This window comes from Microvirga sp. TS319, assembly GCF_041276405.1.
Classification (GTDB): Bacteria; Pseudomonadota; Alphaproteobacteria; order Rhizobiales; family Beijerinckiaceae; genus Microvirga.
On sequence record NZ_JBGGGT010000001.1, the window covers coordinates 906573 to 1021047 of the forward strand.

105 protein-coding genes and 10 pseudogenes (1 of these 115 running past the window's edge) are annotated in these 114475 nt (G+C 59.2%); 54 read left to right on the forward strand and 61 right to left on the reverse strand.

Annotation, left to right across the window (positions count from 1 at the left end; genetic code table 11):
- Window positions 1-170 precede the first annotated feature (170 nt).
- Window positions 171-761 (forward strand): alpha/beta fold hydrolase, encoded by a 591-nt coding sequence (locus tag AB8841_RS04110; RefSeq protein ID WP_370434581.1) that lies wholly within the window; start codon window positions 171-173, stop codon window positions 759-761.
- A complete protein-coding gene (locus AB8841_RS04115; RefSeq protein WP_370434582.1) occupies window positions 758-2401 on the forward strand; it encodes an ATP-binding protein in 1644 nt (547 codons plus the stop codon). Before AB8841_RS04110 ends, AB8841_RS04115 begins: the two co-directional genes overlap by 4 nt.
- Before the next feature lie 57 nt (window positions 2402-2458).
- Here AB8841_RS04115 and AB8841_RS04120 read toward each other — a convergent pair whose 3' ends face one another.
- The 6 genes from AB8841_RS04120 to AB8841_RS04145 form a co-directional block, all read right to left on the reverse strand.
- Window positions 2459-3139, reverse strand: a complete 681-nt coding sequence (locus AB8841_RS04120) for a hypothetical protein (protein ID WP_370434583.1) — start codon at window positions 3137-3139, stop codon at window positions 2459-2461.
- Window positions 3140-3383: 244 nt separating this feature from the next.
- A complete protein-coding gene (locus AB8841_RS04125) occupies window positions 3384-3518 on the reverse strand; it encodes a hypothetical protein (protein WP_370434584.1) in 135 nt (44 codons plus the stop codon).
- Window positions 3519-3566: 48 nt separating this feature from the next.
- Window positions 3567-3728, reverse strand: a complete 162-nt coding sequence (locus AB8841_RS04130; protein WP_370434585.1) for a hypothetical protein — start codon at window positions 3726-3728, stop codon at window positions 3567-3569.
- 146 nt (window positions 3729-3874) lie between these two features.
- Window positions 3875-4084, reverse strand: a complete 210-nt coding sequence (locus AB8841_RS04135) for a cold-shock protein (protein WP_370434586.1) — start codon at window positions 4082-4084, stop codon at window positions 3875-3877.
- Window positions 4085-4479: 395 nt separating this feature from the next.
- Complete coding sequence (locus AB8841_RS04140) at window positions 4480-4707, reverse strand: hypothetical protein (protein ID WP_370434587.1); 228 nt, start codon at window positions 4705-4707, stop codon at window positions 4480-4482.
- A 113-nt stretch (window positions 4708-4820) separates the two neighbouring features.
- A complete protein-coding gene (locus AB8841_RS04145) occupies window positions 4821-5030 on the reverse strand; it encodes a cold-shock protein (protein WP_370434588.1) in 210 nt (69 codons plus the stop codon).
- An 857-nt stretch (window positions 5031-5887) separates the two neighbouring features.
- Here AB8841_RS04145 and AB8841_RS04150 point away from each other — a divergent pair.
- A pseudogene (locus AB8841_RS04150) lies at window positions 5888-6187 on the forward strand (transposase).
- 36 nt (window positions 6188-6223) lie between these two features.
- On the opposite strand, the gene otsA reads toward AB8841_RS04150, so the two are convergent.
- From otsA to AB8841_RS04215, 13 genes are all read right to left on the reverse strand, one after another.
- Entirely contained in the window at window positions 6224-7633 is a 1410-nt protein-coding gene (gene otsA / locus AB8841_RS04155; protein ID WP_370434589.1) for an alpha,alpha-trehalose-phosphate synthase (UDP-forming), read from the reverse strand.
- A gap of 249 nt (window positions 7634-7882) precedes the next feature.
- Complete coding sequence (locus AB8841_RS04160) at window positions 7883-8050, reverse strand: hypothetical protein (protein ID WP_370435530.1); 168 nt, start codon at window positions 8048-8050, stop codon at window positions 7883-7885.
- Window positions 8047-8331: a PAS domain-containing protein gene (locus tag AB8841_RS04165; RefSeq protein WP_370434590.1), complete on the reverse strand. Its 285-nt coding sequence runs from the start codon at window positions 8329-8331 to the stop codon at window positions 8047-8049. Before AB8841_RS04165 ends, AB8841_RS04160 begins: the two co-directional genes overlap by 4 nt.
- Window positions 8332-8460: 129 nt before the next feature.
- Window positions 8461-8607, reverse strand: coding sequence for a hypothetical protein (locus AB8841_RS04170; protein WP_370434591.1), 147 nt, complete (start codon window positions 8605-8607; stop codon window positions 8461-8463).
- Window positions 8608-8650: 43 nt separating this feature from the next.
- Window positions 8651-8956 carry a hypothetical protein gene (locus tag AB8841_RS04175; protein ID WP_370434592.1) on the reverse strand — a complete coding sequence of 102 codons (306 nt, stop codon included), beginning with the start codon at window positions 8954-8956 and terminating at the stop codon, window positions 8651-8653.
- 86 nt (window positions 8957-9042) lie between these two features.
- Window positions 9043-9336: a hypothetical protein gene (locus tag AB8841_RS04180; protein WP_370434593.1), complete on the reverse strand. Its 294-nt coding sequence runs from the start codon at window positions 9334-9336 to the stop codon at window positions 9043-9045.
- A 5-nt stretch (window positions 9337-9341) separates the two neighbouring features.
- Complete coding sequence (locus tag AB8841_RS04185) at window positions 9342-9542, reverse strand: hypothetical protein (RefSeq protein WP_370434594.1); 201 nt, start codon at window positions 9540-9542, stop codon at window positions 9342-9344.
- Between the two features lie 152 nt (window positions 9543-9694).
- Window positions 9695-9904: a cold-shock protein gene (locus tag AB8841_RS04190; protein ID WP_161725313.1), complete on the reverse strand. Its 210-nt coding sequence runs from the start codon at window positions 9902-9904 to the stop codon at window positions 9695-9697.
- 350 nt (window positions 9905-10254) lie between these two features.
- Window positions 10255-10482, reverse strand: coding sequence for a hypothetical protein (locus AB8841_RS04195; RefSeq protein WP_370434595.1), 228 nt, complete (start codon window positions 10480-10482; stop codon window positions 10255-10257).
- A gap of 159 nt (window positions 10483-10641) precedes the next feature.
- Window positions 10642-10881, reverse strand: coding sequence for a hypothetical protein (locus AB8841_RS04200; RefSeq protein WP_370434596.1), 240 nt, complete (start codon window positions 10879-10881; stop codon window positions 10642-10644).
- A 300-nt stretch (window positions 10882-11181) separates the two neighbouring features.
- Window positions 11182-11307, reverse strand: coding sequence for a hypothetical protein (locus AB8841_RS04205; protein WP_370434597.1), 126 nt, complete (start codon window positions 11305-11307; stop codon window positions 11182-11184).
- Complete coding sequence (locus AB8841_RS04210; protein ID WP_370434598.1) at window positions 11304-11741, reverse strand: hypothetical protein; 438 nt, start codon at window positions 11739-11741, stop codon at window positions 11304-11306. The genes AB8841_RS04205 and AB8841_RS04210 overlap by 4 nt, the downstream gene beginning before the upstream one ends.
- Window positions 11742-12338: 597 nt before the next feature.
- Complete coding sequence (locus AB8841_RS04215) at window positions 12339-12578, reverse strand: hypothetical protein (protein ID WP_370434599.1); 240 nt, start codon at window positions 12576-12578, stop codon at window positions 12339-12341.
- 297 nt (window positions 12579-12875) lie between these two features.
- Between AB8841_RS04215 and AB8841_RS04220 the strand changes: the two genes are divergently transcribed.
- A complete protein-coding gene (locus AB8841_RS04220) occupies window positions 12876-13163 on the forward strand; it encodes a hypothetical protein (protein WP_370434600.1) in 288 nt (95 codons plus the stop codon).
- A gap of 15 nt (window positions 13164-13178) precedes the next feature.
- The gene (locus tag AB8841_RS04225; protein ID WP_370434601.1) at window positions 13179-13358 is read left to right on the forward strand and encodes a hypothetical protein; all 180 of its coding nucleotides are present in this window, start codon (window positions 13179-13181) and stop codon (window positions 13356-13358) included.
- Window positions 13359-14758: 1400 nt separating this feature from the next.
- Here AB8841_RS04225 and AB8841_RS04230 read toward each other — a convergent pair.
- Window positions 14759-15307: pseudogene (locus tag AB8841_RS04230) on the reverse strand (IS6 family transposase); the annotation flags it as partial.
- 170 nt (window positions 15308-15477) lie between these two features.
- Window positions 15478-15555: pseudogene (locus tag AB8841_RS04235) on the reverse strand (IS6 family transposase); the annotation flags it as partial.
- A gap of 567 nt (window positions 15556-16122) precedes the next feature.
- Between AB8841_RS04235 and AB8841_RS04240 the strand changes: the two are divergent.
- From AB8841_RS04240 to AB8841_RS04260, 5 genes and pseudogenes are all read left to right on the forward strand, one after another.
- Window positions 16123-16722 carry a (2Fe-2S)-binding protein gene (locus AB8841_RS04240; RefSeq protein WP_370435531.1) on the forward strand — a complete coding sequence of 200 codons (600 nt, stop codon included), beginning with the start codon at window positions 16123-16125 and terminating at the stop codon, window positions 16720-16722.
- Window positions 16723-16724: 2 nt separating this feature from the next.
- On the forward strand, window positions 16725-17717 hold the full coding sequence (locus AB8841_RS04245) for a xanthine dehydrogenase family protein subunit M (RefSeq protein WP_370434602.1): 993 nt from the start codon (window positions 16725-16727) through the stop codon (window positions 17715-17717).
- Window positions 17718-17720: 3 nt separating this feature from the next.
- Window positions 17721-19919: a xanthine dehydrogenase family protein molybdopterin-binding subunit gene (locus tag AB8841_RS04250; RefSeq protein ID WP_370434603.1), complete on the forward strand. Its 2199-nt coding sequence runs from the start codon at window positions 17721-17723 to the stop codon at window positions 19917-19919.
- Between the two features lie 26 nt (window positions 19920-19945).
- Window positions 19946-20226, forward strand: a pseudogene (locus AB8841_RS04255) (IS6 family transposase); the annotation flags it as partial.
- A gap of 226 nt (window positions 20227-20452) precedes the next feature.
- On the forward strand, window positions 20453-20674 hold the full coding sequence (locus tag AB8841_RS04260; protein WP_370435532.1) for a cytochrome c oxidase assembly protein: 222 nt from the start codon (window positions 20453-20455) through the stop codon (window positions 20672-20674).
- On the opposite strand, the gene AB8841_RS04265 is transcribed toward AB8841_RS04260, so the two are convergent.
- From AB8841_RS04265 to nanR, 10 genes are all read right to left on the reverse strand, one after another.
- A complete protein-coding gene (locus AB8841_RS04265; RefSeq protein WP_370434604.1) occupies window positions 20659-21435 on the reverse strand; it encodes a DUF2243 domain-containing protein in 777 nt (258 codons plus the stop codon). The genes AB8841_RS04260 and AB8841_RS04265 overlap by 16 nt on opposite strands.
- Window positions 21436-21703: 268 nt before the next feature.
- On the reverse strand, window positions 21704-23662 hold the full coding sequence (locus AB8841_RS04270; RefSeq protein WP_370434605.1) for a hypothetical protein: 1959 nt from the start codon (window positions 23660-23662) through the stop codon (window positions 21704-21706).
- Between the two features lie 12 nt (window positions 23663-23674).
- Complete coding sequence (locus tag AB8841_RS04275) at window positions 23675-24769, reverse strand: ABC transporter ATP-binding protein (RefSeq protein ID WP_370434606.1); 1095 nt, start codon at window positions 24767-24769, stop codon at window positions 23675-23677.
- A gap of 26 nt (window positions 24770-24795) precedes the next feature.
- Window positions 24796-25632, reverse strand: a complete 837-nt coding sequence (locus AB8841_RS04280) for a carbohydrate ABC transporter permease (RefSeq protein ID WP_370434607.1) — start codon at window positions 25630-25632, stop codon at window positions 24796-24798.
- Window positions 25632-26570 (reverse strand): carbohydrate ABC transporter permease, encoded by a 939-nt coding sequence (locus AB8841_RS04285; protein WP_370434608.1) that lies wholly within the window; start codon window positions 26568-26570, stop codon window positions 25632-25634. Before AB8841_RS04285 ends, AB8841_RS04280 begins: the two co-directional genes overlap by 1 nt.
- 98 nt (window positions 26571-26668) lie before the next feature.
- On the reverse strand, window positions 26669-28330 hold the full coding sequence (locus AB8841_RS04290) for an extracellular solute-binding protein (RefSeq protein WP_370434609.1): 1662 nt from the start codon (window positions 28328-28330) through the stop codon (window positions 26669-26671).
- 85 nt (window positions 28331-28415) lie between these two features.
- Window positions 28416-29465: an NAD(P)-dependent oxidoreductase gene (locus tag AB8841_RS04295; RefSeq protein WP_370434610.1), complete on the reverse strand. Its 1050-nt coding sequence runs from the start codon at window positions 29463-29465 to the stop codon at window positions 28416-28418.
- Between the two features lie 8 nt (window positions 29466-29473).
- Entirely contained in the window at window positions 29474-30265 is a 792-nt protein-coding gene (locus tag AB8841_RS04300) for an HpcH/HpaI aldolase/citrate lyase family protein (RefSeq protein WP_370434611.1), read from the reverse strand.
- Between the two features lie 46 nt (window positions 30266-30311).
- Window positions 30312-30629, reverse strand: a complete 318-nt coding sequence (locus AB8841_RS04305; protein WP_370434612.1) for a putative quinol monooxygenase — start codon at window positions 30627-30629, stop codon at window positions 30312-30314.
- Complete coding sequence (gene nanR, locus AB8841_RS04310) at window positions 30626-31336, reverse strand: transcriptional regulator NanR (protein WP_370434613.1); 711 nt, start codon at window positions 31334-31336, stop codon at window positions 30626-30628. Before nanR ends, AB8841_RS04305 begins: the two co-directional genes overlap by 4 nt.
- A gap of 736 nt (window positions 31337-32072) precedes the next feature.
- Here nanR and AB8841_RS04315 point away from each other — a divergent pair.
- Together AB8841_RS04315 and AB8841_RS04320 are read left to right on the forward strand one after the other, a co-directional pair.
- Entirely contained in the window at window positions 32073-33710 is a 1638-nt protein-coding gene (locus AB8841_RS04315) for a diguanylate cyclase (RefSeq protein ID WP_370435533.1), read from the forward strand.
- Between the two features lie 1386 nt (window positions 33711-35096).
- Window positions 35097-35690 (forward strand): hypothetical protein, encoded by a 594-nt coding sequence (locus AB8841_RS04320; protein ID WP_370434614.1) that lies wholly within the window; start codon window positions 35097-35099, stop codon window positions 35688-35690.
- Window positions 35691-35754: 64 nt separating this feature from the next.
- On the opposite strand, the gene AB8841_RS04325 is transcribed toward AB8841_RS04320, so the two are convergent.
- A complete protein-coding gene (locus tag AB8841_RS04325) occupies window positions 35755-35889 on the reverse strand; it encodes a hypothetical protein (RefSeq protein ID WP_370434615.1) in 135 nt (44 codons plus the stop codon).
- Window positions 35890-36001: 112 nt separating this feature from the next.
- Window positions 36002-36397 carry a hypothetical protein gene (locus tag AB8841_RS04330; protein WP_370434616.1) on the reverse strand — a complete coding sequence of 132 codons (396 nt, stop codon included), beginning with the start codon at window positions 36395-36397 and terminating at the stop codon, window positions 36002-36004.
- Between the two features lie 118 nt (window positions 36398-36515).
- Between AB8841_RS04330 and AB8841_RS04335 the strand changes: the two genes are divergently transcribed.
- The 3 genes from AB8841_RS04335 (at window position 36516) to AB8841_RS04345 (ending at window position 38659) form a co-directional block, all read left to right on the forward strand.
- Window positions 36516-37010: a YsnF/AvaK domain-containing protein gene (locus tag AB8841_RS04335; protein ID WP_370434617.1), complete on the forward strand. Its 495-nt coding sequence runs from the start codon at window positions 36516-36518 to the stop codon at window positions 37008-37010.
- Complete coding sequence (locus tag AB8841_RS04340) at window positions 37007-38116, forward strand: YsnF/AvaK domain-containing protein (RefSeq protein ID WP_370434618.1); 1110 nt, start codon at window positions 37007-37009, stop codon at window positions 38114-38116. The genes AB8841_RS04335 and AB8841_RS04340 overlap by 4 nt, the downstream gene beginning before the upstream one ends.
- A 249-nt stretch (window positions 38117-38365) precedes the next feature.
- A complete protein-coding gene (locus AB8841_RS04345) occupies window positions 38366-38659 on the forward strand; it encodes a hypothetical protein (RefSeq protein WP_370434619.1) in 294 nt (97 codons plus the stop codon).
- Between the two features lie 32 nt (window positions 38660-38691).
- Here the strand turns inward: AB8841_RS04345 and AB8841_RS04350 are convergent, their stop codons facing one another.
- Window positions 38692-38829 (reverse strand): hypothetical protein, encoded by a 138-nt coding sequence (locus AB8841_RS04350; RefSeq protein WP_370434620.1) that lies wholly within the window; start codon window positions 38827-38829, stop codon window positions 38692-38694.
- 397 nt (window positions 38830-39226) lie between these two features.
- On the opposite strand from AB8841_RS04350, the gene AB8841_RS04355 reads away from it, so the two are divergent.
- The 3 genes from AB8841_RS04355 (at window position 39227) to AB8841_RS04365 (ending at window position 42485) form a co-directional block, all read left to right on the forward strand.
- Window positions 39227-40147 carry a DUF1259 domain-containing protein gene (locus AB8841_RS04355; RefSeq protein WP_370434621.1) on the forward strand — a complete coding sequence of 307 codons (921 nt, stop codon included), beginning with the start codon at window positions 39227-39229 and terminating at the stop codon, window positions 40145-40147.
- A 9-nt stretch (window positions 40148-40156) separates the two neighbouring features.
- The gene (locus AB8841_RS04360; protein ID WP_370434622.1) at window positions 40157-41167 is read left to right on the forward strand and encodes a YncE family protein; all 1011 of its coding nucleotides are present in this window, start codon (window positions 40157-40159) and stop codon (window positions 41165-41167) included.
- A 124-nt stretch (window positions 41168-41291) separates the two neighbouring features.
- A complete protein-coding gene (locus tag AB8841_RS04365; protein WP_370435534.1) occupies window positions 41292-42485 on the forward strand; it encodes an MFS transporter in 1194 nt (397 codons plus the stop codon).
- A gap of 22 nt (window positions 42486-42507) precedes the next feature.
- Here the strand turns inward: AB8841_RS04365 and AB8841_RS04370 are convergent.
- The 3 genes and pseudogenes from AB8841_RS04370 to AB8841_RS04380 form a co-directional block, all read right to left on the reverse strand.
- Window positions 42508-42902: pseudogene (locus tag AB8841_RS04370) on the reverse strand (YkvA family protein).
- Window positions 42903-42943: 41 nt separating this feature from the next.
- Complete coding sequence (locus tag AB8841_RS04375) at window positions 42944-44095, reverse strand: sulfite exporter TauE/SafE family protein (RefSeq protein ID WP_370434623.1); 1152 nt, start codon at window positions 44093-44095, stop codon at window positions 42944-42946.
- Window positions 44096-44158: 63 nt separating this feature from the next.
- Complete coding sequence (locus AB8841_RS04380) at window positions 44159-44437, reverse strand: metal/formaldehyde-sensitive transcriptional repressor (RefSeq protein ID WP_370434624.1); 279 nt, start codon at window positions 44435-44437, stop codon at window positions 44159-44161.
- A gap of 87 nt (window positions 44438-44524) precedes the next feature.
- Here AB8841_RS04380 and AB8841_RS04385 point away from each other — a divergent pair, with 87 nt between their 5' ends.
- A complete protein-coding gene (locus AB8841_RS04385) occupies window positions 44525-44635 on the forward strand; it encodes a DUF1289 domain-containing protein (RefSeq protein WP_370434625.1) in 111 nt (36 codons plus the stop codon).
- A 31-nt stretch (window positions 44636-44666) separates the two neighbouring features.
- Complete coding sequence (locus tag AB8841_RS04390) at window positions 44667-45413, forward strand: hypothetical protein (RefSeq protein ID WP_370434626.1); 747 nt, start codon at window positions 44667-44669, stop codon at window positions 45411-45413.
- A 1157-nt stretch (window positions 45414-46570) separates the two neighbouring features.
- Here the strand turns inward: AB8841_RS04390 and AB8841_RS04395 are convergent.
- From AB8841_RS04395 to AB8841_RS04415, 5 genes and pseudogenes are all read right to left on the reverse strand, one after another.
- Window positions 46571-46891, reverse strand: a pseudogene (locus AB8841_RS04395) (DDE-type integrase/transposase/recombinase); the annotation flags it as partial.
- 280 nt (window positions 46892-47171) lie between these two features.
- Window positions 47172-47897, reverse strand: coding sequence for an amino acid ABC transporter permease (locus tag AB8841_RS04400; RefSeq protein WP_370434627.1), 726 nt, complete (start codon window positions 47895-47897; stop codon window positions 47172-47174).
- Window positions 47898-47949: 52 nt separating this feature from the next.
- Complete coding sequence (locus AB8841_RS04405) at window positions 47950-48774, reverse strand: substrate-binding periplasmic protein (protein ID WP_370434628.1); 825 nt, start codon at window positions 48772-48774, stop codon at window positions 47950-47952.
- A 223-nt stretch (window positions 48775-48997) separates the two neighbouring features.
- Window positions 48998-50032, reverse strand: a complete 1035-nt coding sequence (locus AB8841_RS04410) for a mandelate racemase/muconate lactonizing enzyme family protein (RefSeq protein ID WP_370434629.1) — start codon at window positions 50030-50032, stop codon at window positions 48998-49000.
- A gap of 201 nt (window positions 50033-50233) precedes the next feature.
- A complete protein-coding gene (locus AB8841_RS04415; protein WP_370434630.1) occupies window positions 50234-50917 on the reverse strand; it encodes a GntR family transcriptional regulator in 684 nt (227 codons plus the stop codon).
- Window positions 50918-51183: 266 nt separating this feature from the next.
- On the opposite strand from AB8841_RS04415, the gene AB8841_RS04420 reads away from it, so the two are divergent.
- The 11 genes and pseudogenes from AB8841_RS04420 to AB8841_RS04470 form a co-directional block, all read left to right on the forward strand.
- Complete coding sequence (locus AB8841_RS04420) at window positions 51184-52224, forward strand: succinylglutamate desuccinylase/aspartoacylase family protein (RefSeq protein WP_370434631.1); 1041 nt, start codon at window positions 51184-51186, stop codon at window positions 52222-52224.
- Window positions 52225-52366: 142 nt separating this feature from the next.
- Window positions 52367-53911, forward strand: a complete 1545-nt coding sequence (locus AB8841_RS04425) for an ABC transporter substrate-binding protein (RefSeq protein ID WP_370434632.1) — start codon at window positions 52367-52369, stop codon at window positions 53909-53911.
- Between the two features lie 50 nt (window positions 53912-53961).
- Complete coding sequence (locus AB8841_RS04430) at window positions 53962-54906, forward strand: ABC transporter permease (RefSeq protein WP_370434633.1); 945 nt, start codon at window positions 53962-53964, stop codon at window positions 54904-54906.
- Window positions 54903-55775 carry an ABC transporter permease gene (locus AB8841_RS04435; RefSeq protein ID WP_370434634.1) on the forward strand — a complete coding sequence of 291 codons (873 nt, stop codon included), beginning with the start codon at window positions 54903-54905 and terminating at the stop codon, window positions 55773-55775. The genes AB8841_RS04430 and AB8841_RS04435 overlap by 4 nt, the downstream gene beginning before the upstream one ends.
- Before the next feature lie 8 nt (window positions 55776-55783).
- Window positions 55784-56773 (forward strand): ABC transporter ATP-binding protein, encoded by a 990-nt coding sequence (locus AB8841_RS04440; protein WP_370434635.1) that lies wholly within the window; start codon window positions 55784-55786, stop codon window positions 56771-56773.
- The gene (locus AB8841_RS04445; RefSeq protein ID WP_370434636.1) at window positions 56770-57774 is read left to right on the forward strand and encodes an ABC transporter ATP-binding protein; all 1005 of its coding nucleotides are present in this window, start codon (window positions 56770-56772) and stop codon (window positions 57772-57774) included. Before AB8841_RS04440 ends, AB8841_RS04445 begins: the two co-directional genes overlap by 4 nt.
- A gap of 9 nt (window positions 57775-57783) precedes the next feature.
- Complete coding sequence (locus AB8841_RS04450) at window positions 57784-59271, forward strand: M81 family metallopeptidase (protein WP_370434637.1); 1488 nt, start codon at window positions 57784-57786, stop codon at window positions 59269-59271.
- A 36-nt stretch (window positions 59272-59307) separates the two neighbouring features.
- A complete protein-coding gene (locus tag AB8841_RS04455) occupies window positions 59308-60486 on the forward strand; it encodes a mandelate racemase/muconate lactonizing enzyme family protein (RefSeq protein ID WP_370434638.1) in 1179 nt (392 codons plus the stop codon).
- A gap of 1113 nt (window positions 60487-61599) precedes the next feature.
- Window positions 61600-62349 (forward strand): SDR family NAD(P)-dependent oxidoreductase, encoded by a 750-nt coding sequence (locus tag AB8841_RS04460; RefSeq protein ID WP_370434639.1) that lies wholly within the window; start codon window positions 61600-61602, stop codon window positions 62347-62349.
- A gap of 205 nt (window positions 62350-62554) precedes the next feature.
- Window positions 62555-62779: pseudogene (locus AB8841_RS04465) on the forward strand (transposase family protein); the annotation flags it as partial.
- A 64-nt stretch (window positions 62780-62843) separates the two neighbouring features.
- Window positions 62844-63224: pseudogene (locus tag AB8841_RS04470) on the forward strand (transposase); the annotation flags it as partial.
- 305 nt (window positions 63225-63529) lie between these two features.
- On the opposite strand, the pseudogene AB8841_RS04475 reads toward AB8841_RS04470, so the two are convergent.
- The 4 genes and pseudogenes from AB8841_RS04475 to AB8841_RS04490 form a co-directional block, all read right to left on the reverse strand.
- Window positions 63530-63622: pseudogene (locus AB8841_RS04475) on the reverse strand (IS6 family transposase); the annotation flags it as partial.
- A 62-nt stretch (window positions 63623-63684) separates the two neighbouring features.
- Window positions 63685-64638, reverse strand: coding sequence for a GDP-L-fucose synthase family protein (locus AB8841_RS04480; RefSeq protein WP_370434640.1), 954 nt, complete (start codon window positions 64636-64638; stop codon window positions 63685-63687).
- Between the two features lie 50 nt (window positions 64639-64688).
- A complete protein-coding gene (gene gmd / locus AB8841_RS04485) occupies window positions 64689-65786 on the reverse strand; it encodes a GDP-mannose 4,6-dehydratase (RefSeq protein WP_370434641.1) in 1098 nt (365 codons plus the stop codon).
- A 104-nt stretch (window positions 65787-65890) separates the two neighbouring features.
- Entirely contained in the window at window positions 65891-67165 is a 1275-nt protein-coding gene (locus tag AB8841_RS04490; protein WP_370434642.1) for a WcaI family glycosyltransferase, read from the reverse strand.
- An 860-nt stretch (window positions 67166-68025) separates the two neighbouring features.
- Here AB8841_RS04490 and AB8841_RS04495 point away from each other — a divergent pair.
- Together AB8841_RS04495 and AB8841_RS04500 are read left to right on the forward strand one after the other, a co-directional pair.
- Window positions 68026-69369 (forward strand): polysaccharide biosynthesis/export family protein, encoded by a 1344-nt coding sequence (locus tag AB8841_RS04495; RefSeq protein ID WP_370434643.1) that lies wholly within the window; start codon window positions 68026-68028, stop codon window positions 69367-69369.
- 1016 nt (window positions 69370-70385) lie between these two features.
- Complete coding sequence (locus tag AB8841_RS04500) at window positions 70386-71138, forward strand: metallophosphoesterase family protein (RefSeq protein ID WP_370434644.1); 753 nt, start codon at window positions 70386-70388, stop codon at window positions 71136-71138.
- A gap of 566 nt (window positions 71139-71704) precedes the next feature.
- Here AB8841_RS04500 and AB8841_RS04505 read toward each other — a convergent pair.
- The gene (locus tag AB8841_RS04505; RefSeq protein ID WP_370434645.1) at window positions 71705-74008 is read right to left on the reverse strand and encodes a polysaccharide biosynthesis tyrosine autokinase; all 2304 of its coding nucleotides are present in this window, start codon (window positions 74006-74008) and stop codon (window positions 71705-71707) included.
- 2300 nt (window positions 74009-76308) lie between these two features.
- On the opposite strand from AB8841_RS04505, the gene AB8841_RS04510 reads away from it, so the two are divergent.
- The 6 genes from AB8841_RS04510 to AB8841_RS04535 all read left to right on the forward strand — a co-directional run bounded on the left by AB8841_RS04510 (window position 76309) and on the right by AB8841_RS04535 (window position 84143).
- Window positions 76309-77469, forward strand: coding sequence for a hypothetical protein (locus AB8841_RS04510; protein ID WP_370434646.1), 1161 nt, complete (start codon window positions 76309-76311; stop codon window positions 77467-77469).
- A gap of 543 nt (window positions 77470-78012) precedes the next feature.
- A complete protein-coding gene (locus AB8841_RS04515; RefSeq protein WP_370434647.1) occupies window positions 78013-78762 on the forward strand; it encodes an FkbM family methyltransferase in 750 nt (249 codons plus the stop codon).
- Window positions 78763-79363: 601 nt separating this feature from the next.
- Window positions 79364-80035 (forward strand): glycosyltransferase family 4 protein, encoded by a 672-nt coding sequence (locus tag AB8841_RS04520; protein ID WP_370434648.1) that lies wholly within the window; start codon window positions 79364-79366, stop codon window positions 80033-80035.
- Between the two features lie 363 nt (window positions 80036-80398).
- Window positions 80399-81079: a methyltransferase domain-containing protein gene (locus AB8841_RS04525; RefSeq protein ID WP_370435535.1), complete on the forward strand. Its 681-nt coding sequence runs from the start codon at window positions 80399-80401 to the stop codon at window positions 81077-81079.
- A 325-nt stretch (window positions 81080-81404) separates the two neighbouring features.
- The gene (locus AB8841_RS04530) at window positions 81405-82700 is read left to right on the forward strand and encodes a hypothetical protein (RefSeq protein ID WP_370434649.1); all 1296 of its coding nucleotides are present in this window, start codon (window positions 81405-81407) and stop codon (window positions 82698-82700) included.
- Between the two features lie 249 nt (window positions 82701-82949).
- Window positions 82950-84143 carry a hypothetical protein gene (locus AB8841_RS04535; RefSeq protein ID WP_370434650.1) on the forward strand — a complete coding sequence of 398 codons (1194 nt, stop codon included), beginning with the start codon at window positions 82950-82952 and terminating at the stop codon, window positions 84141-84143.
- Between the two features lie 378 nt (window positions 84144-84521).
- On the opposite strand, the pseudogene AB8841_RS04540 reads toward AB8841_RS04535, so the two are convergent.
- Window positions 84522-84715 (reverse strand): annotated as a pseudogene (locus AB8841_RS04540) (DUF6429 family protein).
- Between the two features lie 746 nt (window positions 84716-85461).
- Between AB8841_RS04540 and AB8841_RS04545 the strand changes: the two are divergent.
- From AB8841_RS04545 to AB8841_RS04560, 4 genes are all read left to right on the forward strand, one after another.
- The gene (locus AB8841_RS04545; protein ID WP_370435536.1) at window positions 85462-86496 is read left to right on the forward strand and encodes an NAD-dependent epimerase/dehydratase family protein; all 1035 of its coding nucleotides are present in this window, start codon (window positions 85462-85464) and stop codon (window positions 86494-86496) included.
- Between the two features lie 38 nt (window positions 86497-86534).
- Window positions 86535-87626: a glycosyltransferase family 2 protein gene (locus AB8841_RS04550; RefSeq protein ID WP_370434651.1), complete on the forward strand. Its 1092-nt coding sequence runs from the start codon at window positions 86535-86537 to the stop codon at window positions 87624-87626.
- Between the two features lie 283 nt (window positions 87627-87909).
- Window positions 87910-88863, forward strand: a complete 954-nt coding sequence (locus AB8841_RS04555) for a hypothetical protein (protein WP_370434652.1) — start codon at window positions 87910-87912, stop codon at window positions 88861-88863.
- A gap of 706 nt (window positions 88864-89569) precedes the next feature.
- On the forward strand, window positions 89570-90328 hold the full coding sequence (locus AB8841_RS04560; protein WP_370435537.1) for a Hint domain-containing protein: 759 nt from the start codon (window positions 89570-89572) through the stop codon (window positions 90326-90328).
- Between the two features lie 261 nt (window positions 90329-90589).
- On the opposite strand, the gene AB8841_RS04565 is transcribed toward AB8841_RS04560, so the two are convergent.
- Complete coding sequence (locus AB8841_RS04565) at window positions 90590-90952, reverse strand: hypothetical protein (protein WP_370434653.1); 363 nt, start codon at window positions 90950-90952, stop codon at window positions 90590-90592.
- Window positions 90953-91251: 299 nt separating this feature from the next.
- Between AB8841_RS04565 and AB8841_RS04570 the strand changes: the two genes are divergently transcribed.
- The 6 genes from AB8841_RS04570 to AB8841_RS04595 are packed head-to-tail and all read left to right on the forward strand — an operon-like array spanning window position 91252 to window position 97128.
- Window positions 91252-92106, forward strand: a complete 855-nt coding sequence (locus AB8841_RS04570) for an ABC transporter permease (protein WP_370434654.1) — start codon at window positions 91252-91254, stop codon at window positions 92104-92106.
- Entirely contained in the window at window positions 92106-93407 is a 1302-nt protein-coding gene (locus AB8841_RS04575) for an ABC transporter ATP-binding protein (RefSeq protein WP_370434655.1), read from the forward strand. Before AB8841_RS04570 ends, AB8841_RS04575 begins: the two co-directional genes overlap by 1 nt.
- Before the next feature lie 35 nt (window positions 93408-93442).
- Window positions 93443-94204, forward strand: a complete 762-nt coding sequence (locus AB8841_RS04580; protein ID WP_370434656.1) for a methyltransferase domain-containing protein — start codon at window positions 93443-93445, stop codon at window positions 94202-94204.
- On the forward strand, window positions 94201-95142 hold the full coding sequence (locus AB8841_RS04585; RefSeq protein ID WP_370434657.1) for a polysaccharide deacetylase family protein: 942 nt from the start codon (window positions 94201-94203) through the stop codon (window positions 95140-95142). The genes AB8841_RS04580 and AB8841_RS04585 overlap by 4 nt, the downstream gene beginning before the upstream one ends.
- A 19-nt stretch (window positions 95143-95161) precedes the next feature.
- Window positions 95162-96118: a glycosyltransferase gene (locus AB8841_RS04590; RefSeq protein WP_370434658.1), complete on the forward strand. Its 957-nt coding sequence runs from the start codon at window positions 95162-95164 to the stop codon at window positions 96116-96118.
- Window positions 96115-97128, forward strand: coding sequence for a glycosyltransferase family 2 protein (locus tag AB8841_RS04595; RefSeq protein WP_370434659.1), 1014 nt, complete (start codon window positions 96115-96117; stop codon window positions 97126-97128). Before AB8841_RS04590 ends, AB8841_RS04595 begins: the two co-directional genes overlap by 4 nt.
- On the opposite strand, the gene AB8841_RS04600 is transcribed toward AB8841_RS04595, so the two are convergent.
- From AB8841_RS04600 to AB8841_RS04610, 3 genes are all read right to left on the reverse strand, one after another.
- A complete protein-coding gene (locus AB8841_RS04600) occupies window positions 97125-97376 on the reverse strand; it encodes a helix-turn-helix domain-containing protein (protein WP_370434660.1) in 252 nt (83 codons plus the stop codon). The genes AB8841_RS04595 and AB8841_RS04600 overlap by 4 nt on opposite strands.
- 283 nt (window positions 97377-97659) lie before the next feature.
- Complete coding sequence (locus AB8841_RS04605; protein ID WP_370434661.1) at window positions 97660-98958, reverse strand: ISNCY family transposase; 1299 nt, start codon at window positions 98956-98958, stop codon at window positions 97660-97662.
- 294 nt (window positions 98959-99252) lie between these two features.
- Window positions 99253-100029, reverse strand: coding sequence for a hypothetical protein (locus AB8841_RS04610; RefSeq protein ID WP_370434662.1), 777 nt, complete (start codon window positions 100027-100029; stop codon window positions 99253-99255).
- A gap of 187 nt (window positions 100030-100216) precedes the next feature.
- On the opposite strand from AB8841_RS04610, the gene AB8841_RS04615 reads away from it, so the two are divergent.
- The 3 genes from AB8841_RS04615 (at window position 100217) to AB8841_RS04625 (ending at window position 102198) form a co-directional block, all read left to right on the forward strand.
- Window positions 100217-101167 (forward strand): tyrosine recombinase, encoded by a 951-nt coding sequence (locus AB8841_RS04615; protein WP_370434663.1) that lies wholly within the window; start codon window positions 100217-100219, stop codon window positions 101165-101167.
- Window positions 101168-101347: 180 nt separating this feature from the next.
- Window positions 101348-101608, forward strand: a complete 261-nt coding sequence (locus AB8841_RS04620) for a hypothetical protein (protein WP_370434664.1) — start codon at window positions 101348-101350, stop codon at window positions 101606-101608.
- A gap of 314 nt (window positions 101609-101922) precedes the next feature.
- The gene (locus tag AB8841_RS04625; RefSeq protein WP_370434665.1) at window positions 101923-102198 is read left to right on the forward strand and encodes an SWIB/MDM2 domain-containing protein; all 276 of its coding nucleotides are present in this window, start codon (window positions 101923-101925) and stop codon (window positions 102196-102198) included.
- 300 nt (window positions 102199-102498) lie between these two features.
- Here the strand turns inward: AB8841_RS04625 and AB8841_RS04630 are convergent, their stop codons facing one another.
- The 9 genes from AB8841_RS04630 to AB8841_RS04670 form a co-directional block, all read right to left on the reverse strand.
- Window positions 102499-103968 carry an amidohydrolase family protein gene (locus AB8841_RS04630; protein ID WP_370434666.1) on the reverse strand — a complete coding sequence of 490 codons (1470 nt, stop codon included), beginning with the start codon at window positions 103966-103968 and terminating at the stop codon, window positions 102499-102501.
- A gap of 45 nt (window positions 103969-104013) precedes the next feature.
- A complete protein-coding gene (locus AB8841_RS04635; protein ID WP_370434667.1) occupies window positions 104014-105699 on the reverse strand; it encodes an ABC transporter ATP-binding protein in 1686 nt (561 codons plus the stop codon).
- Window positions 105696-106622, reverse strand: coding sequence for an ABC transporter permease (locus AB8841_RS04640; RefSeq protein WP_370434668.1), 927 nt, complete (start codon window positions 106620-106622; stop codon window positions 105696-105698). The genes AB8841_RS04635 and AB8841_RS04640 overlap by 4 nt, the downstream gene beginning before the upstream one ends.
- An 8-nt stretch (window positions 106623-106630) precedes the next feature.
- A complete protein-coding gene (locus AB8841_RS04645) occupies window positions 106631-107572 on the reverse strand; it encodes an ABC transporter permease (protein WP_370434669.1) in 942 nt (313 codons plus the stop codon).
- Between the two features lie 172 nt (window positions 107573-107744).
- Window positions 107745-109343, reverse strand: a complete 1599-nt coding sequence (locus AB8841_RS04650) for an ABC transporter substrate-binding protein (RefSeq protein ID WP_370434670.1) — start codon at window positions 109341-109343, stop codon at window positions 107745-107747.
- A 46-nt stretch (window positions 109344-109389) separates the two neighbouring features.
- Window positions 109390-110700, reverse strand: a complete 1311-nt coding sequence (locus AB8841_RS04655; RefSeq protein ID WP_370434671.1) for a D-amino acid dehydrogenase — start codon at window positions 110698-110700, stop codon at window positions 109390-109392.
- Window positions 110697-112361, reverse strand: a complete 1665-nt coding sequence (locus AB8841_RS04660) for a thiamine pyrophosphate-dependent enzyme (RefSeq protein ID WP_370434672.1) — start codon at window positions 112359-112361, stop codon at window positions 110697-110699. Before AB8841_RS04660 ends, AB8841_RS04655 begins: the two co-directional genes overlap by 4 nt.
- A gap of 7 nt (window positions 112362-112368) precedes the next feature.
- A complete protein-coding gene (locus tag AB8841_RS04665; protein WP_370434673.1) occupies window positions 112369-113025 on the reverse strand; it encodes a TetR/AcrR family transcriptional regulator in 657 nt (218 codons plus the stop codon).
- A gap of 8 nt (window positions 113026-113033) precedes the next feature.
- A complete protein-coding gene (locus AB8841_RS04670) occupies window positions 113034-113738 on the reverse strand; it encodes a hypothetical protein (protein WP_370434674.1) in 705 nt (234 codons plus the stop codon).
- 81 nt (window positions 113739-113819) lie between these two features.
- On the opposite strand from AB8841_RS04670, the gene AB8841_RS04675 reads away from it, so the two are divergent.
- Both AB8841_RS04675 and AB8841_RS04680 read left to right on the forward strand, forming a co-directional pair.
- Window positions 113820-114065, forward strand: a complete 246-nt coding sequence (locus AB8841_RS04675; protein WP_370434675.1) for a hypothetical protein — start codon at window positions 113820-113822, stop codon at window positions 114063-114065.
- A gap of 263 nt (window positions 114066-114328) precedes the next feature.
- Window positions 114329-114475 carry the start of a cysteine hydrolase gene (locus AB8841_RS04680; protein ID WP_370434676.1) on the forward strand. 636 nt of this gene lie beyond the right edge of the window, so 147 of the gene's 783 nt are visible here — the first part of the coding sequence; it begins with the start codon at window positions 114329-114331; its stop codon lies beyond the right edge, outside the window.

The window sequence follows — 114475 nt, forward strand, 5'->3', positions numbered from 1 at the left end:
ATCCCATATGCTGACGATGAAGCTGGGCTGGTTGGCTGATGTGCAATCCTTGTGCGTTGAAATATGAGCCAGCACACCTACTTGGTGGACTTCAATGGCATGGCTCGTAACCCGCTCCCCCATCAGTGAGCGTTCCTGCCTGTTGGTCTCTCAAAATTGTATAAAGCGCCATGTCTGCCGTTCTCACACGCCATAACGTCAAGGTCGTCGGTCATGGCGAGCAGCCGATGATCTTCGCCCATGGTTTCGGTTGCGATCAGAACATGTGGCGGTTCATCACCCCTGCTTTCCAGGACCGCTACAAGGTCATTCTCTTCGACTATGTTGGACACGGGCAGTCCGATGCTGCCGCTTTCGATCAAGCCCGATACGGTTCCCTCCAGGGCTATGCTGATGACGTCCTGGCGATCTGCCGCGAGTTGAACCTCAAGGACGTCATCTTCGTCGGCCACTCGGTCAGTGCCATGATCGGGGTTCTCGCTGCCATCCAGGAGGCCGAGCGGCTCGATCGTCTTGTGCTCATCGGCCCCTCGCCACGCTACATGGACGATGACGATTATGTGGGTGGGTTCAAGCAGGAGGACATCGCGGGTCTGCTGGATTCCCTCGACAGCAACCACCTCGAGAACCTGCCGGGCAGTGAGTTCGTCCTGATGACGGCAACAGGCCATTGTCCGAACCTGAGTGCACCCGAGGAGACGATTGCCGCCATGGAAGCCTTTCTGCGCGGTTCGGTTCCTAACAAGGCGGCGGCCGAGTGAACATAGACCCAAACGCGATCAACGAAACTCCGGAGGAGCTCTACGAGAACGCCCCGTGCGGTTACCTCTCGACCCTGCCGGATGGCACTATCATCAGAGCCAACCAAACCTGCCTCACCTGGATCGGTATGGAGCGGCAGGGCCTTGTCGGCAACAAGTGCTTCCAGGACCTTCTGAGCATCGGCGGCAGGATCTTCTACGACACCCATTTCGCGCCGCTCCTGCGGATGCAGGGCTTTGTGAACGAGGTCGCCTTTGATCTGATTGGAGCCGACGGACGCGCCTTGCCGGTTCTCGCCAATGCCGTCCAAAAGCGGGACGCGGGCGGGAAGCCTGTCGTCAACCGCATCACCCTCTTTAATGCCGCCGACCGGCGACAATACGAGCGAGAGTTGCTTCTCTCGCGCCAAAAGGCCGAGCAGGCCGTCGAGAACCTCAAGCGTCTGAACGAGACACTGGAGGAGAGGGTGCATCAGGAGGTCGCCGAGCGCCTCAAAGCCGAGGCGGCGATGCGCCAATCCCAGAAGATGGAGGCGGTGGGCCAGCTTACCGGGGGCGTGGCGCACGACTTCAACAACCTGCTCACGGTCATCAAGTCGTCGACGGATCTCCTCAAGCGACCGAACCTGTCAGAGGAGCGGCGGGCCCGCTATGTCGCCGCGATCTCCGATACCGTAGACCGGGCCGCCAAGCTCACGAGCCAGCTTCTGGCCTTCGCCCGGCGCCAGGCCCTCAAGCCGGAGACGTTCGATGCAGGGCAGTCCGTTCGGATGCTCAGCGACATGGTCGGCACGCTGACCGGGGCGCGGATCCAGATCATCACCTACCTGCCCGATGAGCCGTGTTTCATCAGCGCCGATCCGAGTCAGTTCGACACGGCGCTGATCAACATCGTGGTCAACGCGCGTGACGCGATGGACGGTGAGGGCCAGATCACGATCACCGTGTGGCCGGCCGAGACAATGCCCGCCATCCGCAGACATGCGGCGGTCAAGGCTCCTTACGTGGCGATTTCAATCGCCGACACGGGCTCGGGCATCCCGGCAGATCGGATTGATCAGATCTTCGAGCCGTTTTTCACGACAAAGGGTGTTGGCCAAGGCACCGGCCTCGGATTGTCCCAGGTGTTCGGGTTCGTCAAGCAGTCCGGCGGGCAGGTGATCGTCGAGAGCGAAGTCGGCCAAGGCACTACATTCACGCTGTACCTGCCCCGCGTCACAGCCGCTCTCGGAGTGCCCGCTCCAGAGGAGGAGAACACCGAAGACGGGTCCGGCACCTGCGTGCTGGTGGTCGAGGATAATCGGGATGTCGGCACCTTCGTGACGCAGACCCTGGCCGAGCTGGGCTATCACACGACGTGGGTCGAGAATGCCCAAGCGGCGCTCGATGAGCTGGCGAAGTCTCCAAGCGCCCATGATATTGTGTTCTCGGACGTGGTGATGCCGGGCATGAATGGTGTGGAGTTGGCCCGCCACGTGCAACGGCTCTACCCCGATCTGCCACTGGTGCTGACGAGCGGGTACAGCCACGTGCTTGCCGAGGGAGGGCACGGCTTCGAGCTGTTGCAGAAGCCCTATTCCGTTGAGGCATTGTCACGCGTGCTTCGCAAGGCGTCTAGCAAGCTGCGCAAGCGGACATAGGCAAAATCGTGAAGAACAGGTGGCATCGTTGCTCTCGCTTTGCGCCTGCCACGCAGGTTAGCCACCCTGTTTGGTTGCAATCCAGATCGTGTGTCTTGCGCCCTTACGCGTTCCGTGAGCGCGAGCGTTGACCTCATCCACACCAAATCCCGCCTTGCGCAGGCGCTGGGTAAAGGTTCTATTCGGTGCGGATGACCATACGGCAAGGACGCCCCCAGGAGTCAGGGCTGCCCGAGCGGAATGAAGCCCCGACACGTCGTAGAGGCTGTCATTGGCCCGGCGTGTCAGCCCTTCGGGCCCGTTGTCGACATCCAACAGGATCCCATCGTAAGCGGACCGGCTCGATCTTATCAGGCCACCGACATCCCCTTCGACGATGCTGACGCGCGGATCCGCAAGGCTATCGCCGAATACTTCGGCCATGGGACCGCGGGCCCATGTCACGACGGCGGGTACCAGTTCAGCCACAGTAACCTGAGCATCGGGGCCGAGTTCGGCGAGCGCAGCGCGGAGCGTAAAGCCCATCCCCAACCCACCGATCAGGATCCGTGGGTGCTCGCGGCCCTGAAGTCTCAGACAAGACAGTCTGGCCAGCGCCTCCTCGGATCCACTGAGGCGGCTGTTCATCAACTCGTTGCTGCCCAGCATGATGGAAAACTCGGCCCCACGCCGCTTGAGGCGCAAATCGTCCCGGTCGCCCGGAATTTTTGCCGTGTCGAGTAAGACCCAGGGAATCATGAAACGCTCTTCGGATAGCACTGCCTATTTCGCGGGACCATGCACAAGTCGGGAACGCGGATCAATGGACACAGGCTCATCCATGCCTTTGGCCAGCGCGTCACATTCTCTTGCTGATGATCGTGGCCAAATAGATATCGCTCATGCGATACCGTTGGATGTGAGCGCCACTTCCGTGCTTTACGGGCCTCGTCGGCTGCGCGATGTGCTTCCCATTCAGGCAATTCGATACCCCGCGCGGCGCTCACGGCTGCTCGAGCAGCCCGCTGTTCGGCAACCGCTGGATCATCTGGCCCTGGCCGCTGACGGAACTTGGCGGCATGGCCTGCTTTGCGTCTCTGACGGCGCTCAGCCGCTCGCTTAATTCGTTCGGCTTCATTCCACTCATTGAACTCAATACGGATGCCTCATCTGATCCGCGCCGAGACTATCGGACACGCCGGATGCTGGTGATCGTGCCTTCCGGCAGGGAGCCTTGCTCTTGCTGGGCTTGGGCAATCACGCCGACAGCCCAGGTGTCGCTCGCCTTTGCTGGATCATCAATCCACAGATAGGCAGTGCGACCATCGTCATAGTTCACCATGAACATGACCGACTTCGCAGGAGGGGCTTTTCGAAACGTGTACATCGCGTCCTCACGTGTATGGCCATCGAATGATGGAGCGTCGCAAAGAAAATGCCGCTCCACCCGGGAGCGGCTTCGAAGAGGCGCTTATAATATGCGCCCAAGCATCCTTAGGCTTTCTGGATGTTGTTGACGGCGATCTTCCCGGAGCGGCGGTCCTCGGCCGTGTCGAAGGAGACCTTTTGGCCTTCGACGAGGTTGCGCATGCCGGCGCGCTCCAGAGCTGTGGCATGGACGAACACGTCCTTGTCGCCGTTGTCAGGCTGAATGAAGCCGAAGCCCTTCATGTCGTTGTAGAATTTCACAGTACCTATGATCATAGGGGTAACCTTTCGCGGTTGTTGCAGATGCACGTGAGCCAAGGCACGCGAAAGTGCGGCCTCAACTCGGTTCGTCGATGTTTGGAAAGAGTGTCTGAACGTGCGCCTGGCAGTGCCAACAGCGAAACGGCCCGATTGTCCGGCCAAAGTCGATAATAGAAATATAGTGATTAGTAGGGTTTTTACAAGAGGGTGGGCCGGGATTGCTCGAAGAACAGGCGGCGGAAGGATTTGCTTCCCTATTTTGCTTTCCCATTACGCCAAACGATTTTCGACGACGAGCCCGGAATCTTCCGATCTCACCGGGAATGACTATGAAGGCGGGAGGGATCGCTCTGCGCCGGGAATCAGCCGGGCAAACTCAGCCATGCCCCCGAGCGCCGGGGCGGTTCAGGCTAGACGGGTGATCGCGTAATCTTCTTGATCGGAATGCGGGGCCGGCCGGCTTTCTCCGCGATGGCATTGTCCTGCTCCTCGATGGCTTTCCGGGCCGGCTCATCCCCGTCGAGCCCACCCAGAAGGGACCGCGTTACACGTCGGTTCGAGCTGCGGGAGCCATCCTCGTAGAGAACGTCGAAGAGAGCATAGCCACTCTCAAGGGGCTTTGACTTCTTGCGGGCCATTGTTCGGGTTCCTTTACATAGCTGTACGCACGAGATGCCTCATAGGCCAAAATGCAGAGGCCGCCCCAAGTCGGAGCGGCCTCTCTTGCGAAATCAGGGACCAGAGGGTTTGATCAGGCCGTCTTCAGGTTCCCTGCCGATTCCTTGCCCGTGCGGCGGTCGGATTCGACATCATAGGAAACCTTCTGCCCCTCAACCAGACCACGCAGACCGGCGCGCTCCAGTGCGGATGCATGGACGAAAACGTCCTTGCCGCCATTGTCAGGCTGAATGAAGCCATAGCCCTTTGTTTCATTATACCACTTCACCGTACCTGTCGCCATGGGGAGCTCCCTTCTCTGTTGATGAGCAATCTAAGCCAAGATGCGTCAGCGCCTTGGCTGGATGAGTATCGATACTTGGGGAGATCGCCCGTGCAGATGCACGGTAAGGCACAGCAGCTCAGTCGTCGGCCAGTCTCGATATCGGGACAATAGGACGACTTCGGAGGCGTTACAAGACGGTGATCCGATCTAACTACATCTAACGCCAAGCTGTACAATGCCGGAAGGTCGGCTGATGATGCTGTGGACGGCTCCCACCCAGGGTGAGGGAGCATGGCTGTTGTCAGTAGCCACGAGCCCACGAGCAGCCCATGAGCACGGTCACCACCATTGGTCCGGACATCGCCAAGTCCGTTTTCCAGGTACACGGCATCAGCGCCACCGGCGAGGTGTTGATCCGGCGCCAGGTCAGGCGGGGCAGGTGCTCAAGTTCTCGCCAGCCTGCCGCCTTGTCTGATCGGCATCGAGGCCTGTGCGAGCGCCCATCACTGGTCGCGCGAGCTCCAGAGCCTGGGCCATAAGGTGAGGCTTATGATGCACCTGGCGTGGCTCATGCAGGTGCGGCACAAGACCATGCTGACCAATGCCATTCGGGCCCACTTGGCCGAGTTCGGCTTGGTGGCGAAGGTCGGCCGGGAGGGCATTGATGAACTGCTGTTGATGGTCCGTGATGGCGATGAGCGCGTGCCGGAACTGGCTCGGGCCTGCATCCTGGTGTTGGCAGAGCAGTTGGTGCTGATCACAAGCGTCAGATCCTGGAGGCGGACCGGTGCATCACTGCCTGCCACCGAGCCAGTGAGGTTAGCCGCCGGCTGGCTGAGATCCCCGGCATTGGCCCGCTGCTGGCGTCTGCTCTGGTGGCGCATGTCCCCAACCCGGAGACTTTCTCCCCAGGGGGTAATCTGGCGGCTTGGATCGGGCTACAGCGTCGGACGTGAAACCGAACCCACAGCCGATGCTGTCAGTTTCTGTTTCTGAGCATCTTTCCACGCACAACCGGTGCCCACTTTTGGGTCGATGCTCTTGTGCCGAAGCAGAACTCGAGTGGTGGCAAGGAGCGGCTCGGCGGGGTGACCAAGCAGGGTAACCGTTACCTGCGTTCCATGCTGACGGCCGGAGCGCTGGCGGTGTTGTCCGCTTGGCGTCTGCAAGGGTAGTATTGGCCGGCACGTCGATGATCTTGGACATTGGTCCTAGACTTGCGCCAGGCTCCGCGCCTTGCTGGTTCTCCTTTGGCCCGCGAGTTCCTTCAGAAAGGCATCGGTCCACCAGGAGATGTCATAGCGCCGGAGCACATCCATCATCCGCCGCCAGCGATCGATCCGCTCCGCCTGGTCCATGTGGAGGGCCGTGTTGATGGCCTCAGCGACCTCAAACTTGTCGTTGGGGTTGACGATCAGAGCACTGCCGAGCTGCTCCGCAGCCCCGGCGAACTTGGACAGCACCAACACGCCGGGATCCTCCGGATCCTGCGCGGCCACATATTCCTTGGCCACAAGATTCATGCCGTCGCGCATCGGCGTGACGAGGCCCACCCGTGCGATCCGGTAGAGCCCTGCCAAGACACTGCGTGGGTATGCGCTCGTCACGTAGTGGATCGGCACCCAGCCAGGTTCGCCATGTGCACCGTTGATCCGCCCGAGGGTCTCGCTGACGGTCCGGCTGAGCGAGGCGTATTCAGGGACCTCGCTGCGGCTCGTGGGCGCGATCTGGAGATAGGTCACGCGACCGCGCTGATCGGGGTTGCTGATGAGAAAACGCTCAAAGGCTTCCATCCGCTCGGGGATGCCCTTCGAGTAGTCGAGGCGATCGACCCCGATGATGAGGCTGCGCGAGCCGAGGTTGGCGACGGTCTGCTTGATCAGGCGATGGGTGGCGGGGCGGCGGGCAGCCTGCTCGAAGCCGCTCATGTCGATGGCAATGGGAAACCCCTTCACCCGTGTCTGGCGGCCATCGAGGACGATCACATCAGCTGTGCGCTGGGTGGCATCGGTCTCCTGGAGGATGCCACGCCGGAGGTTGTCCGCGTCCCGCTCGGTCTGCACGCCGACGAGATCGTAGGCCGTGATCGCACGCAGCAAGTCCGGGCTTCCGGGCAAGGTGCCGATGACCTCCGGAGCGGGCCAGGGGATGTGATGGAAATAGCCGATCCGGTTGGCCACGCCCAGCGCCCGCAGTTCAGACGCCAGCGGGATCAGATGGTAATCGTGCACCCAGATGAGATCCTCCGGCCGGATCAGCCGCGCCAGCGCTCCCGCGAAAGTTCGATTGACCCGCAGGTATCCGGCATAGTCGGCGCGGGAGAAGTCCGACAGGCCAATCCGGTAATGCATGACGGGCCAGAGTGCCCGATTGGCAAACCCGCTATAATATTCCTGGCGGTCCGTGGCGGTCAGATCCATCAGGGCATAGCGCACATGGCCCTTGTCGATCATCTTCGGCTCGGCGGATGGGTGGGCCGAAACTTTTCCGCTCCAGCCGAACCATAACCCGTCCTGGCCCTGAAAGGCTTCGCGCAGAGCAACCGCCAAACCGCCAGCGGAGCCCTTACCGGTTGGATCGGGGATCGAGACCCGATTGGACACGACGACGAGGCGGGACACAAAGCTCTCCGAACTGTTCCGTGACAGGTACCGTGAAGGTACTCGATCCCAAATAGGGCAATCCTGCGCGATGACAGTCTCCGCGACCAGATCATGTTCCGCGGCTGCAGAGCATCAGGGTCCGTATGGGGCAAGGAGGTGTCCGTCGTCTCGCCGGATCGTGCGGTAGCATTCGCACACCGCCGGTTCCAGATCCATTCGGCTGAGCACAATGACACTTCCACGAGCTTGGCAGATCCGCACGGCCGTTTAACACTCGGCCCTGACGCGGCGGGTGATGTCCCAAAATGACGCGAAGTGCTGGATCACGCGACTCTGGCCGTCGTGAACAGGGCTGACGAACTGTGCCGCCCAGACTTCCCGGCCGCTTGTAGCCCGAAGTTGGACCCCAAGGTTGAGAGGCTCGTCCGCAATCATGGCGGCCCGGATGTGCCGCTCCACCTCAGGATCAGTGTCGGGGCCGGTCGGAAAGAAGTAGTTCTGGCCCAGGGCCCCTCGCGGGAGTAGCCGAAGAGGTCGATGAAGGATCGGTTCACGTAAACGATGGGATTGCCACTCACCGTGGGGTCGGTCACCGCCATGGGCATGCGGGTGGCCTCGACCGCGGCGACGAACGGGCGGCCGCCGCGCCGGAAGGCACTCACCCGCTCTTCGGCTCGTCCCTGACGGATGCCAGCGGGTGTTGGGTCAGGCCTCACATGATTTCGCTCCAGCTCGAGCATCGGACGCGGGAAGTGCATTTGCACTTTGGGATCGAATCCGATGCTCACTCCTAGCAGTGCGCATCGTTCTTGCGAAAAACCGGGTCCACTTTTTCGCACGATGCGCTAGGATGCCCGCTTGCCACCGGCCGGTTTTGGTGGGGTGCTGCCCTTGCCTTGGCTCACGAAGGAAGAAGTCGGGATTTCGGTTTTAGGCTTGTTCTGTTTCGGCTTCTTTGCTTCGCGGTTACCGCGCTTTTCGCCTCTGGCCATCGGTTATCTCCATTGTCAGTCAGGTCTTGGGAAAGATCTCGTGTCAGTTATGGGACGGCTTGTTGAGCAGATGATCGAAATCGGTCAGCACCCGATCGATCAGCGTGCGGCGACGCAGATCGGCTGCGTCCAAACTCTGCGCGAGCAGACCCAGCAGATAGCGCGCCTTCTCGACAGCTTCCGGCCAATCGGTGGCGGGTGCGGCAGCAAGCAGATCTTCCAATTCCGCTTGTCGTGCGTGGAGTGCTGCTTGATCGGCCTCAACTTCGGACCGTAGGCGTCGAAGGTCAGTGGCTTTCTGGGCTGCCATGCCGCGATGCGCATCAAGATTGGTTGGTTGATCAACCATGGTGAGCCTCCTCCTGTGGGTTTAGAAGCGAACCTGTTGCCAGTGATGTGATCTCATCCATCCGTCGGCCTCCGTAGCGACCGTTGTCAGGTTCGGTCCGTAAGCAGTCGCGCCAGCGTCTTGGCCTGCTGAGTACTCTCGCCGATTGGCTCGGGCGCCACGAGGTGCCACCCGTGGGCTCGAAGGGCCCAGGCCACGTCGGAGAGGCTGCCGAGCGGCTCATGCGGCCACGCAAGCTCGCCCGTTGGCGTGAGGATCATGAACTGTCGTGACGCCTTCCTGCCGACGCGAGCGACGTAGAGGGTCTCATCGCCCTGACGAAGCAGTGCAACAGGATCGTAGATTTGCGATCCGCGAAAGAAGGCGTCTGCGCCGGTCAATCGATTCACACCTGTGCCGTGATCTCGCTCTCGCGCACCGCCCGCTCGCCGAAGCCGGACGATTTGATGCGATATGAGACCTCGCCGGTCTGATCGGCCGGCATAAGGCGCGTTACCTCATAGATCCCGCTTGCAGTTGCACGCTTATCCGAGAAGTTCGGGTGAGTGATGCGAACTAGCTGGCGAACTTTATATTTGTGAGACATTCATTTCTCCTGAAGTCCAAGGGCTATCGGGCAAGGCAAGGCGGATAAACCGCTGCCGGATGATTGCGGGTAAAAACAAAAAAGCCGCCCCACAGGGGAGCGGCTTCAAGACCGAGCGGCACAGGCCTATGTCCTGAGCCGGTCATCACCGATTACGCCGTTTCGATGTTGTTGACGGCGATCTTGCCGGAGCGGCGGTCTTCCGCCGTGTCGAACGAGACCTTCTGGCCTTCGACGAGGTTGCGCATGCCGGCGCGCTCGAGCGCCGTGGCATGGACAAAGACGTCCTTGCTGCCATCGTTCGGCTGGATGAAGCCAAAGCCCTTCATGTCGTTGTAGAATTTCACTGTGCCCATGATCATGGGGGTAGCCTTTCGCAATTGCGGTAGATGCACGTGAGGGAAGGCACGCAAAAGCGCGACCTCAACCCGGTCCGTCGATGTAATGGTAAGAAAGCCCGAACGTACGCCCGACAATGTCAAAAGCGAAACGACCCGATTGTCCGGCCAAAATCCGATAAAAACTATATAGGTCTTCTACCGGGAAATAACAAGTGCTGTTCGTCTTTGCTTTTAATTGAGGAAAAACTTGCGAGCGTTCGAGCTTATCTCAGGACAAGGCCGTGTTTAACGGGGCGGTCTCGGTGTCTGTCAACCTCGTGCGATACACCCCGCCTGCCGCCGCTAGCATTCGGGCGGCAACCGGGGCCACGTTAGAGGTGCGCCGTCTCATCCTCCAACAGGGATCCGATCAGGCGGAGCAACTCTTGGTGCTCAGGTCCGTGTCCGGAACTCAGGAAGGCTCCGATCTCGATGTGATCGACATTGCCGCCAGAGGCTGAGTTGGCTTCATGCCGGACAAAAACCTCTCCCGACGCATTGCGGATCAAGAACCAGCGGTCGCCAGTTGGACTGCTGTACAGCTTTCGCGCCTTCGTCATCTTCGGCTCCCTGCTTGGCGGAGAGAACTCCCGGATGGTTGTTCTTTGTCCCTGGCACCATGTAGCTGTCCTATCAGGCTTTTCGAGGGGCTTTCCCGGCGTCTCTGCAAGGAAGAACATCCCTGGCGAGCAAGCTGCCACGTTGCGAAGGGACGTCCCTCATCCGGTGACGTCTGTCTCCGGTCGGTCCCGTCCCGGCGAGACTTCTTCGTGCCAAACGCCAGCTTCGTCCTGGAACTCGATATCCTCAGTCGCGCCCGGCAGCCTCTGTTCAGAGGCGGCCCGCTCCGCAGCCTCGCGTGCTTCGCCATGGGTGGCGTAGCGTTCCGAGAACACGTCGCCGACTTTATAGGCCCATCCGCCCTCGTGCTCCACGATCATGTAATGGACATGCGCCATCGCTATCCTCCCATCGGGCTCGGATGAAGTGAACAACATACTCGGAGGACGGCTGTCGCATCCTCAGGTCCTGTGACCCTTCGGGCTCCAGACAAACACCTCCTCACCGCGCTCATCGACGACCCGCAGGGCATCCCGTTCTTGCGGCATGGCCAAGGTCTCAGAGAGCGACCGGGCTCTTACTTTTGCGTGCTCCAGATGGGTGGTGCCATGTTCAACTTGGCCGAGTGTGGCGTGGGCTTGGTCGGTGTCCCGGACCCGAAAAAACTCGATGATAAACATTGCTTGCGCACCGCCTTGCTAGAGGAACCGATAGGCCACATGCCCTTTGGAGATGCCTCGATCTTCCACCTCGACCTTTCTGTCAGCGTAGAGACTTGGAATGCCGACCGGATAGTCGGAGCATTCCTGGAATCGGGTACTCATGGACCATGTGATTCTATCTCGGGCAGTATCGCCGCGTCAGCATCGGTTCGCGCGAGGATTGCCTGTAAGACCGCCAGTGCTGCCTCATCGGCTGCTGCGGCTGCAAGCTCAAAGACCGCAATGGCGTATGCTTCCGCATCATCGGCGCGGGCTTCCAGCAGATGAGTCTTGTGGCGCTCTGTCCAAAGATCCCTGCCTGCAATGGAGCCAGCCTTTCTCTCCGCAAGCCACGTCTTGACCCTGACATTGGCTGCTTCAACAGTCACGCGGTTGTCGTAGATACGCTGCTCGACGCGGTCGAGTTGGCTTTCAAGGGCCTCCTGAGACTGGTCGAAGATCGCCGCGCCATTCGATTTTAGCGCCTCAAGCCGACGGTCCATCCCATGCAGCTTGATCCGCAGCTCGTCGCAAAGGCGTCCGATCCGCTCACTCATTCCCGTCTCCCGTAAGATTGTGCTGTGATGGTTGTGATGGTCATGAGGAGGGCGGGTTGGCGCCGCCCTTCGATGGCCACCCGTCGCTGAATTGGCCGGCAATGCCTGTACTGAAGACCTTGGCCCCCGGCCCGGCAGACTGAGCCTCCGTCGCGGCGGCGTTGATGGCCGAAACACGGGATCCATACTCCCCATGGTGTTTGCCGTTTACCCGGATGCGCCAGGCGCCATGATGCCGAACGACGTAGAATTCCATTGCCATCGATTGACCTCCACTGATTGTCCGTCCGGACCGGGAGGCACAGCCATCCAGGCCTGATCCAGCAAGGGGGGTAGAACTGCTTGCCTGCCATCCAGCCTTCAAAGTCAGCCTTAGCAGTCTCGTCGGGCAGGCTGTAACGGACCTTCACAAGAGAGATCAGTTGCGCCTCCTTCTTGATCCCGGACAGGTCCCGGGTGGTTAAGCGACTCCGCTAGCGCTTCCCGTCATCCCGATACCCGGTCTTGCGGGTGATGATCCTCTGGCCTCCGCCGCTTTGATGGACAAACATCGGAGCCTCCTTTGTCGGGGCTGGACTCGCTCGTGCAGCGACCAGCTCAAAGCTGCTTGTCCAGGGCCCAGAACTCAATGTCTCTGGTTGCCTGCTCGTGGGTGAGGCCGTAGCTCTCCTCGACCTTTTCGATGAGCTCCGACAGAGTCCGGATCCCCGTCATCTCGACCATCGTGAATCGATCCCACCTGGACCACATCATCGGCAACGCGTGAAGCGTCAGCCCGGGACCGTCGCGGGCTTGGTAGTGCCGAAGATCAGACATGAAGCGGCTGTTCAGACGCATGGGGAACCTCCGCAATCGCTCTCAGATATCAACCTTGGCCGATCGCAAAGGCCGCAAGGCCGACAGTCCATCTTAATCTTATATGGGGAGGAGGAGTATATTTACAGTCGCTGGTATAAATAAATTAGAATATATCTGTTTTGCGTATCTAAGATTTACATGAAGGAGTATGCTGTAGTTCATAGGATTTATGGTAGGCAGGAAAGGGTCCTGTCATGAGAACGCATCGCTACGCTGTCGGACAACATGTCAGCTACGCCGAAGGCTATTCGCCTAACAAGGCCTGGATCAGCGGTTATGAGATTGTTTCCCTGCTTCCTACCGGCAATCGGGAGCCTCAGTATCGGCGAGGATCCTGAAGGGGAGAAGGGTCCTGACCGTCAGGCGGCGAGAGATGCCGCTGTCGCCCAAGCTCGCGGCTTGATCGCGGAAGGCGCCAAGACTGGCGCGGACCGGCGAGGCTGGTGTGTCGAGGTCATGGGCAGAGCCGTGCAACGGGTGCTGACCGTGGCGTTCTCGGACACTCTCGCCGCCAAGGCCCCAACGAGCCGGGACAACACTATGACCGGGGGCGACGACAGCTAAGAAAGCGAGCCACTTATGAGCAGAAGCCATGCCAGCCTCGCCCAGCGGGTCGTGAACTCCGTCTGGAAAGCCGTGAAGATGCTTGAAGCTCGCCCCGCCCCGCCCCCGAAGGTGAAGCTCAACGGGCGGCGCGGCTATGGCGATCGTGATATTCCCTCTTTGGAGCGAAACCCCACCGGTGAACCCCACCGGTGAGTGAGACTCAAGGTTCAGGCTCGCTCCACATAGGATGCTGGGCCAGGGTGTCGTTCTCACGGACGGGCATTCCTGATGGCCGCCGGCCCGAACTTCGCCATCTGCCACTTTGCCCCCTGTGAGGGAGCTGAGCAGCCCTACCTTTCTTCCTGCCGCTGGTATGTGGCCCTGGAGCGTCGTTCGGATCGGAAAACCAGGTCCACTTTTCGCGAGCGCGGCCCGCTGGGTTCGCACGATGCGCTAGATGCTCTCTCTGGCCCCGGCATGCTGAAGCCACAATGCGAGAGGGCGCTCCATGGCAGGTTCAAGATTGAGGTTGGCGGGTCGCTGGCCGGACAGAGCCTCAAGGGACTGTTCAGGTGATTGCTCCAAGTCCGGAAGGGGCTGTGGTACCCGGCAGAGCTCGTACTCACCTGCAATACGGATCTCGTGCCTATGGACGGAGGCGATCCGGTATCGCGGCTCGGCGGCCTCTGTATTGATGCAGGTGATGATCGTATAAGGAGTAAGGAGCCCTCCACATGAACTGAGAGTGCCGCCTCTTGGTGCAAAGAACGACTTCTCCGACTGCGAACTGGTGGGCTTGCATGACGCATCCTTTCCCTGCTGGGTTCGTGCGGGCCGCAATGCACGAACCAGGGCGAACCTGTGCGGTCGGTGAAAGGATCCGGCTCGATAGGATAGTTCAAGAATGCCTGCTCTGGATCCGGCTGAAGCAAAACCTCAAGTCCTTAGGCTTTGAATAGGATCGCGGGAGACGAGAGAGCCGAGCCTGAGGAGTTAAGAGGAAGTGTCGAGATAGGTTCCAGCGATCAGGTGAACCTACTGGACTGGTCAGGGGAGTCTACACATGCCATAAGCGCTCCATGAGCACCGAACCCATGTATCCTTATTCACTAGAGGTCTTTCCCTGCGAGAAGCCAACGGGGCACTTTCAGTGGAGCATCCGCGAGCGTGGCAGGCTGATCCAACGATCTGACCGGCCGCATCCATCCGAGAGCAAAGCCCGAGAGAAAGGGCAGGCCGAGCTTGAGCGCCTTTTCTTCGGCGGTCGAGACAGGCGGTAGGGTCTACCCGACCGGCACCCTGCCACGTGCTAAGCCGAAGCCTCATCCTATTCTGCCGGATGCTCCTGGACCGGTTCAGCTTTCAAAGCGCGGTTAAGACGATGACATCATATCGGTTGGGACAAGCAGCCCTAGGCGTTCCGCTCAGCCCGGCCGATTGCGAGCCGCGGCAGTTCGAAAGGTCAAGAGTGTGAACGACTTGGATTGAGCCTGAGCGCTCGCGGCTCACGAACGGGGGTCCGGGGCTGATGCTGTGGATGGCTCCCACCCTGCGGTGAGGGGCACCGTTGCAGTAACTTGACAGGGGCATGGCGGACTCTTCGAACGGGTCATTCAGGCTGCAAGGCCGAAGGACCGAGTGACGAGACGGACTTCGCCTGTCGCCTGACGTCTCCGCTGGATGCAATGACCGCGGCGGATCACACGCTTGAGAGCGCCGTGATCCGAATCAATGATGTTGTTCAAGCATTTCGAGGTGCGGTGTTCGACATCCTGCGGCAGCAATTCCTCGCTCTGCAACCGCTGAATTGCCTTTAGATGCGAAGCCAATTTGTCGATTGTGATGGAGGAGGGAGCATAGTTGCCCGCCGCTGTCAGAGTTTTACGTAAGAAGCGATAAGCGGCTCCAGTATCACGCTGGCCAGACAGAATGGAGTCGATCAGTCGGCCCTGTTTATCAACCGCTCGAAACAAGTACAGCCAGCGTCCGCCTGCTCGCACATAGGTCTCATCCACCCGCCATGAGCCTGAACGCTGTCCCTGGTAGGGTCGCGCTCGCTTCTCAATCTCTGGGGCATAGTGTTGGACCCAACGAAAGATCGTGCTCGGATCGACGCTGACACTGCGCTCGGGCATTATTTCAATCAGATCGCGATAGCTGACCCCGTACTTGCAATCTTAGCGCATCGTGCGGACCCAGCGGGCCGCGCGAGCGAAAAGTGGGAGCCGGTTTTCGCGAGAACGATGCGCTCTTTCCAATAAGGGAGCATCGGATCGATCCCAAAAGTGGAATCTACTTCCCGAGTCCGATGCTCTAGCGCACGCACTTCACGCAGGCTCAGATTGTAGGCCAGATACCACCGGGCACAGAGCAGGATGACGCAGCGATCAAAATGCCTGCCCTTGAACACGCTACCCTCCATCCATGAGCCCGGGGAGGATTTCCCGAAACGCTGAAACAAATTGTTGCAACAGATCCTCGCTTCCCTGCCGGACAAGGAAGGGGTATCCTATTCACAAAAGGCAAAGTCCTGCGAACGTCTTGCGTTGGACGAGGGCTCCCGACGAGCCCTTTCGACCGGCCCCTTTTTTGACGTCGCTCCTGCACCGCGTGATTGCGTAACCGAATAGTGTAATTGGTTCGACGGCGGTGATCCACGCCCTGTGGCGTATGTTGCCGTTCCGAAGGAACCTCAAATGTAAGGAGATAGACAGGAACGGTAAATCTGACGCTGAGCTCCCGCTTACCTGCGTTCTTTCCGATGTCGGGCAAAGCGGCAAGCAGGAAAGTCGGGACCTTCAAGACAAACGATGCTGAAAGCCCAGACATGAGAGTGATCCCGTGGATCAGCGCTTCCTACCCGCAGGTCGGCCAGCCGAAACTGCGATTGCAAAGGACCCATCTCGTCGGTCGAGTAGCTCTAAATCAGAGTTTTGGAGGATAGCCGATGCAAGACTCGGACAGTCGTTCAAATGAGATGGACCGACGCGCCGTCCTTGCCAGCTTCGCAACCGGAGTTGGCGGCACCGTAGCCCCTGAGCCTGGAGAAGCCTCGGCTGACGCTGTAGTCGCCCAAGCTTCTGCGGCAGGGGAGGGGAGCCACGCTCTTGCGATACATGTGCGCGTGAATGGACGATCCCACTCCCTCCCCATCGACCCACGCACCTCGCTGCTAGATTTCCTTCGTGAGCATCTTGCATATACCGGCGCGAAGAAGGGGTGTGATCATGGACAATGTGGGGCCTGCACCGTTCACCTCGACGGGCGCCGCATCGTATCGTGCCTGACGCCTGCTGTCCAAGCTGACGGTCGGGAGGTCACGACAATTGAGGGGCTGGCCTCAAGTGACGGCGGTCTCCACCCAATGCAGCAAGCCTTCATCGATCATGATGCATTACAATGCGGTTACTGTACACCAGGCCAGATCATGGCTGCGGTTGCCTGTGTGCTCGAAGGGAACGCTCAGACGCCGGAACAGATCCGCGAATACATGAGCGGCAATATCTGCCGTTGCGGCGCATATGTGGGTATCGTCGCGGCTATCGAGGATGCTGCGCCGAAGATGAAGAGGACATAGCCATGCACCCCTTCATCTATATCAGAACAACGGCAGCGGCCGAGGCGGTGAGTAGCGTGATAGCCGGCGGACCTGGCGCGCAATTTCTAGCCGGTGGAACCACAATCTACGATCTTATGAAACTCAATATTGAGAGGCCTACACACCTCGTCGATGTGACGCACCTTGAGGACCTGAACGGCATCGATGCCGATGGAGCTGAGTTGGTCCTCGGCGCTCTCGCGCGAATGAGCGAGGTGGCTGCCCATCCGCAGATCGTGGCTGAGTATCCAGCGATCTCCGAGTCGCTCTGGCGAGCAGCTTCTCAGCAGCTCCGCAATATGGCGACACTCGGCGGCAACCTCCTGCAGCGCACGCGCTGTGCCTACTTTCGCGGCGGCGAGCCGTTCCCCTGCAACAAACGCAAGCCTGGTAGCGGTTGCGCGGCTCAACAAGGAATTGACCGCGGCCATGCGCTGCTCGGGGGCAGCGACGCCTGCATTGCTGTTTATCCGGGGGATTTGGGGATCGCTCTCGTTGCCTTTGACGCCAAGATCGATGTACTCGGGCCGGACGGCCAACGCACAATCCCGGTAGAAGAGCTCCACCGCGAGCCGGGAAACTCGCCCGACATTGAGACCACTCTCGGGCCCGGCGAGCTGATCTTGCGTATTCGGGTACCCAAGACCGCGGCTGGCCGCGCCTCCACCTATCACAAAATCCGCGACCGGGAATCTTACGCCTTTGCGCTCGCATCGGCAGCTGTCGCACTGGAAATGGAGGGTGACACGGTGCGTGCTGCACGCATTGCAACAGGGGGGCTCGCTACACGGCCCTGGCGTGCTCGTGCCGCCGAGCTGGCACTTCACGGAAAGGTGCTCACACCGCAGACCGCCCGCGAAGCTGGCGAGGCCGCCCTGCAGGGTGCAAAACCTGGGCACGAGAACGCGTTCCGCATTGAGCTCGGGGTGCGCACTGTTGCTGACGCCCTGATGATCGCCAAGCAAAGAGCATGAGCCGTGAACAACCTGTCCTTCCCTGACACTCCGCGCGTTGATGCCTGTGACAAGGTCCGCGGCAGACCGCTCTTTGGGTCCGACGACGTTCGTCCCGGACTACTGCACGCTGCCTTGGCCGTCTCAACCATTCCCAAGGGCCACATTGTCGCTCTGGATTCAAAGGCGGCGAGCGGCGTACCAGGCGTCCGGCTGGTGCTCACTCACGAGACCATGGGCGCCGTAACGTCGAGCGGCTTCATCATGGGCGGCGGCTACGGCTTCCAGAGCTTCCAACCCATGTTGTCGCCGGCCATAGCCTACCGCGGCCAGCCGATCGCGCTCGTCGCAGCCGATACGCTCGAAGCGGCGGTGGAGGCGGCGCACCTCGTCACAGCCGAGTACATCGAGGAGCCCTTTAGTGTCACGCTCGACGCAAAGGGCACGGAGATCGTCCACCAGGCGGATACGCCGCTGAGGAATTTCATCCCCGAGATCATCGCGGGCGACGCTAAGAAAGCTTACGCTGAAGCGTCGATCAGGATCGAGGCTACCTATAACTGCCCACCGCAGCACCAGAACCCGATTGAGCTGATCGCCACGGTCGCCGAATGGAGCGGCGACAAGCTCACCATCCACGAAGGAACCCAGAACGCCGAAGCCATACGCCACGGTGTTGCGTTGGGACTAGGGATCAGTCCGGAGAATGTTGCGGTGATTTCCCCCTTTGCCGGAGGAGGGTTTGGCCAGAAGAACTCCTTGCAGATGCAGACCATCCTCGTGGCTGTTGCGTCTCGGCAAACGGGACGGCCGGTGAAACTTGTCGTTCCACGCGCTGGCGCCTTCCACGACGCGAGCTTTCGCCCGGCGAGTCGGCACCATATCCGACTCGGGGCCGACAAGTCCGGTAAGATGATCGCAGCTATTCACGAGGTTGACGCTCAGACGTCGCGCCATGATCTATTCCCCGGGGAATACACCGCAACCAGCGCGCGCCTTCATGGGTTCTCGAACTTTACCGGCGTGGAAAGGCTTATCCGCACCGACGTCCAGACGCCTGGCTACATGCGCGCGCCCTTTGAGCATCCAGCCTGCTTCGCCATGGAATCCTGCGTGGATGAGCTGGCCTATGCATTGGGCCGGGATCCGGTGGAGTTGAGACTGGCCAATGACACGACTCTTGACACGGCCACCGGGCTGCCCTTCTCATCACGCCACGTCGCCGAGTGTCTGCGCCGAGGCGCAGAGCGCTTCGGGTGGACGAACCGCTCCATGGCGCCCCGTTCCATGCTTTCTTCGGACGGTACTGAAGTCGGCTGGGGAGTGGCGATTGGAGCTTATCCTGGCCTCATCGCGCCAGCTATCGCACATCTGAAGGTAACCGACGAAGGCGAGGTCGTCATCAGCGTGGGCGGCCATGAAATGGGACAGGGTATCCGTACCGCGCTGGCTAACACCATAAGCCGTAAGCTCAGTGTACCTGCCACAAGTGTGAGGGCCGTGATTGGGGACACCCGTGCGGCTCCGCAGCACCTTACGGCCGGCTCCTGGGGCACAGCCTCCGCTATCCCAGTCGCCGAGGACGCAGGCGATGCAATGCTGGCAGCTCTTGTAGAGGTGACGCATGGTCCCCTAGCCGGTCGCACGCCCGCGGAAATCCTGAAAGCGGCAGGCCGCAATTCTCTAGAGGTGGAGGTCCAGAGAAAAGCCCCTGGCCAGCCGGATGCCATCTTCGGACGGCTCCGCGCGGGGCTGCCCTCCATAGGAGGCCCGGTCTTCGGGAGCTACGTCACCTTCAGCTATATCGCTCATTTCGTGGAGGTGCGGATTGAGCCTAACACACGACGCATCAGGGTGTCGCGCGTGGTGAGCGTAGTCGATTGCGGTCGGGTCATGAGCCCACGCACAGCTACCAGTCAAGTTCGTGGAGGTGTTGTGTGGGGAATAGGTGCCGCCCTGCGTGAGACGAGCGAGGTCGATCCGCGGTATGGTGGCTTCCTCAATGCCGACCTCGCAGAGTATTTGGTGCCGGTGAACGCTGATATTGGCTCGATCGAGGTGGAGTTTATCGACGAGCCTGACACCACATTCAACAGCGCCGGCACCAAGGGCCTCGGTGAGGTTTCCATGGTTGGAGTCGCGGCAGCGATCGCCAATGCGGTGTTCCACGCCACAGGGCGACGCCTCCGTGACCTGCCGATCCGCATCGAACATCTGCTGTGACAAGCGCTGCGTGGGAGAAAGCCGGTGTCCATCTGACGAGAAAGCAGCGCATGGCGCCCAAGCGCATCATCACCGACACGCTGCCCTCGTACGCCGCCAGGAGGCATGCCAAGCCGAAAGTGGAGACCTGTCCCACAAGGGTCTGAACAACAGGGCTGAGAATTCGCAACTCCCGCCACGGAAGCGGGAGCGAATGATGCAGGGGGTTCGATCCGCAGGAGACCTGCAGCGGTTCACCTCGGTCTTTTCAGCCGTCGGAAGCCGGTTCGTTCCGTCTCATTCCCGCCGCTCTGCCCTCGCGCATCATGCGAAAAAGTGGGTATCGGCTTTTCGCAGGAACGATGCGCTGTTCTATAGTGAGGGCATTGCATTGAGCCCAAAAGTGGAATCCACTTCCCGCGTCCGATGCTCTGGGCACCCACCTTCACCGCCGTCAGGCTATGGCGGCTTGGAAAGCCGCGGCGGGCGTGCTCGCCTGAAATCAGCAAAGCAGGGTTCGTTGCGGACGCCTCAGGCTACAGTGACATCACCTCCTGGGCGGCTTCTTGATGGTGGCGCCACGGCCGCTCTTCGCGGTTCATGCGGGAACCACGTGGCTGTGGGGTCTCGCGCTCTTGGAGGACCAGCAGTTGGGCGGATTGATCATGTGGGTGCCCGGCTCCGACGACTTGGAGAAGGTGCGCCCCTCGACTCATAAGCTCTGCAAAGCTGTGCGGCCTGTGATGCGGTCCTCACGGCTTCATATACGAAGATAGTCGAAGCAACCGGCGGGCAAACCGGATCCGCTCACGAGGATTGCGCCCTGCCGGAATAGCTTCAGCCGGGACTGCTCGTCCGCGATGCGGATCACCACAAGCTCTCCGGAAGCATCAGCCCAGACCAGCCGTCCATTTACGGACCCAACCGCACGAATGATCCGCTCCGGCGCTGTCCCAGGCGCAAACAACACCGTCGTGAACTCGCTGCCCTGCGGCAGCCGGAGGGCCTGAACTCCCGCACCGATGACGAATAGCGCCACAAGCGACCAGCCTACATACGGAGAGCGGGTGATCCGCATCCCATCATCGTCGCCGCTCCGCCGCATCAGCCAGCCGACAGCCAATGGCAGGATGCCAAAGACTCCGAACCAGAGAAGATCCCACAAGAGCGGATTGCCGCTGTCCATGCGGATGCGGTGGATTCCGAGTACCCAGTGCGAGACGATACCGTCAACGGTATGCCAGCTACCGAACCCGATCAGGATGTTCGCCAGCAGCAGACGGCCCAAGGGGCGGTCCGGCTCGGTCCTCGAGGTCCATAGCATCCACAAGCCACCGAGGGCGATGACGTACATCAAGGCATGAAAGTAGCCGTCCGCGGCCACTTGGAATCGAATATCCTGGCCATTGATAGCGCTCAGGAGGTGGTGCCACTGGAGGATCTGGTGGAGCAGGATGCCGTCGAAGAAGCCGCCGAGCGCAAAGCCCAGAAGGTAACCTGACCATCGATAGCGGCCACTTGCCTCAACGCGTGCCATCGTTTCCTCTTGGCTGAAGAGCCGCTCTCCTGGGCAGGTGCCGCCGGAATGCCCTTGTCCCTAGGGGCAGCCTGATGAGGTCTAAACTAAGCGCCAGGCCCGAAGTTTCAGATCGGGCGACCACAGCCGTTATGCAATGAAGTCTCATGGGCAACCTTCCGCAAGGTTGCACAGCTAATCTGGAATGTCTCCTGATGGCACTCCTGAGGCGCAAGAGCATGCGTAGCCCGCTGTAAATGCGTTATTCACGAAATCTCACGCATCCACTCTATGTGATCTCAACTTTGACAACGGCGTAGGCATCGAGCGTTACAAGGGATCCTTCAAAATCTCGCATAGCGACATCGATGTAGTCGCAATTTGTCGTCAGCTGCTCGAACGAGGCTGCATCGAGCGTTGCAAGTCGAGCCTTCCTGCCAAGGTCGAGCGGAACCACGACTGATGCAGCAGCAGCATCGCGGTTTGCGAGCCACAATATGGTCGCCTCGCCGTTCTTCACGGCAATGGCATCGATCTTTCCCTTCGGCGAAACCGTTGTCGAAAGGAGTGTGCCGCCAGCCAATGGCGCGAGCCCTGCCACGACATGGTAGGCCGGATAGACGGCCGGCACCTCCAAGGCGTCGAAATAGGGCTGCGGGAAATCCGTCTTGCGAAAGATATGCCCGAAAGGACCGGTAGGGGCGCCGAGCGCGATTGCCGGGATGCCGCCACGAGCAAATGTGGCGATATAGCTCAGTGTCCAGGCGGCGTTGAACAGGCCGCGCTGGCGCGGGTCAAGCCGGCTCAGACAGACGCGGGCGTTATTCGGGTTTGATGCCGTGCTCTTGCCGTAAGGGTTTTCGCGGCAGCCGAGCTGGCTGGGGCCAATCCGATATTCGATATCCTTCCCCAAGAAGGCATGTGTCGAGAGGATTTGGTACGGCAGCGCTTCCATCGTTTCCATAACCGAGCGGTCGTCGGCGGCGTGAACGTTCGGACAGGTGCAATGGGTGACGTAGTCGAGAAGCTCCGCAGGAGGGCGTTTGCGGTTCAACTCGGTAAAGTAGGTCGCCATCCCTCCGCCGAGCTTGGCTCGTGGAAACGCGTGCCGTGCGGCCGCGTAGATCTCTTCAAAGCTCGGCATCTCCGGCCAGGGAGTGCCGGGGAGGACAGATTTCATGTCCTGGGCGGGGAATACTGCAACTGCAGAGGGGGTGAGATCGGCCTCGGCAACTATTGCCGCAAGCTCGGCCAGTTCGGCTGTGGGGTCTGGGCCGCCCGAAGTGATGATTTCGAGCACGATCTCGGCGCCGGTCAATGCGCCGAGCTGCCTGTAGAGTCCGAGCTCTCTCAGTCCGCGACCATCCCGCAAATCGATTTGGCAGACCAGCCATTTCGGCCCCAAACGCTGCACCATTGCGGCATCCGCAAGCGCGTGCCGGACCTCTTCCGCCGGCACCCCAAGGCCGATTGCGGGAAGCTTCCCGATCTCCTCTCCGATATGAACCGTGACCGTCTGCTCAGCATTGTCCGGCGGGGCGGCCGGCAGCGGACCCGTGACCGTGATCCGCACGGACTGCGTCACCGGCTCCCCTTTGGGCAGTGTATAGGGCCATTCCCGCGCCAACGGCCGCACATAGGTCTTGTATGAGGCGTCGGACCAGTTGCGCTGATCCTCCATTTCGAACGCATCGCCTTCCATCGTGCAGGTCACCCAGACCCCGGGCGTGATCTCATGCGAGAGGGCGCGGATGTCGTGGAACGGGCACATGGGATCGATCGTTTCGGGGAAGGTCGAGTCTTCCTGTCCGCCATCAGTGTGGAGAACCTGGACCCGCTTCCCGGCCACGCCCTCGATCGGGTGTAGGACGATGAATCCTGTCCGATTGGTGACAAAGTTGGTCTCCGGCTCGGCGACAGCTTCGAATGTGAGCGATCCGTCCTTTTTCCCTTCGATGTGCGCCCTGTAGACAAGACGGCGTTGGCTATCGCCGCATTCAGCCCTGTAGGCGACGGAGAAGAGCTCCGGTCGTTCGTCTATCTCCAGTTGGTTGATCGAAGGCGTGAAGGTGCCCCAGTTCTCATCACGCACGAGAAAAGCGATGGCACGAATGACCTCGATTCCGCCGATCCGGACATAGCGAAGCGCGCCGCTTTCAAATTCGGCGGACAGGGGACCGGCCTTCAGCGTTCGTGTCGGCTCGCCGACGATTTCGGTGCCATAGAGCTTCACTGCGCGAGAGACCATGATTTCCTCCCGTTAAAGCGCCTGCTCGCTTCTTGCATCGAAGAACGACGCATGCATCAGATTAATGTCCACGATGATCCTCTCGCCGGGACGGCTCACGTCGTGCGCCTGCAGCTCGGCGATGATGGGCTGGCCTGCTAAGCGGAAGGTCGCATAGCTCCGCGAACCCGTAGGCTGAATCAGATCGACCGTCGCCTCGTGCCGCACGCTTCCATGTCGCCCATCGCCATGTGCGCGGGTCACATGTTCCGGTCTCAGACCGAGTAGAACCGGCAGGCCGTCCCTGATCCCTTTGAGCCGCCGCTCTTCAGGTAGTGTCAGGGCAACGCTGCCATCTCCCAGCTTCACGCGGCATTGCCCGTCAACGGCCAGTATTCCGGGGACGAAGGACATCTGGGGCGAACCGAGGAAGGCGGCGACAAAGCGGTTGGCAGGCCGCTCGAACAGTTCGAGCGGTGCGCCCTGTTGCTCGATGACTCCGTCGCGCATCAGCACGATCCGGTCAGCGAGTGTCATCGCCTCGATCTGATCGTGGGTGACGTAGATCATAGTCGTCGAGATTTCCTGATGCAGCCGCTTGATCTCGCCCCGCATCTCGTCGCGCAACTGGGCATCCAGGTTGGAAAGCGGTTCGTCAAAGAGGAAAATGCGCGGATTGCGCACGATCGCCCTGCCGATCGCGACTCTCTGGCGCTGCCCGCCCGAGAGATGGCGCGGCAGCCTGTCGAGGAACTGCACAATCCCGAGCATCTTGGCGGTGCTGCGCACCCGTTCGGCGATCTCGGCGGGCGGCAGCTTGCGCGCCTTCAGTCCGAAGCCGATGTTCTGCTCAACTGTCATATGCGGGTAGAGGGCGTAGTCCTGGAACACCATCGCGACATCCCGATCGCGCGGCCGCATCTCGTTGACCACCTCGCCGCCAATCTCGATCTCCCCTTCGCTGACCTCCTCAAGTCCGGCGATCATTCGCAACAGCGTGCTCTTTCCACAGCCAGACGGGCCGACCAGGACCGTGAATTCCCCATCGCCTATATCGAGATCGATTCCTCGCACAGCGTGAAAACTGCCGAACCGTTTCTGCAGCCCTGTGATCCTGACACGCGCCATTCCGAGCTTGTCCCTCTTTCTTATTCTCATCCGCGCACGGCACCGAGCGTCAGTCCTCGGACGAGGTGCTTTTGGGCGAGGACCCCGAGCGCAATCGACGGTACCAGGGACACGATCGCAAGCGCACTCGCCTCGCCATATTGCGCTCCCTGGAAGCCAAGGAAGGCGCGAAAGACGGTCGGCAACGTGAAAGCATTGCGGCTGGTCAATACCAGTGCAAAGAAAAACTCCGTCCAGCATGCAATGAAGGCGAATACGGCCGCCGCCACGATACCCGGCCCGGCAAGCGGCACGGCGACTTGCCAGAACGCCTGCCAGCGCGTGCAGCCGTCGACGAGTGCAGCGTCCTCCATCGATCTCGGCATCTGACGGAAATAGGCGAACATCATCCACACCGATACCGGCAGTGTGAAGACCGTATAGGCGATGATCAGCCCAAGCCGCGTATCGTGCAGGCCTACGCCACGATAGATCAAGAAGATCGGCAGGATGACGGCGACCGGCGGCAGGAACCGTTGCGAAAGCACCCAAAAGGAAAGGTGCCTGCCTCCCGTGTTGAATCGCGCGAGGCTATAGGCCATGAGCGTTCCAAAAAGGGTGGAGAGTAGGGTCGCCGACAGTGAGACAAGCAGGCTGTTCGTCAGGCCCTGCAGGCCACGATAGGCAAACAGCGCCGCCGTATAGTGGACGAGGGTCGGGGCCTTCGGAAACCAGACCGGCGGAACGGCGAGATAATCGTCGCTCGGCTTGATCGATGTGACGAACACCCAGTAGAGCGGAACGAGCACGAAACACAGGAAGGCTCCGACCAAGACGATGCGCCCGACGGGGATACGACGGCGCCGTGCCGATGAATGTGCCATCACGCCACCTCCGGCCTGAGGAGTTGCCTGACCAGCAGGCCCACGACGACAGCGGTCACGATCAGGAAGATCCAGCTCCCCGCCGTCGCTTGGGAAAGATGGAACTGGGTGAAGCCGATGGTGTAGAGGTAATAGGAGGCCGTATAGGTCTTCGTTCCCGGCCCGCCCGACGTCATGATGAAGATCGTGTCGAACAGCTTGATCGCGTCGAGCAGACGAAACGTGACTGCAAGGAGGATCATCGGCCTAAGGAACGGGATCGTTATCGCCCAGAAGGCCTGCCATGCACTGACACCGTCGAGTTCCGCCGCCTCGTAGAGGTTCGGGGGAATCGACGTCAGGCCTGCAAGGAGCACGACGAACATGAACGGGGTCCATTGCCAGACATCCGCTAGGATCAGCGAAAAATAGATCCAGGGGCTCTGGCTCAGCCAGCTGATGGTCACGTCGTGGCCGACGATCTGGCTCAGAATGTAGTTCGTGGGGCCGAACGGCCGCTGAAGGAGGAGAGCCCAGGCTTGGCCGACGATAACAGGACTAATGAAGAGCGGCACGATCAGAACCGACATGACGAGTCCGCGTCCGGGAAAGTTTCTGACCATTGCCAGCGCGAGTCCGAGCCCGAGAAGAAGTTCGATTGCCACATTGGCGGCCGATAGCATGGCCGTGAGGGCCAGGGACCAACGGGCCACCGGATCATAGACCACGGCCCGGAAGTTCTTCAGACCGACGAATGCGTGACCGGGGATCTGGAAATCGTAGTTGACGAAGGCCACCCAGGCGGAGAAGAGCAGCGGATAAATGGAAAGAGCGAGGATGAGGAGGACGGCGGGCGCAACGAGCAGCCACCTGAAATGGCGATCGCTCCACTCGGAAAGGGCGGAGAGCGGCGGCAGAGAACCGACCGCGGCAGTCTCCAGCCTGACGCTCGTGCTCATAGCAGTTCCTCCCAGCATCGCCGGCCCAGCACTGCGGATCGATCGACTGATGTCTGCCGGCACCGGAGTGCCGGCATCTCGTCAAAATGCGGTCGGGCTCAATCGAGCTTCACCGCCATGCCCATGGAAGCCACCGTATGATCGGCAGATGAGCCCGGCAGCTTCCTGTACTCGTCGTAGAAGGCCTTCTGCGATTCCGTCCCCAGCCGCTCCGTCGTCGCGTCCCACTCTTCCGCGGCCGTCTGGAGTGCCGTTTTTGGATCGGTGTCGGCCCAGACGGAAGAGCACATGCGGTCGAGGGATAATGCATAGTCCTGCCAACCGGGCATGATCATATCCAGGAGCCCGACATTCGCCGAGTCGTTGAGGTTGATGAGATAGTCCTTCGCGTCAGGCCAGAGTGCCCGATAGAGATCCGACTTGAAGTGCGACAGGCGATAAGGATCGCGCAGTGAATAGGGCAACATCACCCGGGCGAGCGAAACCGGTGGCGACGTGACCCACTGCATGAAGAGATAGGCCGCCTCCGCATTGGAGGAATCCGCGGCCAGCGCCTTGTTGTAGCCCGTCGCGTGCTCCGGATGGCCACCCGGCACGATGGCGTAGCCGACCTTTCCGGCAATCGACGACTGTGGGATGAAGTTGATCGCCTTGGCGCTTTGCGAATAGTTCGCGGCCATTCGGCCGGTGGGCGGCCAAGAATAGATCATCGCCACCTTGCCCTGGAGGAAAGCGGCCCAAAGCGACACGGCGTCGAGTTCGTTGTTCCCGGGAATCGAAGCCTTATTGGCAGCGATCATGTTCTCCAGCGTCTTGATGCCGGCTGGCGAATTGAGCTGCGCCTTCATGTTTCCGTCGAAAAGGACGCCGTTATTGGCCCGGTACTGCTGCAGAAAGTCGTACTGGTTGCCCGGGCTTCCGGCTTTACGGAAGTGCCCCGCTCCATAAACCTGCGGGGCCATGTTGTCCGTGATGAACTGGGCGACCTGCGTGTAGTCTTCCCAGGTTTTCGGCACCTGGAGCGGCTTGCCGAACTTTTTCTGGTAGCTCTCCTTCAGCTTGGCGTCGTCGAAAATGTCCTTGCGATAGTAGAGCGCGAACATGTCGCCGTCGTCAAAGAAACCCCAGACTTTTCCCTTGTATGTAGGCAGCGCTTTGTAAAGGGGATGATAGTCGTTGAGATCGTCTTGGTTGATATATTTGGCCATCAGCTCGTCTAGCGGCTGAATCACGCCGCCGTCGGCGAGCGACGGCGTCCAAGCGGGTTCGATGTCGAGAACGTCGTAGGCGCCGGACTGAGCGATATGCTCGGCAATCGGCTTGGAGTATTGATCGGGATGCGAGAGTTCGACGACATTGGATTTTATGCCGGTCAACTGCTCCCAGACCGGTCCGGAAAAGTTGCGCGGATCGAGGGCCTGGAGGCCGGACTCATAGGTCATGTTGAGGGTGACGCCCTTGTATTTCTTGGCGGCCTGGACAGCTCGATAGGCCGAGCCGTCGGCTGGACCTTCCGTCGACGCCTTGAGCGCAGACGCCTGCGCCTTGCCGAGCGGTGTCGTAGGATCGGCAAGGTCCAGCGCCGCCTGCGCCAAGGCATGTTCCGTCAGGCTTCCCAGAACGCCACCAGCGAGCGGGAGCATTCCGAGCGCCTGACCGAACCGCGTAATGAATGTCCTGCGTGTCGGCTCTCCGCGGAGCCATGCGTCGACTTCGGCAGACAACCCGGCTTCGAAATCTCGTCTTTCACGTTCGTTCATGACTGCTCCTCCCAATCAAGAGCCTGTGGCCGCTGGCGGCCACGCTCCCATTTGCGGCCCCACAGACGCTGTGGGGGTGCCGTTCCTAGCCTTCAAAACGCGAGCGGAAATGAGCCAACCGTTCCTTCCAGGCCGGATTTTCCAGGACCTCCCGGTTCACGACGCCGCGCGGAACTCTTCCGTGCTGCACCTCAAGCACCGCCTGAACGTCCGCTGCGCCGTTGCCGGCAAAGCACTGGTCGGTCCAGCACAGCGCATGGGGCGTGAGAATGACATTGTCGAGCCGAAGGATCGGGTCGTTCGGGTCCGGAGGTTCCTTCTCAAGGACATCCAGGCCCGCTCCAGCGATCCAGCCCTCACGGAGCGCCTTTGTGATGGCCTTCTGATCCACAATGGGACCGCGTGCCGTATTGATGAGGTACGCGGTCGGCTTCATGAGCCGCAGGCGCTCCTCGTTGACCAGATGGTGAGTTTCCGTGGTTAGGGGCACGCTCACCGACAGGATGTCCGAGCGGCGGAAGAGATCGTCCAGCCCCACCAGTTCAACACCGAGTTCGGTCGCCACCGCCGTATCGGCATAAGGATCGTAGGCAGCGAGTTTCATGCCGAAGGGCTTGAGAAGCCGAAAGACTTCGGTACCGATGTTGCCGATGCCGATCGAACCGAAGGTTCGCCCCACCAGTCCGGTGCCCATATGTTCCGACCGCCTAGCGTATCCGGCGTCCGCCGCCCGGGTCAGCCGGTCCTTCGCGATGAGCTTTCCGGTCAATGCGAGCATGAAGGTCAAGATCGATACGGCGACCGGCCGGCGCACCCCGTCGGGCGTGATGACGAGAGCAATTCCAGCCTTGGTGCAGGCCCCCACATCGACAGTGTCGTAGCCGACACCGAAGCGGGCGACCACGGCAAGTCGGCCGCTCTTCGGAATGCTTTCGCGACCGAAACGGTGGGCGAGGAGGATCAATGCGTCGAATTCCTCGAGCTGCTCGCCCCGGATCGGGTCGGACGGCTCGAGAAAGGCCATTTCGATATCGGGCGCCGAAACGAGCTGATCCAAGTCGAAATCGGGATAGGTGGGCGATCCGTCAGGTTTCTTGAAATCGCCGGAGAGGGCGACGCGGAATGTCGCGGACATGGCTGCGTTCACTCCATTGTATGTTGCTTGCAGTCGGCGCGAAGCCTTGCGATCGCCGATGCAAGAGCATCATGGAGGACCCAGACATCGCCGGAGTAGCAGACGAAATCGAAGCCTTTTTCGTATATCGCGACGCCCTGCTCGACGCTGGGAACGAGCCTGCCGAGCGCTTTGTTGTGCTTCCTCGTGGCGGCGATGACGGTCTCGATCGCCTTGTTGAAGACTGGATGGTCGAACTGCCCCGGCACACCCAGCGAAACGGAGAGATCGAAATGACCGACCCACAGGCAGTCCACACCGTCGATCGCCGCCATCCTTTCGGCATTCTCGACGCCTTCGGCCGTCTCGATCTGGCAAAACAGCGTCGTGCGCTTGTTCGCGGCGACGAACTTGTCTTCCACGGCTCCCGGCTGATAGCGATCGTGGGCAACCTGCAGGGCGACACCGCGCCTGCCGACCGGGTGGTACTTCATGGAATCGATGATATGGCGGACCTCATCGGGATTGCCGACCATCGGCAGCATCAGTCCCTCCGCCCCCATATCCATGGCGCGGGCGATGTGATGGTATTCGCGGGAAGGGACGCGGACGATGGCGGGGAGTTGGGCGGCCTCGAAGTAGCGCATTGCGCTCTTCACGGTCTCGAACCCGAAGCCGGAATGCTCGAGATCGAATAGGACGAAATCACAGCCGGCCGATTTCAGGATGTGTCCGATGCCCGGTGTCGCAAACTCCACGACGAAATGCCCGAGCTTGGCCGATCGTGTGCCAGCCATCTCCTTGAGGTTGTATTCTCCCATTTCTGTCCTCCCCTTGGATGGACGCATCCCGCCGGCGCGGAGCGTCTCAGGTCTGCGCGGCGCTCCTGCCCTCAAAGACGAGTTCGCCTCGAAGAACCGACTTGGCGCTCACCAGCGGCGCGCTTTCGGTGTCGAAATGCTTGTAATGGTCCGATCTAACGTGTGCGTCGAACCCAGCCTCGTCGTCATAGACTTCGACGAGAAGAACGCGGTCGCGGTCCTCGTGCGGCTCGACGACGTCGAAGCGCCGGCAGCTCGGCTCCGTCCCCGCCGATATGCGAGCATTGGCGTCGACGAGACGACGAAAGGCGGTGCCCATACCCGGATACAGACGGAAGTCGACGATGACGACGTAGCCGGTCATGTCCGATGCTCCACGATGCCCATATAGCGTCGAGCCACATATTCGAGGTGCTCGCGCATGGCGCGCTCGGCACGGTCGGGATCGCGGGTCACGACGGCCTGGAAGATCGACCTGTGGGCTTCATAGGCGGTTCGATCTTCGCCATAAGCGAGCGTCGCCCGCCGCTGTTCGAGGAGCCACTCGGCGAGTGCTGCGTGGATAGCGGTGAAGATGGGATTGCGCGGTACGAGGGCGAAGACATAGTGGAAGTCGACGTCCGTTCGTTCGAAGCGCTTCAGATCGCCGATGGACTCCCTGTTCGCTTCCAGCGCCTGTTCCAGGCTGGAAAGATCGTCCTGCGTGGCATGAAGAGCCGCATGGCGGGCGAGGCCGGTTTCGAAGAAGATGCGGGCATTCTGGAAGTCCTGAATGCCGTCGGGCGCGGCCATCATGTGGCGAGCCGAGCCGGCGAGTGCTTCGATGACGATCTGAGGCGTCGGCCGGGTCACCCGCGCCCGCTCCCCGGAGCGGATCTCGACCAGTCCCATCTTGCGCAAATGAAAAAGCGCCTCGCGAACTGCCGGACGACCGACGCCAAACTGGCGCATCAGTTCCCGTTCAGAAGGAAGTCGACCGGACTCAGCAAATTCGCCGTCGCTGATCATCTGCTCAAGACGATCGGCGACCTCCTCATAGAGTTTCCGTGGCTGAATGGCCAGATCGCGCATGTATGGCATACCTTTCATGCCACATGCAGCACCATAGATCACCGGCCATCGCAGGACAATGTAAAAGCACCGTCCCTACCTACAATGAGGCCGCAATAACCAGACAGAACTATTGCCGACTTCGAAAGGATTACATGATTCGAACGTCACCGGGCAGGGCGTCGCGAGCAGAAGGACGAGATGCGGCTGCAGCAGCTGCACGTTTTCTCACTCTGTGGACGTTGATAGATCCTGGACCCTCGCTGCGCTCTCCTCGGACTGACGGCACGGGGCCGACCTTAGCCTTAATTCCGCAATGGGGCTGCGAAGCGACCTTCACGCGAACTAGCTTGTGGGCTCAGGTTGACCCGTTGCTGACCTTGGCTGCCTATAATGCTGGTTCACAGCAGTTTTGCTGACTGGGGGCTCCGAAGCTTTGCCGACGAAGCTTAGCCTTGATACAGCGTCAGTGAGGACCCATGCGGGCCGATCGAGACACAACCAAGTTTCAATTACAACTAAATTTCAATTTATGACGAAGTTGGTATAAGCAGTTACGAATTAACCTAGCTCAGACATATAAACCTATCACACGCTTTTGCTCATCTCGGCAAATGCTCAGCTTACTGGCTGAGCCATTTTCCCTTGGATACCTCGATCAATGATACGCAAGCGACCGAACTTCCTCGGCTCCGGCATCAGGACTGCGCTCTTGCGAAGCGTCGGCCTGCCGGAGAACGAACGCGCCCCCGCAGCCATGATCCTGTCGCTGCTCGTAGCCTGTGTCGTTGTTCTCACTGTCGGCGCCACTCTCGGTGCATTCGTATATACATATCGGGCTCAGCAGGACCTCTTGGCTCTTCGGACGGAGAGCCGTGACGTCCGAAGCGTCCAGTTGGCCCTGCTCGACATCGAGAGTGGTGCACGAGGCTATGCCCTGTCCTCGCGGCCCGACTATCTCCAGCCCTATAGCGTTGGATCGCAGGCTCTCGATGACAACCGGGCGACGCTGGGCAAACTCGACCGGTTCGTGGCCGAGAAGTCCGGCAGTGCCCCAGGCACCCAGACCGCGTCTTCTCTCATCGCCCATCTCCGGTCCGAGCTGTCCAAGATGATCAGTGCAGCGCAACCTGGAAGCGCCAGTGGAGCCGAGCAGTTCGCCCACCTGGACCGTACCAAAGCGACCATGGATACGCTGCGCCAGATCATGGGCCAGTTCCTGGCCACCAAGGCAGGCGAGGCAACCCAGGCAGAGGACAATGTCGCTGCGCTGCAGAGGCTCCTTCTCGCGCTCCAGATCATCAGTGGGATCGCTATCCTGACTGCGCTGTTCCTGGCCTTTCGCGGCGTGGTCAGCCAATCGCGAGCGCGGGCGGCTGCCATGGGCGAAGCGGTCCAGAACCGGGATCAGATTGGACATCTGCTCTCGATGGCCGACATGTTGCAGAGCGCCATGGGGTACGAGGACGCGAATGCGGTGTTGCGGGCCACTGCTGGACGCTTGCTGTCCGGTTTTGGCGGCGCACTCTACATCTTCAACAATTCGCGTGACCGGCTCGACCTCTCCACAGCGTGGAATGTCGATGGCGCTGGGACTTCCCATCCACAGGTCATCCCGCCATCGCAGTGTTGGGCGCTCAAGCGGGGAAAGCCCCACATCAATCGCGGAACCTATGGGGCGCTCCGCTGCAGCCATGCACTCGATGGGCAGAGTGCGCTTGAAATCCCGATGCTGGCGCGCGGCGAGGTTTATGGGCTCCTGCAGATCTTCAGTGATGACCCGACCGGGGAGGGCTTGGAAACGATCAAGCCGCTGGCGATTGCCCTGGCCGACAGTATGTCGTTGGCTTTGTCGAGCATTGCGCTGCGGGAGCGTCTACGCAACCAGGCCCTGCGTGATCCTCTCACCGGGCTCTATAACCGCCGCTTCATGGAGGAGGTACTCGAGAGCTTCGCCCTCCAGGCCGAAAGGCGGAACGCGCCGATGTCGGCGATCATGGTCGACCTCGACCATTTTAAGAAGCTGAATGATCAGCACGGTCATGCCGTTGGCGATGCTGTGCTGCGTGATGTCGCCGCTGCCATTCTGTCCGCGTTGCGCAAGAGTGACATTGCATGCCGCTACGGCGGCGAGGAGTTGATCGTCCTGTTGCCGGACAGCGATCTTGTCACCGCGCGCACAAAGGCGGAGGAAATCCGCAAACGCATCGCGGAGATTTCGCCGGTCGAAGGCGTCGTGGTGAGCGCGTCCCTTGGTGTGGCGTCGATCCCGCAGACCTCGGCTAGCCCTGCGGATCTCTTAATGATGGCTGATACAGCTCTCTACAAGGCCAAGCAGGAGGGACGGAATCGGGTCGAGACCGCGCCCGCACGGATGGCGCTCGTCAAACCGTAAGGCTCCTGGTCGGGAACGCCGACGACCCGATTCGACGATTGAGCCTGTCGGGTTGTTGTGGCTCGTTTCTTTCGATGTGCGTGATTGCCGCGCCATTCGCACCCACGTGGCTGTGCGCGGATGAGCATTCAGGATATCAGCCTGCGCTAGCAGTTCGTCATTCGCACTGACAACTGCCGCTCCTGGCCGATTTCATTCTCTAATGGGTCAAGAGGCAGCCCTCCGATCCTGAGCCTTTGTGCGCTTCCAAAGGGTGTCTGCGTTCTCTCCGTGCTCCAGGACACTTGATGGGGTTGAAAAAGTCCTCGTAAACGGCGGCGGCTCGTGATTGCCGAATGAGGCATTGTCGACGAGCATGCCGGGGAGGTCGCCTGTGCACTGGCCGGCACGCCAGCCTGTGAGCGGTCGCGCCAGGGCCGCAAGCGCATCGAGATGCGGGTTGCCCGTCTCAAGCGAGTTCTCACGATGGGACGTCTGCGGGTGCGGGGTCCGTGCGGCGCTCGGACGAGTTCCTGCTGGCGGCAACGGCTTAGAACCTGAGAAAGCCCGCCAGGCTGGTCACTTCACCAGGGCCTCCCATGATCCAACGAGCCTGAAAAGGCCCGAAGGATACACCTCACCACGGTCCTAACCTCAACAAGGCGAGCTACGCCGCTGTCCCAGCCCGTCTGGATGCCGACCTTGGCACCGCAATCGGCACTACTCGGAAGGAGCGGTGAGCTTCCAGATCGACAGCCATAGCAGAACTCGCACGGCGTCCTTAACCGACTCCGAATGCATCCGCACGATCCTTCAAGGATGGAAGTTTATCCAGGGTCGAGATTTTCCAACATGCTGTTGGAGAATCTGTCCCACAGCGTGTGGAACGCGTACGGCACGCCCAGCATGTCTAGCGTCCGTCGGCTTTGAACGGCAAAATTGGCGTTCACGTAACTTCCGGAGAGGCGGGGTTTGTCCCTTGGCTGTCGCCATGATCGATTCCCAAAGCCCTTCAGGCTCTCTTCAGAAAGCAAACCTTGCGGTATGCAAAGAACTGTTAGATGCGCTCGGCATACTGCTGGGAACCGCGACTGTCGCTCGCAGCCCGTCGCTACAAGGCGATATCCTTGTGGTCCGCATTACAGAGCCAAACCTTCTGCCAGCTAGCGCTCGGCCCGTTTCTTCAAGGGGCTCCCTTTTGCGTATGAAGTCGTGAAGCCATCGAAAATCAGACATCGCTGAAAACAGTGTCGGAATCGCCTCGCCGGACAAAGCGCCCTTTATCAGAGATGAGGAGCCGGAGGGCTGGCAGGCTATGGCGAGGTGTTTCAAACTTGCACTTCTCTCCCCGAGCGGAACCATTCGTCTTGAGACCTCATTGCCGTGTGTAGGAAATGGAGGTTTCCAATGCCGGACGAGAAGATCGACCGAAAACGCCCGGTCGGCGCGGAGAACGAGCCCAAACCGATCCAGCAGCGGCACGTGGACGACGCCGTCGATGACAGCTTCCCTGCGAGCGATCCACCCGCCTGGACCACGTCGGCATCGAAGAGTGTCGCCGCGGAATGTGAGCCTGACGACCTGAACGAGCCGCCGACTCCGCCTGGCCAAGGGTTGGAAGCACGGTCCGGCGGCGACCAATCGTCCGGCCTCACCCGTGACCTTTATCAGCGTGGCCAGAGCTACCTGGAGCAGGGCAGGCACTATATGCCGGAGGCTGAGCGCTATTACCGGCAGGGCACTGAAACCGTGAGCCGATCCGTGCGGGAGCACCCGCTTGCCACCGTGCTCGCCGTGGGTGCGCTCGGCTGTGCCGTCGGCTGGCTTCTAGGCCGCCGGGTGACGGCTTCCGGTCCGACGAGGCAGTGGCAGCCCGGCTCCAACCAGCGTCCGCGAGAGACGCAGAACTGGCGTCCGGCCCCGCAAGCGGTCCGCGGCGCAGGGCAGGCTCCGGCCCACGGCGAGGCCGAAGCGGCGAGCCAAACGAACAACAGCTTCTGATCAGGCTGGAACTGGCTTTCCGCGCCAATCCGGCCCTTGGCCTCGATCATTGCGGCCAAGGGCTTTACACGGGTGGAAGGCGGGACACGCCGTAGAACACAAGACGCCGTGCTGCGAGAAGGCGCCTGAGCCGCGACACGCGCCGGCGCACCTCGACGACGCACGACAGCAGGCTCTGCTTGGCGGACCGGATGAGCATCACCTCCTCCAGGCGATCCGGAAGGCTTCCAGAGCAGCGAGCGCCTCAAAGGAGGCGGTAAGGTGCCAGTCGAGCTGCGAGGCCACAAGTGCCGGCGGGCCCAAGGCGCCGATCAGGGTTTCGTCCTTGTCCTGCTCGCGAACGGCCTCCAGGAACGGCAGGTCCCCGTCATGGACGGTGATGATCGATCGCGGTTCGACGAGAAACTCCAGGTGTACAGCTGCCCGGGCAGTAGCTCCTCTCGCCCATTGTCGTCTGTCGGGCCGAGCGCCACGACATCGAACCGAAAGTCCTCGCCACAATTGTCGAGATATAGGTCGTCCTGCGAGCGCAGGAGCCCGCGAAGCGAAGCGTCGTCGAGGCTGAAGAGCCTGGCCAGAGGGGCGAGGACCTGCCGGTCCCGGGTGGCGGCGTCGACCCAGAGCAGGCTGCGAAATCCGAGGAGGATCTGGGCGCCAAGGATGAGGGTGTGGTTTTCGCTAAGAACCTCCTCAACTTGGTCGTTCACGCTCGCAATGGCGGCCACCAGCGGAGGCGAGGGCCGATTGGTTCCTGGGTCGGCCGCCTGATAGCTTTGGAACGCCCAACAGGATCGGACGTTACTCCCGCTCTGCTGAGTAGCGCCCATGGGCCACCCGACCACGCCACGCGATGGACAGCCTCTGGACCCCGACACGGTTCCGGTGCGGGAGCACGACTGTCGGAGCGCCACCCGGTCGGAGGCCGAGGAGATCCTGCCGCTCGTCGAAGAGACCGCTGTGATCCGCAAGCGGGAAGTCGTCACCGGCAAGGTCCGGATCGGGACTGTCACCGACACGATCGAAGAACTTGCCAGAGCCGACCTGCAACGTGACTTCGTCGAGGTCACTCGCGTGCCTGTCGACAAGGTGGTCGACACCGCTCCCGAGATCAGGACCGAAGGCGACGTCACCATTGTGCCGGTGCTCGAGGAGGTGCTCGTCGTTACAAAGCAGCTCGTCCTCAAGGAGGAGCTGCATGTCCGGCGACGGGTAGAGTCCGAGGCCGTCGAGGTGCCCGTCAGCCTACGCAAGCAGCGGGCCATCGTGGAGCGTGAGGCTCTCGATGGCTCGACCATCAACAAGGAGGAGACAGATCGATGACGTCGAGTTTGAGCTCGGGTTCTTCGTCAACCCGGCGAATGGTGACGGCCTTCTTCGACAGCCGCAGCGATGCCGAGCAGGCCATCGAACGCCTGACCGCGGCCGGCGTATCGCGCGACAGCATTCGCTTCATGCCGGGTGACGAGCGTGACCCAGTCGATAATGATGCCGGCTCGTCCGCGCGCACCGAATCGCGTGGTTTCTGGGATTCCCTGGGGGATTGGTTCCTGCCGGACGAAGACCGGGGCACCTTTGCCGAAGGCCTGCGCCGCGGCGGCTACCTGCTTTCCGTAGAAGCCAGTGATGCCCAGTACGAGCGGGTGCTCGACATCCTCGATGACGAGGGCACGATCGACATCGACGAGCGGGCGGACACCTGGCGCTCGGAAGGGTGGACGGGCACGTCCGGTTCCTCGACGTCCGATGTCCTGTCCGGTTCAACCGCGAACCTGACCACCGGAGACGCCGCAACAGCCTCCGGGATCGCGTCAGGCACGGCCGATAGGAGCACGGCCGCCGGTGCGACCCGCTTCTCCGATGATCTTGCCGCCACGGATGCGGGCTCCGCAACCGCCGTTCCGCCGATGTCACCGGAATCCCGGATGACCGATTTCGATGCCGACGGATCGACGCGATCAGACAGGACTGTCGATGTGCCCAGCCCCGGCGGGGCCGGCCCGACCGGTGCCCAGGGCCGCCTGTCGGATCGGGACGAAGAGGTCATTCCTGTCGCTGAGGAGCGGCTGCGGGTGGGCAAGCGCGATGTCAGCCACGGGCGCGTTCGCGTTCGCTCCTACGTGGTGGAAACTCCGGTCGAGGAGCAGGTCACGCTCCGCGAGGAGCGGGTTGCCGTCGAACGCCACCCGGCCGACCGTGCCCTGAGCGACGCCGATCAGGCGTTCCAGGAACGCACCATCGAGGCCGAGGAGCGGGGCGAGGAGGCGGTCGTCTCCAAGGAAGCCCGGGTCACGGAAGAGGTGGTCGTCCGCAAGGAGGCCGAGCAGCGCACTGAAGCCGTGTCGGACACCGTCCGAAAGACCGAGGTTGAGGTCGAAGACGAGCGCGGCACCAAGATCCGCGGCACCGGCACCACGGACCGGACCTGATCCTGCTCATGATGACAGACCCGGAGCGACGTCGCTCCGGGTCTCTTTCCGTCTGCCGCACAGGCGATGAAACCGCGGTCATTCAACGGACCACACCCATCGAAAGGCCCTTCGCCCGGTCCGTCACCGACTGGGATGGGGCAGCCTGATTTGGCTTGATCGCCTGTCTGGCGTGCGGCATCGCAGCCGGAACAGTCTCTCAGGCCAGACATTGCTCCCGAAGGCGGCCATAGGGGCCGGAGACACGCCATGATCTGGGTTCGCAGGATCATCGACCCGGGCGAATGGAACGCGGTGCAGGACCACTTCGAAGGCCTGTTCGTGAAGCTTGGATGTCCGGGCCAGATGATGCTGGTGGCGACCACCGGCCCTGACGCGACCGTGCTCTTCGCCAGTCTTCCAAATCCGTCCCTCCTGCACGCCTTGGCGGGGTTCGAGCAGGTCGGTGATGACCAGCTGCCGGCCGAAGCCTCGCTTCTTATCGGCCACAACCACGCCTTTGAGACGCAGTTCAGGTACGCGAAGTGGAAGCCTGCGGGCTAGCATCGACGCGGGATCGCCGTTGAACAGCGAAGCTAGTGCTTGGAGCCGGTCTGCCCCTCGACGATTTCGCTGACGGCCCATTTCGTGGATTGGGCTGGCATAGCTCCTTTAGGTTTTTCTTTCTTCGGTTTCTTGGCTTCCCGATTCCCATGCTGTTCGCGGTGTGCCATGACCTTCTCCTCCGGCATCCCGAAATCGTCTGAAGCGCTCAGCGGATCACACCTCCCAACTGTATCACACAAGAGCAACGGGAGGACGAGTCGAACTGGATCTGACCGTTGACAATGCGGCGACTGCCGATATCTATTGACTTTATGGGGGCTGCGATCCCCTCATGAGGCGACATGCCCAAGCTCGCGTCCAGCTCTCCTTCAGCGAGGACGCATTGTCATGCTGGCAGCCAACATCATCTCCATCAACAAGCCGTTCCGCTCGAGTGGCACACCCAAGTGCCCGATCCCTGATGATCATGGACCGGCGAAGGTTCCGCTGCCGATCCATGGCCGATCCCAGGCAAATAGTTCCGTCCATGAGCGGGAGAACCGGGGGCGATGCAAGGAGAGCAAAATGCGGATCCTGACCAGCGTTGCAGTTCTTGGATTGGTTTTAGGCGCACCTGCGCTGGGTGCCGAGGACTGGCAGCAGCAGATTGCCAGCGGCCTCGGCAAGCAGGGCACCGAAATGCCCGGCGGCGTGTACCGCGTGGGCCTGCCCCGGACTGATCTCAACGTCACCCTCGACGGTGTAGAGATTAAGCCTGCCTTGGCCCTCGGCTCCTGGCTCGCGTTCAAGCCGATGGGGAACGAGGTCACGGTCATGGGCGACCTCGTCCTGACGCAGGAGGAGATCAATCCGGTCCTGTCCCGCCTGGAGCAGGGCGGGGTGGAGATCACGGCCCTGCACAATCACCTCCTGCGCTCCTCGCCGGCCACGATGTACATGCACGTGCACGGCCATGGCGACGCTGCGAAGCTCGCCACAACCCTGCGGGAGGCGCTCAACGCGAGCAAGACGCCGTTCGGGGCTGAGACCGCTGGCATCTCGCCTCAGGCGGCCGCGCAGGCGACGACCACCGCATCCACCGGCTCGGCCCCCGACCTCGATGCGGCGGCGCTCGACCGGGCTCTCGGACATAAGGGCAAGGTCAACGGCGGCGTGTATCAGGTCAGCGTGTCCCGGGCGGAGGCGGTCAAGGATGATGGCATGGAGATACCCGCGGCGATGGGCTCGGCCATTGCCATCAACCTCCAGCCGACCGGATCCGGCAGGGCGGCGACCACCGGCGACTTCGTGCTCACGGCCGACGAGGTGAACCCGGTCATCAAGGCGCTGCAATCGAACGGCATCGATGTAACGGCCGTGCACAACCACATGCTCAACGACGAGCCGCGCCTTTTCTTCATGCACTTCTGGGCCAATGAGGACACCGCGAAAGTCGCCAAGGGACTGCGGGCTGCGCTCGACCAGGTGAAGACCGCGAAGGACTAGGAGGGACCGATGAGAGGGATCTTCCTTCAAGTCGTTGGCACCCTCATGAGGACTGCGTTCTCGGCCATGGTCACGCCACAGGCTGCACACGCGGCCGAGTCCATGCCCCTGCAACTTGAGGTGAAGATCCCACTCGGCAACGTTAAGGGTCGGATCGACCATATGGCGATTGACCTCGACCGCCGACGTCTCTTCGTGGCGGAGCTCGGCAACGACAGCGTCGGGATTGTTGACCTGAACGCCTCGAAGGTGTCAGGCCGGATTCGGGGCCTCAAGGAGCCGCAGGGCGTCGGCTATGTCCCTTCGACCGACACCCTTTATGTCGCCAACGCGGGCGATGGATCGGTCCGGCTGTTCAAGGGCCAAGACCTCAAGGAAACAGGCCGGATCGAACTCGGGAGTGACGCGGACAACGTTCGTATCGACAGCGCCGGCAACCGGGTGATCGTCGGTTATGGCGAAGGAGCCTTGGCCATCCTCGACGCCAAGGACAACCGAAGGATCGCCGAGATTGGCCTGCATGGTCATCCCGAGAGTTTCCGGCTCGAGAGCGGCGGGAGCCGGGTTTTCGTGAACGTCCCCGGTGCGCACGCGATCGAGGTTGCAGACCACCAGAGTAGCAAGGTCACTGCCAAGTGGCCGACCGGGCACTTGAGGGCGAATTTCCCGATGGCCCTCGACGAGGCCTCCCGACAGGTCCTCGCGGTGTTTCGCAATCCACCGACGTTGACCGCGTTTTCCATGAAGGACGGTGCACCTGTCGCAAGCACAGGAACATGCGGGGATTCCGACGACGTGTTCGTGGATGCGAAGCGGCGCCGGGTCTACGTGAGCTGTGGTGAGGGCTACCTGGACATCTTCGAGCCGGATGCCGGCACCTTCCGTCGGACAGCCCATCTGGCCACCGCTCCAGGCGCACGCACCGCGTTATTCGTTCCCGAACTGGACCGCCTGTTCCTGGCCGTGCGGGCGAGAGATCAGGAGCCAGCCGCGATCTGGGTTTATAGGCCGGGACCGTGAGAGAGCATGGGCTGCCTCCGCAATCGTCTGAAAGGTAGAGGAATTGTCCAGCGTCGCTCAGGATGCCGACCATCGAGGCAGGATCGATGAAGGACCGGCGACGGGAGCGGGGACCCGCGCTCGTGTGCGTCTCTCGCCGGACATCCGGCGAGTTCTCGTCGCTCGATCCCTGAGAGCGTTCGGGGATGGCTATGTGGCGATCCTGCTGCCGGTGCATCTTTCACGGCTCGGCTACGATGCTTTTGGCGTCGGCCTCATCTCGACCGCTTCCTTGCTGGGATCCGCCCTGCTGACGCTGGCCCTCGGGCTGGTCGCCTACCGGATCCAGCGGCGTCTGTCCCTGCTCGCAGCCGCCCTTCTCATGCTGGCAACCGGGCTGGGTTTTGCCGGAGTCGACGCTTTCTGGCCGCTGCTGGTCATCGCCTTCGTCGGCACGCTCAATCCATCCGGCGGCGACGTGAGCGTCTTCCTACCCCTCGAGCACACTGTCCTTTCCCACGTCGTCGCGGACGAAGACCGGACGGCGGCGTTCGCCCGCTATAGTTTCGTCGGGGCCTTCTTCGGTGCTCTGGGGGCACTCTCGGTCGGCATGGTGGACTGGCTCGCCCCAGTCATCGCACCATCGGCCACGGTCACTGCCTTGTTCGGCCTCTACGCAGCCATCGGGCTACTCACGTTCTTCCTCTACCGCCACCTTTCACCCCAGGTGGAAGCCGGCACCGACAGCCCACCAGCGCCGCTCGGGCCGTCACGTGGGATCGTCTATCGACTGGCGGCCCTGTTCTCCGTCGACGCCTTTGGCGGCGGGTTGGTCATTAACGCCTTGCTGACGATCTGGCTCAGCGAGCGGTTCGGCATCAGTGTCGCCACCATTGGGGCGATCTTCTTCGTGACCAGCCTGTGCTCGGCAGCCTCGTATTTCGCGGCGGTGCCATTGGCCAAGCGGTTCGGGCTGATCAACACGATGGTGTTCACCCATCTGCCGTCGAGTGTCTTCCTGATTTCGACCGCCTTCGCGCCGACGGTCTGGATCGCATTCGGGCTGCTGATCCTCCGAAGCCTGCTGTCCCAGATGGATGTCCCGACCCGGTCCTCGTACGTCATGGCGGTGGTTACGCCGGAGGAGCGGCCCGCCGCCGCGAGCGTCACGGCCGTGCCTCGCAGCCTCGCTTCGGCTCTCGCGCCGCTCCTGTCCGGCTGGCTGCTGACGGCGTCACCGTTCGGCTGGCCGCTCGTGCTCGCCGGCATCCTGAAGGCGGCTTACGACCTGACGCTGCTATTGCAGTTCTCGGCGATCAAGCCCCCGGAGGAACGCTGACGCGGTTCAGGGCCCGGCGCTCTCACACTGATGACGTGGGCCAGAACAGCCAGATCAGGAACGCGGCGGCGACGACCCATAGCGTAACAATCGCCGCGGCACCCGCCCGGCTCAAGGGCCGTCCCTCCCGGGCAGCCGCTGCGGCCCTGAACTCCGCGATAAGGTCAGCCGGGACGAGCCTGACGGCGAGCAGGATTCCCAAGGGCACGATGAGGAGGTCGTCGAGGTAGCCCAGAACCGGGACGAAGTCCGGAATCAGATCGATCGGCGAGAGTGCATAGGCGGCCACCGCTCCGGCCGCGGCCTTCGCATACCAGGGCACCCGCGGATCGCGGGCCGCGATCCACAGCGCGACGACGTCACGCTTGATGGATCGCCCCACCGCTTGGCCTGGTCGATCGTACTGTGAGTGCCCATGCTGACTCCGATCGCATCCGGTCGAAAGATGCCCGCTTGCCCTATGACAGCGCCGTTGCCGGTGCCGCGAGGTCGACAAAACCTTGCACCAGCATGATGGCGCCGAGCACGCCCACGAGGCCGGCCGAAGCCAGCGGCAAGCGCCGGAGCAGGCGGTCGGAGAAGTTGATGCGCTTCGAGGCGCACTGAACGCCCCATGCAGCGGCGACGCCGATCGACACCATGGTGATCGCCAGCCCGAGGCTGAAGGCGGCGACGGTAGCGGCCCCGAGCGTGAACTGGCCGAGCTGGAGGCAGATCAGCAGCACGGTGATGGAGGCCGGGCAGGGGATCAGGCCACCGGTGATGCCAAACAGCGCGATCTGACCCGTGGTGACGTTGCCGCCGTTGGCTGCGAGCTGGCGGGCGATCTGCTCAGCGTGCTCGCGCTCGTGGGCGTCCTCGTCATGCCCGACATGATCGTGATGGTGCTCGTGCCCGTGCTCGCGCTCGGCGAAGCTCACCTTGTAGGTGTGAGCATGGTCGCCGTGCGACAGCCGCACCCGGGCCGTGAACGTATGCGGCTCCGGGATTTCCCCGGCGGATTCGAGATAGCCGTCCCGCTCGACGAAGGTGAACCGCTCGCCCGAGCCATCGCCGCGGTCGGTTTCAACCAGTACGTCCTCAGCTTTCCACGTGTTGCCGCTGATTGTGCGTAGGCGCCAGCGCGGTGGCACGCCGTCCTCGAAGATCGACAGCTCGACGATGCCGTGTCCGGTATCGATAATCCTGACCTCGTCATGATGATGGTGGTCGTCGTGACCGTGATCATGGTGGTGATGCCCAGGGTGATGGGGGCGCCGGAACCAGCCGATGTTCTGGCCCGTGCGCCAGATCATCCAGGCGGCGATGCCGAGGATGATCATGCCCGACGCGATCAGTAGCCAGGCCTCGAAATGCGAGTTCAGGATCTCGCGGCCGAACGACAGGCCGAGCATCGCCACGATCCAGACGATCAGCGAGTGCGAGAGGGCGGCGCAGACGCCGAGCAGGATCGCCTGCCCGATGGTGCCGCGAATGGCAACGATGTAGGCGGCCATCATGGTCTTCGAGTGGCCGGGCTCCAGCCCATGCAGGGCACCGAGCAGGACGGCAACGGGCAGGTAAATCCAGCCGTTGCCGCCGGATTGAAGAAGTTGAGCAATATCAGGCATCGGTTTTGGTTCTCCGGAAATGTCTCGCGGCGGTAATCATTCTCCCCGCCGCCAGGGATTGGGTCACTTCAAGTAGGTGCGCACCACATCGATGAGTTCGGCCGCGCCCTTGGCCCGCTCCGGGTCCGGCTCATGCGCGGGATCAACGACGTGGTTGCGAATATGGTCCTCCATCAGCTCGACGGTCAGACCATTCACGGCGCCCTGGACCGAGGCGACCAGCATGAGGACGTCCGCGCAGCCGAGCTCCGCCTCAAGCGCCCGCTCGATGGCCTCGACCTGTCCCTTGATGCGGCGGGCGCGGGCCAGAAGCTTCGTCTTCTCCTTGATCGTGTGAGACATGCAGGCTCCTCGCTGATGGGCCATATGATATAGGGGCCTACCCTATTTGTCGTCCACCCTATTGTTTGCCGCAGGCGAGGAGAAACCGTGACGAAGGAGAATCCCTGTAGCTCCGTGTGCCGGCTCGACGGGCGGACCGGCTGGTGTCTCGGCTGCGGGCGGACAATCGCTTCAGCGCCAATGTCACCGGGTGTATGATCACCATTGCCGGCTCGAACAGGAGTACGCCATGCCGTCCACTTCGCGTCTATCTCTCACGACTGGTGCCCTGTTTCTCATGTCGTCGACGTTCAGTGTTCAAGCAGATCCTATTGTCTATGCGACAGGCAGCGTCGGAACCGATCTCCTCGCCATCGACGCGAAGACCGGCGAGACCAAAGTGATCGGCAGCTTCGGCTATCCCGGTTCGGCGCCGCTCGCCTTCGGCGCCGACGGGAAGCTCTACACGGTCACGGACTCGATGCGGCATGAGAACTCGAGATCACAGTTGGCCGTTGTCGACCCGAGCACCGGCCAGGCGACCCCCATTGGCGAGCCGCTCGACAAGACGGTCCGCATCATGGCCCTGGGTCCCGGTCCAGACGGAGCTCTGTACGCCAGCGGCGTGATGGAAAACCGGCTCTACCAGGTCGACACCCAAACGGGGAAATTCACCGAGATCGGCCCGTTCAAGGGCGGCAAGGACGTGATGGACTTTGCCATCAATCCCAAGGATGGGGCGATGTACGCCACCACGACAACGGCGCTGTACCGGCTGGATCCGAAGGGAGCTGAACTGAACGAGGTGGCGCATTACGCAAACGTGCCCCCGAGCGTGATGGGCATCGTGTTCGATCATGACGGCACGCTTTATGCCACCAACTACGGTGGGGAGAGTGCACTCTACAGAATAGATCTCGCGACCGGGAAAGGTGAGAAGATCGCGAATTTCCCGGAGCACAATGTCCACTCGGCCGACATGAAGCCGGTTCAATAGACCTCAGCAGGACCATCAAACGGATTGAACACTTGACGCTGATCGTCAAACCCCAGGCTGCGTAGGAGGTCTCGGTTCCCATCGTGGAAAATGAAACTGCATGGGCGCGGAAGTGCTTTGATGCCTCCGGGCAATCCGTTGGTCGTGTGACCGGTCAGTGGACGATTGCCCTGAGGCTCACTGAGCATAGCAGACTGCCTTCCGACGAAACGACTTCGAGAGCCACCCGGCCCAATCCTCTTCATCGTCCATCGCGCGCCGCAACTGAGTTGCGTCTGGCATGCTAAGGCGGGACGGCCCAATTGTCCGGCCAAATGTCGATAAGCATTACCCTGCGTCACTATCGGGTCATTGCAAGGCAAGATCGCGCAGTAATTTCCCAAGTGGCTTTGAAAATCATGATCGAGTAGGAAGTCAAACCCCGTCGAACAGGGTCTCTTGAGCATTTATTTTCTCTAATTTCTATCTTTTTGTTTTTCTATCTTGTGGTGATCGAGAAAATTGTCCATATGACGTCAATCCAACCGAAATGTTCGGCCTGCTCTCTGAAGCTCATGATCGAGCGCCGAGCCCGCTTTCCGCATCTTTGAAGTTTGGTCGCCGCGTGGAACTCCGCTGCGGATCCGCCGTTTCGCGCTGCGTTCGGCTCCATCAACAATCAATAAATTCGGCCCGGCTCGACGCCGAGGCCGCCCAAGGACATCATGATGACTATCCCTCAGACGAAGCCCGTTAAGGCAGCATTTCAGACCTCAGCTACGAAGCCCCCACGTAAGTCCAGCCTGACGTGGCAGCCACACCAAAGCAGTCTCACGCGCGAAGAAATCCGGGCGATCATCCTTGAGCAGATTGGGTGAGATCATCGAGGCCAGAACCGTGGCGGTCCAGGGCACTCTTACAATTGCACACGGTTCTATAATCTTTTCATCTCCACCGGTGGCTTGTTGGGCGTTCTGAGAAAGGGCTGCCCCGTGACCCATTAGAGAACGCAATCGGCACTTCTCGGAAGTAGCGATCTAGTCAGATTCCAGGCAGTAAGCGGACGTTCATTCTACGTGGCTGTGCCGACTAGAGCAAATTGCATTCTGATAGGATCAGAAGGCTCCGTCGCAAATCTGAAGCGAGGGCGAGAAGCTGGCCGGGGCTCTGCCGCCGGCTCAGGCCGCAAGCAGCTCAAACTGCTCTGCTAATGACAGGTGCGGATTTCCGGCGTACTTCGCTTGCTGCTTACGCATCATGTGCACCATCTCGATACCGCCGAGGATCACACTGGCAGTGGCCACGGACTGGAACCCGAGCATCGGTCGGACCCGCCGCTTGATAGCCCGATGATCCTGGTCAATTCGATTATTGAGGTAGCGACTCTGCCGGATCCGGATCGGCTCGAGCTTCCGTCGTGATCGGTCCTGCAGCCGGTCCGTTGTGTCCCAGGACAGGATCGCCTCCCGATTGGTCTGGCTGCCGCCGATCACAATCCTGACCCACAGCGCGGCCGAGAGTGGCCTGCGGCAATGGGGTCTCACGCTCCAGGAGCGGGTCGGCTTCAAACGGGCAGCTGTTGCTCCATCATGCGGCGACAGCTGTCGACCGCGAAGACGACCCTGCTCCCGGCACACGCTCACTGGCGCGCCGCTGATCCGCTTGGACTGAGCTCTCCTGAGGCTCCCTCGACCCTGATCCCAGTGTCGATCCGGTGAGCTCGTGAAAAACTACTTGCAAATCGATCCGCGATTAGACGACCCCATCAGATCCATTCGATCAAGTTGGCTGATCGCGAACCTTCGGAAGAGTAGGTGAGGGTGCGGCAGCCTGAGCGGAGGGTGGACCCCAACCAGCACGTGCTCGCTCCTCGAGCCTTCGAACGAGTAACGCTGCCGGATAGCTAACTGCAAAATATAAGATCCCTGTCACCGTATAGATGGTAAAGTACTGATAGCTCCTCGCTGATATGATTTGTCCTGTAAACATAAGTTCTTGAACTGTGACAACTGATGCAAGCGCAGTATCTTTGAACAGCGCAATTAGATAGTTTCCCAGTGCCGGCAACACTATTCTAAAAGCCTGCGGTAGCACGATCAGTCTAAACGCGAGGAGCGGAGACAGAGCGAGGGAGTTCGCAGCTTCGATTTGACCACGCGGGACGGCTTGGATCCCGCTGCGATAGACCTCACTCATGTATGCGGTGTAGTTCGCGGTTAGGCCGATGACCGCCGCTGTAAATGGTTCAAGGCGAATCCCGACGCTCGGGAGAACGTAATAAATGTAGAGGAGCTGAAGGATCAGTGGCGTTCCCCTGGTGAACTCCACATAGAGATCGGCTGGTAGTCGGATCCAGCGCGTTCGTGCCAATCTCGCGAGGGCAACCGGAATACTGAGGATCCCAGCTAGAATTATTACGATAAGGGTAAGAAGGACTGTGGTCAGCAGTCCCTTGAGAAGAACGTCGCCATAGTCCCGAACAACTGAAAGATTTAGAAGGTCCATACTGGCTTCTCGATCCTGCCTGCCTGAGAGGGGCAGGCAGGCCTGTGCTGGGTCAGAGCGGGAAGAAGAACAGATTACGGTTGGACAAGCCGTATTTCTTGAGAATGGCTGAAACCGTGCCGTTGCCGCGAACTTCGGCGAGTCCTTGCGTGAACGCCGCACGCAGGGTGCAGTCCTCCTTCCGGAGAGCGTAGCGTGCGTAACCGTAGCCGTATTTGAAGATCAGTTCGTCCGGAACCTTGACGTTGTTGACGATTTCGATCGGCGCCGACCCGTTGGCCTTGAGGAATTCCAGAACCTTGACATCGTCCTCGACAATAGCGGGCACGCGCCCGGTCGAGATCGCGGAGAACTCTTCGGCATCCGTCTGAAAGGCAACGACATCCGCGCCGATTTTCCGCAAGTACTCGTCGGCAGCTGAACCAGCGATGGCGCCGATCTTCTTGCCCTTCAGCATGTCGAAAGAGGTCAAATTCCCGGGATTTCCTTTCTGAGTCACAATGGCTGGCCCATACCACCACGCCGGTCCAGTGAATGAAACGACCTTCAGCCGATCCGGCGTAATGTGGATGTTGGACGATACCGCGTCGATCCGTTTCGCCAGCATAGCAGGAATGAGTTGCCCGAAAGGTGCGACTTCATATCGAATCTTCGTGACTCCCATCCATTGAAGGGCGGCCTCATTGATCTCAACATCAAGGCCGCTTGCTTTGCCTGTCGTGGGATCAAGAGACGTATAGGGAGGGGAGGGCGAGATGCCCAGAGTTATGCCGTCCTTGACAGCCTTCTGGTATGAGCCATCGCCGCAAGCGTCGAATAGCGGAGATGCCTCGTGCTGAAATTCCTCCGCACTGGCAGTCGTGATGAAGAGGCTCAAGGCGAGCCCGATCGCTGTTCTCAACATCGTCTGGTTCCTCCGAGTTTTTCGAATGGCCGTTTTCCGGCTTCTTGTATTGATAGATGGCTGTCGTGCCCTTCTGCGGAACATTCAAATCGAACCGGCGCCTCATGGCGAGACGCCGGGACTTGTTCGCATTCAGGGCATCCGGCCTAACCCTTTCGAGATAACCTCCTTCGTCTCGGAATCGCTCTCTGCAAATTCAGAGAAACAGCGGCGACGGATCCGGAACGAATTTTCGGATCTTGTCACGGTCGATCTCCACGCCTAGGCCAGGCCGTTCAGGAATGGACAGATAGCCTTCGTCATCGAGCTCGAAGGGCTTCACGAGAATGCCGTCGACATAAGGGCTTCCGCCGATGAACTCCACGAGGTCCGCATCCGGGAAGGCCGATGCCATCTGTAGATCGGCGGCAACGCCAAGCGCGGTATTCCAGCCGTGGCCGATATATTTGACGCCAAACTCGGCCGCCATCCAGGCGATCCGCCGCTGTTCGCTGATGCCGCCGACCTTGGTGACATCCGGCTGAACGATGTCGAAGGCACCTCGGGTCAGCCATGGAATGAAAGCTTGGCGTCGGGTGAGAACTTCGCCTCCGGCGATCGGAACCGGGCTGACCCGGCGGAGGTGGCAGAAGTCATCGAGCGCATCAGGCTTGAGCGCCTCTTCGAACCAGCCAACATTGTAGTCTTTCAGCATCTCGGCAGTCCGTATGGCCCACTTGAGTCCATGCGGCCAGTATGCGTCACTCGCGCCCGCATCCACGAGCAGCTTGTTGTCGTGTCCGGCCGCTTCGCGTGCGGCCCGAACGATGGCTTCATCTAGCTTCGTGTCCAGCGCCCGCCCGAACGGTCCCCAACCGATCTTGAACGCGCGGAAGCCCTTTTCGCGGTATTCGGCGACGACATCGCCCATCCGGTCCGGCTCCTCCATGAGAAGAGAGCAGTAGGGCTGAACCCGGCGCCGATAGGTACCACCAAGCAAGCGTCCGACCGGCATTCCGGTGGCCTTGCCCAAGATATCCCAGAGGGCGATGTCGATTCCGCTGATGGCATGGGTGAGCGTTCCGCCCCTGCCCATCCAGAAGGTGTTCTGATGGAGTTTCTCGGTGACGCGCTCTGCTTCAAGCGCATTTTCCCCGGCAAAGAGCGGCTCAAGAACTTTCAGCCCGGCCTGGACGAGGCGACCGTCGGTGAATGCGCTGCCGAAGCCCGTGATGCCCGCATCTGTATGCACCGCGATGATCGCATGAATCGAGTCCTCTGGCTTGATCTCCGCTGACCATCCGCCTTTCGGACTTTCACCAAAAAGGGGGGCTGCCTCAATCGACCGTATTCTGATCGGCGGAAGTGCCGTCGCGTGTCGAGTGTGGCCGGGCACTGTCTCTGCCATGTGGAGTACCATATTTTGGAAGGTGAGGGGAAAGCCGAAGGGAGATCAACTCTTGTCGTCCGATGATCGCTCTGCTCGTCGTCGGGCAATGAGGCCGATGAAATCGACAGCGTGGGTCTGAGTGTTAATGTGATCGTCGAGAGCCTTGGTCATTGCCTTCAGGTCGCCGGCCTCGAAAACACGAACAAGAGTCCGGTGCTCCTGGACGATCTCCGCCATGTTCTTTCCGAGAGTTGAGAGGCCCACAATAATGGTGAGTTGCCGGGACAGCATTTCCCAGAGATCGCAGATCACCTCGTTCCCACTGAATTCGCACAAGGCCCGATGAAAGGCGGTATCGGCGTTTGCAAGCCCGTAGGCATCTCCACGCGCTCCCATCAGCTCGAGTTCGTCGATGTGGTGATGCAGGAGCTGCACCTCCTGTTTGCCGTTGCGTCCGGCGATGATGGCTCGCGTCGCGGCAGCCGTCTCTAGGGCGACCCGCGCTTCGATCAGGTGATCGATCCGCTCCTGCGTCACTGTGCGCAGGCGGATCCCCTTATAGGGCTCGTTGACAACAAGTCCCTGGCTCTCGAGGATTCGTAGCGCCTCCCGCACGGGGACCCGGCTGATGCCGAGACCCTGCGCGAGCTCGGCTTCGACGATCCTATCTCCGGGAAGAATGCGGCTCGATGCGGCTGCCGCAACGATCTCATCGATGACCATATCGACCAGCGTCCGGGGTTTCAACGGTCGCCACCCGTTCTGTGGTGCGGCTTCGGCACGCTGCTGACGCGGCGCTTCTCTTAAACTGGTTCTCGTCCTGGTCATCAATCAGTCACTCAAGATTTCTGTCTGATCCGAGAGCCGCTACCGAACGGGCTGGACCAGCTGGCCGCCGATCCCGTGGCTCCTGCCTCGCAGAGCCTCGAGCGGATCAGGATGGGCATTGACATGTCGTAGAATCGTATACCAACATACGATTGGCAACACAAGATCGCATGGGGAATGAGGCAATGGCCGGTGACGAGTCCAAAAGTCGAATTCAGCATGGGGTGGATTTCGACAGGGCCGGGCGTCAGGCCGGCTATCTCCGGGCGCCTCTATCTCGCAACATGTCGGGATGGGGCACAGTGGAGATCCCCATCGTTTGCGTGAAAAACGGCTCCGGACCGACGGTACTGTTGACCGGCGGCGTCCATGGGGATGAGTACGAGGGGCAGATCGCGGTCTCGGACCTCGCCCGCACGCTGGACCCCATGGCCATTCAGGGACGTGTCATCATGCTTCCTGCGGTCAATGTACCGGCGGTCCTGAACGATACGCGTCTGTCGCCTGTCGACCATCGCGATCTGAACCGCTGCTTCCCGGGGAATTCCCGCGGTTCGTTCTCGGAGATGCTGGCCCACTTCATTGACACGGTCGTGCTGCCGCTGGTGGACGTCTCGATAGACGTTCACACCGCTGGGCATTCCATGGAGTCGGCCCTTTCGACCAATATGCATTATCTGCCCGATCCACAGATGCGCAAGCGCACCATGGATGCAGCAGCAGCCTTCGGAGCACCGTTCAACGTGGTGTTCTGGGGTGTTGACGAGGGAGCAACCTTGACCTCCTCCGTCGAGCGCCGTGGCATCCTGTCACTTGGAACGGAACTCGGGGGGTGGGGCCGCGTCAACGTCGAAGGCGTGCGCATCGGCAAGCGGGGCCTGTCCAACGTCCTCAAGCACCTCGGCGTCATGGAGGGCAGACCGGACACGTCTCAACGTGACGGGTCACCCGGAACGCGCCACATGATGGTACGCAATCAGGATTGCTACCTCTTCGCCCCTGCCGGCGGGGTCTTCGAGCCGCGGCATCTGGCGGGAGCAGCCGTCGAAGAGAACGATATCGCAGGCTACATCCATTTCGTCGAGGACATCGACCGCGAGCCGATCGAGATCCGCTACCGTCGATCGGGCGTGCTTTGGATGGCGCCGGGACCGGGCCGCGCGCAACGCGGCGATGTCGTCGCCGTGGTGATGAACGACTACGACGAGGCGCTCGCAGCTGGATGAGGGTTAGCCGCGCTGAAGCGGGATAGGAACCGTACCAGCCCGAAAGACCCGCGGCCGGCGGAAATCACAGAATAGAACAAGGCGAGGGTTCAACCTCCAGAGTTTTGCAAGAGGGTATACGGCCAAGACAACGGAGGACGAGATGAAACACTGCAAAGGCTTTGGCATAGCCGTGTTGGGTGCGGCCATGCTATTGACCGTCCCTGGAGCAGCTTTTGCTCAAAACAAGGGGGGTGATGTCGTTATTGGCATCGTCCAGGCTCCCCCATCCCTCGATGCGCATGTGACCACGGCGCAGGCGGCGAGGAACGTCACGCTGCACATTTACGAAACGCTGTTTGCTCGAGACGAGAATGCAAAGCCTGTTCCGGAACTGGCGGAAGGCGTGAAAATTTCCGACGACGGAACGACCTACGTCTTCCCGATCCGCCAGGGAGTAAAGTTCCACAATGGCAAGGAGCTCGATGCGAACGATGTCGTCGCATCGCTCGAACGGTATCGCAAGATCGGCGCCTCTGCCCCACTGCTGAACGCGATCGACACGGTCCGCGCGACCGGTCCGCGGGAGGTAACGATCACGCTGAAGGAAATCCAGGCCACTTTCCTCGACAACCTATCCTCGCCGCGTGCGCCGATAGCGATCTATCCAGCCGAGGAGGCTGCCAAGCCCGCGAACCAGATCAACTACATCGGCACGGGTCCGTACCGGTTCGTCGAGTACAAGCCCGACAGTCACGTGAAGATCGCACGTTTCGACGGATACGTGACGAACCCTAACGCCAAGGGCCGTGACGGTCTGGCGGGTAAGAAAGAGGTCTTTCTCGACTCCGTGACCTTCCGGTTTATGCCCGAAGCCGGCGCTCGCAATGCCGCACTGGAGGCGGGTGAGGTGCATTTTCTGGAAACGGTCGATGGACCGACCGCGAACCGTCTACAGAGCGACAAGAAATACGTCGTTTACAAGGTCCTTCCCTTCGCCTTCCAAGTGATCAAGTTCAACCATGCTCAACCACCCGCAAGCGACGTGAACTTCCGTCTCGCCGTACAGGCCGCCCTCGACATGGAAGAGGTCATGGCGATCTCCTATCCTGATATCTATCAGATGGATGGGGCGTGGCTCTATCCGGGCGCTGCCTTCTACACGAAGTCCAATACGGAGAAGTACAACCAAGCCGATCTGGAGGCCGCGAAGGCCTTGCTCGCAAAGTCGGGCTACAAGGGCGAGAAGCTCACCTTTATTGTCGACAACCTGCGCGCCAACACGGACACGGCAACGGTTGTGCAGCAGCGGCTGAAGGATATCGGGGTCAACATCGAACTCTCGGTAGCGGACTGGCCAACCGTTTCAAAGCTCGGCTTCACGCCAACGGGCTGGAACTTCTGGGCGCACGGTTACGGAATTGAGCCCTACGAGGGGCCTGCCTCGGTCATGGCGCCTTGGGTCAACGGCACCTCGCAACAGAAGAAAGACGAGAAAATCGATGGGCTCTACGCCACCCTGATGACAACCATGGACGAAGGAAAGCGAAAACAGATTTTCGCAGATTTCCAGAAGCACATGTACGACAACGCTGTCGCAATGAAAGCCGGCAACTACGGCCTGTTCCAGGTGTCAAGCGCGAAACTGAAGAACTTCGAACCCTCCCGGATCCCACGCATGTGGGGAGTGTGGCTGGAGCAGAACTGAGAATGCCGGGCGGGTAGGGGATGCCTCCACCCGCCCCGAAAGGAAGGGTGATGACGAGGTTTCTGACTAAACGGCTTGCTGGCGCATTCGTCGTCCTCGCGCTCGTATCCCTGATGTCATTCGCGATTATCTGGCTCGTGCCGGGCGATCCGACTGCGGCTTTTCTCGATACCAGCGCCACACCGGAGCAGGTAGAACGGCTGCGCCGCGAACTTGGCCTCGACCAGCCTATCTTCATCCAGATGTTCGATTGGTATGGGCGCATCCTGCAGGGCGATCTCGGGCATTCCATTCTTCTCAACCGCAGCGTCACAGCCGCCATCCTTGAACGCCTGCCGGTAACGCTCTCGCTTGCCGGCATCGCGCTCGTGCTCGCTCTCGTGGCCGGCATCTCGGCGGGTATCGTGGCTGCGGTCAACCACAACCGCTGGCCGGATCAGGTCGTCATGACAGCTGCCCTGTTCGGGCTATCGGTTCCAGATTTCTGGCTCGGGATCATGTTGATCCTGCTGTTTGCCGTGAAGTTCGGCTTCTTCCCGACCGGCGGGTACGTACCTCTCGGCGGGGATCCTCTCGGCTGGCTGCGCAGCATCTTCATGCCAGCCATGACGTTGGCGGTCATTCAAGTTGGCTTCATCGCACGCATGACCCGCGCATCAATGCTGGAAATCCTGAACCAGGACTTCATCCGGACGGCCGACGCGAAGGGACTGAAGCGCATGGAGACAATGCTGCGCCATGGCCTCCCGAACGCACTTGTTCCCGTTCTCACGGTAGCCGGGATCGTCGCGGGGGCTCTTCTCGGCGGTGCCGTTATCATTGAGCAGGTCTTCTCCATTCCGGGGGTAGGGCGCCTCATCATCGGGGGCATTTTGTCGCGAGACTACCCAGTGATCCAAGGCGGTCTGCTGTTTCTGGCCGTGATCTACCTCGCTGTAAACCTCGTCGTTGACATCCTCTACGCCTTTGTTGATCCGCGAGTTCGTCTGGAATGAGTACCATCGTATCCGGTTTGAAAGTCTCCAGCCAAAGTCCCACTTGGCACGCCGCGAAGCGGCTCTTGCACAATCGTTCCTTTTTGATCGGCGCCGGGCTGGTGCTTGCGATAGCCCTGATGGCCCTTTTTGCCGATGCGCTGGCTCCCTTCGATCCGCTGCGCAACAGTTTTCGGACACGGCTTCTTGCCCCGGATGGGCGCTACTGGTTCGGAACGGATCATTTCGGCCGGGATATCCTCTCACGCGTGATCTTCGGTGCGCGGATATCCCTCACAATTGGCATTCTCACTGCAGTCCTGACTGGTATCGCGGGGACGCTTATCGGGGCGGCGGCGGGGTTCTTCCGGTCGCTGGACAACCCCGTGATGCGCCTGATGGACGCCCTGATGGCCTTTCCGGCGATCCTACTCGCCATCGCCGTCGCCGCCGTTCTCGGCGCGTCGGTGACGAATGTCATCATCGCTCTGGCCATCGCGACGACGCCGCATACGGCTCGCATCGTGCGAGCGTCGGTGCTCGTCGTGCGCGAACAGGAGTTCATCCTGGCTGCGCGGGCGCTTGGCGCCTCAGAAATGAGGCTTCTTTTCCGGCACGTGCTACCCAATGCTCTTGGCCCGCTGATCGTACGCCTGACCTATGTCTTCGCCACAGCAATTCTGGCAGAGGCAGCCCTGTCGTTCATCGGGGTCGGCCCACCGCCCCCGGCACCATCTTTCGGCAGCATCATCGCGCAGGGGCGGGACTTCATCGCAGAAGCACCCTGGATCACAATCTTCCCTGGCCTAGCCATCATCATATCCGTCCTGGGATTGAACCTCTTGGGTGACGGGCTGCGCGATGTCCTCGACCCGCGGATGAGGACCTGAGGCGAAAGATGACGCGCCCCATTCTCGAAATCAAAGGTCTCACGACGGCTCTGGCTAATAGCAAGGCGACGGTCCTCGAAGATGTATCCTTCTCCCTGCAACCAGGCGAAGTGCTTGGCGTAGTGGGCGAGTCCGGGAGTGGAAAGAGTATGCTCGCCCTTTCCGTGATGGGCCTTCTCCCAAAGGTGATCCGGCAAACCGCCGGATATATCACCCTCAATGGTGAGGATCTGACCGGATCGTCGCCCGAGCATTGGCGCGAAAAGCGCGGGCGAGACCTCGCCATGATCTTCCAGGAGCCTATGACTGCGCTCAACCCCGTCATGCGGGTCGGCGAACAAGTCACGGAGGTTCTGCGCCGGCGAGGTGTGCCTGGCGAGAAGGCCCGGCAGATGGCAATTGATCTCTTCATGCAGGTCGAGATTCCCTCTCCTGGGCAACGCGTTCGAGCCTACCCGCACGAATTGTCGGGCGGCATGCGCCAGCGGGTCATGATTGCCATCGCGCTTGCGGCGGACCCAAAGGTTCTCATCGCAGATGAGCCGACAACCGCGCTCGATGTAACCGTTCAGGCGCAGATCCTCGACCTTTTGCGCAAGCTGCAGAGAGAGAGGGGATTATCTCTGCTCTTCATCACGCACGATCTTGGCGTCATCGCAGAGATCGCCGACCGGGTTTTGGTTCTGTATGCCGGGCGCGTCGCGGAGATTGCTTCCGTTCGGAAGATCTTCGACAGCCCCCAGCACCCTTACACGCGCGCCCTCTTAGCTTCGATCCCGGACACCAAAGGGCCACGTGGACGGCTCGTGACCATAGAAGGAGCGGTGCCATCCATTGGCACCATGCCCAAAGGATGTCGTTACGCGCCGCGCTGCACGTTCCGGCGCGACATCTGCGAGCAGGAGCCACCCCGCTTAGGTACTGTCTCGCCCGGCCAGGCTGCGGCATGTCTACAACCCTTTGGCTTCGAGCCGCCGCAAGAAGAGGCTCTGGTATGACGTCCGAAACAGTCATTGAAGCGCGCGGCTTGACCAAGATCTTTGGTGATCGGCGCGGGCTCTTCAAGGAGCACTCCGCAGGAACGCGGGCCGTGGACGGAGTCGACCTCGCCGTGTGCTTGGGCGAAACCCTCGGCCTCGTCGGCGAATCTGGGTGCGGCAAGTCCACCACTGGTCGCCTGCTCCTTCGTCTGATCGAGCCAACTTCTGGATCCGTCTACTTCAATGGACGCAACCTGACGGAACTGTCCAAGGCGGAACTGCGCCGCAGTCGACGGGACATGCAGATCATCTTTCAGGATCCTTACGGCTCCCTCAATCCCCGCATGACGGTCGGCGATGCGATCGCCGAAGCGTACGTGATCCACGGAATCGGCGACAACGCCATGCGGCAGCGCTCGGTCCGTGAAATGCTGGATTTGGTGCGCCTTCCGCATTCGGCGGCCGCGCGTTATCCGCACGAATTCTCCGGTGGCCAGCGCCAGCGCATTGGCATCGCTCGTGCTCTTGCGCTGAGACCAAGTTTCGTGGTGTGCGACGAGGCGGTCTCAGCCCTGGACGTCTCCGTCCAGGCGCAGATCATCAACCTCCTGCAAGATTTGCAGCGCGAACTGAACCTGACCTACCTGTTCATTTCGCACAATCTGTCGGTCGTGCGCCATATTTCCGACCGGGTGGCGGTGATGTACCTTGGACGCATCGTTGAGCTTGCCAAGACTGACGCCCTGTTTGCAAGCCCGGCCCATCCGTATACGCGGGCGCTTCTCTCGGCCACCCCGCGATCTCATCCAGACGAACCCCGCCACCGACACCAGCTGAGTGGGGATCTGCCAAGTGCGCTCGCCATACCGCAGGGCTGCCGCTTCGCTTCTCGCTGCCCCTTCGCGCAGGAACGCTGCCGGACCGTCGATCCGCCGCTCGGCTCCTTGCCTGATCACCGCCTTGTCGCCTGCCACCGCACCGCCGATGGCACGCTCCCCGTCTATGAACTGAACGCCTGAGGAAACACAATGCCGAAAGTTCTGATCGTCGAGTGCATGCAGGAAATCTCCTCCTTCAATCCGCTGCCATCCGAATACGAGAATTTCCATGTCGAACGGGATGGGGAGCTTTATGCCCAGCGCGGGCTCAATACGGCTATTGGGGGAGCCCTGTCGGTGTTCGAGGCAAGCCCTGACATTTCTCTCGTTCCAGCGATCGGAGCGCGGGCGGGCAGCGCCGGATTGCTTTCGGCACATGGGTGGCAAAGGCTTTCGACGGAAATCCTGGACGCGATCAAGACACGCATTGACAATGTGGAGGGCATCTATGTTTCGCTACACGGAGCCATGGGGGCCGACGGCGAACTTGACCCAGAGGGATATCTTCTGTCCGAGATCCGCCGAATGGTAGGACCTGACATGCCCATCGTGATATCGCTCGATCTGCACGGTATCCTGACTGACAGGATGCTGCGCCAGATCGACGGGCTGGCGATCTATCACACGTATCCGCACGTTGATTTCGCAGACACGGGCGAGCGTGCTGCCCGACTTCTCATGGCACTGCTCCAGGGGGGAAGGAGGCCCGTGATCGCCCGTGCGGTCATTCCAGCTCTGGTGCGTGGAGACGAACTGATCACTCGATCCGGCTGCTATGGCGATCTTATTCGTGAGTGTCAACGCATCGAGAGGGACGGGACCGCGATGGCTGCCGGGATCATGATCGGCAATCCCTTCACCGATGTCCCCGAACTCTGCACCCAGGTGCTGGTGATGACTGATGGAGATGAAAGCGTTGCTCGCCGCGAGGCCGAGCGCCTGGCGCAGGAATTCTGGCAGCAGCGGTTTCGGATGCAGGGCAAATTGATCCCTCTCGACCGGTCCATCGCCCAGGCGAGCACGATCGACGGTCCTGTCGTCTTCACCGATGCCGCGGACGCCACATCGTCAGGAGCGACCGGCGATTCCAATATCATTCTCAAAGCCCTGCGGGATGCAGGATACCGCAAGCGGATCCTGGCGCAGATCGTCGACCCTTCGGCGGCTGCAGAGGCCCACAAAGCTGGAGTAGGAGCTACGATCGAGGTCACCCTCGGCGGTTTCTATGACAAGACGCGTTTCGAGCCGATGCCCGTGCGCGCCGAGGTCCAGTCCCTGTCGAATGGGCGCTCTCAGCTTGAGACCATGAAAATCAGCCTAGACGCGGGCCCGACTGCGGTTCTGACCTTCGACAACTTCACGGTGGTCGTGCTCACCCGAACCGTCAGCCTATTTGATCGGGCCATGTACTATTCCAATGGGCTCGATCCGCAGGATTTCGACCTCATCGTTGTCAAGTCACCTCATACAGAGCATCACATGTATGACGGCTGGGTCGAGAAGAACTTCAATATCGACGCGCCGGGCGCAACTTCGGCGAACCTGAAGAGCCTGGGACACACGATCTGCGCCCGGCCGATGTATCCCTTGGACGAGATCGTCGAGTTCGTTCCGACATCCAGCATCTATCCGCGCTAACATCTATCAACCCCTCATCCACTAGTGGCTACTATTATGAAGATTGAATCGGTCGACTTCTTTTACTTGGCGATGCCCGAGATCACGACAGAGGCCGACGGCAGCCAGGATGCGCTGCTGGTGCGTGTCACAGCAGGCGGGCACACCGGATGGGGCGAGTGCGAGGCCTCGCCTCTTGTCTCAATCGCAGGATTCGTCTGCCCCATGTCGCACGGGGTCTGTCGGCCCGTCGGGGCCTCCGTCCTGGGCCGTACCATCGATTCTCCTGATGACATCGCGCTCATTGCGGCAGAGGTCGAGTACAACAGCATGGATTTGCTGCAGGCCGCGCACACGTTCTCCGGGGTGGAAATGGCGCTGTGGGACCTGCTTGGTAAGGCGAGGGGTGAGCCTGTCTGGAAGCTTCTTGGTTACGATGCGTCCCACAAAAAGACACCCTACGCGTCCCAGCTTTTTGGCGGTACACCGCATGAGACGTACCAAGGCGCAGTGAAGGCCCGGAAGGAGGGCTTCAGGGCCGTCAAGTTCGGCTGGGGGCCAATCGGGCGAGGCCGGGTTGAGAGTGATGAAGAACACTTTCATGCTGCGCGCGAGGGATTGGGGGCCGATGGAATCCTCCTGGTCGATGTCGGACAGATCTGGGGCGAGGATGTGGAAGCTGCGGCGGCAAGACTGCCTGCGCTGGAGGCGACGGGTGCCACCTGGCTGGAGGAGCCTTTCCATGCCAGTGCACTTGAAGCCTACGGTGCGCTCGCCCGCCGCAGTGGCAAGGTGAGGATTGCGGGCGGGGAGGGGGCGCACAACGTTTCCATGGCCCGACATCTCATAGATTACGGTGGTGTCGGGTTCATTCAGATCGATTGCGGCCGCATTGGCGGCATCGGACCGGCCAAGAAGATCGCGGATTACGCCGCAGCCCGTAATGTCACATTCGTGAATCATACGTTCACCTCCCATCTGGCCTTGAGTGCGTCATTGCAGCCTTATGCTGGTCTCGCAGACCACACGATCTGTGAGTTTCCGTTTGCACCTAAGCCAATGGCCCGCGAATTCACAGCCAACGCACTGCAGCGGGACGAGAACGGTGAGATCGCGGCCCCCGATGCTCCAGGACTCGGGATTGAAATCGATCAGGAAGGCGTCCGGAGGTATCTTCTCGACGTCGAGATCAAGGTGTCGGGACGTACGCTTTATGTGACACCAGAGCTGGCATAGGCGAAGACTCCAGCACCGTTGTTCACGGTGCCCGCGGCTCCTCTAGAGCCTCGGACGCGGGATGTGGAATCCAATTTTGGATTGAATCCGATGCTTCCACGAGAGAACAGTGCATCGTTTGAGCGGGCCCGAAGGGCCACGTTCGTGAAAACCGGGTCCACTTTTCGCTCGCGCGGCCCGCTGGGTCCGCACGATGCGCTAGATCGGGAACCGGATATGTCAGGTGTTTCTGTCGGCGCGGTATTGCTCGTCGCCTCAAGCCTACTCTCGACCATGGAGGTGATCTGCGTTCGCCTTCTCGAAGGGCATGCCAGCAATGGGCAGATCCTTTTGTTCCGAGCCGGCGGACAGCTGGCTTTGGTGAGTGCGAGCCTTGCATTCGTCGGCGGCCTTCCGCTTCTCCGCACGAAGCGGCTCCCTGTCCATCTCGTCCGCGCGGGCCTCTCTGCTGGGTCATGGTAGCTGTATTATGCGAGCTTCCAGACTCCTGATCTCGCACTCGCCACAACGCTGCGCTTCTCCAGCCAGATCTTTGTCGTCATTCTGGCGACACTGTGCCTGGGTGAGCGGCTCGGTGCGACACTCATCGGACTTTTTGGAATTGCCATCGCCGTGCGTCTCTGGGGCGTTCAGTCTATCGACAGTCGGGCCTTGTACGGTCTCGCTAGCGCTTTCCTTGGTCCGGTGATGCTTGTCTTCACGCGCTCGCTGTCGCAGACTGAGCGGACGCAGGCGATCATGGTCTATATCGGAGTGATCGTATTCTTGGCCGCAGTACCTCAGGCGGCACTGGACTGGAGGGCCCTTACGGCACGCGATATAGTGCTTCTCCTGGCAATGGGACTTCTTGGCACCAGCGCCATGTGGCTTATGGTGGAGGCATATCGGTACGCGGAAGCCTCTGCCTTGGCACCATTCCCTTACTTCCGCCTGATCGTCTCGCAGTGGCTGGATCTGTCTTCTTTAGCGAAGTTGTGCGGCTGGAAACCTTGGTCGGCGCCAGCCTGATCCTCGGGAGTGTGCTCCCAATTATCTCGGAGGCGCAAAAACAAACCACTTATCTTAGTGGAACCCAACCACGATTGATCTCGCAATGGAAGAAAAGGGTAGGGAATGAGCAGCAATAGGCGATTTGAAGGGCGCAACGCCATCGTCACCGGGGGCGCTTCGGGCATAGGCCTTGGCGTCGCGACGAGGCTCGTGTCCGAAGGAGCGCAGGTAGCGATCTGGGACATGAGTCCGGGTGCACTTGCCGAGGCACGCGACAAGATCGGCAGCAACCTGACCGGCATCCGCGTCGACATCACGGATCCAGATGGCGTGCATGCCGCTCGGGAGGAAACGCTCTCTGCCTTAGGGGGCATTGATATTTTGGTCGCGTGCGCCGGCATTACAGGTCCGAACACGACGACCTGGGAATATCCCATCGACGCCTGGCGGAAGGTCATCGATGTTAACCTCAACGGCTTGTTTTATTGTAACCGCGCCGTCGTTCCCTCGATGCTAGAGGGCGGTTATGGCCGCATCGTCAACGTGGCCTCCGTCGCCGGCAAGGAAGGCAACCCGAACGCCTCGGCCTACAGCGCCTCGAAGGCTGCCGTGATTGGTCTGACGAAATCGCTCGGCAAGGAGCTAGCCACGAACAGCATCACGGTGAACTGCGTAACGCCGGCTGCGGTCCGCACTCCGATCTTCGACCAGATGAGCCAGAGCCACATCGACTACATGCTGTCGAAGATTCCCATGGGACGCTTCGGTGAGATTGAGGAGGTGGCTGCTTTGATCTGCTGGCTCGCAAGCGAGGAGTGCTCCTTCACGACTGGCGGTGTCTTCGACATCTCGGGCGGGCGTGCAACCTATTGAAATGGTGTTGCCCACCGGAATGACGAGACCACGGGGCTTGCGCTGTAGCGTGCCTGCCGGCGGCGCCGCGCCATGGGAAGATCTTTGTACCGCCCGAGGTGTTGTCATGTCTGGATGGGTTCTCCCGCACTTTGCGTGCTGCCTCTAGCTCCAGGCTGAGCTTCCCAACACATGATCGGTAGCATCTCTGTTCGGGAGATCCGTCATGTGCAAGCGCCTGTTGCCCCTCATCCCGGCAGGTCTGAGTCTCATTCAGGTCCTGCCCGATCCCGCGCGCATCACCATCCTCGCCCAACCCCGAAGCCGCACGGCGGCTTGTGCCAGCTGTGGCCAACCCTCCTGGCAGGTCCACAGCATCTACCAGCGCCGCCTGTGCGATCTGCCGTGGCAAGGGCGGATCGTGCAGATCCGTGTCCGCGTGCGCCGGTTCCGCTGCCTAAACCCCTGCTGTGGCCGCTGCACCTTTGCCGAACCCTTGATTGGCATTGCTGTTTGTCGCTTCCTGTTTCGCGGCCAGCATCCCAGACGCCAGCCTGTTCCAGGGCAGTCGGGAGTTGGCCGCCTATCTCGGCCTCGTACCGCGGCAGCACTCAACCGGCGGCAAGGCGAGGCTCGGGTCCATCTCCAAGATGGGCAACCGGCACCTGCGCAAGCTGCTGGTCGTGGGCGCGCACGCAGCGCTCTACAGCATGAAGTCCGGCAAGACCAAGACGGCCCTGGCTGCCTGGGCCCGCAATCTCCTGGCCAAGAAGCCGTTCAAGGTGGTCGCCGTCGCCTTTGCCAACACGATGGCCCGGATTGCCTGGGCGGTGATGGCTAGGAGCACGGCTTACGAGCCTGGAAGGAAAGGAACGGCTGCGCCGGTGGCATCATAGGCAGCCAGTTCAGACGATCAAACGATTTGCCCTTAGGGCATCCCAGTTGGCACGGTGACGATGAGATGATGTGAAACCACAGCGGATAGGGAACGCCGGACCTGGCAAACCCGTGGCGTTGTCTTGCGTCAGGCAAGCGCGAGAATGTGAGAGGGACCAGCTCCAGCGTAAAACATCAGGGCCTGCGGTCAGGAAGCACCGCGTTCAAAGGCCGGAGACATGACCGCACCCGCCCCGCCAGGCACAAGCATCATCAACAATCACGTTGCCAAACGGGCGCCATCCAGACATGACATCCCCTGTCACTGAACCCAACGGCAGAGGGTTGCCGGATCAACAGCGACACCACGCTCCCGCATCATCTCAGCCAAATCGCGGTAGCTGATGCCGTACTTGCAGTTTCAGAGCACACACAGCAGGACGGCTCCTGAGATAGCTGCCCTCCTTTAAACTGCCAAGGTTAATGCAACGGTGCCGGAATGATGGGCTCGTTCTCGAGGAACCAGCCATAATAGTGCTTGAGACCTTCCTTAAGCGGGATCTGAGGTCGCCACCCCAGGGCATTGATACGGCTCGTATCAAGCAGCTTGCGCGGTGTACCATTAGGCTTTGAGGCATCGAACGCGAGCTCGCCCCTGAAGCCGACGGTCTCCGCCACCATTCGAGCGACATCGGCAATGGCGATGTCCTCGCCCCATCCTATGTTCAGGGGCATCTCACCGCTATAGTGGCGCAACAGATATACGCACGCATCTGCCAGATCATCCACGTGCAAGAACTCGCGTCTCGGTTCGCCTGTACCCCACACCACCATCTCTCGTGCTCTCGAGACTTTCGCCTCATGTGCCTTGCGCAGAAGGGCCGGCAAAACGTGCGAGGTATTAAGATCGAAGTTATCGTTTGGACCGTACAGATTGGTCGGTTGACACGAGATAAAGTCTCGCCCGAATTGTCTGCGATAGGCTTGACATAGCTTGATTCCTGCAATCTTCGCGATTGCATACCATTCGTTGGTCGGCTCGAGCTCACCAGTGAGCAGTGCGTCCTCGTTGACTGGTTGCGGCGCCAGTCGAGGATAACTGCAGGATGATCCCAGGAACAGCAGCTTCTCAACATTGCTTCGATGCGATGACTCAACCAGATTCGAGATTATCATCAGGTTATCATAGATGAATTCAGCTGGTTGCGTGTTGTTGGCGTGAATGCCACCTACTTTGGCTGCCGCAATCACCACGACATGGGGCTGCTCACGCCTCATGAATGCATCCACCCCTGCCTGGTCCCGCAGGTCGAGTTCCGCGCGCGACCTGGTAAGAACTGTGAGTCCTTCCGCCTCCAAGCGGCGCACGACGGCCGAACCCACCATGCCTCTATGTCCAGCAACGAAAATCGATTTGCCCGTTAGGTTGAACATTCTAGTGCACTTTGGTGAGGTTAAGGCGTCTCGGTACAAGCAATAGAGGTTCACTCGGCGGCTTCCAACAGAGCGCGACGAAGGGCGAAACCATCCGGCGTCTGGCTCTGCCGGAGCAAATGAAGATCAGCTTTGACCATCTCCGCAACAAGTTGGGGAAACGTAGTGGTGTGACACCACCCGAGTTTGGCCTTAGCTTTGGTTGGATTGCCGAGCAGCAACTCCACTTCAGTGGGGCGGAAGTAGCGGGGATCGACCTCGACCAGCACTCTACCAGAGTCGGAATCCACGCCGACCTCGTCGATGCCTTCTCCCCTCCAAGCGATCGTGCGACCGACTACCGCGAAGGCACGTTCAATGAACTCGCGAACAGCGTGCGTTTCGCCCGTGGCAAGCACATAGTCATCAGGCTCGTCCTGTTGCAGGATGCGCCACATTCCCTCGACATACTCACGGGCATGCCCCCAATCGCGCTTGGCATCAAGATTGCCAACGTAGAGTTTCTCCTGCAGGCCCAGTTCAATTGCCGCTATTGCGCGTGAGATCTTGCGGGTCACGAAAGTCTCGCCTCGGATCGGGCTCTCATGGTTGAACAGAATGCCGTTAGAGGCGTGCAGGCCATAGGCCTCGCGGTAGTTTACTGTAATCCAATATGCGTAGAGCTTGGCAGCCGCATAGGGGGACCGGGGGCAGAAAGGAGTAGTCTCGGACTGCGGCGTCTCCTGTACTTTTCCGTAGAGTTCGGACGTCGAAGCTTGGTAGAATCGGGCATTCTTCTCCAAGCCGAGAATTCGAATGGCTTCAAGCACACGCAGGGTGCCGATGCCATCTGCATTGGCGGTATATTCTGGAGTTTCGAAGCTGACTTGGACATGACTTTGGGCAGCGAGGTTGTAGATCTCGGTAGGTTGGACCTCGGCCATGATGCGGATCAGGTTCGTCGCATCCGTCATGTCCCCAAAGTGGAGATGGAAACGGACATCGCGCTCGTGAGGATCCTGATAGAGGTGATTCACACGTCCTGTGTTGAAGGAAGATGAGCGGCGCTTGATGCCGTGTACAATATAGCCTTTCGCGAGAAGCAACTCAGCGAGATAAGCACCGTCTTGTCCGGTGACCCCACTGATTAGAGCAATCTTGTCTGTCATGAATAATACCTAAGAAGTCGGGCCACATTGAAAACATCTATTGTCAACGACTAAGCTACAGGCCTTTTACTTCCCAGAAAAAATGGGTACTACTCCCAAAGACATCACCTCACTCGAATGCGCACCGCACGCTTGGCGCGGTTAGCAACCCGTTTTGCGCCAACTGCTTCCACTACGCGTGTCTCAAATTCTGAGAGGATCACATCCTTGGACCAGTGGGTCTCGGCACGCTGACGCGCATTTCCCCGCAGAAGGTCCCGCATTGGTTGGTTCGCGGCGAGACACATAATAGCTTCACAGAGCGCATTAACATCACCCGGGGGTGCGATAATTCCCGCATTTGCAATCTCATGGGCAATCCCGCTTCCCGGGAGCGCCGTTGCGATGACCGGACGTCCAGAAGCAAGCATCCCAGCAAGCTTTGATGGTAACACAAGATCGGCTGCTGCAGGGATTTGCGGCAGCAGGTGGATGTCAGCGGCGCAAAGCAACTCCGGCAGGAGTTCTGCAGGTTGCAGAGGTAGCAGTCGCACGTTGCCCAGGTCCTGCACCGCGTGCGCTAATTTCTGTTTTGCAGGCCCGGCACCACAAATAACGAAATGAATGTGGGACTGGCTCACCAGACACCGTGCCGCCTCAGCAAGGGTCATGACGCCCTGCTTCTCGGAGAGGCTGCCCGAGTATAGCAGAACTACATCGTTCTCACCCACCGCCCAATCTCTTCGATAAACTGAGGGGTCAATGTCGGGGCGAATAATCCCCGTGTCACACCAATTGCGAAAGATGAATGCGCGCTCCGGCAGTACCCCCCTCGTTCTCAGTTGCGATACCATCGCAGGGGATGGGGCACTCGCATGGTCAAAGGCGCGTAAAAATGACCGCTCCATGCCCGCCAGTACCCGAGCGAAACTCTTGCGTCTTATCATGCCCATCTGCAAGGCAAGATCGAGTTCGAAATCTTGAACATGAAGGAAAGAGGCTGCCCCGGTCAGCTTCGCAGCCAGAGCTGCGGCGGGCGCTGCCATCAGGTCGGGTGCCACTGCGACAATGGCATCGGGGCGGTAGGACAGCGCCTCAGCGAGAACAGCGGGTCCGCTGGTAGCCGCATAACTTGCAAGGTGCAACAAGCGCTTGAGACCGTTTGGGGAAGAGGGCACATAAAGCGGACACCTGAGGAGCGAAACATCTTTTCGCATCTCCCGAGAGTAGGACCAAGCTCGATATCCTTGCCCTACACGCCAGTGCGGATAGTACGGCGGCGCCGTTACGACATGGACAGCCCAACCCTTCTGAGCGAACCATTCCGCCATCTCGGTAGAATACTTCGGGATGCCGATTTCGTCCGGCGCATAATTAAGGGATTGGATCAGGAGACGCACGGGCCCCCTCCAAGGATTTGGATTTCGATTTTATATTAGGCACTTCAATTTCTCGATACAATCGATTTGTAATAAAACGCGCGCCAATCTCTTTTTACCTAGAGCCGGTGGCAAGAGCGGAGGAAATACTGTACGCAAGAGGCGCTGCTAACACTGGTATGCAGTTTGCGGCGCTTTGCTAGAGCGTCGGACGTGAAAAGTGGAAACCACCTTTAGGATTGAATCCGATGCTCTTTCCTAGCAGAGCGCATCGTTCTTGCGAAAAACCGGGTCCACTTTTCGCTAGTGCGGCCCGCCCGGTTCGCACGATGCGCTAGCGATAGCCCGAGAGGCTGACGCACGTACCGAGCGTAGGCACGTTGCGCGCTGTGACGTTTACTTCTGCCGCGAGCCGCTTGGAACTTTGGTCAGAGCACGACGGTAGTCCCGCATTGCAGGCCGAACCCACTGAAACGGCGCCGTGTGTGAACGTATCCGAACTCGTGTGAATGGGTTTGTTGTAATGGTCCAAACCTATCAAATTGGTCCATTCCGGAGACGGCTCTTTCGGGCAATGGACCTGAGGGGCGACAGTCATGGAGAAGACGCGGTACAGAGCGTTTAGACTCGGCATTTGGTGGAGCGGGTTGCTTTCCAAGCGCTCTAACCAGAGATCCCGAGCACCCGTGCGACGTCCGCCTCATCAGAGCTACATCACCTCATCCTTCGGAGGTATGAAACTGTCATAGTAACACCTCATGGTGCTCCGCTATGCTCGACATTTGCTGCGCTGTGTATTGAGCTAGGTATGAGATTGAGGGGCGCCGATAATAGAAGCTGACACCCTCCAGCAGCCCAAGTCTTTCAGGAAGAAGGTACCGATGGAAAGAGCAAATAGCTCCTGGTTACATCGAAGCCAAGCTCTCGCTGCAGCTCTCCTGGGCTTTGTCCTCATACTCGCTCCTATCACGTCCGTCCTCGCCTCCGAGTACCGGGTCAACATTGGTGACGTACTCGAGCTGTCCGCTGCAAGCATACCGGAGTTTCGCCATCGGGGGACAGTGGCTGTCAGCGGCGAGGTATCCTTTCCGCTGGTTGGTGAAATCCCTGCCCGTAACAAATCCATCAATGAAATTCTTAAGGTTATCCAGGAGCGGGTACCTCAAAAGGTGCTGCGACGCCGAGCTCTGGATGGGAGCGAACACGACGTCGTTATTGATGGCGATGAGGTCTCCCTCACCATTGCCGAGTATAGCCCGATCTACGTCAACGGCGACGTTGCAACCCCAGGCAGCTATCCCTACCGACCGGGGTTGACAGTGCTACAGGCAATTGCCCTTGCAGGCGGGTACGATACTATGCGGACCCGCATGGAAAACCCGTACCTTTTGGCGGTGGATCTGCAGAGCGAGCGTGAGACTCTCATGAATGAGATTGTCCGCCAGCAGGCGCGGATCGCGCGCGTACAGGCCGAACTTGGCCGAGACAGTCAGGAATCCGATATACCCGCTGTCTCACCTGTGGGCGCTGACACCAAGGCGCTTGAGGTCGAGCGCCTTGATGTACGGAAGAGCGATTTTGAAAAGGAAAGGCAACACCTCACAGAGGCCGTCCAATCACTGAGTGTCAGCCTTGACCTTCTTGGGAAGCAGATGCAGACCGAGGCAGAACGGGCCAAAATCGATCAGGAAGAGTTGGAGCGGGTGGAAGGCCTCGCCGCCAAAGGAATGGCAACTGTCGTTCGTGTGAGCGACATGAGGCGCTTGGTTCTGCTCTCCGCTAGCCGTGCAACCGAAATTGAAGCTCGATTTGAACAGGTAAAACAACAGCGGGCAGACGAACAGCGCAAACTGCAGAAATTATTTGATGAGCGCCGGATCGGGTTGTTGAAGGAACTGCAGGATGCGAAGTTGGAGCTCGCCGCAATCGTATCGAAGGTGTCAGCTGTGACGCAGAAAATGTTCATGGTTGGTGCTATTCGATCCCAACTCGGCCGCGGCGGCACCGGGGCTCCAGAGCTAGTCGTCGTCAGGAGGACGGACCAGGGCTCGGATCGCTTGGTGGCCACTGCGGAGACGGAGCTGCTTCCAAGGGATGTTGTTGAGGTCGCACTTCAGCTTGGTGGTTATTCCAGCAATGTTTCTAGTCATCACCCTGTGATCCGAGAGCATCTCGGTTCCCTTGAGCGGAGCGGCGGAAATCCGCTGACAGGGTTGCCGAATTGAAAGCTGACGAAATCGGATATTCCGGAATCAGGGAGCGCCGGCTTATACGTATCGAGTCTATGTGGTCGTCGGATTGTGGCCTTGTTTTGCAAGTGGCTTTTTCAAAACTTAGCCTATTCTCGGTGAGGACGGAGAAAGTTTGAGCAAAGGCGTTCACAGGTGCTATTGAGCGGCGAGAGGGCGGAGAAAGACTGCTTCATGTTTGAAAGCAAAGTCGGTGAAGGGAACTCGTGGGAGCGGCTTTGAATATGCACGACGTAATGTGCTGCCCGCTGTGCCTCCCATCAAGCCGGTGGTATCGCTCACTTCCCGGCAGGCGCACGTCTCGGTACTTTCGGAAATCGAATGCCACCCACGAGCAATCAGCCGACGGTCTGCTCGCGTACGCCCCATTTCTGACTATGTACCCTGGGCTCGGTCAGTCATTACATCGACAGGCTCGCACCTCCGCTTGGCACTGTGAGATATCGACCCTTGCCAGCCCGATCGAAATCAAAGGGCGACCTGATGAGGAGAAAAATACTTTCTACGCAAGCGAGAAAGCATCGCTACACCCTGATCATCGCCGACAGGCCACCTGACACATCTAGCCAAAGGCGCTCAATGGGCGCAACCAGAGCACCTACCCGTTGCTCTCCGCATCAACATCGACGCCATGCCTAGATCACCAGTATACATTGCTTATAGCTTTGCCAGGTCCAGGCTTGCTCAGGATCCTCGAATTCAGGTGCTGGAGAAGTTGGGCGTATTCGCCTTGTGTACGAATTTGTGCTGTGGCGCCCAGACGGGCTTGTCCTGGAGACGCAACGCCAATGCGGAACGCCGCCGACAGAAGTGCGGATTCTGCAAGACCGGATTACAGCTGCAAGCGCAACGCGCGAGAGCAATTGATCATAGGTGATGATATGGCCGAGACGACGGTACCATCATACGTGAATGCTGCAATTCGTGCTCTGAATACAGTCCTGTAAATGATCCTAGAACGTTTCCTCAGACGAACGCCTCAGACTTTGCGAATGTCAAAGATCCCGGAGGGCCTCAGACTTTATGTGGTAGGAGACATTCACGGTCGTGCCGATCTGCTGATCGAGCTCAAGGAGTTAATTGCTGTCGATCAAGAGAAGCATCCCGCACGTGATGCGAGGACAGTCTTCCTAGGAGACTACATCGATCGAGGGGCAGACACGAAAGGCGTGCTCGAAATCCTCTCGTCACAGCCTTTTCCTACGGAACTAATTCCCCTACGCGGCAATCACGAGGCGATGCTGCTCACCTTCCTCAGCCGGCATGAGGCAGGCCGATTGTGGATTCAGAATGGAGGCCTTGAGACCCTCCGTTCATACGGGGTTGATGTTAGTAGGGTGAGATTCGGGCGCGGCTTGCACGAGGCCGCAGTCCATTTCAAGGCGGTGCTTCCGACAGCACATCTGAAATTTCTTCAGGATTTGCGGTTGTCATTCACGGCTGGTGATTACTTCTTCTGTCACGCTGGGATACGGCCCGGAATTCCGCTGATGCAACAGCGGGAGGAGGACCTCCTCTGGATCCGTGCGAAGTTTTTGACGTCAACCAGGCAGCATGAAAAAGTCGTTGTACACGGTCATACACCGGTCCAGGAGCCTGAGCTGACACTCTATCGGATCAATCTGGATACAGGCGCCTATATGACCGGGCGGCTGACCTGTTTGGTGTTGGAGGGAACAACCAAGCGCCTTCTCGTAGCCACGCCCACAGGAGCCAACAGAATTTCTTTCCCGCAGGAGGAGTGATAGGTCGGAAGTCCCTGTCGTGCGGGACTGCAAGAAGTGCCCGGTCTTTGTTGCTTCTCGGATCATTCACTTACTGTTGCCAGGGCTGATTTGCGCTGTAGTCGTCCCCCGGAACATCCACCGGAATGTCGAATGCATCCAGCTGAGCCGCGCCTGTCTTTCAATGGAAGACGAGCGGAGCTTGCGAGTAATGCCTGCCGTACCTACCCGTCGATCTCTACGATGATGGTAATTGCATTGGCCAGAGCATCCCGGACCCAAGAGCGCGTATTCGGCTCGGGCCTGATCCTGCGCCTCTGGTGACAGAGCCCAAGAATGCAGAGCACTGGCGAGGCTGCAACGGCGCGTGATCCAGGTTCCTTGCGGCGACAGTTTATAGGACAGCTCCAGGAAGGGCAGGGCGTCAGCCACAATCTCAGGTCGGAAGCGGCTATACCAAAAGAAGCCCTCGTGGGAGTGACACGCTAAATCACCCGGATTTCCTGGCGTGCCGCGTTCAATAGGAGAGGGCCTTCTGGATGCGGACCCGATGCATAAGCCTCCTCTCTCGCACAGGCCATACAGGATCAGGACGAAGAGGAATGATAGTAGCTGTGGTAACTTCTCCCCTTGTATGCCTCAAGTTTCTTGAGCCTTGCCGCATTGGCCTTGTTGAGCACTGCACCGAGCAGCTTGCTGTGAACCACTTCGGCGGATCCCAAGGCCTCAAAGATAGCCTCGGGAGACGTTTGCCCCCACTCTATGACAAGGACGAAAGCGTCCATATGACGAGCGGCTGCTTTCGCGTCGACTACCGGGGCGAGAGGTGTAAAATCGACGATGACGTACTCGTAGAGGTCTCGGGCCGAGGCGAGGAGACTGGCCATTCGGTCTGACGCGAGGATCTCGCTTGTGTGGGCAATGGGGCTCTTGAGCACGGCCGGGAGAAAATCAAGTTTGGTGATCGGATCGTGCCAGACAGCATCGCTGAGCGTCACCCCACCAATAAGGACCTCGAAGATGCCAGCTTCCGCATACGGCGTCATGCGTCGGGAGAGGGATAGAGTGCGCAAGTCGGCGTCGATCAGGAGGACGCGCCGCCCGCTGTGGGCGATCAGCTGCGCCAAATTGGATGCTATGGTCGACTTGCCCTCGCCAGCCAAAGCCGAGACCAGCCCGATGACTTTGACGCCATGCGCTGTGGTGCAAGTATCTGCGGCCACCTTGATCGCCCGGATTGTCTCGGAGAAGCGGGAGAAGGGGGCGAGTACAACCTGACGGGCGATGCCAAGATCAGCCGTGATCGATCGAGGGCCAATCTGGGGCAGGCTGTCCCCCTCGAGCGGCGTGTGTGCCGAGGCCCCCTCAATCGCGGGGATCACGCCCAGGCACTCAACTCCCAGTGCCTGCTCAACCTGCCGCGCTGTCCGGAACACTCTATCGAGCCCTTCGCGGGCAAAAGCGATGGCGCAGCCGAGGCCGGCTCCAAGAACGACTGCGAGACCAAGCACCAGCTTTGTCCTCGGATGGGTTCTCTCTGCCGTCGCGGCCTCCGTGATGAGCCGCGCTTCCGTATTGGGGAAGGACTGCTGTTGCGTTGCTTCGACAAACCGCTGCAGGAAGTTGTCGTGCAAGGTGCGATAGGCATTCGCCGAGCTTTCCAGCAGGCGCAGTCCCACCTGGGCCTCCCGGGTGCCAGCTGACGCGACCGTGAGGGCATCCAGACTTGCCTGGAGGGTCTGTTCGCGGCTACGGGCGATCTCGTAATCACTTTTGTAGCTCTCGGCGATCCGGTTCATCTCGGCTTTCGACGCGTTCTGGATTTGCTGCATTTCCTTGCGAAGGTTCGCGGCCGCTGGGTGGTCGGCGCCGTACCTGGTGGAGAAGTCCGCCTCGCGCCGGGCTGCTTCAAGGTATTGCTGCTGGAGTTGATTCAGTACGGTATTCTGTAGGGAATCCCCGACGGCCGCATCGTCAATGCCGCGCCTGCTAATGTCGAGGATACGGTCAAGCCGCGCCTTCGCCTCGGCTGTCTGGGCCTTTGCCACGATCAGCTGTGTGTTGATTTCGGAGAGTTGCTGCTCGCTCAGGAGCTTTCCGCCCGCATCCGTCAGATTGTTTTTGTTGCGGAAGTCGAGCGTTAATCGATCCGCCCTCTCGGCTTCTTGGCGGAGCTCCTCGATTCTATCTTTGAGCCAATTGGTCGCCAACCTGGTAGCCGTATAGTTGGCCTGTAACTGATCCAGGATATAGGCTTTGCCGATGGCATTGGCGATGCGTGATGCCTTTTCCTCATCGAGCGACTGAAAGCTGATTTCTATGACGTAGCTTCGTCCCACACGCCGGACTGTCAAGTGGTCCTGAAAGTAATCGATGGCCCGCTCAATCAGGGCCTCCTGGCTCTGAGGCTCAAGAGTTTCCGTCTCAGCCGATTTAACCAAGGCTGTGATGGCGGACGTGAGTGAACCAGAGGAGCTTGTGACATCTCCTGTAAACTCAGGGTCTTTGACGAGATTCAACGTATCAATGACGGATAGAGCCACGGCCCTTGATTTGAGTACCTCAAGCTGGCTATCCACGGCAGGCGCATCGAAACTGAATTCGCTGAGTACGGACTGTTGCTGGAAGAGTTGTAAGCGCCGAGTATCCAGCATCAGCACGGACGTCGCCGTGTAGCGAGCCGGAGTCATAAAGAGATAGGCAACCGCAAGAGCTACAGCGCCCAAGATGAACAGTGCAATCACAGGCCATTGCCGCCGGAAGAACCCTGCGATCAGTGCTAAGTCGAGAAATGGCTCCTCCTGAGCGCCCACAACAGACCGGTGATCCCCAGAAGTATGAACAGTCGGCGGCGAGTGAAGGGCCTCGCCAATCTTCGAGTGATGGTTCAAGGCAAGATCTCCAATCTCCGCAACGTACCAATCACTCCTCCAGAGGGTAGAGACTATTTTGGGTAACTCCGGCTGTATTCGATGGACGATGGCATGATTGCTCCCGTACATAATGCCATAAAAGTGGAAGGACGGGACGGGTAGTCAGGTCTTCATGTGGACGCGAAAAACCGGTCCAATTGGACCCGTTCGAATAAAGGCGGGGAGCCGTGACACGTGCGTATCAAGCTCCAGTAGAGAGTGCACACAGGGCGCAATAGCGAAAGATAGGCAGCGGACTGGATATGCTATCCCGTTATGCCATAGCCATGGCTCTAGTTCTGGCGCCGTTTCCCTGGGGACCGGTCAAAGGAAGGTGGGTTCAGCGGTGGTCCACGATCCTTGGACTCGACTGGGCGACGGCCTCCTTCCGTAACCTCCATCAGGGGCATATGAAACTGCTAGCCGCAGGCCCCGGTTCGGCTGAGTGTAGATGGGGGTTCTCAGTTTGCAGACACTATCCGGATGATGGCTGGGGCGTCGCGGCCCGGCTGGGGTACTGCCTTGACCGGCAATTCGCTGTTCAAGGGCCTGCATTATCAGAAGTGGGAGTATTGCTGCGAGAACCGCCGAAGCGTCTCGTGTTTGCCGCTTTTGGCATTATCATCTGCTTTGCTGCCACACCGATGACGGCATCCTGGGCCGGAATTCTGTTGAGCCTGAACGCATTCGGCTGTGCGGTGGGCTGTTCCTTCGCCGCAGACTGACGGCCTATCCAATGTTGTACTGTGCGCAGGATCTCTCATCCTGATTGCTGGTATCTTCCTTAAGATGCTGGGTGGAGGGGCGTAGCCTATCCCCGGGCACCTCGGACTCACAGAGAGTGAACGAAGGGAAGCTTATTGCATGACCGTTGCGTTGATTCAGGATTACCCCTTGTTGGGGTGGAGCAGGGGGCTTTTGAGGAGGTCTTCCCCGCAATTCGCAGCGGCGTAGCGAGCACGCACATAGCTCTCGACGACAGCTCCGTAAGTTGGAAATGCCCCCTCATAGTGCGCATAAACCTTCTAGCCCGCCTCTTTGGGTTCCAGTGTGGTCCCTGTAGCCGATTGTGATGCGAACCCGTGAAGTAGGAGAATAGCAAGAGACAAATTCCGTGTGGCTGCTCTGGCGGTTCGCCATGTGATATCAAAATGCGAAACCCAGCACGAGGAGAACCTGGAGGGGCGTTGGAAATAAAGTATTTGTACCGCCCTGGGCCTTTGAAAAGCGATACTTAGCCAAGTTAATTGGAAACAATAACGGTTCAACTGATGCAACGGATCATCATCGGCGACGTAGTTCGTTCCAGTGATGACTGGGCGAGGTAACTAGATTGGCTCTGATCACGCCTCATAGGGACCAGAAACGGGTTGCGTGTCATGGCCGCATGACTAGAACTGCTCCTCAGTGTATTTTGCCCAGGCTCGAAGGGCTAGGGCGCCCATGCTGAGAGAGCGGTCAAAGGCGGTGGACCTGGTTCCCTCTTCAATACATGTCGATGTCAGCCGGCTCGTCGCTTGCTTCCAGCGCATCATGCGTCTGCTTGGTTGCGGATGTGTCGTGCTCATGCCGTGGAGGCTGCGCCGGCTAGTGCTTGTTCACGTGTGGAAGTACAGCCTCCATCGTACAAGCCACATCGGTCTCGCTTGGGTGTTCCCTCGTCGGCTGGTGCTGGGGGCCGGTGCCTCGATCGGGCACTTGACCATTTGTAGGAACCTCGAGCTTCTCCATCTCGATGAACACGCACGCGTCGGTCGTGGAAACTGGATAACGGGCTATCCGAAGTCGGGCGTGGCCTATCGGTCCGAACCATCTCGTCGGTCGGTGCTAGTGCTGCATAGTCACTCCGCCGTAACCCACCGGCACTTCATCGATTGTACCAATGCGGTGACAATCGGTGCCTTCTCCACTGTCGCCGGACTTGGAAGTCAATTCCTCACGCATAGCATCGACCTTGCTGAAAACGTTCAACGGTCACAGCCAATCACGATCGGGAAGTTCTGTTTCGTTAGCACGAACTCAGTGGTTCTTGGTGGCAGCGTACTTCCAGACTACTCTGTCCTTGGGGCTAAATCCCTGCTGAACAAAGCCTATGCCGACGAACTGACCTTGTACGGAGGGGTTCCGGCGAAGCCGCTTCGGAAATTGTCCTTCGACTATCGGTACTTCACCCGCAAAACTGGGTATGTCCTTTGAAGCCTTCAGTTTTGAGCCCTCCATATGGGTTCTTGGCTCGGTTGGCAGGGCTCTTCATCGGAATCCTCCTTGGCCAGGGCACCGTGTTCATCGTCCAGACCATGTTGGTGCTGGACGGCAAGCTGGCGGTGACCGCGTCGTTCGGCTTTGCCCTTGCGGCCCTCTCGCTCGTCCAATGGACTGCGGACTGGGGCGGCTTGGTGCTCCTCGCACGGCTCGCAGCACAGAAGACAGACTTTGGCCCTCAATGGGAGGCATCCCTTGGCCGCCTCGTGATTGCGGTTCCCATCACTCTAATCCAATTGAGCCTCATCTGGTTCTATAATGGATTGGATTCACTTGCGTGCGGTATCCTTATTGGCGGTATCCCGGTCGCGCCAGTATGGGCGATGAACTTGTCTGGCTATCTCGACGGACATGCCCGGAACGCTCTGAGCGGTCCGTTGGCGGGACTTCCGTGGTCGGCAGCGGCCTTGGCAGCGTATTGTATGCTCCACACAGGTGAGGCTAGCTATCAGGCCGGTCTTGTCATAGGCATGGCCTATTCAGCCGGCTGTTCGGCCTGTGTCATTGCCCAATATTTCATTGCCCGGAGTATCCAGCCCGCTGGAGTATCCGGCAAGGTCACCAAGGAAGGCATTCTCCGCTTCATCTCTGGCGGCGCAGCCTATTGCATGGCCGAGTTTCCGAACCAGTTCTATGCTCGCGCACTCCTGGTGATAGTGTCCGAAAGCCTCGGCCAGGAGGTCCTGGGAGTATACATCTACCTCCGTCAGATCATCTCTGCTTCGGCGCAGGCCATCGGGTTGATCAAACGGGTGGAATTTCCGCGTTTCAGCCGCGTCGTAACCGAGCGCTCTTTCCGATTGAGGGACGTCCTCTTTTCTCAGGGGATAAGCCTTGGCTTTTCATTCTTGGCATTCCTGGCGTCACTTATCTGGGCCGTCTGGGACCCTATGATTATTCCTAAGCTATCCAACGTTGCGCTTTACATGCCCTTCTTTGCTGCAGCACTTCCAATGTGGGCCATCGCGGCAACCCTCGGCCAAGTCCTGATTGTTCAAAATCGCGTCAAGCTCTACTCTGCTGTCATGCTCTGCAGCATTGCCGTTTCGGCTACGGCCGTGGTGGCCCTGACAGGAGTTATGGGCCTCACATTTCTCGCGTTGGTAGATGTTGTCATGTTTGCTGCTCAAGCTGGAGCCTATTATACAGCAGCGTTTCAAAGATATCCTGCCAAGTAGATAAGCTGTGGGATCGCATGGGTGGCCGGCATCATCTCTATAAACACGTCACCGCAGCGAGCTCGATCCAACATTACGGCCGCGCCTTTCCGGGTGGCGCTAGGCTTGTGCTATTAGCTGATGCGCGCGACGTCATGTGGACCAAGCGATCACCAAAGCAGATCCGATTCGGCGTTTCGGAAGGCGGGCGGGCGCACGGCGGATTTCCTGGGCAAACCGTAGTCAAGGGATAGCGCGAGAGGAAATAGGTACTTGCGCGAGGGTCCATGGACTCCATCCCCGCTACACCGATATTGCCACACGTTTGGGAGGCCCACTGCTGTTCGTCTGTATCGGAAACAGATAATATAAACGAACGGGTGTTAAGAAACGCACCGCCACAGTGCTTGGACGAGCACAAAGTGAATTCCACAAGGTAGTTGGCTGAGGTCCGCTCCCCTACAACAATGGGAACAGACGCGTTTCAAATAAAAATAGTGGCCATCGTAGCGGACAGGCACCTCCAGAATATTTTCAAAGTATCGGTTGAGAGTTGGAAGCGCGATGAAAGCCATGAAACTGAAAGCTGTGAGTAGGCGGGCAGCGAAACTGGGGCAACTCCTAGCTCACCCAACCTATAGGAGTGGATTAATTCACAAAGTAGCTGCAGCCGTCGAGCACGAGGGCGCATTGAGGCATCTGTCGATAGCGTCACTAATCGATGTGGGCGCCAATTGCGGACAGTTCTCGCTTCTTGCTCAAGCGCTCTTCCCGGACTTGATAATTCACGCATTTGAGCCGCTTCAGCAACCTGCCAGCACTTACCGGCGCATTTTTCAACAAAATCCCAACATCCAACTTCATCACTGTGCTTTAGGTGAGAGCGCTGAGCTAGTGGATTTTCATGTTTCCTCTCGAGCAGATAGCTCATCCCTGCTGCCGATTACAGATAAGCAGGAGGAGATTTTCCCTGGAACAACTGAAGCCGCCATCGAGAAGGTTCAGGTAGTTCAAGGTGATCAAATCCTGAAAGGTCTCTCGCTGCCGGCTCCCCTGATGGTAAAACTAGACATTCAAGGCTATGAGCTATTCGCTCTAAAAGGTCTCACCAACACCCTTAAAACGACTGCGTATATATATTCTGAAGTATCTTTTATAGAACTCTATAAAGGACAACCACTTGCCCGAGATATCATCGCTTGGCTTGCGAGCCAAGGTTTCTATCTGGACGGAATATATAATCTGGTTACCACTGACAAAGGGCTCTCCGTGCAGGCTGACGCTCTGTTCTCGAACAGGCAGTTCATTCTATAACAGCCGTCACGGCAGGTTTCTTCTGGAACCTGTTTTGCAACCTACTGTTAACCCTGTCCGTCACGAATGAACCAAATTGCCGAGAGCATTCCTTGAAGAACTAAGATCGAGGCTGAAGGTGTCCGGAAAGATGATGTCGGTTATCGTAGGGCCTTTCCCTCCGCCGATCCAGGGAGCGGCAACTATAAATGCAAAGATATCTGATCACCTAACGGAACGTAGTGTCTTCCATCTCCGCGTAGATGTATCTCCCGGTACCCTTCAAAGAGGCTGCTCGTATCATGCTGAACGATGGACCAAGGTATTATATGGATTATATAAGTTTATAACCATAGGTATAGGCAAGAAATGGCCGCTCGGTAGTTGCCTTATCTCGGTTGATGGTGGACTTGGCATATACTACAACGTAATGTTTGCTACTGTAGCAAGATTACTCGGCATCAGGATATTCCTTTATCATCATAGCACCAGCTACATTGTTAGGAGATTGCTCCCGGTATCTTTATTGATCAGAACGTCTGGAAAACGAGCTGTGCACGTAATGTGTAGTCATGTAATGGCTAAAGATCTCGGTCGACGCTATTCCGTAAAAAGTCGATACATGGTGATCAATAATGCTGCTTGGGTGTCAGGGCTCCGCTATCGCAGCAGTCCGCCTGACTCTTCGTCAGTAACTCTAGGTTTTTTAAGTAATATAAGTGAGGATAAGGGCATATTGCGTGCGATAGATACTTTGCGGGAGCTTCTAAGAAGGAATGTCGACGCCCGGTTGTTGGTGGCTGGGGGCTTATCGGACGAACGCGCAGAATCAATCGTGCAGGCTGCAAAGGCTGAATTAGGGCGGCACTTCCAGTATCTTGGACCTATCGGGACAAAGGAGAAAGAGCGCCTGCTAGAAACGATAAATTATTTTCTCTTCCCCTCGACATATGCACACGAAACCCAGTCTCTCGTTGTACCGGAAGCTCTTGCAGCAGGAGTACCAGTCATTGCTGTAGATCACAGATATGTGGGAGAGGTTGTCGGACTTGGTGGACACCTGGTCGCGGCCAACGACACCTACAGTTTGGAGGCTGCGAAATGGATCTTGGCCGGAGTCGGGAATGTGGCTCTGGAGCATTCACGACGCGCTAGCGCGCGAAACCAATTCTGCAAGCTTTCGGAAGAGTCACGAAATGACATTTCCAAGCTCGTGAATGCCTTATCTGGCCGTAACTCGGATGATGTACAGATTGGATTCGAAGCGGTTGGCTTTGATCGCACAGGTGGCTGAAGCATTCTTTCGCGGAGCGGATTCCGTTCGCCGTTAAAATGCGCACGAGCCAAAGAGAGGAGTCGTTTCCCGTGCAGGGAAACCGGCTCTGGCTGATATCGCCCAGTCAGTACGCCCCTAAAGGGTAATCCTCTTAGAAATTTCAAAGCAATAGAACTTTTGAAAGAATTCGATCACAGTCATTACACCCTCATGCGCTGCTGCTTTGAAGAACAAGCGCGCAGGTTTTTCTAAAACAATGATGCGCCTTTGTTTACTCCATTCCGATAGATCAACGTGGAGATTTGCTTGAAACACCCTAGCTTCTTAGCAAGGCGCCAGCCTGAAAGACTTGTAGGTGGGTTCGACCGGTTCGATGGAACTGTGCAGTTTTACCAGCGTGTACGGAGCCTATTGGACGATGAAGCTACGGTACTGGATTTTGGCGCAGGGCGTGGCGTTTCGCACATAGATGATGATGTCCCGTATCGGAAAAACCTTAAAACTATCAAAGGTCACGTCAAAGAAGTGATTGGAGCGGATGTTGATCCGGTGGTTATGACGAATCCCTCCCTTGATCGCGCTGTTCATATTGGGCCGAATGGAGAAATTCCTCTTCATGATGCTTCGATAGACCTTATCCTTTCGGATTGGACATTTGAGCATATTCCCGATCCCGTAAGCACATCTCATGAACTTGACCGCGTTCTCAAGCCCGGCGGACGGATTTGTGCGCGAACGCCCAATCGCTATGGTTACATCGCTCTTTCAAACCAACTCATTCCTGATAGCCTCCGCAGGCGCGCCCTGAAATCCGCGCAGCCCCATCGCAAAGAGGAGGATGTATTCCCGGCAGTATACAGGATGAACACAAAATCTGATCTATTGAAATTTTTCCCGTCCGAACGTTTCAAGCACTTCGTTTACACGTGGGATTCTTCGCCATCATATTATTTTGGAAGCAGATTCATGTTTTCGTTCTGGTCCACGATACACTGGTTAAGCCCTCCTGCTTTCAGGACCGTTCTCATGATTTTTATTCAGAAACGCGGCAATTTGCCGTGAGAGGGGACAGCAATAGCCTTTAGCGCCGCGAGGTTCGGAGTCATTGATATTCCATCAACTATCTGCATGTGCACGGCACTCCACGTGTCACTTCGCACCGTCATGATACTCCTTACGTCGAACTCGCAGGGCATGCTTTTCAAGAGCGCGTTCGAATGTGCAACCGGCCAATTGTAGCGGCCAGTTGCGCGACGGACCTTGACCTGGGAGTACTGATGGCGGAACGCACTTTTGACACCAGGGCCGTGTTGCCACACATAGTCCGGTAGGATCTGTACAGATGAAATTGCGGACTAAGAATCTAGTGTTTCCCCCAATAGGGGGCATGCGCAAGCCAATCATCAGCCGCATCAATTCTCTTCCTATAATCGCGAGTGCTTTCATAGTATATTGTTTTCTAATGATAGCCGTTATTGCGTTTGTAGAAGTTGATCCAGAGACGAGATACGAGTTGATCGTCACCGGTGAGGCAACCAATTCACTTCTGCAGCTGATAGCCGTTGCTATTGTTTTTGGGGCATTCTTGATTGCTACAGCAAAACGAGTCTTCGGGCCCGCGTTGCGCCGCGAGTTTCTGATCTACCTTTCCATTGGAGTGTTGGCTGTGACAGCGGGGCTCGGTGGGATAGGAAACGACGGCTTCTTTATGCAAAACGTCCAGTTAGTAATGACCCTCGGCTTCTTCATGATGGCTAGGGTATTCTGGCTGCTCCCGAGCGAAAATGTAGCTCGCTGTCTTCGTCTGATCTCCTGGGCTTTGTATGGTCTGTTGGTAGGGATCGTGCTGGTCAGGGGGCTCCCCGACAGCAGGTGGTACGGAATGCTTCAGCCAAACCATTTTGGGAGATACGCCTTTGTCGCCTTAGGGCTGCACACCTTGTCACGGAAGCGAATCTCGCCGCCCTTTGCTGCTTTAGCAGTTGCCTTCTGTCTGCTGGTTTCAGCAAGAACGGTCCTTGGTGGCGTTGTCGCATTTACTGCTATGTGTCTCTTCTTCCCTTCAATGGTACGGGGCATTGTGTTTGCAGTTGCTGGTGCCATGGTGGGATTTGTCTTGCTGGGAAGCGCGGTCGTCTTCGACTTCATCAACGCCGATGTATTGCTGGATGTCTTTGAGCTCACAAGCGACGAACGAGGGTTCGGATCAGGTTTTACCGGACGCGCAGATGTATGGGCAAGTTTCTTATCGCAAATTGACGGGTTTATTTTCTACGGGCTTGGCTTTAGGTCGCAGCGCTATATTGATGTCGTTGTTCACAGTGGTATCTTGTCATATTTCTTGGACTTCGGCCTCATTCCCGGTCTCATCATTCTGTTAGTCGTAATAGCACGGTCGCTCTGGCTACTATACAATGGCCGAGCTTACGGGGATTCTCAAGGGTGGGTAGCAGGTGCGTTCTGCATAACAACGCTTCTGATCCAATGCCTTGAACCCGATAACTTGAATATCGGCTTTCTAGGGTCGCTCGTGTTTCTCCTAGTCCTGGCCTATCAAGTGCCGTGCAGAGACGCACTGCCACCGCAAACCTTCGATTCTGCGGGTAGGAGATCCATTGTCGGCAAATCGCGTTGGTTGGGCCGGTGTGCGTTCGGGAGTCGTTTTGAACGATTGCGCTATTAGGAGTTCCGTATGCTGACACGGCGAAGCCTGGTTCATGGTCTCAGCGCTATGTCGGCTAGTCTAAGCGCGCGAGCGCAGCACCCGGGGTTTATTGTCCCCGACCTGGCAGCTATTGGCAGCGCCACTGCTGCGTTACAAGCAGCTCATGACTATTGCTGGAATGCGGGAAGGGTCAGAGGTGGGGTACTCTTGCTGCCTCGGGAGTATGAGATTGACGACCCTGACCGAGACGGAGTCGGTCTCCGATGGATGGAAGGTGTACCGCTCGTTGGTGCTGGGCTTGCCTCAAAGCTGACGACGCGGGAGCCCAACATTACTATACTTCGGAGGATCGGTGCGCCTGTAAGCGGGAAAGGCTTTTTCCGGGACTTCAGCATCGATGGTGCAGAGCTTGCCAAGACATGCCTGGAGATGTTCGGCGGGACTTACGACGAGGTACAGAACGTGAGCCTTCAGCGCGCTCATCGACCTTTGGTGATAGACGCCTCCCAGAACCTAACCCTCCGAAATGTTGCCGTAGAGAGGGCGACTGAGTATAACATCACGGTATTGAACGGAGCTGGATCAGTCACCTTTGATCATTGTTGGGCGAATTTCGGCGGCATAGGTCACGTCTATATTGGCAATGACCCAAACTACCCTGGATGGGAGTTGGGTCCCGGAACATTTGAAGAGTTGAATGCTGCCTATCGCGTCCCATCACTGATCAAGTTCGTTGGGGGCGTATATGAGCGTGAGCTCGTAGCGGGGCGTTTGCGGTGCTCAATCAGAATTGACGTTGGTGAAAACATAATTGCACAGGGGGGAACCGAGTTCTGGGCTGCGAGCACAAGTGAGACCATCGTCGATAACGGCAGATTCCGGGCACGGGCAGCATTCTCATCGCCAAATTCGTTTGTGGTTACCGGCACGAACGCTCTCGGTCGCATTCTACCCGGTCGCTTGGTTCGGGTGTATGCGACAGACGTGTATGACGGATTCGGGGTTATTGAGGCTGTCTCCGAACGAGGGCAGGGGACAGTGGCGGTGACGGTGCGGATGGGAGACGGAGAGTCCATACCGTTGCTTACAAGCTGGGTCGAGTTCGGCCGCTCTGATGACCTCCGTGCGTGGCACACCACAGGCAAAGCCGAGCCCCGGATAGGACCGAGTGCCACGAGATTACGGGACGTATATTTCTACGGAGGTGAGCTTAAAGAGCCATCCATTCGGAACGGAGGAGAAAATACAATCATAGACGGTGCGATGTTCCTAGCCTGCCACGGTGACTGGGTGGAAACAGGCGAGACGATCAATATAATTCGGCCGAACGGGACCCTGAGATCCGGTCGGCTTGTGGCTCGGCACATTCTAGGGGAGGCAGTGGGTCGCAATTCCATCATTTTTGATCCCCTAGCTGGCGAGCAGAAACCAACGCAGGGACGCACTATCTCAGCCAAATAGAACCAAGAATGACCGCGGTTCGCTACATAAAAGGCAGTCAACATCGCTTTGCCTGACTGCCTGAGCCTGAGCCTATACCGCACCGAGTAGGACGCGCACTGAATGGCCTCACCCTAACGAAGAGGCCTATTCCAGCTGAAGCTCACGAGTTCCGGCTGCGGCGAAAGCTATGAGAGAAGAAGTGTAGCGTGTGGAACTCCGAACTCAATCCGATCGAACAGCTCTTTTCCAAGCTTAAGGTGCTGCTGCGAAAAGCGGCGCACGTAGCAAGAAGGCAATCTGGGCTACCATCGGAGAACTGCTCGATGCGTTCCCGTCCGAGGAATGCTGTAATTACATCAGAACTGCGGATATGGGCCCCTCTCAATCGAATCTGCTCTAGGCTTTCTGCAGCTCTGCATCCGTGAGGACCACGACTTTGGTCTTGTTGACCGGGTCGGCGATGAGGCCGTTCTCGTGGAGCCGTTCTATCGTTACCCCGTTGAAGCCCTCCCAAGCCCAGCGCTCGTCATGCAGCCTCAGCCACATCAGGCGAGAACTTCCTCGTCGAACTTGTCGGAGCCAACCTCCATGCCGCCACTTGGCCATACCACAACCGAGGATTCCGCGAGCCTCGGCAGACGCCTGACTAGCAGGCGGACCGCACAGCGTTTCTGCCGGGGGATAATGATTGGACGTTAACACATTCACACCAGGGCAATCGAACGACAATAGTTCGTTGAGTATATGTACGAGGATTATTATGTTTCCCGCATGGTAGCGCCTGCGATGAAAGTGATAACCTACGAGTAGATCCCCCTGCAGGCAACCGCGCTTGGCGACGTGCTTTTCTGAGCACATGCTCCGGGCTGGATTATCGAAAAACTTGGAGCGAAACTCTGCTATCCACTTCGCCCCCATATAGCTCATAAGTGCTACTATAAGAACTTCTGAGGTATGCTTACTACTAACTACGTTGAATAGCTGCTAGGAAGATTCAATCCTTACCTTGAGATGTACTGTCCTGATCCTAACAGTGAAGCGTAGGACGACAAATGTTCTACGACTCCGAAGGGGCGGCAATCATGCAGGCTCAGAAAATTCAGACCCGAGGTGCAATCTCATGAATGCTCAGGAGAGTCTGCTGCTAAAGCACCTAGTGCATGGTCCACATTCGAGAAGCGCGAGCCCCCTGTGTAGAAGTGAGTTTTACGAAATGTGTCTCATCATCAATGAATTACGCCACGTTGCAACGTAAAATGAACTCTAGTCAGCCGAATTAAACAGTGGGTGAGAGTTCGCTCAGGATCACATCAATTCAAGACACCTTGGGGGTGATATCATGCGCATCTTAGTAGCCGGGGGGGCAGGCTTTATCGGTTCGCATCTCGTTGATCGCCTGCTGCTTCGAAAGGATTGTACCGAGCTGCTCGTTGTCGATAATTTCTGGACTGGTCGACGTTCGAACCTGTCTCACATCACGGATCCGCGTCTTCGGGTCTTAGAGGCAGATGCCGAGCGTCTCCCCGACGTTGGAAAGTTTGACGAGATTTACCATCTCGCGTCACCAGCATCGCCACCATGGTACATGCAAGAGCCGCTGCGTACGATCAAAGCGAATGTACTTGGAGCGCTCCGGTTGCTGGATGTGCTGCAACCAGGAGGCCTGATAGCCTTCACGTCCACCTCTGAGGTCTACGGCGACCCTCTGGTGACGCCTCAGCCTGAGTCCTACCGCGGCTCCGTAGATTGCACTGGCCCACGGTCGTCCTACGATGAGAGCAAGCGATGTGTCGAGGCGCTCCTCTTCGAGGCGCGACGAATACACGGAACACGGATAAAGGTCGTGCGTCTTTTCAACGTATTTGGCCCTCGGATCCGCCCGGACGACGGTCGGGCGGTATCTAATTTCATCTCGCAGGCTCTCAGAGGTGAGCCAATCACGGTATATGGGAATGGTCTTCAGACGCGGAGCTGGGGCTACATCGATGACATCATCGATGGCCTCGCGCGATTTTTCTGGCAGCAACCCAGCGAATATCCGGGTCCGCTCAACTTGGGCAATGATCGCGAAATTCCCGTAATTGAAGTGGCACGTTATGTCCAAAAGCATTTTCCGAGCAGTCCGATTGTTCATCTGCAACCTGTCCCACAGGATCCAACCAATCGCCGGCCCGACCTGACGATCGCCAATCGCGAGCTCCCTGGCTGGTCATGTCGAGTTCCCTATGAAAATGGCGTAGACAAAGTTATTGCCTGGTTCCGTAGCAACGAAGAATTTGCTTCGGATGGCCCCGTTCGGCAGTTCTCCGTTGAACTTGAAGCGCCTCACCAAATGGATGGAAAATTTTCCGTCCAATCAGTCACGCATTGAATCTCCGTTTACGATAGCACCGACATTTTGCTGATCAGATGCCGAACGAGCCTATAGATCAAAATCAAAGCAGATCTGCATCCGTCATCATTCCGGCCTACAATGCGGAGCGGTTCCTGGAGCGAACCCTGCGATCTGTTCTGGCTCAGGATTATGAGGACTTTGAGGTCATAGTTGTCGACGATGGCTCGACTGATAGTACAAATGATATTGCCTCGAAGTACAGCAAAATCGACCACAGAGTGCGCCTTATCTCGACCTCTAATAGCGGGGTTGCGGCAGCGCGCAATACCGGTATCTTTGCAGCAAAATCTGAATTTATCGCGTTCTTGGATGCAGATGATCTCTGGCATCCTGCCAAGTTGCGCTTGCAGATATCAAGCCTGTGCGACAAGCCCGAATGCGCTGCAGCTTACACTTGGCACCTCGAAATTGATGAGAATGACGACGTGCTGCGCCCATATGATAACTGGCAGTTCGACGGGTATATTCTCTGCAGACATCTTTGTACATGGCCGGTAGGCAACGGCAGCACGCTGGTTGTCCGGCGCCAAGCAGCACTCGCAATCGGGGGATTCGATACCGATTTCGTCAAGCGCGATTGCGGAGGGGCCGAAGATCTCGACTTTGAATTGCGCCTAGCGGAGAAATACAAATTTACTTGCGTGCCCAATTTCCTCGTTGGCTACCGAAAGTACGATGGCGCTATGTCTAGCAACGGCGAGAGAATGGCCAGGTCCGCTGTTCTGGCAGTCAGTAGAGCTCTTGAACGAAATCCCGCGTTGCCGTCTAAATGCGCAAAGGAAGCGAGAACCAAAGTCCTAAGATATGCCGCCGGTGCATGCGGCCTGTCTGTTGTATCTCTGCGGTATATGCTCCCGCTTTTTAAGCTCGACATCTATTATGGTTTCCGGGCCGTTGCCGCGAAGGGGCGCTTCATTTTAAACTTTCTGCTGCAGAGCGGTGTACGCCCAGACCAGAAGCAAGGCGCGGTTAAGTTTTATGGATGGGCCAATCATCAAAGTCAGAACACCAGCAGGCTGCCGTGCAGACACTTAGATCAGCTTAGGAAGTACGATCAGATGCTTGAGCTCGAATGGAGTAAGCCTTGGGATGAGGGTGCATGTTAGCCATATCGTAAAAGGTCAGATGGAGGGAGGATGTTCATCCGCACGAGGCAAAAGCTGAAAATATATCCCTCCTGCAAGTACATTCCCTCCAGTAGTTTACGTCTCTCGGGGATGTTTCTACTCGACATTCGCCTTAGCACAAGTGAGAGCTGTATCAGTTATGCTAATGTAGCAGAATCAGTGCTGGCGGCTCCATCACCTCCCTTGCACCTTCCTTGGACTTAGGGTTGGGTTCTCATTAGCCCCGTGGATCTTTCGACGCCCACCAAATTGGACCGCTGTGATGAGCAATGATGTGATCCTCTACGGGCTTCTCTATACCGACGGGACGTATGAGAAACACCAAAATCTCGATGTTGGGAACTCCAATGCTGTAGATATCTACTTAAAATGTGCCGTTCTTTGTGCGAAATCGGTGGCTTGGCATGGTGGCAAGTTTCGTTTGATCACGAACAACAAGGAGCACATCGAAGACCGCATTGCGGAACTCGGTTTAAAGCGAATCGAAGTCATCGAGAGAGGGTTCGTGCTTGATGTGCCTAGTGGTATTCGGTTCAGAAGTGCACACTATAAGCTGGAGCTACTTGAGGCATTTGGCGCCGGGTCCTATGGGAACTTCTTGGGCCTGATCGACGTCGACACGGTTATGTTGGCGCCCTTCCCAAAGCTTACAGTTCAGCCAGACAGCTTGTATCTGTACGATATTTCCGAACAGGTTTTTTTCGAGCATGGCATGGATCGGGTCTGGCGCGATCTCGAGCAGGTGGCTGAAAGGTCTGTTTCCAGGCCGCGCTGGATAGGTGGTGAATTCATACTAGGGTGTCCAAGGGGCTTCCGCAGACTTGCGGAGGCCACCAGGCAACTTTGGCCACGGTACCTCCAAGTGTTTGGGCAGCTACACCATGCGAGCGACGAGATGTTGATCTCCGCAGCAGTCGCCTACAACCCTGATATCGCATTAAACGAGATGGGAGCGCTGGGCGTCATCGCAAGGTGGTGGACCTCTCGCACAGGCTACCCCCAGAGAACATTTGCAGAGGCACGCCGAAGTAGCTTCCTGCATTTGCCTTCGGACAAGATATTTCTCTCACGTTGGGCGGATCGGACCTTCGATCCTGACTCGTTCACTGCGGACTACCGGAAATACGCGCGGAGCAAATTATCACGCCGCAAACTTTACAGCATGGTCGCGCAGATTGGCTTAGGGGAAAGCAAGTTTGTCGGCCGACTTGATTAGAGACATCAGAGTGGTCTGCGGTCGCGTGGAGTCGGAACAGGTTGGTTCCATGGCGTTGGTCGCGATTGTGGCCGGGAGGCGTCGCCCCAGTCCCGACTGCCGACGCCATGGCGCTGGCCGTAATCACCCAACCACTGGATTCCTATCAGCCGACGGAAGCTTGCGTCCTGTCGCGCCAGAGCCGTGGTGTCGCGGGTCAACGTCCCAATTCGCTCATCGAGCCCGTGCCAGTCTCTCGCCAGACCTTCGATTAGGCGGATCATGTGTCGCGAAGCTACGTCCCTGCATTGGGTCGGAAGGACCGACATCGCCTCACCCAAACCGTAAATGAGTCTGAGTCCCACGTTACCTGCATGTGCCTGAGGCGCTCCAGGACTGGCAAGAACGGCGTCAAGGATTCCAAATAACGTACTTGAAATCGTAAATGCCTCTTAGGCGTCGCTGCCAGGCCGCCTAAGAGGTTTGGCAATACGGGCCGATGCGCAACCCCAATGGGTACTCAGGCAGGCGATCAGCAGCACATAAGGGTGAGAAGAGGTTCCACTGGCTCAGGTTCCAGCGTACGCTGCTCCCTGGCTAGGGAGTGGCTGAGAGGAGGCAACCCATGTCACGTACTATCCCACCCCCCGAAGTTCCGAGCCGCGGAAGACGCCACTTCCTGGGAGCTACAGCGGCTGTAAGCGCAAGGATTGCCGCGTTGAGCATCATGGCCTCGACTGTCTTCCAATCCTCCGCGCAAGCCAAAAACGACAATGGCTTGCACCTGGGGCAGCATAAGGGCGAAGGTAGGCCCCGCGGGCACGGTCACGGTCCCCAATGCTTCCTTCGGGGCACCGCCATCCTGACGCCGACCGGTGAGGTGCCTATCGAGGCGCTGCAGATCGGCGATCTGGTGGTGACGGCGGGCGGCACTGTGCAGCCGATCAAGTGGATCGGCCGGCAGATCTATAGAAAGAGCGGCGCGGCTTGGCCGAGAAGCGTAGTGCCGATCCGTATCGCCCGGGCGGCCCTTGGGGCACGGACCCCGCATGCTGATCTGTATCTGTCGCCCGGGCATGCACTGCTGCTTGATGGCCTTCTGATCCCCGCCCAGGCCTTGGTGAATGGCACCTCGATTGCACCGGCTCTTCCAGACGGTCGAGCGGAGATCGAGTACTTCAATCTGCTGTTCGATACGCACGTGGCGATCCTGGCCGAGGGCGCTGCGGCCGAGACATTCCTGCCTGACGGCCGCAACCACGAAGGCTTCAGCAACTTCCTCGAGTACGAGCGGCTCTACCCGGGCCAGCCCCCGCCGCGGCAAACCCCGTGTGCGCCGGCGGTCGCTCGGGGCGGGCGCGCACATCTGCAGGCGCTGGTGCTGCTGGGGCTGTCACGAATCCTTCCGGAGCAAGATCCAATGGGGGACGTGTACGAGCACACTTACCAGCACCTGGCTAGACGGGCTCAGGAACTCGCCGGCTAGAGTATCGGACGTGGAAAATGGGAACCGGTTTTGCGTGAAAGATGCTCAGAACCAAAATGTTACAGCATCGGACGTGAGTTCGAATTTACGTCCGATGCTGTAGACGGCTCCTCGGCCGTTCGGGCATCAAAGACCCTGCTCCTCAGGCGGAGCCTCTTTGCCGACATGAATACTCGTGAATGCGTCGCTACGATCCATCTCAGAAGAGCTTCCGGAGGAGGCGGTATAGATGGGACTTGAAGAGCGCTTGGGCGGCCTCAATCAGCTGCATCCTGCGTTCGAAGGTGGGCCAGCCCATACCCTTGGGCCCGTCGGTGGAGCTCCGATGCCGTCATTGGATCCAAGTTGTCCCTGGTGCTTGAACGCCTGACTGATGGCTCGGTCACAGGGGTTTTCGCGCCGAGAGCGGTAGGCGAGGCGATGAGCCTTGCGCGAGCCGAAGATGCCGCTTCGGCTGAGCTTCGAGACGAGATCCGCGCGTTTCGGGCAGATCCGCCATCGGAGCCGGACTTCGAAGAGCTCGGGCGTGGCGATCAGATCCATGGGATCCACATGATGGGTTGCCTCGCTGTTCCAGTGGCTCGTGGAGGTGTAGCGCACAGGCGGATCCAGGTGGCGTCTCATCGTCGAGACAGACATCCCTGAGGTGGCTCACGGCTTCGTCGGTGAGCCAGTATACCTCGGAAGGGGAGGCGTTACGCCCTTAGGTATAACGCGGCAGCTTGCCCTCGCCAACAACCAAGACAGGTATTTTACTACTAAGTCCTATAGCAGGAGGCATGAGTAGCATTGGCTGCTTGCTTTAGGTTTTATATGGTTCAGCTCAATCGCATGCCGGGGGCGTATCGTTGCAAAGGCGCGGAAAATACGGCCAGACATTGAACGCAGCCACTTCTGGTGCAGCGTCGCATGTGACTCCTCGAATGACGCAGCAACCCCCGCTGGTAGTCATTCGTCCGAGTTACGGCTGGCGTTCGCTGGATATGCGCGAGATATGGCAGTATCGCGAACTGTTGTACTTCCTAATTTGGCGCGATGTGAAGGTCCGTTACAAGCAGACTGCGTTAGGCGCATCCTGGGCGATAATCCAGCCCTTCTTCGCGATGGTTATCTTCAGCGTCTTCTTCGGGCATCTGGCCGGTATGCCTTCGGACCGGCTGCCATACCCAATTTTCAGCTTTGCGGCTCTTGTACCCTGGGCTTTCTTCGCCAATGGACTTGCACAATCAGCAGGTAGCCTTGTAGCCAACCAAAACCTAATCAAGAAGGTGTATTTCCCGCGCATTGCGATACCGGTCGCTACCGTCGTCGCGGGTATTGTGGACTTCCTTCTGGCTTTTGCCGTGCTGATCAGCATGATGCTGTTTTATGGCATATTACCAACTTACAATATAATCTGGCTGCCGTTGCTGTTGCTACTCGCGCTGGTGACTGCGCTTGGAATTGGTCTGTGGTTCGCGGCTTTGAATGTGCGCTACCGCGACGTGCAGTATGTCGTGCCATTTCTGGTGCAAATTTGGCTGTTTGCTACCCCTATTGTCTATCCGAGCAGCATGCTTGGAGAGCCCTGGCGAACGCTCTACGCGCTTAATCCGATGGCAGGCGTAGTGGAAGGATTTCGTTGGGCGCTACTGAGCGGCGCGGCTACCGGAGGAGCGCCCGCGGTTGCAGCACCCAGTGCAATGATTTTTGTATCGTCTCTCGCCTCAGTTGTAATCCTGATCAGCGGGGCATTCTACTTCCGCCGGTTCGAGAAAAGCTTCGCAGACGAGGTGTGATGAAGACCGGCCATGCAATCATCGCTAAGGGTGTCGGCAAGGAGTTCGCCATCGGCGCGGCCAGAAGCCGACATAATACACTTCGCGACACAATAGCCGACACTGCGGGGCGGCTTCTGCGTCCCTTTCGGCAGTGCAAGACTCCATCGAACGCCGGGTCATTCTGGGCGTTACGCGACGTAAATTTTGAGTTACGGCAGGGCGAAGTGCTGGGTGTCATCGGCCGAAACGGCGCTGGCAAGAGCACCTTACTGAAAATTTTGTCTCGGATTACCGAGCCGACGACCGGTGAAATAGCCGTACGAGGTCGGGTAGGGTCGCTTCTTGAGGTAGGCACAGGATTTCACTCTGAATTGAGCGGCAGAGAGAATATTTTTCTCAATGGTGCAATTTTAGGTATGGGCCGAGCCGAGATTGCCCGCAAGTTCGATGAAATCGTTGCCTTCGCTGCGATCGAGCGTTTCCTCGATACACCTGTCAAGCATTACTCAAGCGGCATGTACTTGCGACTCGGATTTGCGGTGGCTGCGCATTTAGAACCCGACATCCTAGTCGTCGATGAGGTGCTTGCAGTCGGTGATGCGGACTTTCAGAAAAAATGTTTAGGAAAGATAGGGGAGGTGGCTAGCGAGGGCCGCACGGTAGTCTTTGTGAGTCACAACCTTGATATGGTGCAGCGACTGTGTAGCCGCTGTCTATTGCTAGCGCGAGGCGGAATTGCGGCGGACGGTTCCGTGAGCGAAGTGGTGTCTGAATATCTGACCTCCGGTATCCAGAAGACGGCACCAGGGTCAATGATTTCCCTTCAGGAGATTGAGCGAACTGGTTCAGGAGAGGTGCGATTCCGAAGTGTCTCATTCTCGGGCGATCCTGTTAAAAAGGCAGAACCAGTTAGGGCAGGCGGCCCGCTCCGGGTGCGCATTGAAGTGGAAGCCAAATCACGGCAGGTGCTGGAGTCTCTCGCATTCTGCATCCACTCATACGAGGGGCAATTGCTGGTCTGTGCCGACACGAACGATCTAGGACGGACCGTACGTATCGCTCCTGGGAACAATGTTTTCGAATTCAGGTTCGCCGCTGTAAATCTAATGCCAGGTCGCTACCCAGTCAGCCTCTGGGCGGGTGACACCGTCGTGGCAGCCTACGATTTCATCGAGCCGGCCTTCGAACTCGAAGTCGTGTCTCCCCGGGCACAGGGCCTCAGTATCAGCACCTCATCATACGGTGTCGTCTATTGCGAGTTCTCCGTTATCGAAGAGATGGCAAGCCATTACCACGATAGTGACAGGCGGGCACTATGATATCGAACTCCAAGGATGGGAAAGGACCTCCCGCTTTGACGACTGCCTACCTCGATAACGCCATTCCTTCGATATTGCGGTTTGGGAGGTTGGTCCATAAGATCGGGCGCTGGTGCTTCGGCTCGCGGGGCCCTCATCCTCGACGGGTGCGCTTCGGCAATCTCAGACGAACCACACCGATCAGCCGCAATTGGGGACAAGACCGAGGCCGCGCGCTGGATCGCTATTACATTGAGAAATTTCTGGACGAGAATCGAGCGGACATTCGCGGTCGCGTGCTCGAGATTGGTGATGCTCACTATACCCGCAAATATGGTGGCACCCGTGTTGTTTCCAGCGATGTCCTTCATGTCAATGAAGGCAATCCACAGGCTACCATCATCGCTGATCTCACTTGCGCCGAACACATACCGGACAGTAGCTTCGATTGCATTATCCTGACGCAGACCTTGCAGTTGATCTTCGATGTGCCGGCTGCCCTGCGCACCATCCGCCGCATTCTCAAGCCTGGGGGTACTATACTTGCAACATTTCCAGGGATCACGCACACAGGAGACGCTGAATGGGGTAGCAGTTGGTGTTGGTCCTTCACGCGAAACTCGGCGCGCCGGCTCTTCCATCCGATTTTTGGTGAATCGAATGTCTGCCTCGATTCCTATGGCAATGTCCTTGCGGCAACAGCGTTCCTCTATGGACTTGCCGATAGGGAACTCGAGCCGGCGGAGCTGGAAGTGCACGATCCCGCCTATGATGTTATTATTGCTGTCAAGGCGGTTCGCCCGGCGGATCCGCTATGAGTGGGTTGCGACAGGCACTTGAGTGCACGAAACTGGAGCTTAAGCTGCGCTGGCAACGGCTGTGCAGCGGCTCGCGTACCCTCGTGTTAGGTTACCACCGCATCGCCGACCTGTCTCCGGACCCGTTCGGACTCGCAGTATCGCCGCGCAATTTTGCTGAGCATCTTGAAGTCCTAAGCGCATATAACCGCCCCATCTTGTTTCGGGATATAGGCACTCTGCACGGCTCGCTGCGGCGCTCTGCTGAGTCTGTGTGTGTCACATTCGATGATGGTTATGCCGACAACCTGCATACTGCTCGACCTCTGCTTGAAAAGTACGACATACCCGCAACGTTCTTCGTGACTGCGGGACAGATCGGAAGTAATCGTGAGTTTTGGTGGGACGAGATTGACCGGATACTAGAACGACCCGGAGCGACGTTGGATGACGTACGCGACCTGCATCGAACGCTCTATGAGATCCCTGCGCCGCAACGTCAGATGCTCCTCCATGAAGCACTGTCTCGCGAGCCGCAGCCGTCTGGGATGCGCGCGAAGCATGCCGTGATGACGCATGACGAACTTTTGCGCCTCGCTGACGGAGGGCTTATCGAAATCGGCGCTCACAGCATGACTCATCCACGGCTGCCGCGGCTGCCAGAACCTGCGCAACGGGAGGAAATTGGAACGAGTAAGCGAATTCTAGAGAGTATCCTGGGACATGCGGTTGTGAGTTTCGCGTACCCGTTTGGCGCTTGGACACCACGAACGGCTGCTCTGGTTGAGCAGGCTGGCCTCCAAAGGGCTGCCACTGTCGATGAAGGGACCGTTGGCCCTCGCACAAACCCTTTGACAACGCCTCGCATGCTTGTCTCGAATTGCACTGGAGACGATCTGGCACGGCTGCTGCGGATATGGTTCGCCCGCCCGCCCGCCGGAGGCGGATCTGCTTGCTGACTGGGAGGGGATCAGCTCGATGCGCGTCACGGTCGCGATCTGCACCTGGAATCGATGCCAGCGCCTTCGCCGGACGCTGCAATCGATAACGATGCTTGATCTGCCGCCCGGTCTCTGGTGGGAGCTGCTTGTAATAGATAACGCATCGAACGACGCGACGAGCGAGGTCGTCTCATCGTTTAGTGGACGACTTCCGGTTCGGTGCATCCCCGAGCCGGCCCCCGGACTCTCGCACGCCCGGAATCGTGCAGTCCGAGAGGCGGTTGGCGAATATATCGTGTTCACGGACGACGATGTCCTAGTCGACAAAGATTGGCTCGCCTCCTATTGCCGTGCATTCGCCCGCTGGCCGGGTGCCGATGTCTTCGGCGGGCCAATTGAGCCATTGTTCGAAGGAACCCCCCCAGAGTGGATCCACCGCATGCTGGGGCAGATTGGCCCGGTCTTTGGGCGTCAATATCTTGGCAACGTGATGGTACCACTGCGACCAGACATGGTAAGCGAGGGGCCGTACGGAGCGAATATGGCAATGAGCAAGGCGGCCCTGTTGAAGTTCCCGTTCGATCCGATGTTAGGCGTGAGGCATGAACAATATCGGATAGGTGAGGAAACGCAGGTCATCCGCCGGATGCTCCTCGCGGGGCTGGAAGGCTGGTGGAGTCCGGAACCAAAGTTGCAGCACGTCATTCCAGTCGAAAGCCAGAGCCTGTCTTTTGTGCGCCGCTGGATGGTGGGGGCTGGACGCACCCTAGGTCAGCCCACCTTCGATGGGAGCACTCAGCATATTGAAACGAACTTAAGGCTTAGGCTACGCATCCTGAAGTACGAATCGCTTTATCTTGCTCGGCGCTTCACATCAGATCCCGAAGTCTGGCTCCCTTATTTGGTTATTTCCAGCCAGGCTCAAGGGCGCCTGCTCGCCCGGCGGGGCTCAGCGGCCATTACCAATCATGGCTCCAGTAGAGGCGGGTCATGAGTGAGTCTGCACCGCAGCTGTCCGTCGTCATTCCCACACACAACCGCCTGCCTGAACTTCGGCGCTGTTTAGACGCATTAGCGCAACAAGATTTTCCCAACGATTGCATGGAGGTTGTCGTCGTCGCCGATGGCTGCACGGATGGGACCGTGGAGGCACTCTCCCAGGCGACTTTCGCTTTTCCGCTGCGATTGATCACGCAGTCTCCAAGGGGAGCGGCGGCGGCCAGGAATCGAGGAGCGCGGGAGGCCTCGGGTACGATCCTGCTGTTTTTGGATGACGATGTTATTGCTACGGCAACTCTGATCTCGGAGCATAACAAGAGGCACGCCGACGGAGGAGAGCGAGTCGTCATCGGCCCCTATCTACCCAATCCTCCTACTAACTCTGATTACACGCGACAGCAGCTCTACCTCTTTTGGCGACAACTTTTCGACACGATGGCCGAGCCAAACCATAAGCCCAGCTATAGAGACGTTGTCAGCGGCAATCTCTCGATGTCGGCAGACACTTTCGAACGGATTGGTGGCTTCGACGAAGCGTTTCCCTCCTGCGGAATGGAGGATTACGAACTCGGGATTCGTCTACTGGAAAATGGTATCGAGCTTACGTATGCGCCAGACGCCGGTGCCGAACATCTTGATACGACAGACATGCGCCGTTCGTTGCAACGGAAATATCGCGAAGGAAGTGGTACGATAACACTTGTCAGCCGTCACCCTGCCGCGTTGCGAACAACGGCGTTGATCCACCGCGCCGGCTTGGGACAGCGATTGGCGTTTCGATGGCCGCGCGTGAGCAGGGCTATTCAAGGTGGCTCCCCCCTTTTGCTGGACCTAACGTCTGCACTAAGGTTAAGGCCAGTCTGGATCCGGCTTAACAGTTACATATCGGATTTGGCATTCTGGCAAGGTGTCCGTGACGAAGTCGGCGGGGAGGAGGCGTTTGTAGCTTTGGTCAAAACGCTCGAACAACAGGCTCAAAGTTACGCAGACCAGAGTGACTGTTAATCCTCAGCACTGTCCGTTGTCAGAAATTTTGAGACAGAGGGCGTCTGATCGGTTACGTCGCAAATATGGAAATAGCCGCGATACAAGGGCTCTTCGTCGTGAATCCAGTTCCGCTTGATCTCGCGATAGATGGTCGAACGATGCCGCTGCAGGCGGTCGGCGATCAAACTGATCGGGGTCGTGGCGGCGTGCATGCGGGCAATCTCACGCCGTTCAGCCAGGCTCACATGGATGTAGGGCAGGGCCATTCAGCCTCCGGGTGCAAATCCTTTGATTGTAACAGAATTCGCACTTCAGAATAGAATCCACCCGCCTACAACAGTGTCATTGCAAGGAAGAAATGGCACTCGGCGTGCAAATTAGAAATGACACCAGTGTATAGTGCGAGTCATTTAGCGCTGACCTGTCTCCTGAACCCAGAACAGCTGGTGAGGGTTGCAGTGCCGGGTTCAGGAAACCTCCAGCAAAATCTGAAAACGGAATGAGCTTTCTAGCAGGATACCATCCGATCCGAGATGGCCATGCCGCTCTTCAGCTGATCTTGAACATGTGACGCTCGCCCTGTCCCCGCCGACGCGGCGCCTTGGCCGAGCGCTGCTCGTCCCGCTCCTGCTGGATCTGCGCCATATAGCTGAGGACCTCACTCAGCCGCTTGTTCTCGACGATCGCGGCCTGGGTGACCCGCCGCAGCTTGTCATAGGTGCGGTAGGGCAGGTCGACCCCCTTGTGTCGGATCGCCAGCCGGCCGTCCGGATAGTCGATCACCGTGACGCGCTGGCGGGCGAGGGGACGCGTGATCTCATTCGGCTCGAGCAGAAACAGGATCTTGTCGTACTGGAGCGTCAGATTGTGCGTGACCGTGCGTTCCTCCTTCCAGGCGAAGACATCCTCCAGCACCATCTCCTGCGGCACCGGACGGTGAGCATCCGTGCGGCTGAACGGCTCCTTGGCGAAACGCCGGTTATGATCGGCCAGAAACCCCGGCAGGAAGGCGTTGGCGGCCTCGATCGTCGAGATGCCGGCAAGCCGCATCTCCTTGACCAAGCGATCCTGGAGCGTGCCGAACGAGCGCTCGATCCGGCCTTTGACGGCCGGCGTGTTGGCGCAGATGATGTCAATGTTGAGCTCATGCATGGCCCGTCCGAACTGGGTCATGCCGTCACCATCTTCCGCCTCTGTCTTGCTGACCCGGAAGATGGCGTGCTTGTCCGAGTAGAAGGCGATCGGGCGGCCATGGACTGCGACGTATTGGTGGGTCTCGCGCAGGTAATCGAAGGTGGATTCTGAGGGCACGACGGCAGCGTGCATGAGCCGACTGGTGGCATCATCGATATAAGCCAGAAGCGTGCATTGCGGGCCACGGGCCTCGAACCACCAGTGCTTGGAGCCATCAATCTGGATCAACTCGCCCATCCGCTCGCGGCGATTGCGCGGCTGATGAACGGAAGGAAGGCGCCGGCGGCGATCCAGCCACAGACCTTCCTCCATCATCCATTTGCGGACCGTCTCTCGGGACACGGGACAACCATGGGTCTCCCGCAGCTTCTCAGTGGCCAATGTCGGACCGAAATCCGGATAGCGCTCCTTGATGATCGTCACAACCAGGTCGCGGACCGATGCGGGAAGCCGATTGTTTCCAGGCTTGCCGCGGCGCTTGGACGCCAAGCTGACGGCTCCATGCTCCCGGAAGGCCTTCAGGAGCCGGAAGACCTGCCGACGTTTAAGCTGAAGCAGGGCGCACGCGTCCCGAACGGTGATCCGGCGGGCTTCTAAATCCATCAAGACATTGAGCCGGGAAAACTCCTTGTTGCTCATCGACACCACCGCCATCGGCCACGTCCTCCTGCAACCCCGAAAAGCAGGAGAGTGCCATTTGAACTTTGCAAGGGGGTGTCATCTCTATATTGCAGCTACAACACGAATTCGCATAACACTGATTTTGACAAGAAGTTGATACCCGGTGCTGGGCCCTGCCATTTGTTTTAATCAACGGCGGTCCTGGTTCCGATATCCCTTCCATAGACCTATACGGATGATGGCGGCTCTTCCAAGCGAGGTCAGTAAGAAGGAGCAAGGGAGGTCGGGGCCGCCTTCTCGCTGGCAAACCGCACTCCTGCGTTCGGATCAGTATCGCCGTCCGAACATCCAATCTCCCACCTCATCAAGGGCATCGAAGGCGCGATTGGTCAGGCGGCGTGGGCCAGCAAGCATTCCTTCTTCACGCTCCACGACATAGGGATGCGGACCAGGCGGTATCGCCTCACGATATTCGCCCGATGCGTCAGCCGACCCGTCGAAAGCCCAGTCCCGCCGTACAGCGGCGGGCGGCATGGTCGCGGGTGGCACCGGGCGCATATCGTTCCTGGCCGCGACGGGCCGGCGGGTCTCAGGTGCCAGGACGTCTTCGACCCGGCTCAGAGCCACGTATTGCGACTGAGGCAGCGCAACCCGGTAGCCAAGATCCCGGGCGACACCCGGCAGGTTCCGAACCGCTGCCCTGCCCGCCTCCATGCCGTGGCAGATGCTGAAGTACAGGGCATGGAAGTTAGTGTTTTGGCGGATCGTCTCACGGCTTTCCCTGGTGGAGAAGGGCGCGAGGTAGAACGCCATGGTGCGCCCGTTCTTTTCGGCTACGATCGCCGGCTTGGTGCGCGAGCAATAAACATACCCGTTCTCCTCGCTGAGCTCCCTGCGTCCGGATGAACTCGCGTGAAAGGTCTTCACCCGGGTTTGCATGAGCGTGCCGCCCCCTGCCTGCGTCAGAGGGACGGCCGCCTGGATGGCGAACTCGTCGCAGCCATCAGGCCTGCACAGTCCCCGGATGATGTCGGGACGGTCATAGGTCTGAGCGAAGGCTGGGGTTGCGAGCACGAGGGCAAGGGCAGCAAGAGGTCTGAGCATTGGTGGCCTTGGACTGACGATTGGTTAACGAAGTGTCGCTGCCGAAGTCGCGCAGGAATGTGACGATTTCGGGCCAAGCTGTGGGGTGCGTCCCTTGGTCCACCTGGTAGTGGTCCTTGTTGCCCCCCGTTTTGACAAGAAGTCTGCAACCATTGCTGGGATATGGTCCTCCCATCGGGAGGATCTCATGCGTGCAAACCACCGGCTGGGCCAGCTCTGGCTCGATGCACTGGCAACCGAACTCGGAGCCTCAGCCGGCACCATCGCGACCTACACCGACGATCTGAACTGCTACCTCGCCTGGCTCGATGAAATCGGTCTCGGCCTGAACGATGTCGGCGTAGAACATATTCGAGATTACATCGCTGCGCTCGATCGGCGCGGCTATGCCGGCTCGACGATCGCTCGGCGGATCACGGTGGCCCGCGGCTTGCACAAATTCCTGATCGCGGAGGAACTCGGCGCGCGTGATCCCACATCCCATTTGTCGAGCATGCGCCGGGCCTGGAAGCTGCCGTTCGTCTTGTCCATCGCCGAGACCGAGGCGCTCCTGGAGAGCGCCCATCGACTTGCCGCCGATTCCTCGGTCGGGCTGTACCGTCAGGCCGGCTATGCGAGAAGGGCAGCTTTGTTCGAGACGCTTTATGCCTCCGGCATGCGCATCAGCGAGGCTTTGTCGCTGACTGCCGATGCCGCGACGCCCGGAACCCGCATGCTCCTGGTGCGCGGCAAGGGCGACAAGCAGCGGCTCGTGCCCCTGCATGAACGGGCGATCACGGCCATTGCCCACTGGCAGAGGCTGGCCCGCGCGTACTCCGGCGGAGCGCCCTCCCCCTGGCTGTTCCACTCGGTGCGCAATGGGGCGAAGGCCTTGACCCGTCAGGCCGCCCTGCTGGACATCAAGGAGGCCGCTGTCGCCGCAGGGCTGGCGAGCCCCGAGCGCGTGTCGCCGCATGTGCTGCGCCATGCCTTTGCCACCCATATGCACTCGGGCGGGACTGACTTGCGCGTGCTGCAGGAGCTGCTGGGACATGCCGGCATCGAGACGACCCAAATCTACACCCATCTCGATACCTCCCGCCTCCATGCCATGGTCCGTGACCTTCATCCGCTCAACAGGCAGGATGGTTCGGAATGACCATGGAGTGCAGAATGGCCGAAGGGGCTGATGTTGACCTCCGGGGAAAACGATCGCTATGAAGCCACGACGAATGTTTCGCGTTGGCGAAATTCGAACCATCATCGTGGAAACCTTCACGGAAGCAAAAGCACGCAACAGTTTTGCCCACTAAACCCACTCCATTGAGAAAGCAAACCTATGGCAGAGCGGCCTGAGAAGACGGAAGAGCCTGAGACCGATGGCAAGGCCAGCACGCCCCAATTGGATCGGCTGGAGAAACTGGCCAATGCGGCTGCTACCGCTGAGCAGGCGAAGCAATGGCGAGCGCGTAAGAACGGCATGAGCCATCAAGAAGAACCGCCCGAAATCCGGGACCTCAGTCATGATGCGGAGGCCAGAGCTCAGGCAGAGGAAGCGATGCGCAGGATGATGGCGAAGCCGCAACGCAAGCGTCGTTGATGGTAACAATCTGGCAATCGCCGGCTCGAGCTAGCGCATTGTGCGGACCCAGCGGGCCGCGCGAGCGAAAGGTGGACCCGGTTTTCACGAGCGTGGCCCTTCGGGTCCGCTCCGAACGATGCGCCATCCGATGCTCCCTTTTTGGAGAGAGCGCATCGTTTTGGCGAAAAACCGGGGCCACTTTTCGCACGATGCGCTAGGATTCAGGCCCTTGAACCAGCGGGGTGCGGTTAAGGGCCTGTTAGGCCGCTGCTTGCCATGGTCCCGCCACCCTGTTCCTGCAGATGGCAGGAAGGCGTCACTTTAGGAGTTTCATGATGACCGATGCGAAAGCAGCCAAGAAGCCGAACCCTGCCCTGTCGAAGCCTCTACAGCCCTCGAATGCGCTGGCGGCCATCGTGGGTTCGGCTCCCCTGCCCCGCACGGAGGTGGTGAGCAAGGTATGGGAGTACATTAAGGCCAACAACCTTCAGAATCCCGCCAACAAGCGCGAAATCCTGGCAGATGACAAGCTGCAGGCCGTCTTCGGCGGTAAGAGCGCGGTCAGCATGTTCGAGATGAACAAGCACTTTGCTCAGCATCTCTCCTAAGGCTGAGAGACAGGGGCCTCGCTGACTGAAAGGGGCGTGGGACTTTTATCGAGCCCCTCGCCTGAACTCTGTCCGGGGTGTTGCCTCACGTAAAGATCTGACGCATCGTGCGAACCTGGCGGGCCGCACGAGCGAAACGTGGATCCGGTTTTCACGAGCGTGGCCCTTCGGGTCCGCTCGCAACGATGCGCTCTTTCCAAGAAGGGAGCATCGGATGCAACCCCAAAAGTGGATTCCACTTTTCGCCTCCGATGCTCCAGCTCAACGTTGCGGGTGACAGTGGCCGTAAGGTCATAAGTCCTATGAGGATTGCATTCCCGATGACTGTCGCCGAAGGACCCTGCCAGGGCGCTCGCCACTGGGCTTGCCATCGTGCCACACGACCTTGCCATTCACGAGAACTGTCTCGATTCCGCGCGACGCAGCGATGGGGCGATCATAGGTCGCGACCTCATCAACCGTTTCAGGATTCAGGATCACCAGATCGGCGAACGCACCCTCTCGAATGACGCCACGGTCAGGCAGGCCAAAATTTCTCGCTGTTAGTCCCGTCATTTTGTGAATCGCGGCCTCGAGGGAGAACAGTCCGCGCTTGCGGCTGTAGTGCCCGAGCACCCGCGGGAAAGTGCCCCAGAGCCGGGGATGGGGCTTCTCGTCATGGGGCAGTCCGTCCGATCCGATCATCGTCTGATCGAAGGCCAGAATGCGTTCCACGTCTCCCTCGTCCATGCGATAATAGACGGCACCGGCCGGCAGAAGGCGCCCGATCACTTCGTCCTGTGTTCCACCAATCTTCTTGATAATATCGGCCAGATCCCACCCCGCGAATTCGGGCAGGCCCTTAGACCAAGTGACCGTCACTCTCGTGGCATTCGCCGCCAGATGCGGGGCGAGGATCGTGGACGAAGCCGCGTAAGGATAGCAGTCGAGGCAAATCTCCTGGGTCGCCATCTGGCACTGGATGAGCTTGAGGGTCTCTGCCGAACGGCCAAAGTTCTTCGCACCCACCACTTTGTGGTGCGAGATGACGACTGGCACTCCGACATCCCGTCCGATTCGGAAGGTCTCGTTCAGAGACTCGACGACCATGTCTCCTTCGTCCCGCATATGCGTGCAGTAGAGGCCGCCGCGCTCCCGCAACGGCTGGCAGATTTCAATCACCTCCTCGGTTGGAGAGCCGATTGCGGGCGCGTAGGCGAGTCCTGTCGAAACGCCGATCGCTCCAGCTTCCAAAGCCTCGACGACCATCACCCGCATGGCCGCGATCTGCTCCGGACTGGCGGGTTGAGTCAGATCCTCCATGGTCGCGACGCGGAGCGTCGAATGACCGACCAGCATGGCGCAGTTGGTTGCGGCCGGATGCGCCTCCAGCTCGGCGACATAGGCGGCGAAGGTCGGGAAGCGATACCAACGGCCGCTCTCGTCCAGAAGGTTCAACGGCGGCGTGACCGGATCCGGAATGGAACGGGGCATCGGCGCGAGAGAGATCCCGCAATTGCCTCCGACGACGGTCGTCACGCCCTGGCTCACTTTAGGCGTCATCTCGGGGTCCGACAGCAATAGCCGGTCGTCATGCGTATGCGCATCGATGAAGCCGGGAGCGATCACGAGTCCCGCGGCATCGAAAGTCGTCTCGGCTGTCGCATCGTCTAATGGGCCGACATGAACGATGCGATCGGCCCTGATCGCCACGTCGCCCTCGAACCGATCGGCACCGGTTCCATCGACAATGGAAGCATTGTGAATAATCACGTCGTAGTGGTTGGTCATGAATCTGCCTTCGTTAGATATCGACAACGATGTCGTGATTGGGCCTTAACAAGCACCGCGGCTCAGGGGACGGAAGTTCTGGAAATCCCAATCTCGTCCTGGCGCAGCATCGATGAGAGTACGGGTGTAATCCTGTCTGGGCTCCGTCAGAACCTCTGCGGCTGGCCCCGCCTCGACGACCCGGCCCTTCTGCATTACCACGATGGTGTCGCAAATCTGGGCCGCGACGCGCAGATCGTGAGTGATGAACAGAACCCCGATTCCGATCCTTGTCCGTATCTCGTCCAGAAGCTTAAGGACCTGGGCCTGCACGGATACGTCGAGCGCGGAGACCGCCTCGTCGGCCACAAGGATGTCCGGCTCCAGAGCCAGTGCTCGCGCGATGCAGATGCGCTGGCGCTGACCACCGGAAAACTGATGGGGGTAGCGCTGCAAGGCGTCCTCATTCAAGCCGACCAGTCCAAGCAACTCGCGCGCCCTCGCCAAGGCTTGATGCCGATCCATACCGAAGTTGACGGGCCCTTCGATGATCGATTCGCCCACTCTCATCCGGGGGTTCATCGAACGATAGGGATCCTGAAAGACGATCTGGACACGCTGGCGCAATGGACGCAGCTGCCGTCCCGACGCCTTGGCGATATCCTGGCCATGAACCAGAACGCTTCCGGATGTCGGGTCCTGGAGCCGGACCACGCATCGCGCCACGGTCGACTTTCCCGACCCAGATTCACCAACGATCCCGACGATCTCGCCTCTGCGAAGCGTCAGATTGACATCCTGTGCCGCCGGAACCGAGTTTCCTCCTCCAAAGACCCGCCTCCCCGCATACGATTTGCTCAACGCCTTTACGTCGAGGACAATATCGCTCCCGAGCGCCGCCCTCGGCTTCGGCACGAGGCTTGGTACGGATGAGACCAGCATACGGGTATATGGCTCACGCGGGCGCGCGAGAATGTCGTTGCGCGTTCCAACCTCGATCACACGACCCCGGTTCATCACGACAATGCGATCTGCAATCTCGGCAACCACGCCGAAGTCGTGCGTGATGAACAGCACCGCGGTGTTGTGCTTTTTCTGAAGCTCGCTGATCAGGGCGAGAATCTGCTTCTGGGTGGTGACGTCGAGAGCGGTGGTCGGTTCGTCCGCGATCAGGATGCGCGGCTCCAGGATGAGTGCCATCGAGATCACGACGCGCTGCCGCTGCCCGCCCGACAACTGATGGGGATATGATTTGAAGATGCGCTCGACGTCCGGCATGTGGACAGCCTCGAGCATCTGCAGAATTCTGGCGCGCCTTTCCGTCCTGCCGAGCCTGCTGTGGATCCTCAGGACCTCGTCGATCTGTTCTCCCACCGTTTCGACAGGGTTGAGCGCCGTCATCGGCTCCTGAAAGATCATGGCGACCTTCGAGGCCCGAAGCTCGCGCAGACGTGCCGGGCTCGCCGCAAGAACGTCCTCGCCTTCGACGAGGATCCGGCCTCGGGCCGGGCGCAGAGCCCCGGGAGGCAAAAGCCCCATCGTGGCAAGCGAGGTCACCGATTTGCCAGACCCCGACTCCCCGACGACGCAAAGTGTCTCCCCAGAGCTTATGGTGAAGCTGACGTCCTCGAGCACACGGCGCCCCGCCGGGTCGCCGACAACGTCGATAGCGAGGCCATCGATCTCCAGAACAGGCGCGCTCGGACGAGCCGCAGCACCGGACATTCTTGGGTCAGAGGCACGTTCACTCATGATTTCTTCGCCATTTTCGGGTCGAGCATGTCTCTCACGACGTCGCCGAGCACGTTCACGCTCAGGAGTGTCGCGGCCAGCGCGATGCCAGGGTAAAGGATGAGCCCCGGCAAAAGCTGAAAATACATCCGGCCTTCGGACATCATGTTTCCCCATGAGGGAATTTCTGGCGGCAGCCCCGCTCCGAGGAAGCTCAGCGTCGCCTCCGTGAGGATGGCCGCAGCGAACACGTAGGTTCCCTGCACGATCAATGGCGCCATCGTGTTGGGGACCATGTGACGAAGGAGCAATGTCGGAACGCGGGTTCCTAGTGAAACGGCCGCTTCGACATAGGGCTCGGTCCGGACCGACAGAATGACGCTCCGGACGAGCCGTACGACTCGAGGGATCTCCGGGATCGTGATCGCCACCAGAACCGTCAGGATGGTCCCACCGGTCAGTGACACGAGTGCAATGGCGAGCAATATGCTGGGAATTGCCATGATGCCGTCCATGATACGCATGATGACGGTATCGGCTGCGCGAAAGTATCCGGCGACGACCCCGATCAGAAGGCCGAGCAGGACGCTCATGATCGTCGCTCCGGCACCGACGATCAGGGAAACGCGCGCTCCATAGACGACTCTCGAATAGATGTCCCGCCCATAGGCGTCGGTTCCAAGCCAATGCTCCGGGGAGGCTGCCCGCAGCCGGGAACCTGGATCGATAGCGACTGGGTCGCTTGTCCCGAGAAGCGGCGCAGCGAGAGCTGCCAGAACGATGATGCAGAGGATAGCAAAAGCGACAAGAACGGGGCCGCCCCTGAGCGTCGCGCCCAATTGCTTGGCAATGCCGGATGCTTGTGGAGTGGTGGCGCTCACGGGCGGCTCTCCTGAGGCTGCGGCGCTGCTTTCTGCGGATACGGGATTGACGATGGCTCGCATGGTGCCCCTCAGTAGCGGATACGCGGATCGAAGACGGGGTACAGCAAATCAACCAGCAGGTTGATGAGGATGTAGACGAACGAGAAGAGCAGGATCAGCCCCTGAATAACAGGGTAGTCGCGCGCCAGCACGGCTTCGACAACGAGACGACCCACTCCAGGGAGATTGAACACCGATTCTGTTACGACCACACCGCTGATCAGCGAGGCCATGCCGATACCGATGATCGTCAGGATCGGTACAGCCGCATTGCGCAAGGCGTGACGCATCAGGACCACACGCTCGGTGGCTCCTTTAGCACGGGCGGTCCGGATGAAATCCTCGCCCATGACTTCGATGATGCTGCTGCGCGTAATCCGCGCAATCAGCGCCACGTATACCCCGCTCAAGGCAAGGACAGGGAGCACGAGGCGCTGCGCGAACGGCCAGAAGCCTTCCGAGAGAGGTTTGTAGCCCTGCACCGGGAACAAGCCCAATTTGATCGACAGGTAATAGATCAGCAGATATCCGATCACGAAGGTGGGAACTGAAAACCCGAGCACCGACAGCGTCATGATGGCCCGGTCCAGCAGCCTGCCCTGCCGCCATGCGGCAATGATGCCAAGAGGCACCGCGATGGCGACGGTGACCACGATCGTTCCCAGTGCCAGCGCCAGGGTCGGTCCCATTCGGTCGCTGATCATGTCCAGCACCGGAGTTCCGGACAGGAGAGAGACGCCGAGATCTCCTTGCAGGAGCCGGGCGATCCATTGCACCAGCTGGAGATAGATCGGTCTGTCGAGCCCCATTGTTTCGCGGATCTTCTCAAGCTGCTCGGCGGTCGCGTCGTCTCCAGCGATGATGGCTGCCGGATCGCCGGGAGTCAGACGCAGGATGGCAAACACCACGATCGCGACCATTGCCATCACTGGAATGGTGGCGACGAGGCGTCGTGCGATGTAGGCCAGCATGGCTATCCTCGCTTCATCCCCCTCTCGGAGGATCATTTTGGAAAGGGAGGCCGTTCTCTGCTCGTCCGGGGAGAGAACGGCGGAAGAATCTGTCGCCGGACAGGCCATGAGGGCCTACCTGCCCTCATGGCCTCGACTCATCCTGGGTCGGACAATCCGGTCCCGGATGCACTCATTTGTCCGACTTCTTGACGTTCCAGAACACCGTGATCGGGGATGCCAAAACACCAGTCAGCTTCTTGCTGTACGCCGCCGGCACGGAGAATTGCCCAAGTGGCCCGACGACGCCCTCGTCGATAGCGAGCTTCTGGATCTGGGTCGTGATTGCCTTGCGTGTGGCCTCGTCGCTTGCGCGGGCGAATTCCAGACGCAGTCTCTCGATCTCGGGCACATCCGGCCATCCGGCCCAGGCCTTGGTGCCGTTCGCGGCCACCGTGGTGTTGCCGAACGGATTTCCGCTGGTTGCCAGCGTGCTGTAGGTCGAGAAGATGTTCCAGCCACCTTCCGAGGGCGGCTTCTGGTTGCCCTGCTGTGTCACGACCGTTTGCCAGTCCATGGTCTTGAGATCGACCTTGAATCCCGCCTTGCGGAGGGCGGACGCAATCACGATCGGCTGCGGCGCCACCATGGCGAGATCGGTCGGCTGCAGGACCACGACTGGGGTGCCGTCGTACTTTGCCTCTTTCAGGAGAGCCTTCGCCTTCTCGATATTCGAAGGAATGACAACATCCCGACCATAAGAATCCGCGTAAGGGGTATCGCAACCAAACACGGCAGCGCAGGTTTTCGCATACTTTGGATTGCCGACCAGCGCCTTGAGCACGTCGTCCTGACCGACGGCATACATCGCGGCCTGCCGCACCAGCTTGTTGTTGAACGGGGGATGCAAATGGTTGAACCGGTAGTAGGTCCAGTTGCCCAGCTTATCCAACACCTCAACATTGACGTCGCCGTTGTTCTCGAGCATCGGCAGCAGATCGAAAGGCACTTGCTGAATGAAGTCGATCTCTCCGTTCAGGAGGGCATTGACCGGCGTCATCTGGTCGGGCATGGCGACCCATTGAACGCGGTCCACGTTCACGACCTTGCCGCCCGCGGTCCAACTCGCCGGCTCGGAACGCGGGACATAGTCCCTGTTCTTCTCGTAGACGACTTTGAGCCCCGGCTTGAACTCCGGCGCGACAAACTTGAAGGGCCCCGAGCCTACAAATTCCTTGATCGGTTCCGAGGCCGGTGTCTCTGCGATCCGCTTCGGCATGATGAAAGCCGGTCGCGAGCTGAGCTTCGCAAGGCTCTCGAGAAGCAGCGAAGTCGGCTCCTTGAGGACGACCTTGAAGGCTTTGTCATCCACGACGGCGATATCGGACACCATGGTCATCAGGACTTGGCCCGTGGAGTCCTGTTGTGCCCAGCGCTTGATCGATGCCACGCAATCCTGCGAGGTGACAGGCGCACCATCGTGCCATTTCAGTCCATCGCGCAGGGTGAACGTGTAGGTCTTCCGATCCTCGGAAACCTCCCACTTCTCAGCCATCTGGGGCTTGATCTCGAACGCCTCGTTCATCCCCAGCAAGGTGTCGTAGATCATGTAACCGTGATCGCGGGTGATGAAGGCAGTGCTGACGACCGGATCCATGACCCGGAGTCCGGACTGCATGACGGCGGTTATGGTCTGCGCGTGGACCGGCATGGCGACGAGCAAGGCGACTGATAATGCCGCGCTCGCGCCAAGGGCCTTGTAACGAGCGACTCGTTCGACTTTGCTTAACATCAGATTTCCCTCTTTTTTGAAGATGCCGTTCGGCACATGGCGTGGTTCAAGCAGCGCTTCTTCGAGCGTTTGCCCTTGACTCACTTGAAGACAATTCTCCTCCGGCTCCTTGCAGTCCGAAGACGGATGCGGGAATACGGGCAGGTCTCCCGGCGATCTGATCGGCCAAGAGGCCGGCGCTCCCTGCCGCGAGTGTGAACCCGAGGGCGCCGTGACCGACGTTCAGCCAGAGGTTCCGGAAGCGGGTCGCGCCGATGATCGGCTTGCCGTCCGGTCTCGCCGGCCGCAGCCCCGCCCAGGCCTCTGGCTCTCCTGCCGGATTGAGATGCGGAAGGAATGCCCTGACATTCTGCCGAAGAGACGTAATCCTGTGGGGAGCGATCGACGCTGTCGTATCCCCGATGTCGACCATGCCGGCGACCCGCAGGCGATTGCCAAGCCGTGCATAGACCACCTTGTTTCTGAGGTCGCTCACGCTTGTTCTGGGGGCTTGGCTGTCGGGCTCAAGGTCATAGGTGAGGCTATAGCCCTTGAGCGGATAGACATAAGGGTTGATCCCGACCTGTCTCGCCAGGCGCTGAGCTCCGATCCCATTGGCGATGACGTAGCCATCGGCCGTGATGTCCCCCTGTGATGTCCGCAGGCCGACGATCCGACCTCCCTCGCTCCGCAGGCCGTCAACGGTGGTCCGATACAGGAACGTGACCGGGTTCGGCCCCGATCTCATGATCCGCTCCAGCTCGCCGCATAGCTGCAGGCAGTCGCCGGCATCTTCCGTCGGCGTGAAGATCCCACCGGCGATCGTGCCGCCGATGGCTTCGAGCGCCGGCTCGCGTTCAAGGCATTCCCGAGGCGTCAGAAGCGTCTGGCTACACCCGAGGGACGCTTGGTAGACCATCTGCGCTTGGGCCGCCGCGAAGGATTTCACATCCTGATAAACGAGCAGCTTGCCGGACGACTCGAAGTGGAAACTGGGACGCTCTTCGTGCACAAGCTGGTGAATCAGCTCCCGGCTGTACATGCCGAGCTGCAGGAGCTCCGCAGTGGTCCTCTGCGCCTTACTGGCCCGGCAGACCTTCAAGAATGCGAAGAGCCATCGCCACTGCTCCACATCCGCTTTCAGCCGGAAGCTGAGAGGCGAGTTGCGATCGAGGAGCCAGGAAGGGAGCTTCGGCAGAATACCGGGATCCGCCAAGGGCGACACGAAGCTGTAGCTCAGCTGCGCGCCATTCGCCTTGCTGGTTCGCTGCCCGGCGCCCTCGCCACTGTCGACGACCGTCACCGAATGACCCTCGCGCGAGAGATAGTACGCGGTTGTCAGGCCGATGATTCCTGCGCCGACGACAATGATCCTCATGATGAATGCTTCCGCAGTTGAGTGATCGTGGACGCGGCGGAAATATGCTCGAGGCTCGTCCGAACGGAGATGACAGACGCCCTCCCCGACGCCAATGCCCTTTGAAATGCGTCCTCCACCTGATCACTGCGCTCGACCAGGATGCCTAAGGCACCGTACGTCTCTGCGAGCTTCGGAAAATCCGGGTTGACCAGGGCCGTTGCACTGACCCTCCTGGGAAAGAGCTTCTCCTGGTGCATTCGGATCGTGCCATAGGACCCGTTGTCGGCGATGACCAGGATCGGACGCGCGCCCGTCTGCATCGCCGTGGCAAGCTCGTTCCCGGTCATGAGGAACCCGCCATCGCCGACGAAGCAGACGACATCGCGACCGGGGCAGCGCAGACTTGCGGAAACCGCGGCCGGGACACCGTATCCCATCGCGCCCGAGGACGGGGCAAGCATCGTGCGCCCGCCGCCAAAGCGCATCAGCCGCTGGACCCAACCGCCGAAGTTTCCAGAATCGATTGTGATGATTGCATCGTCGGGAAGAATGCGGTCGGCGGCCTGAACGGCGGCGGCGAAGACGACACCGTCGTCGGCATCCGCGGGACCGTCTCTGTGCCTGAGCCCCGTCGCGACGGCATGCAGATGCCGGCTCCATTCCATACGGCGATCCGGAACATGGTCGGGAGCATGAATGCGCAATCCTCTAAGAAAGCGAGCCGGGTCGCAAACGATTCCAAGATCCACATGGCGGATTCGCCCGACGACGGTGGCGTCAGGCCAGACATGGACGAGCGGTTGGGCCGGCTTGGGTGCCGCGGGAAACTGGAAGCCCTGCGTCGTCACATCTCCCAGCCTGCTTCCGACCGCGATGACGAGATCGGCCTGCCCGATCGCTGTGGCGAGTTCCTTCGGAGCACCATAAACAAGGTGGCCTGCATAGAGCGAGTGCGCATTCGGAATCAGATCGGCGTGCCGGACCGCCGTCGCGACTGGAATGCCGAATGCTTCTGCAAGGTCGCGTAGAGCCGCCTGTCCTTCGGAGTTCTTCAGAAGGCCGCCGGCGATGATCAGCGGCTTTCGCGCCTCAGCAATCCTCGCCGCGACGTCCTGCAACATATCTTCGGAAGGCCCCGCTGCAGGCAGCGGCAATGGCCGCGCGGGAGCGCGATCGATCATGTCTTCGAGCATGTCCTCGGGCAAGGCGACCACGACGGGTCCCGGCGTGCCGCTCTGGGCCGCGTGGAAGGCCGTCGCGACGATATCGGGCAGTCGTTCCGCATGATCGACCTCGACGACCCATTTCGCCATGGATCCGAAGACGCGCTCGTAATCGACCTCCTGAAACGCTCCCATATGCCGATGTTCGCGCTCGACCTGCCCCACGAACAGGATCAGCGGAACGGCGTCCTGCTCCGCCGAGTGCACAGCAATCGCCGCGTTCATGGCGCCGGGTCCACGGCTTACGAAGGCAATGCCGGGGCGGCCCGTCAAACGCGCGTCCGCCAGAGCCATGAAGCCGGCGCCGCTCTCATGGCGGCACGTGACGACGTCCACGGTCGAGCACTCGGAGAAGCCATCGAGCACGCTCAGATAGCTTTCCCCGGGAACACAGAACACACGGTCGACGCCATGGAGAATTAGCGTATCGATCAACAGATCAGCTGCCCGTCTCATCGCAGCATCATTCCTTCTTTGGGCCTTTTGTGGATTCGCGCCGGGCTTCCATTGTCGACAGCGGCTCCCGGTTCAGATCCGGCGGAAATGCTTGGACGATGTGTTCGAGCGCAGCATAAAGCCGTTGCCATCCCTCGTCCGTCCGCAGCGGGACACCCAGAAAATGGCTCTCCGTCTTGGAACGCAGCATGAGGTACAGAACACCAGCCAGCATGATGCTCACGACCGCCGGCACATCCATGGCGGGGGTCAGTCCGTCGATGCGGTCGATGAAGGCCCGAGCGGCCTTTTCACGTCGGTTTGCCAGCTTTGCCGTCACATCGTTGACTTCGATGAGCTCCCACCGGCGAATTTCGCGGAGCGTTTCGTTTCTCCCCAATGCCTCGATCTGAGCCTTCAGCATCGAAAGGATGAGCGTCCCGGGAGATTGCTGGCTGGACTCACCGGAGGCGAGCAAGTCGCGGTGGCTCGTCCAAAAGTCCTGCTCCTGCATCCAGGCCAGGAGCAATCCGGGCATCCCATCGAAATATCGATAGATCAGCTCCTTGCTGACCCCTGCCCGGCTCGCGATCGCATTGATCCCGACGCCGCCCATGCCGGTCTCTCGAATCTGGGCTTCGAGCGCATCGAGAATTTGTCTCTCGGTTCGCTCGCGACGGGACATGCTCTTTTTCAATGTGTTCCATCCTGCTTGAGCCGCGAAGAGAAAGCATGTGGTGTGATATGACTCGTCCGGACGGCTTCCATGACGATAGGCATTGGAGGGCTCTCAGCCTCCTTCGGGAGCCATCCCTCCGACGTCTCGGCCAACAACTCCGTCGCTGCCCAACCGATCAACTGCCCGTCCTGCCATATTTCACTGCCTAGATAGATCGCCGTTGCACGGCGGTGCGCCGACTGCAGTCGGAGATTCGCACTCTCGATTGCGGTGATCGTTCCGTCGGCTGTCACGTGGACACGGTCTCTGGCCGAGAGACGGATCGGAGTGCGTTGCCGCACGAAGAGCAGACGGGTACTCGTCGGCGCTCCTGCAAGATGGGACCAGGCGAGATCTGCGAGCTTTTCCGCAAATGACCCTGCTGAGAAGATCGAGTTGTGCAACAAGACAAGTTGAGCGACATCCGATCTGCGCTCGGCCACACCGCAATCCGTACGTCGCGCCACGCGAACGCTGTTGCCAAAGCCGATGCGGCCTGACGTGTCCATGGCGATCAACCCTGCGTCGATCTCCGGGCACTCGGAAAGAGCCGCATCGATGGCATCCTGAGGCGCTTCTCCTGCCGCGAGACGAGCCAGTACCGCCTGATTGAGCGGCATCCCGTGGATGTCAGGCGTGTTGGGGAGACGGTGGCCAGTAACGAAGCCTACCTTGTTCATGCCAGGAAGAAACTGCTCGAGAGGTTCAGGCCGATCCGGCCCGCTTGAGATCGCAGCCGCATAACGGGCCTGGCTCCAATCTTGGGGCAAATCGAGCTTGCCGATCCCGCCTCTCTGGGTCGTGCGGTACTGCACATGCCCCTGATTGTCCAGGATTGCGAAGACAGCGAATCCTCCGATAGCGCCGTGGCCGAGAAGCTCGGCACCGAGGATCGCGGCCTGAACCGCCGCACCTGCATTCTCACCTCTTGCCGCTACTCCAAGCGTCATTGCCTTAATCCGCTTTTTTCACCGCAGAAACGGCGAGCCTGCATGACTGATGCGTAATGTGACCACACGGTCACATTCTTGTCAACGGAGCGGAGATCGGAAAAATTTCGATAGGGAGCCCCTCACTTCGTCTTTCTACGGGCTGAAACAATTCGCTCGCGCGAGTAATCGGGAAACAGATTTCTTCTCTGCGCCCTTCACCGTGCATGAATTTCCTAAGGATGACGCGAAAAAAGCATTCTCATTCTACTTGCCGATACACTGCCGATCGACCTCTAATGCATGTCTTCACCATCTGCGCAAGAAAGAGGACATGAACAATGACAGCGACAACCTCCCGCCGTGAGCTGCTCGCCGTAGCCGCAGGGCTCGCCGCAACAACCGCCGTCGGATCCCAGGTCTCCGCTCAGGAAAGCCAGAAGACATTTACGCCTGCCCCGATCCCCGAGCTCGCGCCGCAATGGAAG

What these genes read in the sequence shown, in the direction of transcription:
- AB8841_RS04175 (WP_370434592.1), bottom strand. Translation starts at nt 8,956, where the DNA reads ATGGTTGATCAACCAACCAATCTTGATGCGCATCGCGGCATGGCAGCC.
- AB8841_RS04495 (WP_370434643.1), top strand. Translation starts at nt 68,026, where the DNA reads ATGGAAAGAGCAAATAGCTCCTGGTTACATCGAAGCCAAGCTCTCGCT.
- AB8841_RS04140 (WP_370434587.1), bottom strand. Translation starts at nt 4,707, where the DNA reads ATGGCCCGCAAGAAGTCAAAGCCCCTTGAGAGTGGCTATGCTCTCTTC.
- AB8841_RS04215 (WP_370434599.1), bottom strand. Translation starts at nt 12,578, where the DNA reads ATGCGTCTGAACAGCCGCTTCATGTCTGATCTTCGGCACTACCAAGCC.
- AB8841_RS04420 (WP_370434631.1), top strand. Translation starts at nt 51,184, where the DNA reads ATGGCCGGTGACGAGTCCAAAAGTCGAATTCAGCATGGGGTGGATTTC.
- AB8841_RS04610 (WP_370434662.1), bottom strand. Translation starts at nt 100,029, where the DNA reads ATGCTCAGACCTCTTGCTGCCCTTGCCCTCGTGCTCGCAACCCCAGCC.
- AB8841_RS04565 (WP_370434653.1), bottom strand. Translation starts at nt 90,952, where the DNA reads ATGAGACGCCACCTGGATCCGCCTGTGCGCTACACCTCCACGAGCCAC.
- AB8841_RS04355 (WP_370434621.1), top strand. Translation starts at nt 39,227, where the DNA reads ATGCGGATCCTGACCAGCGTTGCAGTTCTTGGATTGGTTTTAGGCGCA.
- AB8841_RS04600 (WP_370434660.1), bottom strand. Translation starts at nt 97,376, where the DNA reads ATGGCCCTGCCCTACATCCATGTGAGCCTGGCTGAACGGCGTGAGATT.
- AB8841_RS04560 (WP_370435537.1), top strand. Translation starts at nt 89,570, where the DNA reads ATGGCCTCGACTGTCTTCCAATCCTCCGCGCAAGCCAAAAACGACAAT.
- AB8841_RS04135 (WP_370434586.1), bottom strand. Translation starts at nt 4,084, where the DNA reads ATGATCATAGGTACTGTGAAATTCTACAACGACATGAAGGGCTTCGGC.
- AB8841_RS04325 (WP_370434615.1), bottom strand. Translation starts at nt 35,889, where the DNA reads ATGCTCATCCGGTCCGCCAAGCAGAGCCTGCTGTCGTGCGTCGTCGAG.
- AB8841_RS04320 (WP_370434614.1), top strand. Translation starts at nt 35,097, where the DNA reads ATGCCGGACGAGAAGATCGACCGAAAACGCCCGGTCGGCGCGGAGAAC.
- AB8841_RS04145 (WP_370434588.1), bottom strand. Translation starts at nt 5,030, where the DNA reads ATGGCGACAGGTACGGTGAAGTGGTATAATGAAACAAAGGGCTATGGC.
- AB8841_RS04665 (WP_370434673.1), bottom strand. Translation starts at nt 113,025, where the DNA reads ATGTCCCGTCGCGAGCGAACCGAGAGACAAATTCTCGATGCGCTCGAA.
- AB8841_RS04595 (WP_370434659.1), top strand. Translation starts at nt 96,115, where the DNA reads ATGAGTGAGTCTGCACCGCAGCTGTCCGTCGTCATTCCCACACACAAC.
- AB8841_RS04435 (WP_370434634.1), top strand. Translation starts at nt 54,903, where the DNA reads ATGAGTACCATCGTATCCGGTTTGAAAGTCTCCAGCCAAAGTCCCACT.
- AB8841_RS04305 (WP_370434612.1), bottom strand. Translation starts at nt 30,629, where the DNA reads ATGACCGGCTACGTCGTCATCGTCGACTTCCGTCTGTATCCGGGTATG.
- AB8841_RS04120 (WP_370434583.1), bottom strand. Translation starts at nt 3,139, where the DNA reads ATGATTCCCTGGGTCTTACTCGACACGGCAAAAATTCCGGGCGACCGG.
- AB8841_RS04670 (WP_370434674.1), bottom strand. Translation starts at nt 113,738, where the DNA reads ATGAACAAGGTAGGCTTCGTTACTGGCCACCGTCTCCCCAACACGCCT.
- AB8841_RS04270 (WP_370434605.1), bottom strand. Translation starts at nt 23,662, where the DNA reads ATGGTCTCTCGCGCAGTGAAGCTCTATGGCACCGAAATCGTCGGCGAG.
- AB8841_RS04640 (WP_370434668.1), bottom strand. Translation starts at nt 106,622, where the DNA reads ATGCGAGCCATCGTCAATCCCGTATCCGCAGAAAGCAGCGCCGCAGCC.
- AB8841_RS04615 (WP_370434663.1), top strand. Translation starts at nt 100,217, where the DNA reads ATGCGTGCAAACCACCGGCTGGGCCAGCTCTGGCTCGATGCACTGGCA.
- AB8841_RS04625 (WP_370434665.1), top strand. Translation starts at nt 101,923, where the DNA reads ATGATGACCGATGCGAAAGCAGCCAAGAAGCCGAACCCTGCCCTGTCG.
- AB8841_RS04645 (WP_370434669.1), bottom strand. Translation starts at nt 107,572, where the DNA reads ATGCTGGCCTACATCGCACGACGCCTCGTCGCCACCATTCCAGTGATG.
- AB8841_RS04390 (WP_370434626.1), top strand. Translation starts at nt 44,667, where the DNA reads ATGCCGTCCACTTCGCGTCTATCTCTCACGACTGGTGCCCTGTTTCTC.
- AB8841_RS04225 (WP_370434601.1), top strand. Translation starts at nt 13,179, where the DNA reads ATGAGCAGAAGCCATGCCAGCCTCGCCCAGCGGGTCGTGAACTCCGTC.
- AB8841_RS04430 (WP_370434633.1), top strand. Translation starts at nt 53,962, where the DNA reads ATGACGAGGTTTCTGACTAAACGGCTTGCTGGCGCATTCGTCGTCCTC.
- AB8841_RS04360 (WP_370434622.1), top strand. Translation starts at nt 40,157, where the DNA reads ATGAGAGGGATCTTCCTTCAAGTCGTTGGCACCCTCATGAGGACTGCG.
- AB8841_RS04220 (WP_370434600.1), top strand. Translation starts at nt 12,876, where the DNA reads ATGAGATTGTTTCCCTGCTTCCTACCGGCAATCGGGAGCCTCAGTATC.
- AB8841_RS04125 (WP_370434584.1), bottom strand. Translation starts at nt 3,518, where the DNA reads ATGAAGCCGAACGAATTAAGCGAGCGGCTGAGCGCCGTCAGAGACGCA.
- AB8841_RS04245 (WP_370434602.1), top strand. Translation starts at nt 16,725, where the DNA reads ATGCACCCCTTCATCTATATCAGAACAACGGCAGCGGCCGAGGCGGTG.
- AB8841_RS04655 (WP_370434671.1), bottom strand. Translation starts at nt 110,700, where the DNA reads ATGAGGATCATTGTCGTCGGCGCAGGAATCATCGGCCTGACAACCGCG.
- AB8841_RS04570 (WP_370434654.1), top strand. Translation starts at nt 91,252, where the DNA reads ATGACGCAGCAACCCCCGCTGGTAGTCATTCGTCCGAGTTACGGCTGG.
- AB8841_RS04170 (WP_370434591.1), bottom strand. Translation starts at nt 8,607, where the DNA reads ATGGCCAGAGGCGAAAAGCGCGGTAACCGCGAAGCAAAGAAGCCGAAA.
- AB8841_RS04455 (WP_370434638.1), top strand. Translation starts at nt 59,308, where the DNA reads ATGAAGATTGAATCGGTCGACTTCTTTTACTTGGCGATGCCCGAGATC.
- AB8841_RS04160 (WP_370435530.1), bottom strand. Translation starts at nt 8,050, where the DNA reads ATGATTGCGGACGAGCCTCTCAACCTTGGGGTCCAACTTCGGGCTACA.
- AB8841_RS04620 (WP_370434664.1), top strand. Translation starts at nt 101,348, where the DNA reads ATGGCAGAGCGGCCTGAGAAGACGGAAGAGCCTGAGACCGATGGCAAG.
- AB8841_RS04210 (WP_370434598.1), bottom strand. Translation starts at nt 11,741, where the DNA reads ATGAGTGAGCGGATCGGACGCCTTTGCGACGAGCTGCGGATCAAGCTG.
- AB8841_RS04515 (WP_370434647.1), top strand. Translation starts at nt 78,013, where the DNA reads ATGAAAGCCATGAAACTGAAAGCTGTGAGTAGGCGGGCAGCGAAACTG.
- AB8841_RS04285 (WP_370434608.1), bottom strand. Translation starts at nt 26,570, where the DNA reads ATGAGCACGAGCGTCAGGCTGGAGACTGCCGCGGTCGGTTCTCTGCCG.
- AB8841_RS04500 (WP_370434644.1), top strand. Translation starts at nt 70,386, where the DNA reads ATGTCAAAGATCCCGGAGGGCCTCAGACTTTATGTGGTAGGAGACATT.
- AB8841_RS04605 (WP_370434661.1), bottom strand. Translation starts at nt 98,958, where the DNA reads ATGGCGGTGGTGTCGATGAGCAACAAGGAGTTTTCCCGGCTCAATGTC.
- AB8841_RS04380 (WP_370434624.1), bottom strand. Translation starts at nt 44,437, where the DNA reads ATGTCTCACACGATCAAGGAGAAGACGAAGCTTCTGGCCCGCGCCCGC.
- AB8841_RS04445 (WP_370434636.1), top strand. Translation starts at nt 56,770, where the DNA reads ATGACGTCCGAAACAGTCATTGAAGCGCGCGGCTTGACCAAGATCTTT.
- AB8841_RS04130 (WP_370434585.1), bottom strand. Translation starts at nt 3,728, where the DNA reads ATGTTCATGGTGAACTATGACGATGGTCGCACTGCCTATCTGTGGATT.
- AB8841_RS04440 (WP_370434635.1), top strand. Translation starts at nt 55,784, where the DNA reads ATGACGCGCCCCATTCTCGAAATCAAAGGTCTCACGACGGCTCTGGCT.
- AB8841_RS04585 (WP_370434657.1), top strand. Translation starts at nt 94,201, where the DNA reads ATGAGTGGGTTGCGACAGGCACTTGAGTGCACGAAACTGGAGCTTAAG.
- AB8841_RS04590 (WP_370434658.1), top strand. Translation starts at nt 95,162, where the DNA reads ATGCGCGTCACGGTCGCGATCTGCACCTGGAATCGATGCCAGCGCCTT.
- AB8841_RS04295 (WP_370434610.1), bottom strand. Translation starts at nt 29,465, where the DNA reads ATGTCCGCGACATTCCGCGTCGCCCTCTCCGGCGATTTCAAGAAACCT.
- AB8841_RS04575 (WP_370434655.1), top strand. Translation starts at nt 92,106, where the DNA reads ATGAAGACCGGCCATGCAATCATCGCTAAGGGTGTCGGCAAGGAGTTC.
- AB8841_RS04200 (WP_370434596.1), bottom strand. Translation starts at nt 10,881, where the DNA reads ATGGCGCATGTCCATTACATGATCGTGGAGCACGAGGGCGGATGGGCC.
- AB8841_RS04290 (WP_370434609.1), bottom strand. Translation starts at nt 28,330, where the DNA reads ATGAACGAACGTGAAAGACGAGATTTCGAAGCCGGGTTGTCTGCCGAA.
- AB8841_RS04340 (WP_370434618.1), top strand. Translation starts at nt 37,007, where the DNA reads ATGACGTCGAGTTTGAGCTCGGGTTCTTCGTCAACCCGGCGAATGGTG.
- AB8841_RS04195 (WP_370434595.1), bottom strand. Translation starts at nt 10,482, where the DNA reads ATGACGAAGGCGCGAAAGCTGTACAGCAGTCCAACTGGCGACCGCTGG.
- AB8841_RS04240 (WP_370435531.1), top strand. Translation starts at nt 16,123, where the DNA reads ATGGACCGACGCGCCGTCCTTGCCAGCTTCGCAACCGGAGTTGGCGGC.
- AB8841_RS04300 (WP_370434611.1), bottom strand. Translation starts at nt 30,265, where the DNA reads ATGGGAGAATACAACCTCAAGGAGATGGCTGGCACACGATCGGCCAAG.
- AB8841_RS04635 (WP_370434667.1), bottom strand. Translation starts at nt 105,699, where the DNA reads ATGAGTGAACGTGCCTCTGACCCAAGAATGTCCGGTGCTGCGGCTCGT.
- AB8841_RS04630 (WP_370434666.1), bottom strand. Translation starts at nt 103,968, where the DNA reads ATGACCAACCACTACGACGTGATTATTCACAATGCTTCCATTGTCGAT.
- AB8841_RS04550 (WP_370434651.1), top strand. Translation starts at nt 86,535, where the DNA reads ATGCCGAACGAGCCTATAGATCAAAATCAAAGCAGATCTGCATCCGTC.
- AB8841_RS04535 (WP_370434650.1), top strand. Translation starts at nt 82,950, where the DNA reads ATGGAAGGTGTACCGCTCGTTGGTGCTGGGCTTGCCTCAAAGCTGACG.
- AB8841_RS04315 (WP_370435533.1), top strand. Translation starts at nt 32,073, where the DNA reads ATGATCCTGTCGCTGCTCGTAGCCTGTGTCGTTGTTCTCACTGTCGGC.
- AB8841_RS04660 (WP_370434672.1), bottom strand. Translation starts at nt 112,361, where the DNA reads ATGAGACGGGCAGCTGATCTGTTGATCGATACGCTAATTCTCCATGGC.
- AB8841_RS04110 (WP_370434581.1), top strand. Translation starts at nt 171, where the DNA reads ATGTCTGCCGTTCTCACACGCCATAACGTCAAGGTCGTCGGTCATGGC.
- AB8841_RS04650 (WP_370434670.1), bottom strand. Translation starts at nt 109,343, where the DNA reads ATGTTAAGCAAAGTCGAACGAGTCGCTCGTTACAAGGCCCTTGGCGCG.
- AB8841_RS04345 (WP_370434619.1), top strand. Translation starts at nt 38,366, where the DNA reads ATGATCTGGGTTCGCAGGATCATCGACCCGGGCGAATGGAACGCGGTG.
- AB8841_RS04190 (WP_161725313.1), bottom strand. Translation starts at nt 9,904, where the DNA reads ATGATCATGGGCACAGTGAAATTCTACAACGACATGAAGGGCTTTGGC.
- AB8841_RS04425 (WP_370434632.1), top strand. Translation starts at nt 52,367, where the DNA reads ATGAAACACTGCAAAGGCTTTGGCATAGCCGTGTTGGGTGCGGCCATG.
- AB8841_RS04280 (WP_370434607.1), bottom strand. Translation starts at nt 25,632, where the DNA reads ATGGCACATTCATCGGCACGGCGCCGTCGTATCCCCGTCGGGCGCATC.
- AB8841_RS04530 (WP_370434649.1), top strand. Translation starts at nt 81,405, where the DNA reads ATGCGCAAGCCAATCATCAGCCGCATCAATTCTCTTCCTATAATCGCG.
- AB8841_RS04460 (WP_370434639.1), top strand. Translation starts at nt 61,600, where the DNA reads ATGAGCAGCAATAGGCGATTTGAAGGGCGCAACGCCATCGTCACCGGG.
- AB8841_RS04185 (WP_370434594.1), bottom strand. Translation starts at nt 9,542, where the DNA reads ATGTCTCACAAATATAAAGTTCGCCAGCTAGTTCGCATCACTCACCCG.
- AB8841_RS04335 (WP_370434617.1), top strand. Translation starts at nt 36,516, where the DNA reads ATGGGCCACCCGACCACGCCACGCGATGGACAGCCTCTGGACCCCGAC.
- AB8841_RS04375 (WP_370434623.1), bottom strand. Translation starts at nt 44,095, where the DNA reads ATGCCTGATATTGCTCAACTTCTTCAATCCGGCGGCAACGGCTGGATT.
- AB8841_RS04480 (WP_370434640.1), bottom strand. Translation starts at nt 64,638, where the DNA reads ATGTTCAACCTAACGGGCAAATCGATTTTCGTTGCTGGACATAGAGGC.
- nanR (WP_370434613.1), bottom strand. Translation starts at nt 31,336, where the DNA reads ATGCGCGATCTGGCCATTCAGCCACGGAAACTCTATGAGGAGGTCGCC.
- AB8841_RS04400 (WP_370434627.1), bottom strand. Translation starts at nt 47,897, where the DNA reads ATGGACCTTCTAAATCTTTCAGTTGTTCGGGACTATGGCGACGTTCTT.
- AB8841_RS04265 (WP_370434604.1), bottom strand. Translation starts at nt 21,435, where the DNA reads ATGGCACGCGTTGAGGCAAGTGGCCGCTATCGATGGTCAGGTTACCTT.
- AB8841_RS04350 (WP_370434620.1), bottom strand. Translation starts at nt 38,829, where the DNA reads ATGGCACACCGCGAACAGCATGGGAATCGGGAAGCCAAGAAACCGAAG.
- AB8841_RS04520 (WP_370434648.1), top strand. Translation starts at nt 79,364, where the DNA reads ATGGTGATCAATAATGCTGCTTGGGTGTCAGGGCTCCGCTATCGCAGC.
- gmd (WP_370434641.1), bottom strand. Translation starts at nt 65,786, where the DNA reads ATGACAGACAAGATTGCTCTAATCAGTGGGGTCACCGGACAAGACGGT.
- AB8841_RS04205 (WP_370434597.1), bottom strand. Translation starts at nt 11,307, where the DNA reads ATGAGTACCCGATTCCAGGAATGCTCCGACTATCCGGTCGGCATTCCA.
- AB8841_RS04275 (WP_370434606.1), bottom strand. Translation starts at nt 24,769, where the DNA reads ATGGCGCGTGTCAGGATCACAGGGCTGCAGAAACGGTTCGGCAGTTTT.
- AB8841_RS04450 (WP_370434637.1), top strand. Translation starts at nt 57,784, where the DNA reads ATGCCGAAAGTTCTGATCGTCGAGTGCATGCAGGAAATCTCCTCCTTC.
- AB8841_RS04555 (WP_370434652.1), top strand. Translation starts at nt 87,910, where the DNA reads ATGAGCAATGATGTGATCCTCTACGGGCTTCTCTATACCGACGGGACG.